The 93,570-nt window shown below is 45.6% G+C and carries 82 protein-coding genes and 1 tRNA gene; 23 read left to right on the plus strand and 60 right to left on the minus strand.

The window, feature by feature from the left end; all coding sequences use genetic code 11:
- The 3 genes from LQ247_RS20280 to LQ247_RS20290 all read right to left on the minus strand — a co-directional run.
- On the minus strand, positions 1-1,604 hold a 1,604-nt coding region (locus LQ247_RS20280; RefSeq protein ID WP_231006538.1), incomplete at its 3' end, for a condensation domain-containing protein.
- Between the two features lie 507 nt (positions 1,605-2,111).
- The gene (locus tag LQ247_RS20285) at positions 2,112-3,749 is read right to left on the minus strand and encodes an AMP-binding protein (protein WP_231006539.1); all 1,638 of its coding nucleotides are present in this window, start codon (positions 3,747-3,749) and stop codon (positions 2,112-2,114) included.
- Between the two features lie 31 nt (positions 3,750-3,780).
- A complete protein-coding gene (locus tag LQ247_RS20290; RefSeq protein ID WP_020451704.1) occupies positions 3,781-4,941 on the minus strand; it encodes an acyl-CoA dehydrogenase family protein in 1,161 nt (386 codons plus the stop codon).
- A 230-nt stretch (positions 4,942-5,171) separates the two neighbouring features.
- Here LQ247_RS20290 and LQ247_RS20295 point away from each other — a divergent pair, with 230 nt between their 5' ends.
- On the plus strand, positions 5,172-5,732 hold the full coding sequence (locus tag LQ247_RS20295) for an NAD(P)H-dependent oxidoreductase (protein WP_020451705.1): 561 nt from the start codon (positions 5,172-5,174) through the stop codon (positions 5,730-5,732).
- Positions 5,733-5,766: 34 nt separating this feature from the next.
- Here LQ247_RS20295 and LQ247_RS20300 read toward each other — a convergent pair whose 3' ends face one another.
- The 7 genes from LQ247_RS20300 to LQ247_RS20330 form a co-directional block, all read right to left on the minus strand.
- Positions 5,767-6,117 (minus strand): winged helix-turn-helix transcriptional regulator, encoded by a 351-nt coding sequence (locus tag LQ247_RS20300; RefSeq protein WP_105978812.1) that lies wholly within the window; start codon positions 6,115-6,117, stop codon positions 5,767-5,769.
- A 208-nt stretch (positions 6,118-6,325) separates the two neighbouring features.
- Entirely contained in the window at positions 6,326-7,597 is a 1,272-nt protein-coding gene (locus LQ247_RS20305) for a glutamate-5-semialdehyde dehydrogenase (RefSeq protein WP_231006540.1), read from the minus strand.
- A gap of 25 nt (positions 7,598-7,622) precedes the next feature.
- A complete protein-coding gene (gene proB / locus LQ247_RS20310; protein WP_101560953.1) occupies positions 7,623-8,744 on the minus strand; it encodes a glutamate 5-kinase in 1,122 nt (373 codons plus the stop codon).
- A gap of 38 nt (positions 8,745-8,782) precedes the next feature.
- Positions 8,783-9,634 carry a pyrroline-5-carboxylate reductase gene (gene proC / locus LQ247_RS20315; protein WP_080131416.1) on the minus strand — a complete coding sequence of 284 codons (852 nt, stop codon included), beginning with the start codon at positions 9,632-9,634 and terminating at the stop codon, positions 8,783-8,785.
- 351 nt (positions 9,635-9,985) lie between these two features.
- Entirely contained in the window at positions 9,986-10,663 is a 678-nt protein-coding gene (locus LQ247_RS20320; RefSeq protein WP_020451710.1) for a DUF421 domain-containing protein, read from the minus strand.
- Between the two features lie 301 nt (positions 10,664-10,964).
- On the minus strand, positions 10,965-12,104 hold the full coding sequence (locus tag LQ247_RS20325) for an inorganic phosphate transporter (protein WP_023855744.1): 1,140 nt from the start codon (positions 12,102-12,104) through the stop codon (positions 10,965-10,967).
- Between the two features lie 14 nt (positions 12,105-12,118).
- Positions 12,119-12,829, minus strand: coding sequence for a phosphoadenylyl-sulfate reductase (locus LQ247_RS20330; protein WP_020451712.1), 711 nt, complete (start codon positions 12,827-12,829; stop codon positions 12,119-12,121).
- 611 nt (positions 12,830-13,440) lie between these two features.
- Between LQ247_RS20330 and LQ247_RS20335 the strand changes: the two genes are divergently transcribed.
- Entirely contained in the window at positions 13,441-14,205 is a 765-nt protein-coding gene (locus tag LQ247_RS20335; RefSeq protein ID WP_020451713.1) for a phosphosulfolactate synthase, read from the plus strand.
- A gap of 18 nt (positions 14,206-14,223) precedes the next feature.
- Here LQ247_RS20335 and LQ247_RS20340 read toward each other — a convergent pair whose 3' ends face one another.
- The 8 genes from LQ247_RS20340 to gltB form a co-directional block, all read right to left on the minus strand.
- On the minus strand, positions 14,224-14,847 hold the full coding sequence (locus tag LQ247_RS20340) for a YitT family protein (RefSeq protein ID WP_026579600.1): 624 nt from the start codon (positions 14,845-14,847) through the stop codon (positions 14,224-14,226).
- Positions 14,848-14,937: 90 nt separating this feature from the next.
- A complete protein-coding gene (locus tag LQ247_RS20345; RefSeq protein ID WP_231006541.1) occupies positions 14,938-16,044 on the minus strand; it encodes a mandelate racemase/muconate lactonizing enzyme family protein in 1,107 nt (368 codons plus the stop codon).
- A 17-nt stretch (positions 16,045-16,061) separates the two neighbouring features.
- Positions 16,062-17,303, minus strand: coding sequence for an MFS transporter (locus LQ247_RS20350; RefSeq protein ID WP_020451716.1), 1,242 nt, complete (start codon positions 17,301-17,303; stop codon positions 16,062-16,064).
- 65 nt (positions 17,304-17,368) lie between these two features.
- Positions 17,369-18,376, minus strand: a complete 1,008-nt coding sequence (locus tag LQ247_RS20355) for a glycosyltransferase family 2 protein (protein ID WP_026579598.1) — start codon at positions 18,374-18,376, stop codon at positions 17,369-17,371.
- 22 nt (positions 18,377-18,398) lie between these two features.
- The gene (locus LQ247_RS20360) at positions 18,399-20,099 is read right to left on the minus strand and encodes a DUF6044 family protein (RefSeq protein WP_223254868.1); all 1,701 of its coding nucleotides are present in this window, start codon (positions 20,097-20,099) and stop codon (positions 18,399-18,401) included.
- Positions 20,100-20,238: 139 nt separating this feature from the next.
- Positions 20,239-20,439 (minus strand): hypothetical protein, encoded by a 201-nt coding sequence (locus LQ247_RS20365; protein ID WP_020451719.1) that lies wholly within the window; start codon positions 20,437-20,439, stop codon positions 20,239-20,241.
- A gap of 233 nt (positions 20,440-20,672) precedes the next feature.
- Complete coding sequence (gene gltD, locus LQ247_RS20370) at positions 20,673-22,154, minus strand: glutamate synthase small subunit (protein WP_020451720.1); 1,482 nt, start codon at positions 22,152-22,154, stop codon at positions 20,673-20,675.
- 16 nt (positions 22,155-22,170) lie between these two features.
- Positions 22,171-26,736, minus strand: coding sequence for a glutamate synthase large subunit (gene gltB, locus LQ247_RS20375; RefSeq protein WP_231006542.1), 4,566 nt, complete (start codon positions 26,734-26,736; stop codon positions 22,171-22,173).
- Positions 26,737-26,884: 148 nt separating this feature from the next.
- Here gltB and LQ247_RS20380 point away from each other — a divergent pair, with 148 nt between their 5' ends.
- On the plus strand, positions 26,885-27,787 hold the full coding sequence (locus LQ247_RS20380; protein ID WP_020451722.1) for a LysR family transcriptional regulator: 903 nt from the start codon (positions 26,885-26,887) through the stop codon (positions 27,785-27,787).
- A 356-nt stretch (positions 27,788-28,143) separates the two neighbouring features.
- Here LQ247_RS20380 and LQ247_RS20385 read toward each other — a convergent pair whose 3' ends face one another.
- The gene (locus LQ247_RS20385; protein ID WP_269146051.1) at positions 28,144-30,057 is read right to left on the minus strand and encodes a di-heme oxidoredictase family protein; all 1,914 of its coding nucleotides are present in this window, start codon (positions 30,055-30,057) and stop codon (positions 28,144-28,146) included.
- A gap of 133 nt (positions 30,058-30,190) precedes the next feature.
- On the opposite strand from LQ247_RS20385, the gene LQ247_RS20390 reads away from it, so the two are divergent.
- The 5 genes from LQ247_RS20390 (at position 30,191) to LQ247_RS20410 (ending at position 37,374) form a co-directional block, all read left to right on the plus strand.
- Positions 30,191-31,765: an alkaline phosphatase family protein gene (locus LQ247_RS20390; RefSeq protein WP_105978804.1), complete on the plus strand. Its 1,575-nt coding sequence runs from the start codon at positions 30,191-30,193 to the stop codon at positions 31,763-31,765.
- Positions 31,766-31,905: 140 nt separating this feature from the next.
- Positions 31,906-32,379, plus strand: coding sequence for a MarR family winged helix-turn-helix transcriptional regulator (locus LQ247_RS20395; protein ID WP_231006543.1), 474 nt, complete (start codon positions 31,906-31,908; stop codon positions 32,377-32,379).
- On the plus strand, positions 32,376-34,103 hold the full coding sequence (locus LQ247_RS20400; RefSeq protein ID WP_023855736.1) for an ABC transporter ATP-binding protein: 1,728 nt from the start codon (positions 32,376-32,378) through the stop codon (positions 34,101-34,103). Before LQ247_RS20395 ends, LQ247_RS20400 begins: the two co-directional genes overlap by 4 nt.
- Complete coding sequence (locus LQ247_RS20405) at positions 34,100-35,923, plus strand: ABC transporter ATP-binding protein (protein ID WP_231006544.1); 1,824 nt, start codon at positions 34,100-34,102, stop codon at positions 35,921-35,923. The genes LQ247_RS20400 and LQ247_RS20405 overlap by 4 nt, the downstream gene beginning before the upstream one ends.
- A gap of 236 nt (positions 35,924-36,159) precedes the next feature.
- Positions 36,160-37,374: a cytochrome P450 gene (locus LQ247_RS20410; RefSeq protein ID WP_106071095.1), complete on the plus strand. Its 1,215-nt coding sequence runs from the start codon at positions 36,160-36,162 to the stop codon at positions 37,372-37,374.
- Between the two features lie 46 nt (positions 37,375-37,420).
- Here LQ247_RS20410 and LQ247_RS20415 read toward each other — a convergent pair whose 3' ends face one another.
- Complete coding sequence (locus LQ247_RS20415) at positions 37,421-38,137, minus strand: 3-ketoacyl-ACP reductase (protein WP_020451729.1); 717 nt, start codon at positions 38,135-38,137, stop codon at positions 37,421-37,423.
- Between the two features lie 342 nt (positions 38,138-38,479).
- Here LQ247_RS20415 and ppsA point away from each other — a divergent pair, with 342 nt between their 5' ends.
- The 3 genes from ppsA (at position 38,480) to LQ247_RS20430 (ending at position 45,123) form a co-directional block, all read left to right on the plus strand.
- Positions 38,480-41,074, plus strand: a complete 2,595-nt coding sequence (gene ppsA / locus LQ247_RS20420; protein WP_231006545.1) for a phosphoenolpyruvate synthase — start codon at positions 38,480-38,482, stop codon at positions 41,072-41,074.
- Positions 41,075-41,512: 438 nt separating this feature from the next.
- Entirely contained in the window at positions 41,513-42,937 is a 1,425-nt protein-coding gene (locus LQ247_RS20425) for an MDR family MFS transporter (RefSeq protein ID WP_231006546.1), read from the plus strand.
- Between the two features lie 146 nt (positions 42,938-43,083).
- Positions 43,084-45,123 carry a molybdopterin-containing oxidoreductase family protein gene (locus tag LQ247_RS20430; protein WP_023855732.1) on the plus strand — a complete coding sequence of 680 codons (2,040 nt, stop codon included), beginning with the start codon at positions 43,084-43,086 and terminating at the stop codon, positions 45,121-45,123.
- A gap of 40 nt (positions 45,124-45,163) precedes the next feature.
- On the opposite strand, the gene LQ247_RS20435 is transcribed toward LQ247_RS20430, so the two are convergent.
- Positions 45,164-45,640 carry a MarR family winged helix-turn-helix transcriptional regulator gene (locus LQ247_RS20435; RefSeq protein ID WP_231006547.1) on the minus strand — a complete coding sequence of 159 codons (477 nt, stop codon included), beginning with the start codon at positions 45,638-45,640 and terminating at the stop codon, positions 45,164-45,166.
- A 201-nt stretch (positions 45,641-45,841) separates the two neighbouring features.
- Here LQ247_RS20435 and LQ247_RS20440 point away from each other — a divergent pair, with 201 nt between their 5' ends.
- Positions 45,842-47,299 carry an MDR family MFS transporter gene (locus LQ247_RS20440; RefSeq protein ID WP_231006565.1) on the plus strand — a complete coding sequence of 486 codons (1,458 nt, stop codon included), beginning with the start codon at positions 45,842-45,844 and terminating at the stop codon, positions 47,297-47,299.
- 4 nt (positions 47,300-47,303) lie between these two features.
- Here LQ247_RS20440 and LQ247_RS20445 read toward each other — a convergent pair whose 3' ends face one another.
- From LQ247_RS20445 to abc-f, 7 genes are all read right to left on the minus strand, one after another.
- Entirely contained in the window at positions 47,304-48,401 is a 1,098-nt protein-coding gene (locus LQ247_RS20445; protein ID WP_231006548.1) for a spore germination protein, read from the minus strand.
- 39 nt (positions 48,402-48,440) lie between these two features.
- Positions 48,441-49,637 carry a Ger(x)C family spore germination protein gene (locus LQ247_RS20450; RefSeq protein WP_101560966.1) on the minus strand — a complete coding sequence of 399 codons (1,197 nt, stop codon included), beginning with the start codon at positions 49,635-49,637 and terminating at the stop codon, positions 48,441-48,443.
- Complete coding sequence (locus LQ247_RS20455) at positions 49,624-50,724, minus strand: spore germination protein (protein ID WP_101560967.1); 1,101 nt, start codon at positions 50,722-50,724, stop codon at positions 49,624-49,626. The genes LQ247_RS20450 and LQ247_RS20455 overlap by 14 nt, the downstream gene beginning before the upstream one ends.
- Before the next feature lie 30 nt (positions 50,725-50,754).
- Entirely contained in the window at positions 50,755-51,861 is a 1,107-nt protein-coding gene (locus tag LQ247_RS20460; RefSeq protein ID WP_105978799.1) for a spore germination protein, read from the minus strand.
- 22 nt (positions 51,862-51,883) lie between these two features.
- Positions 51,884-53,452 carry a spore germination protein gene (locus LQ247_RS20465; RefSeq protein WP_026579586.1) on the minus strand — a complete coding sequence of 523 codons (1,569 nt, stop codon included), beginning with the start codon at positions 53,450-53,452 and terminating at the stop codon, positions 51,884-51,886.
- 1 nt (position 53,453) lies between these two features.
- A complete protein-coding gene (locus tag LQ247_RS22135; RefSeq protein WP_023855724.1) occupies positions 53,454-53,579 on the minus strand; it encodes a hypothetical protein in 126 nt (41 codons plus the stop codon).
- Between the two features lie 146 nt (positions 53,580-53,725).
- Entirely contained in the window at positions 53,726-55,453 is a 1,728-nt protein-coding gene (gene abc-f, locus LQ247_RS20470; RefSeq protein ID WP_144498615.1) for a ribosomal protection-like ABC-F family protein, read from the minus strand.
- 464 nt (positions 55,454-55,917) lie between these two features.
- On the opposite strand from abc-f, the gene tlpB reads away from it, so the two are divergent.
- Positions 55,918-57,903, plus strand: coding sequence for a methyl-accepting chemotaxis protein TlpB (tlpB, locus tag LQ247_RS20475; RefSeq protein ID WP_101560969.1), 1,986 nt, complete (start codon positions 55,918-55,920; stop codon positions 57,901-57,903).
- Positions 57,904-57,947: 44 nt separating this feature from the next.
- Here tlpB and csaA read toward each other — a convergent pair whose 3' ends face one another.
- Positions 57,948-58,280: a chaperone CsaA gene (gene csaA, locus LQ247_RS20480; protein WP_023855721.1), complete on the minus strand. Its 333-nt coding sequence runs from the start codon at positions 58,278-58,280 to the stop codon at positions 57,948-57,950.
- Between the two features lie 222 nt (positions 58,281-58,502).
- Between csaA and LQ247_RS20485 the strand changes: the two genes are divergently transcribed.
- Positions 58,503-59,831, plus strand: a complete 1,329-nt coding sequence (locus LQ247_RS20485) for a S8 family peptidase (protein ID WP_023855720.1) — start codon at positions 58,503-58,505, stop codon at positions 59,829-59,831.
- Between the two features lie 50 nt (positions 59,832-59,881).
- On the opposite strand, the gene LQ247_RS20490 is transcribed toward LQ247_RS20485, so the two are convergent.
- The 3 genes from LQ247_RS20490 to LQ247_RS20500 all read right to left on the minus strand — a co-directional run bounded on the left by LQ247_RS20490 (position 59,882) and on the right by LQ247_RS20500 (position 61,484).
- Positions 59,882-60,292: a DUF5367 family protein gene (locus tag LQ247_RS20490; RefSeq protein WP_020451744.1), complete on the minus strand. Its 411-nt coding sequence runs from the start codon at positions 60,290-60,292 to the stop codon at positions 59,882-59,884.
- A 6-nt stretch (positions 60,293-60,298) separates the two neighbouring features.
- Positions 60,299-60,898 carry a TetR/AcrR family transcriptional regulator gene (locus tag LQ247_RS20495; RefSeq protein WP_231006549.1) on the minus strand — a complete coding sequence of 200 codons (600 nt, stop codon included), beginning with the start codon at positions 60,896-60,898 and terminating at the stop codon, positions 60,299-60,301.
- 100 nt (positions 60,899-60,998) lie between these two features.
- A complete protein-coding gene (locus LQ247_RS20500) occupies positions 60,999-61,484 on the minus strand; it encodes a MarR family transcriptional regulator (protein WP_180806822.1) in 486 nt (161 codons plus the stop codon).
- Between the two features lie 149 nt (positions 61,485-61,633).
- Here LQ247_RS20500 and yqeK point away from each other — a divergent pair, with 149 nt between their 5' ends.
- Positions 61,634-62,248: a bis(5'-nucleosyl)-tetraphosphatase (symmetrical) YqeK gene (gene yqeK, locus LQ247_RS20505; protein WP_023855716.1), complete on the plus strand. Its 615-nt coding sequence runs from the start codon at positions 61,634-61,636 to the stop codon at positions 62,246-62,248.
- A 69-nt stretch (positions 62,249-62,317) separates the two neighbouring features.
- Here the strand turns inward: yqeK and LQ247_RS20510 are convergent, their stop codons facing one another.
- The 8 genes from LQ247_RS20510 to LQ247_RS20545 all read right to left on the minus strand — a co-directional run bounded on the left by LQ247_RS20510 (position 62,318) and on the right by LQ247_RS20545 (position 69,355).
- The gene (locus LQ247_RS20510; RefSeq protein ID WP_020451748.1) at positions 62,318-62,803 is read right to left on the minus strand and encodes a DinB family protein; all 486 of its coding nucleotides are present in this window, start codon (positions 62,801-62,803) and stop codon (positions 62,318-62,320) included.
- A 30-nt stretch (positions 62,804-62,833) separates the two neighbouring features.
- Positions 62,834-64,480 (minus strand): YndJ family protein, encoded by a 1,647-nt coding sequence (locus LQ247_RS20515; RefSeq protein WP_035338589.1) that lies wholly within the window; start codon positions 64,478-64,480, stop codon positions 62,834-62,836.
- A complete protein-coding gene (locus LQ247_RS20520; RefSeq protein ID WP_231006550.1) occupies positions 64,477-65,094 on the minus strand; it encodes a DUF4166 domain-containing protein in 618 nt (205 codons plus the stop codon). The genes LQ247_RS20515 and LQ247_RS20520 overlap by 4 nt, the downstream gene beginning before the upstream one ends.
- Position 65,095: 1 nt before the next feature.
- A complete protein-coding gene (locus LQ247_RS20525) occupies positions 65,096-65,995 on the minus strand; it encodes a DoxX-like family protein (protein ID WP_231006551.1) in 900 nt (299 codons plus the stop codon).
- A 243-nt stretch (positions 65,996-66,238) separates the two neighbouring features.
- Positions 66,239-66,811 (minus strand): TetR/AcrR family transcriptional regulator, encoded by a 573-nt coding sequence (locus tag LQ247_RS20530; RefSeq protein ID WP_101560975.1) that lies wholly within the window; start codon positions 66,809-66,811, stop codon positions 66,239-66,241.
- 7 nt (positions 66,812-66,818) lie between these two features.
- Positions 66,819-67,532 (minus strand): MBL fold metallo-hydrolase, encoded by a 714-nt coding sequence (locus tag LQ247_RS20535; RefSeq protein ID WP_231006552.1) that lies wholly within the window; start codon positions 67,530-67,532, stop codon positions 66,819-66,821.
- Positions 67,533-67,613: 81 nt separating this feature from the next.
- Entirely contained in the window at positions 67,614-68,366 is a 753-nt protein-coding gene (locus LQ247_RS20540; protein ID WP_231006554.1) for a zinc ribbon domain-containing protein, read from the minus strand.
- 53 nt (positions 68,367-68,419) lie between these two features.
- Entirely contained in the window at positions 68,420-69,355 is a 936-nt protein-coding gene (locus LQ247_RS20545) for a helix-turn-helix transcriptional regulator (protein WP_145654376.1), read from the minus strand.
- Positions 69,356-69,563: 208 nt separating this feature from the next.
- Between LQ247_RS20545 and LQ247_RS20550 the strand changes: the two genes are divergently transcribed.
- Positions 69,564-70,043, plus strand: coding sequence for a sporulation protein (locus LQ247_RS20550; RefSeq protein ID WP_229129024.1), 480 nt, complete (start codon positions 69,564-69,566; stop codon positions 70,041-70,043).
- 40 nt (positions 70,044-70,083) lie between these two features.
- Here LQ247_RS20550 and czrA read toward each other — a convergent pair whose 3' ends face one another.
- The 3 genes from czrA to LQ247_RS20565 form a co-directional block, all read right to left on the minus strand.
- Complete coding sequence (czrA, locus tag LQ247_RS20555) at positions 70,084-70,416, minus strand: Zn(II)-responsive metalloregulatory transcriptional repressor CzrA (RefSeq protein ID WP_003182557.1); 333 nt, start codon at positions 70,414-70,416, stop codon at positions 70,084-70,086.
- Positions 70,417-70,501: 85 nt separating this feature from the next.
- Positions 70,502-71,326, minus strand: coding sequence for a hypothetical protein (locus tag LQ247_RS20560; RefSeq protein ID WP_231006555.1), 825 nt, complete (start codon positions 71,324-71,326; stop codon positions 70,502-70,504).
- A gap of 139 nt (positions 71,327-71,465) precedes the next feature.
- Positions 71,466-71,717: a YnfE family protein gene (locus tag LQ247_RS20565; protein ID WP_231006556.1), complete on the minus strand. Its 252-nt coding sequence runs from the start codon at positions 71,715-71,717 to the stop codon at positions 71,466-71,468.
- A gap of 152 nt (positions 71,718-71,869) precedes the next feature.
- Here LQ247_RS20565 and LQ247_RS20570 point away from each other — a divergent pair, with 152 nt between their 5' ends.
- Both LQ247_RS20570 and LQ247_RS20575 read left to right on the plus strand, forming a co-directional pair.
- The gene (locus tag LQ247_RS20570) at positions 71,870-73,207 is read left to right on the plus strand and encodes an APC family permease (protein WP_023855703.1); all 1,338 of its coding nucleotides are present in this window, start codon (positions 71,870-71,872) and stop codon (positions 73,205-73,207) included.
- Positions 73,208-73,297: 90 nt separating this feature from the next.
- Complete coding sequence (locus LQ247_RS20575; protein WP_023855702.1) at positions 73,298-73,948, plus strand: lysozyme family protein; 651 nt, start codon at positions 73,298-73,300, stop codon at positions 73,946-73,948.
- Positions 73,949-74,081: 133 nt separating this feature from the next.
- Here the strand turns inward: LQ247_RS20575 and LQ247_RS20580 are convergent, their stop codons facing one another.
- The 6 genes from LQ247_RS20580 to LQ247_RS20605 all read right to left on the minus strand — a co-directional run bounded on the left by LQ247_RS20580 (position 74,082) and on the right by LQ247_RS20605 (position 79,558).
- Entirely contained in the window at positions 74,082-75,068 is a 987-nt protein-coding gene (locus LQ247_RS20580) for a polysaccharide biosynthesis protein (RefSeq protein ID WP_020451761.1), read from the minus strand.
- A gap of 38 nt (positions 75,069-75,106) precedes the next feature.
- A complete protein-coding gene (locus LQ247_RS20585) occupies positions 75,107-75,754 on the minus strand; it encodes a DUF1796 family putative cysteine peptidase (protein WP_101560980.1) in 648 nt (215 codons plus the stop codon).
- 192 nt (positions 75,755-75,946) lie between these two features.
- On the minus strand, positions 75,947-76,504 hold the full coding sequence (locus tag LQ247_RS20590) for a hypothetical protein (RefSeq protein ID WP_101560981.1): 558 nt from the start codon (positions 76,502-76,504) through the stop codon (positions 75,947-75,949).
- A gap of 13 nt (positions 76,505-76,517) precedes the next feature.
- Positions 76,518-77,723, minus strand: coding sequence for a glycosyltransferase family 4 protein (locus tag LQ247_RS20595; protein ID WP_101560982.1), 1,206 nt, complete (start codon positions 77,721-77,723; stop codon positions 76,518-76,520).
- A 168-nt stretch (positions 77,724-77,891) separates the two neighbouring features.
- Positions 77,892-78,425 carry a DUF420 domain-containing protein gene (locus tag LQ247_RS20600; RefSeq protein WP_020451765.1) on the minus strand — a complete coding sequence of 178 codons (534 nt, stop codon included), beginning with the start codon at positions 78,423-78,425 and terminating at the stop codon, positions 77,892-77,894.
- 152 nt (positions 78,426-78,577) lie between these two features.
- The gene (locus tag LQ247_RS20605) at positions 78,578-79,558 is read right to left on the minus strand and encodes a hypothetical protein (protein WP_020451766.1); all 981 of its coding nucleotides are present in this window, start codon (positions 79,556-79,558) and stop codon (positions 78,578-78,580) included.
- Between the two features lie 229 nt (positions 79,559-79,787).
- On the opposite strand from LQ247_RS20605, the gene LQ247_RS20610 reads away from it, so the two are divergent.
- Together LQ247_RS20610 and LQ247_RS20615 are read left to right on the plus strand one after the other, a co-directional pair.
- Entirely contained in the window at positions 79,788-80,297 is a 510-nt protein-coding gene (locus tag LQ247_RS20610; protein ID WP_144498579.1) for a GNAT family N-acetyltransferase, read from the plus strand.
- A 44-nt stretch (positions 80,298-80,341) separates the two neighbouring features.
- Positions 80,342-81,307 (plus strand): S66 family peptidase, encoded by a 966-nt coding sequence (locus tag LQ247_RS20615; RefSeq protein ID WP_231006557.1) that lies wholly within the window; start codon positions 80,342-80,344, stop codon positions 81,305-81,307.
- Between the two features lie 31 nt (positions 81,308-81,338).
- Here LQ247_RS20615 and LQ247_RS20620 read toward each other — a convergent pair whose 3' ends face one another.
- The 4 genes from LQ247_RS20620 to LQ247_RS20635 form a co-directional block, all read right to left on the minus strand.
- Complete coding sequence (locus tag LQ247_RS20620; RefSeq protein WP_231006558.1) at positions 81,339-82,928, minus strand: solute:sodium symporter family transporter; 1,590 nt, start codon at positions 82,926-82,928, stop codon at positions 81,339-81,341.
- A 160-nt stretch (positions 82,929-83,088) separates the two neighbouring features.
- Positions 83,089-83,898, minus strand: a complete 810-nt coding sequence (locus LQ247_RS20625; protein WP_023855696.1) for a 3D domain-containing protein — start codon at positions 83,896-83,898, stop codon at positions 83,089-83,091.
- Between the two features lie 236 nt (positions 83,899-84,134).
- The gene (recQ, locus tag LQ247_RS20630) at positions 84,135-85,916 is read right to left on the minus strand and encodes a DNA helicase RecQ (protein ID WP_231006559.1); all 1,782 of its coding nucleotides are present in this window, start codon (positions 85,914-85,916) and stop codon (positions 84,135-84,137) included.
- 184 nt (positions 85,917-86,100) lie between these two features.
- Positions 86,101-86,622 carry a hypothetical protein gene (locus LQ247_RS20635; RefSeq protein WP_231006560.1) on the minus strand — a complete coding sequence of 174 codons (522 nt, stop codon included), beginning with the start codon at positions 86,620-86,622 and terminating at the stop codon, positions 86,101-86,103.
- 99 nt (positions 86,623-86,721) lie between these two features.
- Here LQ247_RS20635 and LQ247_RS22140 point away from each other — a divergent pair, with 99 nt between their 5' ends.
- The 3 genes from LQ247_RS22140 (at position 86,722) to LQ247_RS20645 (ending at position 87,454) form a co-directional block, all read left to right on the plus strand.
- Positions 86,722-86,856: a hypothetical protein gene (locus LQ247_RS22140; protein ID WP_257878874.1), complete on the plus strand. Its 135-nt coding sequence runs from the start codon at positions 86,722-86,724 to the stop codon at positions 86,854-86,856.
- A gap of 223 nt (positions 86,857-87,079) precedes the next feature.
- On the plus strand, positions 87,080-87,256 hold the full coding sequence (locus tag LQ247_RS20640) for a YjfB family protein (protein ID WP_003182594.1): 177 nt from the start codon (positions 87,080-87,082) through the stop codon (positions 87,254-87,256).
- A 124-nt stretch (positions 87,257-87,380) separates the two neighbouring features.
- Positions 87,381-87,454 (plus strand) — tRNA-Arg (locus tag LQ247_RS20645).
- A gap of 245 nt (positions 87,455-87,699) precedes the next feature.
- On the opposite strand, the gene LQ247_RS20650 is transcribed toward LQ247_RS20645, so the two are convergent.
- From LQ247_RS20650 to LQ247_RS20680, 7 genes are all read right to left on the minus strand, one after another.
- Positions 87,700-88,056, minus strand: a complete 357-nt coding sequence (locus tag LQ247_RS20650) for an MmcQ/YjbR family DNA-binding protein (RefSeq protein WP_231006561.1) — start codon at positions 88,054-88,056, stop codon at positions 87,700-87,702.
- Entirely contained in the window at positions 88,050-88,319 is a 270-nt protein-coding gene (locus LQ247_RS20655; RefSeq protein WP_025811318.1) for a pre-toxin TG domain-containing protein, read from the minus strand. The genes LQ247_RS20650 and LQ247_RS20655 overlap by 7 nt, the downstream gene beginning before the upstream one ends.
- A 58-nt stretch (positions 88,320-88,377) precedes the next feature.
- Positions 88,378-88,938, minus strand: a complete 561-nt coding sequence (locus tag LQ247_RS20660; protein ID WP_023855691.1) for a DUF1641 domain-containing protein — start codon at positions 88,936-88,938, stop codon at positions 88,378-88,380.
- Entirely contained in the window at positions 88,931-91,888 is a 2,958-nt protein-coding gene (fdhF, locus tag LQ247_RS20665; RefSeq protein ID WP_231006562.1) for a formate dehydrogenase subunit alpha, read from the minus strand. Before fdhF ends, LQ247_RS20660 begins: the two co-directional genes overlap by 8 nt.
- 63 nt (positions 91,889-91,951) lie before the next feature.
- Positions 91,952-92,167 carry a hypothetical protein gene (locus tag LQ247_RS20670; protein ID WP_231006563.1) on the minus strand — a complete coding sequence of 72 codons (216 nt, stop codon included), beginning with the start codon at positions 92,165-92,167 and terminating at the stop codon, positions 91,952-91,954.
- A gap of 320 nt (positions 92,168-92,487) precedes the next feature.
- Complete coding sequence (locus tag LQ247_RS20675) at positions 92,488-92,952, minus strand: SMI1/KNR4 family protein (protein ID WP_065644536.1); 465 nt, start codon at positions 92,950-92,952, stop codon at positions 92,488-92,490.
- Positions 92,953-92,964: 12 nt separating this feature from the next.
- On the minus strand, positions 92,965-93,570 hold a 606-nt coding region (locus LQ247_RS20680; protein ID WP_216920815.1), incomplete at its 5' end, for an HNH/ENDO VII family nuclease.

Genomic DNA, 93,570 nt, shown 5'->3' on the forward strand with positions numbered 1-93,570 from the left:
ACGTAAGCGCCGCCGGCTTTCAAAACAGCCAGCACCGCGATCACCATCTCCGGTGAACGGTCGGCGAGCACGCCGACGACACTTTCTTTGGCGACGCCTTTTTTCTTCAACCGGACAGCAAGTTGATTGGTATACTGATCAAGCTCTCGGTACGTTAAGATACCGCCGGAAAAACGAACCGCCGGCAAGTTCGGCGACAGCGCCGCGCGGCGGGTGAAAAAACCATGCAGCGTCGGCGCCAAAGGTTTGACGGAATCTGTTTGGTTAAAAGCAGACAAAATCCGTTCCTTTTCGTTGGACTCTACCATATCGATGTTTTTAATCGGCTGGTCCGGCTTCTCAAGCGCCTTCTCCAAAACGGTTAAAAGATGGGATTGAATCCGTTTGATGTCATGTTCAGTAAACATAGCGGTTTGATAATCAAAATTTAACTGTATGATACCGGTATCAAGGCGCTCTTTAATTGAAACAGACAGCTGATTTGCAGTGCGCCCGCTGAAATACATGGCCGTTTCATATTCAAATCCATCCGCTTGTTGCCATTGAAGCGGCTGATACTGTATGGAAGTGACAATTAAATTTTGCAGATCACCATGCTGATGCCTTAATTCGTTCATCAGCAGATTGTAGGGATATTTTTGATGACGCATGACTGAAAGCTGTTCTTTCCCGATGCTTGTGACAAATGAAAGAACATCACAATCCGGATCAACTTCCATTCTGATTGGCAGTGTGCTCACAAACATACCGAGCATGTCTTTTTCCAGCCTGGAGGCGCGGTTTCCGTAATAGGTCCCAATCACAATATCCTTGCTGGATGTCATTCTGCTGATGCATATGTAAAACGAAGCCATAAACAGAGAAAGAATGCTAATTTGATGCTTTTCGCAAAAGTGTCGGATTGATTCTGCCAAGGGATGTGAAAGAGTCAGGGTTTCTCTTAAAGCGGCGGTGCTTTGTTGTTGAGGCAAGGCTTTTTCTGTTAGTGGGAAATGTTCTGGAATGGTGTGGTAGGTGTTTGTCCAAAATAAACGGTCTTTTTCAAACCGGGAAGATTGCAAGTATTGCTTCTCTTTTTCGATATAGGTGAGATAGGAAGGTTCATGATGTTGAGGTAAGGGTTCATTCCGAATCATTTTTTGATACATCTCAATCAGTTGATTGCCTAGCAGATTAAGAGAAATACCGTCCATTATGATATGGTGGAATTTTGCATAGAGCCAAACTTCTTCGCTCGAAATCGCCAGCAGGGTGAATTGATAAAGCGGTGAATGAAACAGCTTAAACGGAATCGAAGTCTGATCGTCAATCCACTTATTCCGTTCGGACTTGCCGGCCTTTGTCAAATCAATGGTCTCTATGGAAAGCGAGCGATGTTCAGCGAGATAAAGATCAGGCTCTTCCCCTTTCCCTTCTGTCAGCTGAAAATGAAGTGAATCATGCCGGGAAACTGAAAAGTCCAAAGCCCGCCGCAGCACATCAAGGTCAATAGCGCCCCTGAATTTGACACAGGCTGCAAGATTGCAGATACTTGTACCCGGATCGAGCAGCTCGGTAAACCATACTCTCCTTTGAGCATGGGTCAAAGTGTAGGTTGTATTCAATGGAACCCCTCCATTTCAAATATAAGAGAATAAAAAAGTAAAATAATTACAGGTTATATGACAATATATGGCTAAACCATACGTATGAGAATCATTGTAATACAAATTCGATAAAATACAACAATGTTTACAATAAATTCAATAATTTTTTAGAAAATGGTTATTTTATCTCATCTGCAAAATTCTTGTCTTTACTGCTCATAACATAAGAAAAGCTCTAAAGCAGAGAAAATATCACGATGTTTATACCATTTTATTCAAAAAACAGAGCTGGAATTCAACGCACTCTGAGCAGAAATGGAAATAAATTGTCATCATTTATTCGTAAAAAATATCATCTCACGTGTTTTTGAAAAACCTCATAAAAAAACTGTACCTTAACCAATTAAGATACAGTTTTGCTTCACTTTCAAAAGCTTTAGGCTACACGGTATCCGTTTACATGTGCGGATGATCCGTTAAACAAAAGAGTCCCTCATTTTAGTTCGTCGCACTTGCAAGAGAAAATTACAATTGAAAATGTTCAAGCGCTTGCTCCCTTAATTTAAATTTCTGCACTTTTCCTGATGCCGTCATCGGGAACTCTTCGACAAATGCGATATAGCGCGGAATCTTATAACGGGCGATTTTACCTTTGCAGTATTCTTTTAATTCGTCAGCTGTCATGGATGCTCCGCTTTTCAGTTTGATCCAGGCCGATATCTCTTCACCGAATGTTTCGTCAGGCACACCGACAATTTGGACGTCGAGAATGTTGGAATGCTTGTATAAAAACTCTTCTATTTCCCGCGGGTATATGTTTTCTCCGCCTCGGATGATCATGTCTTTTAATCTCCCGGTAATCCGGCAGTAGCCTTCTTCATCCATTACGGCTAAATCACCTGTATGCAAAAATCCGTCCTCATCAATCACCGCTGCCGTGTCCTCAGAATTTTTGTAATAGCCTTTCATGACATGGTAGCCGCGAGTGCACAGCTCGCCTTGAACGCCTCTTGCAACCTCCTGATTTGTGCCCGGTTCAGTTATTTTGACTTCAACATTCGGCAAGGCGCGCCCTACGGTTTCGACCCTTCTTTTGAGCGAATCGTTGACCCTCGTCTGGGTAATGACCGGTGATGCTTCTGTCTGTCCGTATGCAATCGTTATTTCAGACATCCCCATGTTATTGATCACTTTTTTCATAACTTCAATCGGACAGTTTGAACCGGCCATGATACCCGTTCTTAAAGAAGACAAGTCATATGATGCAAAATCTTGATCATTCAGTTCGGCAATGAACATGGTCGGTACACCGTGCAGCGCCGTGCATTTTTCCGTTTCGACAGCGGAAAGCACTTCTTTTGGATTGAATTCTTGCACCGGCACCATCGTCGCACCGGCGGTGACGCAAGCGAGAGTTCCCAGCACGCATCCAAAGCAGTGAAAAAAGGGTACGGGGATGCACATTCTGTCTTTTCTCGATAAATTCATGCATTCCGCAATATTTGCCGCGTTGTTTGCCAAATTGGAATGAGTGAGCATCACGCCTTTTGGAAAGCCTGTCGTACCTGATGTATATTGCATATTGATGACATCATGCTCTTTGAGTCGTTCCATCCTGTGATCAAGCGCTTTTACGCTTACCGACCCGGAGAGCTTTAATATGTCATCCCAAAGGTACATGCCGGGATGCCTTTTATCTCCCATCAAAATAATATTTTTTAAGAAAGGCAGTCTTTCAGATGCGAGCTTACCCGGTTCCGACTCCTTCAATTCAGGAATCAGTTTGTAAAGGATATCAATGTAAGAAGTGCCCCGGTATGATTCCATTAAAATGAGTGTTGTGGCATCTGACTGTTTCAGCACATATTCAAGCTCTGATAATTGATAGTTCGTGTTGACTGTGACAAGCACCGCGCCCGTTTTTGCCGAGGCAAACTGGGCGGTGAGCCATTCCGGAGTATTGGAAGCCCAAATTGCGACATGTTCACCTTTTTCAATACCGAGCGCCATCAGTCCTTTTGCGACTTTTCTGCACAACTGGTCAAATTGCCGGTACGTATAACGGAGACGGCGATCCGGATAGACGACAGCCTCGTGATCAGGTGCGTTTGCCGCGGTTTTCTCCAACAATTTTCCGATAGTCAAATGGAGCAGCTCTGCCAACGTTGTCCCTCCCCTCTCCCGGAAAGCGTTTTCATTTTGCCGCTTGTTTGCCTATGCCGAGCTGCCTTGCGATGACGAGCCGTTGAATTTCTGAAGTTCCTTCACCGATTTCCATTAATTTGGCATCCCGCAGCATCCGCTCGACTCCGTACTCTTTCATATACCCGTATCCTCCGTGTATTTGAATGGACTGATTACATGTCCTGAACGCCATCTCTGAGGCATAAAGCTTGGCGAAAGCCGCTTCCTTTGTAAACGGCCGGCCTTGATCTTTCAGCCATGCGGCCTTCAGCACCATATTGCGGGCAAGCTCAATTTCCATGGCCATGTCGGCAAGCTTGAACTGAATCGCCTGGAAATAGGAGATGGGCCGGCCGAATTGTTTTCGTTCGTGTGCGTATGCAAGCGCGGCCTCAAATGCGCCTTGAGCGATACCGACGGCCAGCGCGGCGATCGAAATTCTGCCCCCGTCAAGTGTATTGAGAAACTGTTTAAACCCTTTTTCCGGGCTTCCCAACAGATTTTGTTTTGGAACGCGGACATTGTCCAAGATGAGCTGCGATGTATTGGAGCCGCGGACACCCATTTTGTCATATTCGCTATTAATGGTGAAGCCTTCCGAATCTGTCGGAACGATGATGGCGGAGATGATGTTTTTTCCGTTGTCATCTTTTCCGGTGACGGCGGTGACGATGACGGTCCGGGCATATCCGGCATTGGTGATCCAGCATTTCTCCCCGCTGATCACATAGCTGTCCCCTTCCGAGCGGGCTTTTGTCCGGGTGCCGCCCGCATCTGATCCTGCATTCGGTTCGGTCAGCCCGAACGCTCCGAGCGCCCGGCCCGTCGCAAGCGGCACGAGATATTCTTGTTTTTGTTCTTCGGTGCCGAAATAATAAACCGGTGCAGCCCCGAGCGATACAGCCGCAGCATAGCTTAGACCGGTGCTCCCGCACGCTTTGCCGATTTCTTCGACGCTAAGCGCATAGGAAATCGTATCCCCGCCTGACCCGCCGTAGCATTCCGGAAACGGAATCCCCAAGAGGCCGAGCTCCCCCATTTTTTTAAATGTCTCAACCGGAAATTCTCCCGTCCTGTCAACATGTTCGGCATGCGGTGCAATTTCCTGTTTCGCAAAATCTCTGGCGAGTTCGCGAACCATTTGCTGTTCTCTTGTTAGTTCAAAATTCATAAAGTGACCCCCTTTTTGGATCGTCAAATTCCTTAGGCAGCAGAGCTTTGTAACATTATATTAAAAAAGTGCATTTTTCATGCCAGAGGATTTTGGACAGGCAAAATCGGACCGTTTGATGACAACTGATACTTACCTTTACGTAAGTACCTGAACCAAAAGTGCATACTTACAAATTCGCAGTGTGAACTTTATAATCAAGATGAAAACATGCCGAAGGAGGAAAATTTTTGAAAACACTGATTATCGTTGCACATCCAAGTTTAGAAACATCAGTTATCAATAAGCGCTGGGTAGAGGAGCTCAAAAAATATCCGGAAAAGTATACGGTTCACGAATTGTCCGACGTATATCCGGATGGAAACATTGACGCGGAAAAAGAACAAAAATTGGTGGAAGCGCACGGCAATCTTGTTTTTCAATTCCCTATCTATTGGTTTAACTGTCCGCCTCTTCTTAAAAAATGGCTTGATGATGTATTGGCTTACGGATGGGCTTATGGTTCAAATGGAGGTGATCGATTAAAAAATCGTAAAGTGGCATTAGGTGTATCCGCCGGAATTAAAGAAGAAGATTATGGTGAAAACGGAAGGTACCGCTATACGCTTGAACAAATATTAGTTCCATTTGAAACGACATTCCGATATTGTCATGCAGACTATCGTTCATTTTTTGCGTTTTACGGCAAGGAAAATGAGCCCGGCGGAAATGAGGAAGAAGCGACCGGGCCGGGAGCGGGAGAATTGGAGAAAAGCGCCCGGGATTATTTGCGTTTTATTGACAATCTTTAAGTTTTGCGGAAATCATTCCGGTTTAAACAGGCTGTCAGCCCAGCCTGTTTTTCTCTCCCCACTCACACATCATATTGAACAAAGGTAAGAGAGAACGTCCGCGTTCAGATAATGAATACTCCACCTTTGGGGGAATTTGGGGAAATTCCTTACGTATAATAAGGTCGTCTGCCTCCAGCTCTTTTAACATGATGCTCAGCGTTTTGAAGGAAATGGTGCCGATGCTTCGCTTCAGCTCATTATGCCGCATCACTTCGCGTTCAGACAGCCAATATAGAATGATTATTTTATATTTGCCGCTTATCAATGACAACGTATATCCAAAACCGGTGTTTTTAAGATCCACACCGGTCGGAACGCAGGTTTTTCCGGTTGGGGGTTGCATAACGTACACTCTCCTTTTGAATCCTATATCATAGATCATTATGTAATTTGATTGAAAGGATGTAAAGGAAGGATTTTAAAGGATGCTTAAAGAAAAACCACTACGCCGTATGTTTTCCGTGATACGGCGGATGCAGCCGTAAGAAAAAACTGCACCTCAAGATTGTCAGGTGACAATTGAGGTGCAGTTTCAATGCAGGCTTTTTTATTTATCTTCTGATATGGCCGTCGCCTCTCATGATATATTTGCATGCGGTCAATTCTTTCAGACCCATAGGTCCGCGGGCGTGAAGCTTCTGTGTAGAAATCCCGATTTCCGCGCCGAAGCCGAGTGCGCCGCCGTCGGTGAACCGGGTTGAGGCATTATGATACAGTGCTGCCGCATCAACGGTATTCAGAAAAGCCTTGGCTGTTTTCGGATTTTCGGTGATAATCGCTTCTGAATGCTTTGTTCCGTATGTTTCGATATGATCGCAGGCTTCTTCAAGACTTGCTGCGACTTTAACCGCGAGATCAAGGCTTAAATATTCGTTCTGCCAATCGGCTTCCCCCGCTGGTATCGCGCCTGGAATCCATTGAACCGCCTTTTCGTCCCCGTGAACTTGAATACCGTGTTCGTTTAAAGCATTGATAAGCGCTGCACTGTTTTCCTCAAGCCATTTTTCGTGAACGATCAGCGTTTCAAGCGCATTGCAGACGGCGGGGCGGTCTGTTTTCGCATTGATCATGACATTGATTGCTTTTTCAGGGTCTGCTTCCCGGTCGATATAGATGTGACAGTTGCCGACTCCCGTCTCAAGAACGGGAACGGTTGCGTTCTCAACGACTTCCTGAATGAGGGCACCGCCTCCCCGGGGGATGAGTACATCGATATGCTCTTTCATCTTGAAGAGCTGCTTCGTGGCGCTTCGGTCCGTGCTTTCGATAAATTGAACAGCATCGCGGGGAATGTCTGTCGTTTCCAGCGCTTGGTGCATGACCGATACGATCGCTGTATTCGAATGAATGGCGGAAGAGCCGCCTTTCAAAACGATCGCATTGCCCGATTTTAGAGCGAGCCCGGTCGCATCGACAGTCACATTCGGACGCGCTTCATAGATCATGCCGATGACGCCGAGAGGAACGCTGACTTTTTCCGCCTTTAGCCCGTTGTCGAGCGTCCAGCTTGATAGCGTTTCTCCGACCGGATCATCCAGTTCCGCGACTTCCAGCAGTCCATCGGCAAAATCCAGTACCCTGTCTTCATTGAGCGACAGGCGGTCGATGTAGGCTGCATCATAGCCTTTTTTTCGTCCCGCTTCAATATCTTTGGCATTTTCAGTGAGAATATAGCTCATGTTTTGTTTCAGGTGTTCGGCCAGTGTAGCAAGCGCCTCGTTCTTGTCTTTTTCAGTTGTCAGCCGCAAAGATTTTGCGGCTGTTTTTGCCTTTATCGCTTTTTCTTCGATTTGTGCCCTGATGTTCTCGCTTGTCGCCGTCATGTCAATTCCTCCTTTGATTTGTTTTTTAAAGCGGAACGGATAGCTCTAAATGACAGACAAACGCTTCTCTGTCAACGACAGCCTGTGAGGAAGCGGCTGTTTCCTGATTCGTATCCTTCTTCCATTTACGAAGCTGGGATGAGGAAAAGTTGACGACGCCGAGGCCGATTTCCTCTCCTTCCTGATCAAGGATTCGAACGACGGAACCGTTGCTGAAACGGCCGTTAATTTCGTAAATACTAGAAGGATACAGGCTTTTTTTACGGTCGATAATAAACTCTTTGCTTTCGTTGTGGACGATGATGTCTCCTTCAGGTCCAGAGTTAAATGCTATCCATTGCTTTTTATGGTTGAGCGTGTGTGAATCGTCATTCGGAATAAAATACGTTCCCCTCGCAGTCCCGCTGATTGCTTCTTGCAACAGACCGGAGGTGTCTGCACGCCCTAAAAATCCTTTGATGCCTGAAGCCATTGTAATTTTAAAAGCGTCCAGTTTCGACTTCATGCCGCCTGTTCCGACATCGCTTCCGGCATCCCCTGCTGAAGCTTCTATCTCCGGCGTGATTTCATTTACTTCCCGGACGAGTGCGGCGTCCGGCGTTTTTCGCGGATTCGCGTCATAAAGGCCGTCTATATCAGAGAGGATGGTCAGCAGGTTAGCGTCGATCAGACCCGCCACTTTAGCAGAAAGCGTATCATTGTCTCCGAATTTGAGCCGGTTGACGGTAACTGTGTCATTTTCGTTGATGATCGGAATAATGCCGCGTTTCAACAGAACATTCATCGTATTTCTCACATTGTTGTACCGTTTTTCATCTGAAAAATCGCTTTTTGTGATTAATATTTGTGAAGCGATATAGCCATGGGATAAAAAGAGCTTGGAATACGCTTCGATTAGTAAGCCCTGGCCGACAGATGCGGATGCTTGTTTTTCAGGCAATGTATCCGGCCTGTTGATGAAGCCAAGTTTCCGGTATCCGGCCGCCACAGCGCCAGATGAAACGAGGAGGACTTCGTGCCCTTCATCTTTGAGGCGGACGATCTGCTCAACGAGCTTTTCGAGCTTTTTGCTGCTGATTTCGCCGTGAAGACTTGTTAAAGAACTGCTTCCCACTTTGACAACTACCCTCTGTTGATTAGAGGTCATTTTATCACTCCTGTAGTATTTTTCTTCGTTACGGGTGCTTACTTTGCTGCGACTAATTGTTCAAGTTCGAGACTGATGGTTTTGGATCGTTTTGCGGCTTGTTTGACCGCCTGTTCGATCGCTTCGCCTCCGCCGCTTTCCGCCAAGGCCTTTAAACCGGCGGCAGTCGTACCGTTAGGGGAAGTGATGTTGTCTTTGAGAACAGCTGTATCTTCAGGGCTTTCCAACAGCATTTTGGCGGCGCCTAACAATGTCTGCGCGCCGATTTCCCTCGTTAGTTTTTGGCTTAATCCAGCCTCGGCTCCCGCTTTTTCGATGTGCTCCATTAAATAATAAAAGTAAGCAGGCCCGCTGCCGGCAATGCCGGTGAAAATGTCCATTTTGCTTTCTTCGATGGAATAGACTTCTCCCATGCATTGAAGCAGTTGTTTCGCGGTTTTTGACAGATCGGCTGTTACATGGCTGCCTTCGGCCATGGCGGTTGCAGATGCGCCGATTGCACTTGAGGTGTTAGGCATGATTCGGATGACAGGCTGCATGCCGTGCAGCTCGTTTTCAATAAATGAAATTGATATGCCAGCTAAAACTGACACGATAAGCTGATGGGGTTGAATATGCGGTTTCATGGAAATAAGAGCACTCTCTGCATCTTTCGGCTTCATCGCCAAGATGAAGCAATCGATGTTCTGATAGTCAAGTTCTTCTTTTCTGACGCCTCGTATTCCATATTTCTGCTGGAGTTCTTCTAAACGCCGGTGGTTCGTGTGGTTTGTAACATAGATTTGCGAAGCAGGCAGTTTTTTGGATTGAACGATGCCTGAGATCATTCCCTCTGCCATTGATCCTGCCCCTATAAAAGCTACGTTTTTTTGATTAAAGATCTTTAACATCTCCCTTTGTTCGCATTTCTGTTCGTATTTTTTCGAACACGGTTAGTATATTAACACTTTAGATATTTATGTCAAGTTTGCGTGTTTTGATTGGACGGCGCAGGTCATGTGAAAAATGGAGATTTTTGAAGAAAAAAGGAAAAGAAAAAGAGGCTGAAAGCAGATTTTTCAACTTCAATTGCACCTTTTGTCGTTTGTCTTTCCTCTATTTGAAGGCCGTTTGAATGATTTAACGGAATTTTTTAGAGATTGACAGCCTTTCGGACCGGTAAAAAAGTACGATCCTTTAGCCGTGTGAGCGCAAATAGAAAAGCGCGGGCTCGAAGCTTGTCGAACCCGCGCTTGCCAATATCAATAGGTTGTAACGTAAAGCTGCCCCTCATCGCCGCGCCATTCCGCATAAAGCACCTCTTGATACTGTGTAATACCTTGACTTGATAATTGATTTTGCAGCCAAAGCTCGTCAAAGCCGGCTTCATGCAGATTGTTCTTTTCGAGCTCGCCGTCGAGGATTAATGGCACCGGGAGCTGAACCGGTTTGTAAGGGATGTTTAAGTCTTCTTTTGTCGGCATCCCGTATTTGTGTTTTGGCAGGACGCTGAGCGAACCGTCTGTTTCAAGGATGGCATATTGGATCTCGTTTAAGGAAAAACAGCCTTTTTCACGTGCCAATGTCTGCAGCTGGTTCAGGTCCAATTTATTTTTTTTGAGGGCGTTATAATCGATTTTTCCTTTATTGATCACAATACTTGGCCTGCCCTCGAGAAAACCTCTGATGTTTTGCACTTTTTGTGATAAAACTTCTATTGAATAGATTAGAATGGCCCAAACGAGGATGGCGAAAAGGACTTTCCAGATGGTGACATCCTGATCGAAAATCGCGTTTCCAACCATTTCCCCCAATATTAAAGCGGAAATAAAATCAAACGGCGTAATTTGGGCAAATTGGGTTTTCCCCAGAATTTTCGTCATCAGAAATAAAGCTGCAAACCCTATCGTCAGTTCGACTACCAAGTGTACATATTCCATCAAGGTTCCCTCCCGAATCTCTCTCTTCATTGTTAACAATCGGGATGTAGTTTAAACCAGAGGAATACTTTTCCTGAGAAAAAGGGCCATCTGCTGCGCCGCGCCTTCTGCCAATCCATTGGTATTCTTCAAAAAATAGCGGCGTCGTGCCAACCTCTTCTTCGATCATACGGCTGAGAAGTGCCGTTCCGCTCATGACTTCTCACGATCAGGCAATGAAACAGATAAAGCTGCACGAGCGCTTTTTTAAATCCGGCTGATTCCGGGCCTTAGTCCCAATCATCCAAAACAGGCGGCCCGGTTAACTAAAGTCCCTCCATGCGGCAGGCTCTCTTTTACGCCCTCTTCCTCCAACGATCGACTTTACATGATCCCTGTTTCTTCGGACATCTGATTGTTTCTGCCTGGCATGTTTCATAAGGCTTACAGATCCAAGAGTGGCAAGAAAAACACATAAAACAACTGCAACTGAATATAAATCAAAATCGAGAAAGATTTTCACGAGACTATACGAAATGACAAGTGAAAAAACCGGTGAAACAACCCATACTTTCATTAACTTCAAAATAACGCTTTTACGAAAAATTGCCCTTCCCTTTTCAGAAAGGCCAATCCCAATGATGCTGCAAGTCGTAATCTGGGTTTGCGGCACGGGAATGCCAAATAGCGAAGCGCCGATGACTAGGGACGCACCGAGTCCGGAAACACATGACCCTTGCAAGAGCGAAAACTCGGTGATTTTTTTCCCATTCGTCTCAATGACTCTGCTTCCGAGGCAAATGGCTCCGATAGCCACGAACAGTCCCCCAAGAAACGTTCCGCTGCTGACTGACAAGAGGCCTGCTCCAACGAGAGGTCCGACGGAATTCGCGACATTGTTCATTCCCGCCGAAAAGGCTTCTAAAAACCCGGTTAAAATCACTAGTGCGGTGAGCAGCCGCGCCCATTTTTGCTGTTTAAGCCACCGCAGCCTCTTCTCGGCTTTTTTCAGCAATTGTCCAATGAAAAAAGCGAGAAAAAAAGCGGCAATCGGAATGATCAGCCAATACATGACGATCACCAACAGCTTATCGGTAAATACCGCTTGAAATGCGACGCCGACCCCGACAATCGAGCCGACCGTCACCTCGCTGGTTGAAAGGGGAATCCCCGCGATGTTTGCAATAAACAGCGAAATCGCAGATGCTCCGAGGATAATCACGACAATATGCACATTGAGAATAGACGTGGGGATAATGCCTGAACCGATTGTTTTCACAACCTCTCCTCCGCCTATCATGGCGCCCAAAAATACACCGATTCCGCTGATCCACAAGGCCGCCTGCCTTTTCCGGACGGCACCTGCGCCATACGCTATTCCCATTGAAGCTGCTGCTCCGCTCGCTCCTATGTTCATGGCAAAAAACAAAGCGATAATGAATGCCAAAATGGTAATCGTCATCTTTTACCCAGCTCCTACCGGAATTGATGCAGCCCGCATTCTGTTTTTTCCTGACGGGCCCACCTTCCCGCTCTTAAATTGCCGCCGTCTGCCACGGGAGACGTACACACCTCACAGCCGATGCTCGGATAATCTTGATCATGAAGCTTGTGATACGTCAGCTGATTCAGCTTAATGTAAGTCCAGACATCTTCCCATGTCCAGTGAATAAGGGGGCAGATTTTAATCAGTTTAAAATTGTCGTCCTTGTTGATATAACGGACATGTTTCCGTGTTTCCGACTGCTCCCGCCTCAGCCCGGTCATCCATGCCTCCATCCCTGACAGATGCTCTCTGAGCGGCTCGATCTTGCGAAGGCGGCAGCAATGGTCCGGATGGCGTTTCCAAAGTTCGCTGCCATAGCGTTTTTCCTGTTCTTCAAGCGAGAGGCCGGGTTTTAAAAAGCGAATCGACAGACCGGGATAGCGATCTTTCACTTCATTGATAAGTTCATATGTTTCCGGAAAATGCAGTCCTGTATCTAAAAACACGATGTCCGCTTCTTTCACAACTTTTGAAATCAAGTCGATCAAAACGATTCCTTCCGCGCCGAAACTGCAGGCATAAACAATTTTTTGATACGTGCTGTACGCCCATTTCAAAACGTCCATCTCGCCGCTGAAGGTATCCATCACCTCTTCAGAAGCTTTTTCATTCCATGTGTGATACGTTAAAACATCGTTCATCGATTTTCCCCCAATACGTCCTAAAGGTTAGTTTTCTTACCCCCTGATACGAAACATGAACTGAAAGAACATATAGGCAGATTATTCACTTTTTAAACTAAATGTGATCTGGAAATTGTTATGATTTCAGCAATTTTGTGAATATCTGAAAGACCCGGCGCGCCAAATTGAAATAAACCGATTCATATCAGTCAATCATTACATCTGTCTTGCGGCATTAAAATAAAAACTGGCGGTGAGAGATCCGGATTTGATATACTGATATATTTTCTAAGATTAAGTAAGGGCTTCGCGTATCTGTCGCGGGCCTTCTTTTTACGTCAGTTTTCATTGTGAAGAACTAGTGAGGAACCATATGAAAGGACGGCGAATATACTTACTTTGACTTCACAAAATGGATAGATACCTAGTTGAGAAGCAAGTCAGGAGATGAGAGGCTAACATGCTGCCTAATGGGAGGTGGACGAAGATCACTCCTTGCCGAACGGCAACACATGAATGGGAGAAACGAAAAACGGGAAAAGGTGAATTCTTATTGTGACAGCTGAATAATGGCCGACAGACATTTACCTAAAAGTATGAAAGATACAGCAGATTGTGAGGGGTAATCAATGATTTCATCTGAACTGATACTGCCCGACAGGCAGCTTAAACCAAGATTAAAAGGGATCACCATCCTGATTGATAACGGGGTTCCCTTGAACTTTTTTAAAGATACGATTCACGGAGCGGCAGATTATATAGATTTTGTGAAATTTGGATGGGGAACATCTTTAATTACGAAATATTTGGTTGAGAAAATCGATTGTCTGAAGCAAAATGACGTTCAATTCTTTTTTGGCGGAACGTTGTTTGAGAAGTTTTTAAGCCAGGATAAAATTGAAGATTACTATCGCTACTGCAAATTATATGGATGTCGTTATGTGGAAATATCAAACGGAACGGTCCGTCTCTCTAATAAAGATAAAGCAAGCTTTATTTCCGATTTTTCGAAAGAGTTTCACGTGTTCAGCGAAGTCGGCAGCAAAGACAGCGCCCTCAGCAGTGAGCTGGAGTCAGCCGAATGGATCGATTACATCCTCGAAGATCTTGAAGCCGGAGCCGAGAAAGTGATCACGGAAACGAGGGAAAGCGGCACGAGCGGGCTGTGCAAAAGCGATGGAGAAATGCGGTCCCAGCTTATTGAGGAGATCCTTCATTCCGGCATCGCTTCAAGGGATTTAATTTTTGAAGCGCCGACGAAACAGCTGCAGACGTGTTTCATTGAAAAAATCGGTCCTGACGCCAATTTGGCGAATATACCGTTTCAGGATGCCATTCCGCTTGAAACGCTGAGACTGGGACTTCGATCAGATACATTTTATTTATATGATTAGGGTCGTTTGAAAAGCGGCCTATTTTTTATTGCGGAAACTGGCGATAGGCATCAATAACGGACGGAAGCGAATCTGATAAATCGCATCGATGATCCTCGTAGAAATCCACTGGCAGATTAGTGCTTGGATAACGATTCCCCAGGCGATGACAGACGCCGTCAAAAGGAAGATGAATGCGTTCATCATAAACAGTGCAGTTCCCGGTTTTCCGCCGCGGTAAATCGATATCATTAAAGCCAGGGCGCCAAAACCGCCGTTAGAAATATTGTATTTATATAGCAATCCAACCCCCGTCCCCAAAAGGACGGATCCGTAAAATAAATCCAGCCAGATATTGTTCGTCGTCATGACGGGCATGCAGGATTCGAAGATCTGCACCGAAACGGACGTCATGGTAATCGCCCCCATCGTCCCGAAGACCGTTACGGGTTCAAGCCATTTAACGGCCGTTAAAAGCAGCGAAAAGTTGACAGCCCAGACGGTTAATCCGTGCGGAACCTGAAACCAAAAATTGAGCAAAACAGCGATGCCGGCTGCGCCCCCTGAAGGAATATGGTTTGGAAACAAAAACAGCGCCATGCCGAGACCCTGTAACACGCTGCCCAACACGATAGCATGTACGATTTTGAGCTTTCTTCCCATACGGATATAATCCCCTTTAAAGAAACTTGTCCTCTTCCTACTATATGTAAGGGGAAATGAAAAATATCACATTTTTTCGAGTTGGCGCTTTCACATGTAAGACGAGCCGTCCCATCCATACGCTTCTACGAGCTCTGTATCGATTTCGATTTTGTCCGGGACTTGAATGTATCCGTCTTTTATGCTGACGGGCACGAGTTTTGTGAACGGATTCTCCATCGCATCCCATTCGAGCGGTTCGATATCTTCTCCGTCCATTTTGCTCCAAGGCGGCAGACAGGCTTGTCCGAAAACAGCGTACATTCTTGAAAGTCCGCCGTCATAGCTGTGGGGAGAAACCCTTTTTCCGAAATGCCTGGCGAGCTTCAGAACGGTTTGAAAATCGTCTGTGCCGTCACAGTGCATAACATCGGGTTGAGCAATATCGACTGCGTTCTCCAGAAAAATCGGCAAAAACGGTTTTGCGCCTTTTACATTTTCTCCTCCGGCAACCGGAACAGAAAGCGCTGAACGCAGCATCCGGTATTCAGCGGGAACGTCAAACGGCATGGGCTCTTCAAACCAAAGCACGTTGCCCCAGGCGGAAAACCACGTTTCCCACTTCCGTGCGGCGGCCTGGTCATAACTCTGGTTGGCATCGAGTATCAGTCCGGTGTTTTGCCCTGTCATCTCCTGGAACGCCTGAATATGCGCCAAGTCTTCGGAAAACAACTTGCCTCCCGCTTTCAGCTTGACGGTTTTAAATCCGGACCGCACGGCCTTTTCGACGAGCCGGAGGGAATGGCGGCTCCAATCGGGCCTGTCTGAATATGATTGAAATGAGGCATAGACCGGGATCTGCTCCCTCAGTTTTCCTCCCCATAATTCACATACCGAAAGGCCTGCTTTTTTCGCCGTAATGTCCGTTAAAGCCATGCTAACGGCAGCTGCGGCCCGCTGATGCCACTTTTTGATGACGGTGACAAGCTCCGTGCGATTGCCCGCTTCTTTTCCAATTAAATAAGGAATGATCCGTTTTTTAAAGCCCGCATCCAAAGCAGGCAGCCAATCCGCGCATTCTCCCCATCCCGACAGGCCTGAAACTGTCGTGATCCGAATCAGGTAGCACGTTCTGTAGCTTTTCAATCCGTTCGCATCGCCGTAAGGGGAGGAAAGCCTGTGGAACAGCGGAAATGTGTCAACCTTTTCAATGCGCATATTTTTTCCCTTCCCTCCTATCTTGCGTCAGCAGGCTGCAGCCCCTTCTCCCCTTTTTTGGTGTCTTCCTTTTTGACATGAATCATCGTCAGCACCAACACACCGACGACTAATGTCAGGCCCGCAATCGACATAAACATGCCGAGTTTCGACCATTCCATCAGCCTCCCGAAAATCGGCGGACCGATCGCGACTCCTAAAAATCTGACCGATCCGTACAGCGATGTCACAAAACCGCGCCTCTCTTTTCCGACAGCCCCGGTTATGAAGCTGTTGACACACGGCAGAACAAAGCCTGTACCGATGCTGCTGATGACAAGGATCGAAATAAAAGGAATGAGCGCGGAGAAAAAAGACAGTGTGCCGTAGGAAACCGTAATCAGAGCGAGCCCGATAACCATCATTTTTTTCATCAGCTGCTGATTTTGTCCGATTTTGCTGCCCGTAATATATGATGTTGTACACATGACAAGCAGAGGGATCGCCAAGATCAGACCTTTCTTTACGCCGTCTGTATGAAATTCTTTTTCCAAAACATCAGATAAGTAAAAGAGGATGCCAAACAGAGTAAACAAACAGACGGCCCCTGCGAGATATGCGGTGAAAAGCCATCTGCCCTCATGTTTAAAAACGCTTGTCAGCCCTTTCACATATTTTCCGAGAGGCGGCGGATCTTTTTTCTTGTCTTTTTCTTTGATAAAAATCCAAGTCAAAATGATCGGTGCAATACAGAAAGCAGGAAATGCAAAAAACACCCAAAACCAAGCGATCAATGCTATCAATGATCCTAAAATCGGAGACAGCACTTTTCCGAAGCCGTTCGAGGCTTCAACGAGACCGAGCACCCGGCTTTCTTCAGATCCTTTAAAAAGGTCTCCTGTCAGCGCCATTGCGATCGGCGCTGTACCGGCTGCTCCAAGCCCCTGCAGTCCTCTCCCGAAAAGCACCCACGGGAAAGCGTTCGCAAAGGTCGTCGATGCAAATCCTGCAAGAATCCCGCCGGCCCCGTAAAGGAACAGGCACGGAATAATCACCACTTTCCTTGAGAAGCGGTCCGCCAAGTAACCCAGCAGCGGAATAAAGAGCGCTGCAGTAATCGAAAACACGGTAATGACAAGGCTGACTTGAAATTGCGATAAATTGAGTTCAGATTTCATCTTCGGCAAAATCGGAATCAGCATCGAATTTCCCAACGTCATAATCAATGGGATCGACCCGATCGCGACAACCGTCATGCCAGAGGTTTGTTTTTCTGTCATAAATTTGTACATCCTTCCTTATTCAAAATGAACTGTAAAAGTTAAGTAATCCGTTTGATCCGTCATCAACTGAACTTCGTTTCCGGCCGTTTTTCAGGTTCGCGCCGGCCGAGCCGTTCCGTATATAAATCGATATCCACCGCATACCTCGGCCTTCTTTTCACTTCGGTGAAAATCGTTCCGATATATTCGCCGATAATGCCGATCCCCATCAATTGCAAACCGCCCAAAAACCATATCGAAATGATCAACGAAGCCCAGCCAGCATTCGTGTAGCCGAGCAGCTTTTGAATCATTGCATATATACCTGCGATACAGCTTAGGAAAAATAAGAAGAAGCCAATCAGGGTAAAAAAACGGATCGGAGCGACACTGAATGACGTAATCCCGTGAAAAGCGAAAGACAGCATTTTTTTCAGCGGATATTTCGTTTCTCCAGCCAGCCGCTCTTTTCGGTCATAGAACACTTTGGCCGACCGGAGGCCGATCAGGGGCACCAGACCGCGCAGAAAAACATTTGCTTCTGCATAGCGGCTGAGCTCTTCAAGCGCCCGTTTATTCAAAAGCCGAAAATCGGCATGGTTATCGACCAGCTGGATGCCGAGCTTATTCATGATCCGGTAGAACCATGCGGCTGTTGTTCGTTTAAACCATGTATCCGTTTTCCGGCTGCGGCGTACGCCGTAGACGATTTCATAGCCTTCATGATATTTTTCGATAAACCGGCGAATTGCCGAAATGTCATCCTGAAGGTCGGCATCGATTGAAATAACGCAATCCGATTTTTGCTTCGCTTTATCTAGTCCGGCTAAGAGAGCTTTTTGATGTCCCGAATTACGGGCCAGCTTCAAGCCTGTCACATAGCGGTTTTTTGTGCTTTCCATAGCAATCAGCGGCCATGTGCGGTCCGTCGATCCGTCATCGACAAATAAAAGCTTGCTCTCTGCAGAGATCAGCTTGTCTGCTGTGAGATCATCCAATACCGCAGTCAGCTGTTTTGCGGTTTCGGCAAACACGTCCTCTTCGTTATAGCAGGGTATGACGATTGTCAGCAAAGGCTGTTGAAGATTCAATTTGCTTCCTCCTTATCGATGCTTATTTCGCTTCATATACATAGATGTTCCAAGCGGACTGCGGGTGGCTGAACCGCTTTAAAAACGCCAGCTTGTTTTGTTCTGCATTCATAATCGGAACCGAAGAAAAAATATATCGCCCCCCCATTTTTTTGAACGCTTCAGTGTTCAATTCGAGGTTCGTGATTTTTTTCTTCGTGCTCTTTTTGAACGCGTAATGTTTTCCGAGCTCGTCAACAAACAAGTAGCAGCGGCTCCCCCACTCATCGAAATAGCGTTTCAAGACCGGATTTTTATCAAGCTCTTTGGCGATGATTTTCCGGAATTGATACTTGTACTTCAGCGGATAAATATTGGCATACGTATCAAGTGTGTAAAAACCGTTATACTGCGCAATCGCGGGATGCAGGCCGATGCTCGCCACCCGGTAGGAATCGGGAGACCGGCCGATGAACCGTTTGATCTGTTTGAACTGATCTGAAGCATAAAATTCCCGAAAGGTCGGGGCATGGTGGTATGCGCCGTAAGTCAGCTCTTCATGAAACGGTATAAGCACGAGCAGCTGGGCGACCAGCGCGGCATGGACGAAGCGCCGCCATCTCTTCCCCATTTTCCACAATATGTAGCATGCAACTGCAAAGCTTGCGTATATCACAAGAGGGCGCAAAAAGTGAAAACGCGCGAAATTGAATGCCGAAAGCAGACTGATCTTTTCCTTGGGAAGCGCCCACAGCTTGTTGAACCAGAGGGCATACCATAAAGAAAGCGCATAATTTAAAATGAATAAAAAGATGAACAGCTTTTCTTCTCTTGGCCGCTTTTTTCGTTGTCTCGCAACGACGAGCCCAAAAGTGAGCACAATCAAAGGCAGGATCACCGCCGTATGGACGGTCATGACATGATTGTGGCCGAGCACGAAATTTTTAAATGACAGCCGAAACGAATGAAGGATGTCATGCCTGGATGAAATAAATTCAACCCGATGCATCGTTTCGCCTGAAGCGAAAACCGAATAAACAAGCCGGTATTCTATCGCCAGAAAAATGCCCGTCATGAGAGCGATGCTTCCGAGAAAGCGAAGGTTAAAGCTGCGCTTTGAAACCAAATCATAAAGCCAAATCAGTGAAACGGCTGCTAGGAAAAAGAAGAAACCGAGCACAAAGCTTGAGTAAAGCGGCAAAAGCGCAAGGGTCGCCCATTCTTTCCATGAGTCTCTTCCTGCCCTGATGTTTAAAAAAGCCCATAAAGCTAAAGGATGGCCAAGCGTGCTGAGCATTCCCGAAGGCCAAAAGGGTGTCAGGGCAAAAGCAAGCGATACCGCGATTCTGATGAAATACGCTTTTTCATCGCGAATCAAATGGCTTTTCAGCAGCAGGTACATCCCGACAAAGGCAAACACCCTCGTGATCGTTTGGCTTATAGCGTATGCGGTCATCGAGGGAAACAAGGCATGAAGCCAGACAATGCCGCTCCATTCCGTTCCGTAAGCATCCCGCGGCAGTCCGTTGATGATTTGCGGAATAACGGCTTTAACACCGCCGAGCAGTTGACCGCTTTCCGCCAGCACCTTATACCATGCAATGTTGGAATCCAGGTTGTCATGCACGCGGATATGAGCGTCTTCATTTAATATGTAAAGCGGAAGGACATAGAGAAGAATGACACTGAATGCGAAAATTAAATATCGCTTTTCCTTGCTGGTCTTTTTGACGAATAACGACACGAATACCACATCCAATTTTGTTCTCTTTTGGAAATATAGAGCTTTTATCATATCGCTGTTATTATTCGTGGAAGCGTTTTGAAAAATTCATCAAAATGAAAAAAGCTGTCTGTTTCACCAGACAGCTTCGCTTTACCCATTACCAAGGGTACGGGTAGTAAGGGTAGTATGGATAAAAAGGAAAGAACGGATAGAAGAATGGATACGGATAAAACGGCGGTCTCGGTCTAGGGCGCGGTCTTGGCCGCGGATAGGGGTAGCCGCCGTAGCCGCCATAAGTAAAAGGCTGCTGTCTATCCGCATCCGTCCAGTCATCTTGATATTGATAAGTTTCTTCCACTGTTATAGCCTCCTTTATTGCGTTGCATACTTTAGGTTATGTTATACACCATTAAATGGAGTACGTACACAATTTTTTTATCATTGCCTTTGTATAAATTCGAACAAATAACGATATGGCAAGTCGAATCAGCAGGTGAATATTGTGAAGCAAACAAAAAAACAGCCTGCCCTGTCAACCTAAAGAAGGTCGCAGGACAGGCTTTATTTATATGATGTGAAAACCCCTTTGTTTTATGGCAGTACAGAACTTCCCATTAAATATTTGTCAACCTCACGAGCGACTTCGCGTCCCTCGTGAATCGCCCAAACGATCAGGCTCTGTCCTCTTCTCGCATCCCCTGCTGCGAAGACTCCATCGACATTCGTTTTAAATTCCCCGTATGCTGCGTCAACTTTATTTCTCACCGTATTTACCCCGAATTGTTCAAGCAGCGGCTGTTCCGTTCCTTCAAAGCCGATAGCGATAAAGACATATTGAGCAGGCCATACTTTTTCCGTGCCCGGAATTTCGTGAAACTCAAATTTTCCTTGATCATTCTTTACTTTTTTCATTTGAATCGTATGCAGTTCTTTCAAATGGCCGTTTTTGTCTGCGACAAGCTTTTTCGTTTGGATCGAATATTGTCTCGGATCGCTGCCGAATGCTGCTTGCGCCTCTTCATAAGCATAGTCCAGTGAATGGACATGCGGCTGTTCAGGCCACATATTTTCGGCGGTTCTTGTATCGGGCAGCTTCGGATGTTTGCCGAACTGGACGACGCTTCGCGCTTTTTGGCGCAAGGCCGTTGCAACGCAGTCTGCTCCGGTATCTCCCCCGCCGATGACGATGACATCTTTATTTTTCGTATTGATAAACTGTTTATCTTTAAAATTCGAATCGAGCATGCTTTTTATAGTGCCTGTTAAATAGTCCATGGCAAAGTGGACACCTTTTGCTTCCCGGCCTTCAATCAAGAGATCGCGCTGTTTTTGGGCTCCTGTGCAAAGGATAACCGCATCGTACTGTTCTTTTAGCTCGTCGGCTGTAATATCTTTGCCGATTTCCGTGTTGGTGACAAAGTCGATGCCTTCCTGCGTCAATAGTTTGATGCGGCGTTCGACAACGCTTTTTTCAAGCTTCATGCTTGGAATGCCGTACATTAACAGGCCGCCCGGGCGGTCGCTGCGCTCGTAAACAGTGACCGAATGCCCCGCTTGATTCAATTGATCGGCGCTTGCCAGACCGGCAGGCCCTGAGCCCACGATCGCGATTTTTTTGCCGCTCCGTTTTTTCGGAATCCGCGGCTGAATCCATCCGTTTTCAAATCCTTTGTCAATAATCGTCCGTTCGATCCCTTTGATGGATACGGCCGGGTCGGAAATCGCCACCGTACAAGAGCCCTCGCAAGGCGCCGGACAGACCCGCCCCGTGAATTCAGGGAAGTTGTTTGTCTTCAGAAGGCGGTCAAGCGCTTCTTTCCACCTTCCCTTGTAAACGAGGTCATTCCATTCAGGGATTAAATTGTGTATCGGACATCCTGACGTATAACCGCCTATATCCATGCCGATTTGGCAAAAGGGGGTGCCGCAGTCCATGCAGCGCGCTCCCTGTCTTTTTGATGCTTCCTCAGAAAATGGAGACGAATATTCGTTCCAGTCATTTATCCGTGTGAGAGGATCGCGTTCAGCAGGCTTTTCCCGCTTGAATTCCATAAATCCTGTTGCTTTGCCCATTTTCCCCTCCCCTTTCTTACTGTGCCACCGCTTCTTTTGATGAAGCAGCCGCAGACGGTTCAATCTTTTGCTTCGTACCGGCTTCAAACGCGTACATCAGCGCTTCTTCATCAGACAAGCCGGCTTCTTTTTGCTCTTTAATCCGCTCTATCATTTGCTTGAAGTCTTTCGGAATCACTTTCACAAACCGGCCGACGGCCTCTTCCCAATGATCAAGTATCGAAGCTGCTTTTGAGCTTTCAGTATATCTGTAATGGTTTTCGATCATCGTTTTCAGTTCGGCGATTTCCTCAGGTGCTTCAAGTGTTTCAAATTCGATCATTTCAGGATTGCATTTCCGTTTAAAGGCTTTTTTGTCTTCGGCGTACACGTAGGCGATTCCGCCTGACATGCCCGCGGCAAAGTTTTTGCCGACGTCGCCGAGAATAGCGACGCGCCCGCCGGTCATGTATTCGCAGCCATGGTCGCCGATGCCTTCAACGACAACGCTGACTCCGCTGTTTCTGACGGCAAACCGTTCGCCGGCGAGTCCGTTAATATAAGCTTCTCCGCTTGTAGCACCGTAGAACGCAACATTTCCGACAATAACATTTTCACGGAATGCAGGGTTGAATTCGTCAGGCGCTTTGACGGCGATTTTTCCGCCTGAAAGACCTTTGCCGATATAATCATTGGCATCTCCTGTCAAATACATTGTCATTCCTTTTGGTACGAACGCGCCAAAGCTTTGCCCTGCTGAACCTGTGAATCTGAGCGTAATCGTATCTTCAGGGAGGCCTTCTTCGCCGTAGCGCTTAGAAATTTCACTTCCGGTTATGGCTCCTGTTACACGGTTGATGTTGCGGATTTCAAAGGATGCTTCCGCAGACGTGCCGTTTTCAACAGCTGACTGGACGGCGGGTAGAATTTGCGTAATATCAAGTGATTCATCGATTTTGTGGTTTTGCGGCGTACGGAATGTGCGTGCGCCTTCCGGCTGATATAGCAGGTTTGATAAATCGAGCTGACCCGCTTTCCAATGTGCTTTCGCCCGTTCGCTGACACGAAGGACATCCGTGCGGCCCACCATTTCATCAACTGTTCTGAAACCGAGCCGGGCCATCAATTCGCGAACTTCCTCTGCGACAAAGAGCATGTAATTCACGATGTGATCCGGATCGCCCATGAACTTTTTGCGCAGCTCAGGGTTTTGCGTCGCTACCCCGACAGGGCAAGTATCCAAATGACAGGCTCTCATCATAACGCAGCCGAGAACAACGAGCGGCGCTGTGGCAAAACCGAATTCTTCGGCTCCTAAAAGCGCAGCCATGACAACGTCTCTGCCGGTCATTAATTTGCCGTCTGTTTCCAATACGACGCGTTCGCGCAAACCGTTCATCATCAGTGTTTGATGAGCTTCTGCGAGTCCAAGCTCCCACGGAAGGCCGGTATGCTTAATGCTTGTTTTCGGTGAGGCTCCAGTGCCCCCGTCATAGCCGCTGATGACGATGACATCGGCAGTCGCTTTGGCGACTCCGGCTGCAATCGTGCCGACCCCGGCTTTAGCGACAAGCTTTACACTGATCCGTGCATCGCGGTTGGCGTTTTTCAAATCGTGGATCAACTGCGCCAAATCTTCAATCGAGTAGATGTCGTGGTGCGGCGGCGGTGAAATCAAGCCGACCCCAGGCGTAGATCCGCGTACATTGGCAACCCATGGATACACTTTGTTGCCAGGAAGCTGTCCGCCTTCTCCAGGTTTTGCACCCTGCGCCATCTTAATTTGCAGCTCATCGGCATTGACGAGATAATGGCTCTTCACACCGAAACGGCCTGAAGCGATTTGCTTGATCGCGCTGCGGCGGTTATCGCCATTTGCGTCAGGCGTAAAGCGCGCCGGATCTTCTCCGCCTTCCCCGCTGTTGCTTTTTCCGCCGAGACGGTTCATTGCAATCGCCAGCGCTTCATGGGCTTCCTTGCTTAAAGAGCCGAATGACATCGCCCCTGTTTTAAAGCGGCGCACAATCGATTCAGCGGATTCGACCTCTTCAAGCGGCAGCGGCTTCCGGTTTTCATCAAATGAGAAGAGATTGCGGAGAAAACCGATTCTTTCTTCATCAGCTGCTTTCGAATATTGTTTAAACAGGCTGTAATCACCTTTGCGGCATGCCCATTGCAGCGTGTGAATCGTTTTCGGGTTAAAAGCGTGGTGCTCCCCGCCTTTTCTCCATTGAAAATCGCTTCCCGAATCAAGCGTTTCGCTGAATGTATCTTCATACGCTTCCCTGTGGCGGCGCTTCGCTTCTTCGGCAATCGTATCCAGACCGATTCCGCCGAGCTGTGATGCCGTTCCTGTGAAATAGCTGTCTATGACGTCTTTGCTGATCCCAACCGCTTCAAAAATCTGTGCGCCCCTGTAGCTTTGAACAGTGGAAATACCCATTTTGGACATCACTTTTACGACGCCCTCTGTCACGCTTTTGCTGTATTTTGTAACGGCTTCTTCATAGCTGATGGAAAGTGCTCCGTCTTCAATCGCCTGCTTGTATGTCGCATACGTGAGGTACGGATGAATGGCATCCGCTCCGTAGCCGATCAAGGCGGCAAAATGGTGAACTTCGCGCGCTTCACCGGATTGGGCGATAATGCTGACTTTCGTACGTTTTCCCGCGCGGACTAAATACTGATGCAAGGCACTGACGGCTAGCAGCGCAGGAATCGGAGTCTTCTGACCGTCCATTTTGCGGTCGGATAAAATAAGGAGAGTCACGCCTTCGGCGATCGCTCTGTCCACTTCTTTAAACATATCTTCGAGGCCGCTCTTCAAGTCGTCTGTAAAGAGAGTATGAATCGTCTTGCTTTTGAAATCCTTATGCACAAGTCCTTTTAAAGAATTGAACTGTGCGTTTGTCAAGACCGGTGTATACAATTTAATCCGGCGGCAGCTGCTTTCATTCGGATGGAGAATATCGCCTTCCGCTCCGAGCCATGTCAATGTCGAAGTGACGATCTGCTCGCGGATTGCATCAATCGGCGGATTTGTAACTTGTGCAAACAGCTGTTTAAAATAGTTGAACAGCGATTGCGGACGGTCTGACAACACCGCCAGCGGGACATCGTGGCCCATTGAACCGAGCGGGTCTTTGCCTTCTGTAATGACAGGAATTAAATATTTGTGAATATCTTCGTACGTAAAACCGAATGCTTTTTGGCGGGTCAATAGGTCAGGCACAGATTTTTCTTCGGTTTCCTCAATATCGTTTGAGACATGAACCAGTTCTTTACTGAGCCATTCCTGGTACGGAAACTCCCCGGCGATTTCGGATTTGACTTCTTCATCGGAGATAATCCGCCCTTCTTCAAGATCAACAAGAAGCATTTTCCCGGGATCCAGCCGGTCTTTATATAAGATGTTTTCCTGTTCGACATCAATCACGCCGACTTCGGAGGAAAAAATAAGGTAGTCGTCTTTAGTGACATAATAGCGAGCGGGTCTGAGCCCGTTCCGGTCTAAAATGGCTCCGATCTGTTTTCCGTTTGTAAATGAAATCGCAGTCGGGCCGTCCCATGGCTCCATTAAAGAGCTGTGATATTCGTAAAATGCCTTCTTTTCTTTTGACATGTACGGGTTCTCGTTCCACGGCTCCGGAATCAGCATCATTGCAGCATGGGCCGGATTCCTTCCAGCCAGAACAAAGAATTCAAAAGCGTTATCCAGGATCGAGGAGTCGCTTCCGTTTTCATCGAGGATTGGCAAAACCTTTGGCAAGTCTTCGCCGAACGCTTCGGAAACAAACTGCTGCTCCCTCGCTTTCATCCAGTTCATATTGCCGCGCAGCGTATTGATTTCCCCGTTGTGGATCAGATAGCGGTTCGGATGTGCCCTTTCCCAGCTCGGAAACGTGTTTGTGCTGAAACGGGAGTGAACCAATGCAAAAGCTGAGACGAAGTCCTCGTCCTGTAAATCTTCATAGAAAGCATCAACCTGCTCGGGCGTTAAAAGTCCTTTATATACGATGGTATTGCTAGAGAGGCTGACAAAATAGAACGTTTTGTCGTGTTCTTTCGCCCAATTTTCGGCCTGTTTGCGAATGATGTACAACTTCCGTTCGAATGCCAGATTGTCTTTCAGCGCTTCATTTGCTCCGATGAATACCTGGCGGACGACTGGCGCGCTTTTCTGTGCGACTGTTCCGATTTTTCCGACATTTACAGGTACAGTTCGCCAGCCGAGCACCGTCTGTCCTTCCTGTTCGATCAGCTCGTTAATGAGCGCTTCGGTTTTTTCGCGCCCGCTGTCATCCTTAGAAAAGAAGATCATCCCGACGCCGTAGCGTCCTTTTTCAGGCAAGTTGAAACCGGCGCAGACTTTTTTGAAAAAAGCATCTGGAATCTGCATCATGATGCCTGCTCCGTCTCCGGTATGCGGGTCACTGCCCTGACCGCCCCGGTGGTCTAATTGGCAAAGCATTTGTAATCCTTTTTTGACAATATCATGAGTAGGAAGGCCCTTCAAATGAGCGTAAAGGCCGATTCCGCATGCATCATGTTCAAATTCAGGACGGTAGAGACCTTGTGCCTTTGGTAGTTGATTATAAGTCATTGTTCCTCTCCCCCGTTCATTTTTCCCGTTTGTCCCCGGTCATAAAATCTTACAAACTCTAATCCTATTGTAGGTTTTCAAATCTATACAAACAATATATAATTTAGATTAAAACTATCTCATTTTGAGATGAGCAGGTGAAACAACGATGGAATTACGCCAATTGCATTATTTTATGGAAGTTGCAGAAAGAGAGCACGTATCGGAAGCGGCCATGCACCTTCATGTCGCTCAGTCGGCGATCAGCAGGCAGATCGCCAATCTCGAAGAAGAGCTCGGTGTTGATTTGTTTGAGCGCGAAGGCCGCAATGTGAAGCTGACTCCGATCGGGAGACAGTTTTTAGACCATATTAAAACAGCGATGAAAGCGATCGATTTCGCGAAGGAACAAATCGATGAGTATTTGGACCCGAATCGCGGGACCGTTAAAATCGGTTTCCCGACAAGCCTTGCGGGCCAGTTCCTCCCGACGGTTATTTCCGCTTTTAAAGAGGAGCATCCTCATGTCGCTTTTCTTTTAAGGCAGGGATCTTATAAATTTTTAATCGAAGCGGTGAAAAACAGGGATATCGATTTGGCTTTTCTCGGTCCTGTTCCGTCAAATATCGCTGAGATTAAAGGGGACATTTTGTTTTCGGAAAGCCTTTTGGCACTCGTGCCGATCAATCATCCCCTATCAGGCCAGCAAAGCCTTCATCTCGGCGATCTCAGAAATGATCAGTATGTGCTGTTTCCAGACGGATACATCCTTCGAAAAATGGCTGTTGATGCATGCAAGCAAGTAGGATATACGCCTAAAATTTCCTCAGAGGGCGAAGATTTGGATGCGATCAAAGGGCTGGTTTCTGCTGATATGGGTGTGACGCTTTTGCCGGAAAGCGCCTTTAATGAAACGGCTCCCCGTTTTACAAAGAAGATCCCGATTGATTATCCTCAAGTAAAGCGCACAGTCGGAATCATCACCCCTAAAAACAGGGAGCTTTCCCCTTCTGCAAAAGTCTTTTATCAGTTCGTAAAGAAGTTTTTTTCTCGCCTTCAGCAATACCAATAGCCAGTATGACAACGAATTCAGCCGGGCGCAAAAGCTTGGCTGTTTTCATTTTATCATAAACAATGATTAATGTCTGAATTTTCTGTCCATTTATTCTCTGCGCATCTCTTCTATTGTAAAAAGCACATCTTATATATGTATGTTTATCCCCTTTTTTTATGCTGATTTTTCATACTGACGCCAGTTTTTTCTGTCTGGAAACGGACTCGCCTGCACTGGCTGCTGAAGTGAATGACATATTCCGTCAGCCGGATCGCGCCGTCACAAAGGACCGAAAAGGCGATCATATCGCCGCTCCCGTGATGAAGTTTTAAAAAAAGCCGCCATTCAGGCGGCTTATCGTTTCATTTTATTCCTTACTTTTTCGGCATATCGGCATGGATTAAATAATGAATCAACGCCTTTTGCTCTTGTTCGGAAAAGCCGCTTTTGGCGTCGATCCAGAATTCATGCCCTTTGCCGGTTACCCTTACCGCTTTTAAGTCGGGCGATTCCGAATTGCTTTTGACGACCTGCTGTCTTAAATCTCTGTCGATCATCGCCAGCAAACTGTTATAAGGATCCGCCTGCTTACCTTTTATGACCGTCTTTGGTAAGCCTGTCTCTTTTAATGAGCTTCCCACTGCAACCCCTCCGTCGTGCAAATAAGGAGCGCGCCAGTAAACGCCGATCAGACTCGGCACTTTGTACCCGCCTTTGGAATCTCCCTGCGCCCAGGAAAGCTTGATCTGTTCGGGGTCAAACCCGGCTGTCGGGACTTTCAGGATCTTCGGTTTGCGCGGCAGAGGCACCGGTGTGTCAGGCGAATGAATAAGGCTTTTCCCGAATATGTTTTCCGTTTTCTTAAAAGACCGGGCCCTTGTCGGCTCGGTTCCGATTTTTTCAACCGAGATGACCTTGTTGTTCGTCAAATACCGGCCGGCATGACAGGATATGCAGCCCGCTTGTTCAAAAACACGCCTGCCGCGCCTGACGGTTTGGCTGTCGGTTTTTTGCCGCGGATCAGGAGGTCTAAGTGTATTTTGCCAGGCGGATACAGCGTTGTTTTCTTCATTCACTTTTCGTCCGGGTGAGCTCACAAGTACGCCGTCGGGCGCCGCCAATGTGATGTTAGGATAGTTTGGCGGCTTGACCATTTGGTTGACGCCCGGTACTCCGGGAGTGGGATCAGCTTTTTTGAAAAACGCAGTCGGACTTTCCTTTTTTTTCGGCTGATACCTGTATGTTGAGACGGGAGCCCTTTGCAGGATCGTCCCGATATAAACATCTTCGCTCATGCCGAAAAGCGCCCGGCTTGCCGGGGCTTGCGAGAGGCTGTCCGAATTTTGCGCATGAACATTATTGCTGAACACAGTCAAGCCTTTAAAAGGACCGGCCATTGCCGAACCGCTCCAGCTGTACGGATGGTCGCCCAATGTATAGGCATCCGGAATCTGCGTGGGATTGCTTTTCATATCGATCGTCGAGTCGAAAAAACCTCTCGGCCACTTCAGGAAAATGCGATCGACCGCATCTTCGAGGCGGTCCGGATCGGGAAGGCGTTCTTTTTTGCCGTTTCTGGCAGTGATCACAGGGCTTTTATCATTCATAAATTGTTGAATATTATCAATTTCGGCATGTGTAAAATAAGCCGCTGAATTTGTCGCCAGCGCCAGCATCAGCCCTGTATTTAAATCAGAGTTTGTCACGCCTTCCATCACCTTCATCGTTTTCGGATCGACTGCGGCGTGGCAGGCCGCACAGCTGATGCCAGCTTTGATTTTTCCGTCAGCGTATTTGAAAGGCATGCCGAGCGGTGCGTATGCCCCTTTTGGAACATCAATGCCGGTGTCGATCTTCTCGCCTTTTTTAAAGATTTTCTCGCCGACCTTAACCGTTTCAGCTAATTCGATGCGCAAGTTCGTCGTCCCTTTCCCTTTCAATCCGGCAATGGCTTTCGTCATGTTGGCTGCTGTAATGGGACCGTCAAGGAGTCCGATGACATCTGTCAAAAACACTTCGTTGCCGAAAGTTTCCTTATAAAATGTCTCCCGTCCCAAGTCGAGAAGGCGGTCATCAACCTTTACAGCTCCCTCCTCTGCGGAGGCGGGCTTGTCCGGTGTAAATGCTCCCCATAGATCGTATCCGTGCACTCGTTTTTCTTTTGAGATGACTTTTTCTTTAGGAGGCATATATACATATTCCGGTTCAAGATGTCTGACCGTGATATAGCCAATTACGGCTAAAATCGCGATGATAGCAAATGCGGCTAACCATTTATGCTTTTTCATAATTGACCCACCTTTCTAATTGAATAGGATTCCCCAGAGCTGCCGTGAATCATTTAGAACGTATTACCAGCTATAACTTCCGGCGTCTCATGCCAGAATATGCATATGATGGGATTAAAGGAATGAGGCCATTTTGAAAAAGCTAAGCATTGTACTTGCCATTTTTATATGTGCGCTAATTTCATTTATTATATGGCTGAATGCCGGGAATGAAAAATTGGGACTCCCGGATGAAGAAGCAGAGGCCGTCAAATCCTCCAAAAAACCGGTCATTGTCCTGATCATCGACTCTTTGATGGATCAGCCTTTGAAAAAAGCGATTCAAGCAGGCCGCGCCCCGGCATTAAAATTCTTTCTTGAAAACGGTCATTATGAACCTGAAGTGGTAAACGCGTATCCGACCATGTCGGTCTCGATTGACAGCACCCTGCTCACCGGAACTTATCCGAATATCCACCGCGTTCCCGGGCTCGTCTGGTATAATCAGGATGAACAGAGAATCGTGAATTACGGGAGCGATAAAAAAGAAATCGCCACACTCGGCATCAAACAAACGATCGAAGACGGGATATTTTCTCTTAATCACCGCCATTTAAGCCGAAAGGTGACAACGGTCCATGATGATTTGCAAGTGCGAGGAAAACAGTCGGCATCCATCAACGGGCTCATATACAGAGGGCCTGACCGCCACGAATTAAATATCCCGCCCCCGCTCAAAAAGCTTAAATTGATGCCTGAACATATGACGGTAAACGGGCCGGCTCTTTTTTCGTTCGGCCGCTTTGCCCAGCTCGATCCCAATAACTCCTACCATCATATTTGGCAAGGTTATGGCGTTAACGACAAGTTCACAGCACAGGAAGTGGCCTATTTAATTAAAAAGAGGAAGCTTCCTGCGCTGACTGTCGCCTACTTGCCCGATTTTGACCATGATGCACACAAAAAAGGCCCGATGGACATGAAAGGCCTCGAAAAAATGGACCAGCAGCTGCAGCGTATATTGAATGCATATGATTCTTGGCGCGATGCGGCCGAAAAAGCGGTATGGGTCGTCATGGGTGATGGCGGGCAGACAGCGATCGGACGCGATAAAGACAAGGCCGCCATCCGGCTTCATTCGCTTTTTAAAGGATACCGGATCGCTAAAATAAACGAAGCCCCCGATCGAAACGCCCAGCTTCTTTTTGCAGTAAACGACAGAATGGCATACATTTATGTCACGGATCGAAACATGCCGCTGCAAGGTGCCGTCAATGAATTGAAAAAAGACGAACGAATCGCTTTCACAGCGTGGAAAAAAAGCGGCTGGATATATGTTGATTCGAAGCGTTCTTTAAAACCACTTCGGTTTCGTCCAAAAGGCGGCTATCAAGATCCTTACGGGCAGTCATGGACGATCAGCGGAGATTTTTCTTTATTGGACATTAAAGCAGACGGCGTCTCGATCCAATACGGCGATTACCCGGATGCTCTTGCCCGCCTGTACAGCGCCATGCATTCGCATCGCGGACAGTTTGTGATCGCCGACGCGAAACCCGGGTTCCAATTTGCCGGCGAAAAGTCTCCCCTCCATTTTGGCGGAGGCGGCCATGGCTCACTTTATAAAACGGATAGCTTGGCTCCGATGATCATCGTCGGTTCGGAAAAAGTTCCGGAACATCTTCGCCACCTTGAAATGAAAGATTTTTTTATGAAGCTCGTACAATGACCCGGTCATGTCATCAATGATCGGGTTTTTTTCTTTTTTATAAGTTTCTTCTTTGACAATCTTTTGTTGTTCTATGTATGATAATACCGTGTTTTAGTTTATTTACTTAATTAATTAAAATGGAGAAGCAGGTGCTTTTTATGAAACAAGATAAAGTCAGCAGCAAGACCGTTGTGCAGTTGATCGAAGCTTTCAACCGGCTGCGGTATGCGGAAATGAAGCAGTCTTTTCCTGCAGTTGAATGGAAAAAGACTGAGGCAAAAGCGCTGATGTTTTTAAATGAAGCAAGCGGTGAAGGCAAAATGGCATCCGAAATCAGCCGCGCTCTGCATGTCACCTCCCCTTTCGTCACGCAGATGTTGAACAGAATGGAAAAAAAAGGGCTCGTTTTTCGGCGCATGGATGAGGATGACAGGAGGATCGTCCGGATTTTTTTAACCGATGAAGGAAAAAAAGCGGCGGACGATGCGCTTAAAGGGCTGAACCGGTGGTTCCTGCAGCTCACTCGGTTTCTGGGCGAGGATGAAAGCAGGCAGTTCGCCGATTTGATTCATAAGTTATCCGAGTTTATCGAACACGGAGAAAAAACAAGTGAAAAGAAGGTTGAAAAATGATCTCACTCTTAAAATATTTAAAGCCTTATAAGCTGCAAGTGATTCTTGTCGCTGTTTTTACTTTGCTGAGCAGTGTGCTTGAGCTTTATTTGCCGACGTTAATGGCAGATGTCGTTGATGTCGGAATCGTGAACGGCGACATGCCATTCATATTGAGAACCGGCGGCTGGATGATCGCCTGCTCCCTTCTGGCCATCATCATGACTGTCGGAAAAGCGTTTTTCGCTTCGAAAACAGCCCTCGGCTTTGGAAGGGATATCAGGCGCAAGCTGTTTGTCAAAGTTGAACACTATTCAATGGATGAATTCGGAAAAATCGGTTCTGCTTCTCTCATTACCCGTACCACAAATGATGTCAAGCAAGTCCAGGATGTACTCAACATGATGCTTTCATTGATGACAAGAGCGCCGTTAATGCTGGTCGGCGGTATTGTGCTTGCCGTGTCCAGAGATGCCAAGCTGTCGATTATATTTCTGGCCGCTCTCCCGATCCTTGCGGGGCTGATTTTTCTCATTACAAGAAAAGCTGTTCCCTTATTCGGCGTTCTTCAAAAAAAGACGGATCGTCTCAACCTTGTTCTCAGGGAAGGTTTGACTGGGGTTCGCGTCGTTCGCGCCTTTAACCGAGTTGATCAAGAAAAAGCCCGTTTTCAAAAGGCAAACGAAGAGTTTCGCGATACAGGCATCGCCGTCAACAGAATTATGGCTTTTCTATTCCCTGTCATGATGATTATGATGAATTTCACGAACATCGCGATTATCTGGTTCGGAGGCATCCGCATCGATCAAGGCAGCATGCAGGTCGGGAACTTAATGGCTTTCCTTCAATATGCATCCATGATTCTAATCGCGCTGATCATGCTTGCGATGACATTCGTGATGATCCCAAGGGCTCAGGCATCTGCCGACCGCATTAACGAAGTGCTGTTAACAGTGCCTTCGATTACCGATCCGAAAGAGCCGCAGAAAGACAGCGGCTTGCGCGGTTATGTGGAATTTCAAGATGTGACTTTTCGTTATGCCGGAGCTGAAAAGCCCGTTCTCGAAAATATTACGTTCAAGGCAAAACCGGGTGAAACGACTGCGATCATCGGCAGCACAGGGGCCGGAAAAACGACGATTCTTCAATTGATCCCGAGATTTTTCGATATTGAAAAAGGGTCTGTGCTTGTCAACGGAACAGATGTCAGAAAGATGGCGCAAAAGGAGCTTCGCGCGAAAATCGGCTATGTCCCGCAAAAAGCTTCAATATTCAGCGGGACGATCAAGGACAATATCCGATTTGGCAAAGAAGATGCAACAGATGAAGAAATTTTGGAAGCACTTGAAACGGCACAGGCTGCCGAGTTTGTGGAAGGCAAGGAAAATGGAATTGAATCTGATATCGAGCAGGCCGGAGCCAACCTTTCAGGCGGCCAGAAACAGCGGCTTTCCATCGCCCGGGCATTGGTCAGAAAACCGGAAATTTATTTATTTGACGACAGCTTTTCGGCGCTTGATTACAAAACGGATCAAAAGCTGAGAAAAGCGCTTCAGAAAACCACCGCTGATGCCGCCGTCATTATTGTTGCCCAAAGGGTAAGCACGATTACAGATGCGGACCAAATCATCGTATTAAATGAAGGAAAAATAGCCGGTATCGGCACCCATCAACAATTGCTTGCTGAAAATGGAATTTACCAGGAAATTGTGGCATCACAGCAGGCCGAGGAGGAAAGCGCATGAGCCAACAACAAAAGCATCACGGCTCGATACCAAAAGGAATGCACGAGACAAAACCGAAAGAATTTAAAAAGACCCTCTTGAGATTGGCCCGCTATTTAAAACCGCGGACCTTCCAGCTGGTGCTCGTTGTCTGTGCTGCAATATTGGCGACGTTGTTTAATGTCATCAGTCCAAAACTTCTCGGAGATGCGACCTCTTCCCTTTTCGCAAGCTTTACAGAAGGCACCGGTGTTCAATTCGGCTTTCTCGGCCAGATCACGATGATCCTGGCAGGACTGTATCTGCTTTCTGCTTTCTTTACGTTCTTGCAGCAATACCTGATGGCCGGCGTAGCCCAGAAAACGATATACGAAATGCGCCAGGAAGTGAATGAAAAGCTGACGCGACTCCCTTTAAAGTACTATGACAAGCATTCGCATGGCGATACGCTCAGCCGCGCCGTCAATGATATTGACAATATTAATACGTCACTGCAGCAGGCGCTGACGCAAATGATTACGTCTGTCATTACCATAGTCGGAATCATCGTCATGATGCTCCTGATCAGCCCTGTGCTGACGCTCGTCGTCTTCATCACGGTTCCGCTCAGCATGCTCGCTGTCCGATTTATCGCCTCATTTTCGCAGAAACACTTCGGCACGCAGCAGAAAGAACTCGGCGACATCAACGGACACGTTGAAGAGATGTTTACAGGGCACCAGGAAGTAAAGGCATTCGGTCATGAAGAAAAAGCGATTCAGCAATTCGATGAAGTGAATGAGCGTCTTTACCAATCAGGCTGGAAAGCGCAGTTTATTTCAGGTCTGATGATGCCGATCATGACATTCATCGGCAACCTCGGCTATGTGTTTGTCAGCATAACCGGCGGTATTTTCGTTCTTAACGGCACCCTCTTAATCGGAGGCGTGCAGGCTTTTATCCAATACACGCAGCAATTTTCCCAGCCGCTCGTTCAAGCTGCCGGAATCGCGAATACAATCCAATCGGCAATCGCATCCGCCGAAAGGGTGTTCAGTCTTTTAGACGAAGACGAGGAAACCGAGGAGACGCCGGCTTCCATCGATACCGGCGCATTAAAAGGCGATGTATCGTTTGAACGTGTCGCCTTCGGCTATGATAAAAACGTTCCGGTCATCCGCGATTTAAGCCTCCATGCCAAAGAAGGCCAGACAATTGCGATCGTCGGACCGACTGGTGCAGGAAAAACGACGATCATCAATTTGCTGATGCGGTTTTATGAATTAAACAAAGGCAGCATCAAGGTCGGCGGCACTGACATCAGCGAACTGTCGCGCGAACAGGCCAGAAGCATGTTTGCGATGGTTTTGCAGGACACATGGCTGTTCAACGGCACCATCCGCGAAAACATCGCCTACGGACGTGATGGCGCAACAGATGAAGACATCATCAGGGCGGCAAAAGCCGCCTATGCCGACGATTTTATCCGTACCTTGCCGGACGGCTATGATACGGTACTGGGCGAAGATGCCCAAAACATCTCGCAAGGGCAGCGGCAGCTCCTCACGATCGCGAGAGCCATTTTAGCCGATCCGAAGATTTTAATATTGGATGAAGCGACTAGCAGTGTCGACACCCGGACGGAAATGAATATTCAAAAAGCGATGAACAAACTGATGGCTAACCGCACGAGTTTTGTCATCGCCCACCGTCTTTCTACCATTAAAGATGCCGACCTGATTCTTGTGATGAAAAACGGAGATATTATTGAAAAAGGCAGCCATGAAGAGCTTCTCCGCGAGAACGGTTTTTACGCCGATTTGTATAACAGCCAGTTCTCCCGGGAAGAAGCCGTAAGCTGAAAGATCGAGGCCGTACCTGATCAGGTGCGGCCTCGTTTTTTTCATCCATCTCTGAGCTGATGTTCCCGGTGTTGTGAGCATACCTCGCCTTTTTTCCTTTTTTAGATCCGATACTTTCGGCCAATTGACAATTTTTTCATGATATGTCCGTTGAAACCGTTGTAAAAATAGTGATAACGTAAAGATTGAACCGGTTCATCATGTATAAACGATTCATGTTAAAGGAGAGAGTTGACGTGGCAAATTCAAATTCACTTCAATCAAGCAAGCACTATGCCAATTGGATTCCGATGAAAGAAATCAGCTCCAGTAATGACCGGCTGTTTCCGTTCCCGATTTATAACCGGATCAGAAAGACGTCTCCTGTGCGTTACGATGATGAGCGAAAATGCTGGGATATCTTTTCGTATGAAGACGTTCAATTCGTGTTAAAAAACCCGAAGCTTTTCTCTTCAAAACGCGGCGGTAATATGGAAGGAAAAAGCATATTAACAATGGACCCGCCGAAACACACAAAAATGAGGGCCATCGTTAATAAAGCTTTTACGCCGAAAGCGGTGAAAGAGCTTGAGCCGCATATCGAAGAAGTGACGGCTTTTTTATTTAACGAAGCGAAACAGAAGGATTTGTTTGATGTGGTGGATGACTTGGCTGCTCCCCTTCCCGTCATTATCATTGCTGAACTTTTGGGCGTTCCGGCTGAAGACCGCCTCATGTTTAAACATTATTCAGACATCCTTGTCGCAGGTGCGGAAGACCGCTCGGCTGAAGCCGCTGAACAGATGTACAAACGCCGTGAAGAAGGCAATCGGTCTTTGGCGGATTATTTTAAAAACATTATCAAGCAGCGCAAAAAAGAGCCAAAAGACGACCTGATTTCGCTTTTGCTACGGGCAGAAGTTGACGGCAAGTCGCTGACAGAAGAAGAACTGCTGAATTTTTGCATCATTCTTTTGGTCGCAGGCAACGAAACGACAACTAACCTGATCGCAAACAGCGTCCGCTATCTCACCGAAGACAAAGCCACACAGGAAGCCGTAAGGCAAGATTTGTCCCTCGTTCCTGTTTTTGTTGAAGAAACACTGCGGTATTATCCGCCCGTGCAAGCAATCGGCCGCACGGCGGCTGAAGACCTTGACATCAAAGGCGTGCGGATTGCAAAAGGTTCCACGGTGATCAACTGGGTCGCTTCAGCGAACCGTGACGAACTGAAATTTGACGACCCTGACAGCTTTAAGCTTGATCGTAAATCAAACCCTCATATGAGCTTCGGCTTCGGCATCCACTTTTGTCTCGGTGCTCCCCTTGCCCGGCTTGAAGCGAAAGTCGCACTCGATTACTTGCTGCGGCATGCATCCGTGGAAAAGGACAGCTCAGAGGAGCTTGAAGCGATTCAAAGTCCGTTTGTCTTCGGCGTCCGTCATCTCCCCGTACGCCTTTCGCAAAAATAGCACGAAAAAAGGACAGGCTGTTTCAAGCCTGTCCTTTCCTGATTGTTTAAGGGTTTGTAGACCACATGCCCGCTGATTTAATAAAAATGCGCGGATGCAGTTTAAGTTGGGCAACCATGTATTCCGCCAGATCTTCAGGCTGCATGACGCGTTCCGGATTGCCGTCTGTTAATTTGGAGTCGATTGCCAAGTCCGTCGCAACCGTGCTCGGTGTAAGAGCACTCACGCGGATATTGTGCTTTCTGACTTCCTGCATCAGCGATTCGGTCAGTCCGAGTACCGCGAACTTAGACGCGCTGTAGGCGCTTGTCCCGGCTGCTCCTCTTTGGCCTGCTGTAGAAGAAATATTAATAATATCGCCGGCTTTTCTTTCGATCATTTCAGGCAGAACGGCGCGTGTTACATTATAAACTCCCATCAGATTCACCTGGACAATATTTTCCCACTCCTCGGGGGATTGCTCAAGAAATCCTGCAAACCCGCCGATCCCGGCATTGTTAATGAGAATGTCGATTTGTCCAAGCTCTCCTTTTACGGATTGGACTGCACGTTCTACAGCTGTTAAATCCTTTACGTCAGCTGCGGCTACAGATACTTTTACGCCGAACGCCTTTAATTCCTCTGCTGCTTTTTCAAGATTCGCAGCTGTACGGCCGATAAGGCCGATATGTACGCCTTCTTTTGCAAGGGCAATCGCTGTTGCGCGGCCGATCCCTCTTCCCCCTCCTGTAATCAGAGCGGTTTTGTTTTGTAAAGATTGCATATGAAAAACTTCCTTTCTATATGTATCACACGTTTAAATTATAGGAAAATAAACTACGTTTTTGCAAATATGACGACTTGCGAAGAATAAACCGCCTGCGCAGCTGGCATCTTCCGCGAACCGACCGGATTAAATCGGCCATCGTTATATTCGATTGCATGAAGAAACAAAAAAAGAACCATGGTTTTACCAGGTTCTTTTAATATTGCATAAAAACAGACGCGATGATATAATCAGATCACGCACGTTTAAAATTAAATGTTATAGATATCCCATCTTACATTTTAAGTCTACCATATCAGAAAGCTCTTGTCAAATTTTTTTTCGAAGGAGAGATGCAGAATGAGTCATTTCGTTCTCGGTTTTCATGAAATGGAAAAAACACAGCTTTTGCTTGTCGGGGGAAAAGGGTTAAATTTAGGGGAATTATCAAAAATTCAAGGAATACAAGTGCCAGAAGGCTTTTGCGTCACGACAGCAGGATTTCAAAAAGCCGTCAAGGGAAACGAAACGTTCCAAGCGTTGCTGGCTCAACTGGCCATGCTAAAAGTTGAGGATCGGGATCAAATTAGTGACATCAGCAGGAAGATTCGGCAAATCATTATGGAAGCAGAAATTCCTGCTGATGTTGTGAAAGCAGTTGCTCACTATCTCTCTCAATTTGGCGAGAAACATGCTTATGCAGTGCGTTCTAGCGCGACTGCCGAGGATTTGCCGCATGCTTCTTTTGCGGGTCAACAAGATACCTATTTAAATGTTATCGGCAAGGATGCGATCTTGCAGCATATCAGCAAATGCTGGGCTTCCCTGTTCACGGAGCGCGCGGTCATCTACCGTATGCAGAATGGATTCGATCACAGGCAAGTTTATTTATCCGTTATCATTCAAAAGATGGTTTTCCCGCATGCTTCAGGGATTTTATTTACCGCTGATCCGATGACTTCCAACCGGAAACTGCTTTCAATCGATGCCGGTTTTGGACTTGGAGAAGCTCTGGTCTCCGGCTTGGTCTCTGCCGATTGTTATAAAGTGCAAAACGGACAAATCGCCGATAAGAGAATAGCGGCCAAGAAATTGGCGATTTATGGACGAGCACAAGGCGGAACAGAGACAAAGCAGATCGATCCTGATCAGCAGATGTCTCAAGCACTCACTGATGGGCAAATTTTACAGCTGGCACGTATCGGAAGACAGATCGAAGCTCATTTCGGCCAGCCGCAAGATATCGAATGGTGTTTGGCTGATGATACATTTTATATTGTTCAGAGCCGGCCGATCACGACTTTATTCCCGATCCCTGAAGCGAATGATCAAGAAAATCACGTCTATCTATCTGTTGGTCATCAGCAAATGATGACTGATCCCATTAAACCGTTGGGATTGTCTTTTTATCTGTTAATTACTCCTGCACCTATGCGTAAAGCCGGCGGGAGATTGTTTGTTGATGTTGCGCCTAGGCTGACGACACGTGCCGGCCGGGAAGCTTTATTAAACACCGTGGGAGCAGATCCGCTTACAAAAGACGCAATCATGACCGTAATCGAGCGAGATTTTATAAAATTGATGCCAAATGATCAAACAGCACCGATTCCGGGCAACGGTCAAACAGATATGCCGGTGCAATTCGAGAACGATCCGACAATCGTTTCTGATTTGATGAAGCGCAATCAAACATCGATCGAAGAGTTAAAGCAAAACATCCAAGCGAAATCGGGATCGGATTTGTTTGATTTTATACTGGAAGATATCCAGCAATTAAAGAAGATCGTATTTGACCCGCAAAGTACGGCTGTGTTTATGGCTGCTATAAATGCGACAACATGGATCAATGAAAACATGAACAAGTGGCTAGGCGAAAAAAACGCCGCTGATAACCTTTCTCAATCTGTACCGGGCAATATTACTTCGGAAATGGGTCTGGAGCTGATGGATGTCGCGGATGTGATTCGCCCTTATCCAGAAGTGATTGATTATTTGCAGCATGCAAAAGAAGATAACTTTCTCGATGAACTGGTTAAGTTTGATGGTGGAAAGGAAATTCAAGACGCTATTTATGATTATCTCAGCAAATACGGAATGCGGTGTCCCGGAGAAATTGATATTACAAGACCTCGCTGGAGTGAAAAACCAATTACACTTGTCCCCATGATTCTTAGTCATATCAAAAACTTCGAGCCTAACGCCGGCAATCGAAAGTTTGAGCAAGGGCGGCGGGCTGCTTTGGAAAAAGAACAAGAGTTAATTGATCGATTGAAGCAATTGCCGGATGGTGAACAAAAAGCTAAAGAAACAAAACGAATGATCGATCTCATCCGGAATTTCATCGGCTACCGGGAATATCCAAAATACGGCATAGTCAGTCGCTACTTCGTATATAAGCAGGCATTGCTGAAAGAAGCCGAACAACTCGTACAAGCGGGCGTTATTCATGAAAAAGAAGATATATACTACCTCACTTTTGAAGAGCTTCACGAAGTCGCACGCACAAAAAAAATAGATAACCAGATCATCAGCAAACGGAAAGACGAGTACAAATTATATGAAAAACTAACTCCACCGCGTGTGATCACGTCTGATGGCGAAATCATTACAAGTGCGTACAAACGAGAAAATTTGCCGCCTAATGCGATTGCAGGCCTGCCTGTTTCTTCCGGAGTGATAGAAGGAAGAGCACGTGTCATTTTAAACATGGAAAATGCCGATCTGGAAGATGGAGATATATTAGTCACCTCCTTTACCGACCCAGGCTGGACACCATTATTTGTATCCATAAAAGGCCTGGTCACCGAAGTCGGCGGATTGATGACCCACGGAGCAGTGATCGCACGCGAATATGGCCTGCCGGCAGTCGTCGGAGTGGAGAATGCGACTGGGCTGATAAAAGATGGGCAACAAATTCGCGTGCATGGCACAGAGGGATATATCGAAATATTGTAATGGTGTCTGTTGCCCAAATAAATACGGGAGTCGACAGTGCATTTAAAAGAACTCTTCAGATTTAGTATCTATCAGGGAAAGGATCCGGAGATAAATTTCTTCAGTCAGAACAGCTGCCAGCAATACAGGTAAATTATACCTGTAATAATCGGCTGATTTGACTGAAAAGATGATCTATGTCCTTCCCTCCCTGTCTTTTCATAATCATCCATACGTTAACTTCAAAAGATGAACCTGACAATTTTATTGTAAATATGGGTGAAACCGAGTATACTCATATAGTTGCCAATCATGAAGAAAAACAATGAACGGCGGTGGAGACACGTTATTATATAAGATGAAAAACGAAAGAAACAAATTGGGACTCCGGATATCTGGGAATCCTACATATCATTTGTCGTCATGTTTTTGGGTAAATTGTATTACAGGAGGTTTGATATGGAGAAAAAGTTTAATTCCAAAGCAATATTAGTCACCTTCATGATTGGTGCATTTTTTGCAATATTAAATGAAACGCTGTTGAACATCGCATTAACAGAGCTGATGGAAGTCTTTCACGTTGATGCCCCGACTGTTCAATGGCTGGCAACCGGATTTATGCTTGTCATGGGTGTTTTAATGCCTATTTCCGCTTTACTGATTCAATGGTTCACGACAAGACAGATGTTTATCGGCGTCATGTCGATTTTTTTAGTCGGAACCATCATCGCCGCTTGTGCAGTGAATTTTCCGATGCTCTTGACGGGGCGCATGATTCAGGCGGTCGGTACAGGTCTCTTGATCCCTATTATTATGAACGCGCTCTTGCTCATTTATCGGCCTGAAGTCCGCGGGAAAATCATGGGGACGTTCGGTTTAGTCATCATGTTTGCTCCGGCGATCGGCCCCACTCTTTCGGGCGTCATTGTTGACATCCTCGGCTGGCGCTGGCTGTTTATTATCGTCATCCCTTTTGCAGTATTTTCAATCTTGTTTGCGGTGAAGTATTTGCAAAATGTCGGAGAAGCGACGCGCCCGCGGGCTGATTTTTTATCGATCGTTCTCTCAACCATCGGGATCGGCGGAATCGTATACGGATTCAGCAGTGCCGGAGAGGCTCCAGAAGGGTTTCAGTCCCCTCTGATCATCGGTGTAATCATCGTCAGCCTGATCAGTATCGTGTTGTTCGTGCTTCGTCAGCTGAAGCTTGAACAACCGTTGCTCGATGTGCGTGTGTTCGCCTATAAAAATTACACGCGCGGGGTCTGCCTATTTGTGATTGTCATTATGGCGATGTTCGCTTCCGAAATCGTGATGCCGATGTATTTGCAAGGACCGCTTGGTTTTACAGCCAAAGCAGCAGGGCTTTTACTTTTGCCCGGGGCCTTGCTAAACGGTCTCATGTCACCGGCCATGGGCGCTTTATTCGATAAGTTCGGGCCGAGAAAACTCATCATTCCGGGTACGATCGTTCTCGTCGTCGTGATGTTTTTCTTCAGTAGGATCAATCCTTCGGTGCCGGTCTGGGCGTTTATTATTGTGTACATCATCTTGATGCTGTCGATCTCAGCCATCATGATGCCTGCGCAGACGAATGCATTAAACGAATTGCCGAAACATTTATATCCTCATGGAACGGCAATCGCCAACACGCTTCAGCCTGTTGCAGGCGCACTCGGTGTTTCGGTGTTCGTCAGCATCATGAGCCAAGGCCAGAAAAGCTATCTTGCCGGACAAGAAGCCGCAAGCCCACAAATCGTGCATGAAGCGATGACTCACGGTGTTCACCATGCCTACTGGTTTGCGCTTGCTTTATGCTGTATCGCTTTCTTTACCGCTTTATTTATTAAAAAAGCGGTCGCGCCTGATTTTGATAAAGAATAAACAAAAACTTAAAGGATGTCCTTCCAGGGGCATCCTTTTTTATCGTTGTTCTGCCGCGATTCTTTCGGCTCTTATTTTCAGAATTGACGAGATTTTGTGATATAATGCTAGAATCATATTCATTTTATCGGAAAGGAACGGATTCCATGGAGTCATTTGTTGATCAAAAAGACGGGATTTTCAAATCCGTATGTTCGCTCGACTGCCCGGATCAATGCGGGCTGCTCGTTCATAAAAAAGACGGAAAAATCGTTAAAATACAAGGCGACCCGGATCATCCGGTCACACAGGGCAATATTTGCAATAAAGTCCGCAATATGACGGAGCGTATTTATGATCCCAAACGGCTGAAAACTCCGCTGAAACGGACGGGTCCAAAAGGTGACGGGATTTTTGAACCGATCAGCTGGGATGAAGCAATTGAAACGATTCGCTCCCGCTGGCAGTCGCTCATTGAACAGGAAGGCCCCGAAAGCATTCTGCCCTACAGCTTTTACGGCAATATGGGGAATTTGACGGCTGAAGGAATGGACAGGCGCTTTTTTCACCGCCTCGGGTCGAGCCAGCTTGACCGGGCGATTTGCACTCCTGCCGGTTCTGTCGGCTATAAATACACGATGGGCGGAAGCATCGGCACAGACCCTGAAGATACAACGGAAACAAAACTGTTTATCTTTTGGGGAATCAATGCAGTCTCAACCAACATGCATCAAATCACTATTGCTCAAAAAGCCCGGAAAAACGGTGCAAAAATCGTTGTGATCGACGTTCATAAAAATCAGACAGGGCGGATGGCGGATTGGTTTATTCCGATTCGTCCCGGCACGGACAGCGCGCTTGCGCTTGGCATTATGCATGTCTTATTCGAGGAAAATTTGGCTGATGAACCATTTCTGAAAGAATTTACAGTCGGCCATGAAGAGCTCCGTCGCCATGTACTGCAATACGATCCCGCCACTGTAGAGGCAATCACCGGCGTATCCCGGAATGATATTATCGAGCTCGCCCGCTTGTACGGCCGCACCTCCCCTTCCCTGATCCGGATCGGCAACGGTCTTCAGCATCATGACAATGGAGGAATGATTGTTCGCACCATCGCGTGCCTGCCCGCGATCACGGGCCAATGGACGAAAAAAGGAGGCGGAGCGATCAAAGGCAACACGGCATTTTTGGCCTATAATACAAAAGCTTTGCAGCGTCCCGATTTACTAAAAGGCAGAACGCCGAGAGTCATCAACATGAATCAGCTCGGCAAAGCTCTCCTAGAAACCGAGCCTCCGATCCGTTCGCTGTTTGTGTACAGCAGCAATCCGGCCGTCGTCGCGCCGGAGGCGAACAAAGTCAGGAAAGGGCTTGAGCGCGAAGATTTATTCACGGTTGTTCACGATTTATTCCTGACGGAAACGGCACGGTATGCCGATATCGTCCTGCCGGCTTCTTCCGCTTTCGAAAATACGGATTTCTATACATCATATTGGCACCATTATGCGCAAATTCAGCAGCCTGTTATTGAAAAATACGGTGAGAGCAAGTCAAATACAGAAGTATTCAGACTTTTGGCTGAGGCGCTGGGCTTTGATGATGAACCGCTGAAAGATTCCGACGAAGAGATGATCAGACAGGCGCTTGACTACCCTGATAATCCGTGGCTCGACGGCATTGACTACGACAGCCTGACTGAAAAGCATTTTGTCAAAGCCAATCGGAAAACGATTTTTCCTGATAAACTGCCAACGCCCAGCGGAAAAATTGAATTGTACTCAAAACTGATGGAACAGCACGGCTATCCGGGCCTGCCGACTCATACCCCGCTTGTTGAAACTGACAAGTATCCGTTTTTATTTGTACCCGGACCGAATCATAATTTTTTAAATTCGACCTTTTCAAACAATGAAAAGCATATCAAACTAGAAAAGGAGCCGAAACTTCACTTAAATAGAAAGGATGCCGAAGAAAAAGGCATCGAAAACGGAGATTTGGTGAAGGTTTGGAATGACCGCGGATCATGTATCCTGCCCGCTGCGGTCGGAGAACACGTCCTTCCGGGTGTGGCCGTCAGCCAAGGATTATGGGCGGATGCAGATGGGAAGCATTATCTCGTCAATGCGCTGACGCCTGATCGATTAGCTGATATGGGCGGTGGAGCAACTTTCTTTTCCGGAAGAGTTCAAATTGAAAAAATATGAACGTGTACAAAAGACCGGTTGAAACAAAACCGGTCTTTTGTCACTTTGTCTTCTTTAAAGTTTTGGCATAATCGGCGGCGAACGCCGTGCTGTTTTTCAAAAATTTGATAATGGTTTGCAGTTCCCCCTCTGAATATCGGCTTAAAAATCCGGCAGATTCTTGCGCCAAGTCTTGAAAGATATGAGAGATCTTCTCCGTGTTTTCCGGGATCAGCTCGACTAAAAGACGCCTTCTGTCGGACGAATCCCTGATGCGTCTGACATAGCCCGTTTTCTCAAGGCGGTCGATCACGCCTGTGATCGCTCCCGTTGTCAGCCCGCTTTTTGCGGCAAGCTCCCCCGCTGTTACTTTCCCTTCCCGCGTGATAATCTCAAGGCATTTATGATCCGTAGCGTTCAGTCCGATTTTCTCGCCGATCGCCTCGTGCAGAAAAATGGTTGCGGTGCTGTGAAATCTCAACTGCTGTATCAGCTCGTTGAGCAGCCCTTCTCCTTCAATATGATTTGTTCTTGACATCGGTAACACCCTTCTATAAAATCATTATGTCTTAGCAGCTAAGATATTTATTTCCTGATATAAATGATCATAACAGGATGAAGCGTCCATGCCAAACGCTGCTTTAGAACGAATTTATTTAAAGGAGAATAGATTGATTTGTCACAAACTCAAAATCAAAAATTAGGATTTGTTGTAACAGGGCTTTTGCTTGCTATTTTGATGGCTTCGATGGACAATACCATCGTTGTCACGGCAATGGGAACAATTGTCGGCGATCTTGGCGGACTCGACAGCTTTGTCTGGGTTGTATCTGCCTTTATGGTCGCTGAAATGGCCGGCATGCCGATATTCGGCAAGCTGTCGGATATGTATGGAAGAAAACGTTTTTTTCTTTTTGGCAGCATCGTGTTCATGGCGGGATCAGCATTGTGCGGAACGGCTACAACCATTGAGCAGCTCAGCATTTACCGCGCGATCCAAGGAATTGGCGGAGGCGCGCTCATTCCGATTGCTTTTACCATCATTTTTGATATTTTCCCGCTGGAAAAACGCGGTAAGATCACTGGACTTTTCGGCGCTGTTTTTGGCCTTTCGAGCATTTTCGGACCGCTCATCGGCGCCTATGTCACTGACTACATCAGCTGGCACTGGATTTTTTATATGAATCTGCCGCTCGGTATGGTTTCTTTTGTTTTCATTCTTCTATTTTACAAAGAAACGAAACAGCATGAAAAGCATCGCATTGATTGGCTAGGGGCGATCACGCTCGTAGGAGCGGTCGTCTGCCTCATGTTTGCGTTGGAGCTCGGCGGCGAGAAATACGCCTGGGATTCGAATGTCATCCTTACTCTTTTCGGAAGTGCAGCCGCCTTATTGGTTTGCTTCCTCATGATCGAACGTAAGGCCAGTGAACCGATCATTTCGTTTCATATGTTTAAAAACCGGCTGTTTGCCGGCAGCACGCTTGTCGCTTTATTTTACGGCGGGACATTTATTTCAGCTACCATCCAGATTCCGATCTTTGTTCAGGGTGTTTACGGAGATTCTGCGACAAACTCCGGGCTTGTTCTTTTGCCGATGATGCTCGGCTCTGTCGTATCAGCCCAGCTTGGCGGATTCTTAACGACAAAAATGAGCTACCGGAACATTATGCTCATCTCCGGACTGGTTCTCGTCAGCGGGTTTTCTTTATTAAGCACGCTTAACATTGACACTCCGCGTTTATTATTAACCATTTATATGATTGTTGTCGGCTTGGGAGTCGGTTTTTCTTTCTCTGTATTAAGCATGGCGGCTATCCATCATTTCGGCCCGGAACAGCGCGGCTCAGCGACTTCTACGAGCAACTTTATGCGCTCTCTCGGCATGACGATCGGCGCCAGTATGTTCGGCATGATTCAAAAAAACCAATTTTCAGAACAGATGGAAGATATGTTTAAAAGCACAGGCGCTTCAAATCTCGCCTCACCGAATGATGCCAACCAGATTTTGTCTAGTGCCCGGGCATCAATGCCACCGGATATTTTAAATCACATCACCGAGGCGCTGTCACATTCGATTGTTCATACGTTTACTTGGGCAATTTTCCCCGCAGCGGCCGCCTTTTTGCTCGTGTTTTTCATGCCGAATGACAGGGTGAAACCGAGAGCTAAGAAGCAAGTGAACAAAGCGGGCTGAACATCTAGCTTTGCAAAGGTTTCTTTTTCCTCATTTTCGACATCAATAAAAGCGGAACCGGCACAATGCCGAATAAAACCACCGCAATGTAGCTGATCATGTTGCCGAGAGAAAAAACGCCATCGAGGTTTTTGGGCGTCATCGCGATAAAATACATCACCGGAAGCAGACCGAACATAATCGGTCTGCTCTTTTTTTTGAAAATTTGCGACAGCCCCAGCGATGCGGCGTAAAATGAGACGGAAAAAGTCGCAAACAACTGCATAATCCAGATGACAAGGAGCAGCGATTCAAAACGTTCAAATATTAAGCCGGGCATTTCAAAACTGCGGATGAGATCAAGCGTCGGCCATGTCAACGCGGTTACCCCGTCGACTGACAGCCCTCCGATCACGAATACGACCGTCGTTAAGTAAAAGAGTATCGCAATGCCGATTCCCATGACAACGACTTTGACACCATCTTTCGGCTTTTTCATATACGCCAAAAGAAACATCATCACTTCTGCGCTGATAAATGAAAGCATTGTCGCTTTTGTCCCCTTTAATGCCGGCATGATGCCTTCCCCGAGGACTGGCCGCAGGTTATCCAGTTCGAATATGCCAAAACTCATAAATACGACGGTTAAAAAGAAAAGGATTGTAATCGGAAAAATGATTTCAAATAAACGGGCAAGCGACCCCATACCGTCTTTTATTGAATAAAATCCGACCCACATCATCGACATGACGATCGCCCAAATCGGTGTTTGCTGCAGCAAAAAAAAGGTGATGACTTCTGCCATAATTCTTGCTTCAAAAGCCGCAATCATCACAAAATGCTCAATAAACAGCAGGCTGATCACAATACTGAGCCACTTTCCGACAATGTTTCCCCCATATTGAAAAAATGTTTGCCCGGGATAATCCTGGCTTAATTTTGTCATCACCACTCCGGCTGCCATTGTGATAATTCCGCCTAATAGGACGGAAATCCATACATCCGGCGTACCGGCTTCTTCTGCAGCGGTTCTTGGCAAGGTGAGAATCCCGGCAGCCATAATATAACTGACTAAGACAACAATGGCTTGAGAAGTCGTGATTTTATCTTCGGAACGGATCATTGCGTATTTCTCCGCCTTTCGTGATATTAAGTGCTTCTGTTACTGATCCCCAACGGTTCCGTAATCTTTAATCGCGATTTGCACATGAAATGTAATCGGTATATCGGTAAAGGTCTCATCCCAATTTTTCTTTAGTTTTTCCCAAAGCCTCGGATGCTTGATCCTCAGCTCGTTCCCGAATCCGGCAAGATCTGCTTTGTATTCGGTTTTCATTTTTTTTGTAATGTCCTCCATCGTTTTTTTTACGGTTTTCGCGGTTGTTTTTTCGACTTTTTCTAAAAATTTGTTATCAAAAGCTTTTTCATTCGTGCTCCAGTTTTCCGCAAGATACCCATCTGACTTTACGTTCACTTCAAAAGAAAGACGGTTTCCTTTGACAATGGGCTTGATGTCGCTTTTAATCGTTTCGACACCAAATGCGGTCACTTTTTTTTCTTCCGGATCATAACTTTTAACCGTGCCTCCAATTCCCATTCCGGTGATCCACATTACCCCTTCTAAGTCATGTTCATCCAAATAACCGATCAGCTTATTGGTTTTTCCGTTGATCGCGGCTGCTCCTGCATATTTGACTTCCCCATCGGTACCAATAACATTTTGAAGCAGATAGCTCGTTCCTGACCTCATTTTGCCTGTCAGTTTGGCAAGTGTCACAGGAGGAAGAATTTTTTTCGCTTTATATTCATTTTCGACGATTTTGCGCAGTCGAAACGCCGGCATTTCACCGGTTTCCTTCAGCTCAAGCGTGTCTCTCGCCCGCCCTCTTGTGACGATCACCATACTGCTCGGCCTGATTTCATTATCGCGGAGAGGCTGATCAAGCAGTTCTGCCAGCGAATAGGTGCGGAGAAGCTCAGCGGCGATGACAATCACCTTTAAATGAGGACTGAATACAGGCCTGTCCTGTCTCAATGCTACTTCAGAGTTAATTTGCTGAAGCGAGTCTCCCGTTTCATAAACGTTAATATACGATTTTTGATCAGTGCTTCCTCCAGTCGATTTTGAACCGGCCGCCTGTTCGTTCACGTATTGATAGATCATCGTGATCCGATCTTTTTTCGGGTAATCACCTCCCATTTCGTCAAATTTTTTTTCAAGTTCGGTTTCTTTGCCTTTATCAATCCCCATCGCAAATGTGAGACCCAGCTCTTCAATTTCGTGGCTGCTCCAGCATCCGGTTAATAAAAACAAAAGTAAAGCAATCGTTAAGTAGCGAATGGTGTTAATTTTTTTCAAACTTTCTCCTCCTTACTTTCGATATCACCAAAAGCATGAGCGGAATCAGCCCGACTAAAAAGATGGCGCTGTTGCCGATCAGATCTCCCATTTGAAAGAGCTGGTTGATATTTTTAGGCGTCATCGCAATGAGATAAATAACCGGAAGCAAGCCGAATAATATCGGTTCCATTCTTCTCTTCAAGAGTTGTGACAGACCTATAGCAGCAGCAAAATAGCTGATCGTAAAATTGGAGAATATTTGCATGATCCAGATGACCAGCAGCAAGGACTCAAATCGTTCAAAAATCAGCCCTCGTATTTCAAAGCTTCTCATTAAATCAATCGTCGGCCAGGTCCGTGATGTCACTCCATCGATCGACAGTGCACCGATGACCATAATAACGGTGATCACATAAAAGACAATCGGGAAAGAAATACCTATTAAAGTAGCTTTTAACGCTTGCTCAGGCTTTCTCATAAAAGGAACGATGATCAGCAGAACTTCTATGCCTGTATAAGCAAAAGACGATGTCTTGACTCCTTGCATCACCGGCACGATCCCTTTCCCGAGAACCGGACGCAAATTGTCGGTATCGAATATGCTGGCGCTCATAAATATGACGACAAGAAAAATGAGAACTGTAATCGGAAAAATGATTTCATAAAGTCGGGCAATCGGATTGATACCGCCGATTATTAAATAGATCCCGCTCCATAAAAAAACCATCGCCATCGCCCAAAGCGGCGTTTCTTCCAGTAAGTAAAATCCCATAACCTCTGTAACAGAACGGACTTGGAAACTTGACGTTGCGAGAAAATAGCAAATCAAAAGCAGGCTGAAAAGCCCTCCCGGCCACTTGCCAATAATATCGCGGCTGTATTGATATAACGTTTTTTCGGGGTACTCCATGCTTAATTTCACCATGATGAAACCTGCCAATAGAGCAATCAATCCTCCAAATGCAACAGACAGCCAGACATCCGGCGTCTTAACCGCTTCCACAGATGTCCGCGGCAGTGTCAAGATGCCAGTTCCTAGCAGAAAATTCGTGATGACGATGACGGTTTGCGAAACGGTAATTTTGTCTTGCTGACTCACCATCATGGAGAAATCCCCCCTTTCCTTTTTCATTCATCAGCCTCTGTCAGTTCCTTGTTTCCTCCTTTTTATTTTTGAAATCACCAGCAGGACGAGCGGTGTCATGCCGCCTAAATAAACGCCGCTGTTTCCAATAAAGTCTCCGAATGCAAACACGTTGTTGATATTTTTCGGGATCATGGCCATGAGATAAATCACCGGAAGTAAAGCAAACAGCATCGGCCGAATATTTGTTTTAAAGAGCTGGGCCAGGCCTAATGCCGCACCATAAAAAGAAATGACAAAGGTGCAGAACAGCTGCATGATCCAGATGACCAGCAGCAAAGACTCAAACCGTTCAAATATCAGACCGGGTATTTCAAAGCTTCTCATCAAATCAATCGTCGGCCAGGTTCGTGATACCACCCCGTCTATAGACAGGGCGCCGATTACCATAACGACGGTGATCATATAGAAAAGCAAAGGGATGGCGATCCCGATCACAACCGTATGAATGGCCTTGCGAGGCTGATACATGAAGGGCATCAGGATCAAAATGATTTCAATACCTGAAAAAGACAATGCGGTCACCTTTATTCCTTTTAAGACAGGCCCTACTCCCTTGCCAAGTACAGGACGCAAGTTGTCCACATCAAAAATTCCGATACCCATAAACACGACCAGCAGAAAAAGAATAAATGTAATGGGGAGCACGATTTGGAACAATCGGGCGATCGAACTTAAACCGCCAACGATCAAGTATAATCCCACCCATAAAAAAATCATGACAATGGCCCAGCGGGGGGTTCCTTCCAGTAAAAAAAAGCGGATGATTTCAAGCATCGAGCGGACCTGAAAACCGGAATGGGCCAATAGATAAGATACGAAAAACAAGCTGATCAGGCTGCCGATCCATTTGCCGATGATGTCCTGACTGTATTCATAAAAGGTTTTATCAGGATATTGATGGTTGAGCTTTACCATGATGACCGCGGCCAAGAGAGCGACTAAGCCGCCTAATATAAGCGTGATCCAAACATCAGGGGTTCCGACCTCGTCAACAGACGTTCGCGGGAGCGTCAGGATCCCTGTCCCAAGCAGGAAATTGGTGATGATAACAGCTGTTTGCGAAGTGGTAATGCGCTCTTCGTGCCTGACCATCATAAGTGTCACCCTCCTTTCTCTGCTACTGACGTGTCGAATCGTCTGTTTTTAGCAACTTCGGCCGCTTTTTCATCAACTGTATCGGCATGCGAACGATGAAATCTTTCCAATCTTGCAAACGATAAGGGACAGCCGGGCTTGCGTATGGAACACCAAAGCTTTTCAGCTTCACCGCGTGGCTGGCAAGCATGAGGAAAAACATAATCACCCCGTACAAACCGAACGTGGCTGCACAAAACATCGCCACAAATCTCAACATGCGCAGCGAAATACCGGCGCTGTATTGCGGAATGGCGAATGAAGAAATCGCGGTAACGGCGACAACGATGACCATAATCGGGCTGACAATGCCTGCCTGCACGGCAGCCTCCCCGATGATGATACCGCCGACGATTCCCATCGCCGGACCGATTGGTTTTGGCAGCCGGAGGCCGGCTTCGCGCAAAATTTCGATCGCCACTTCCATAATGAGCGCTTCGATCAGCGATGGAAAAGGTACACCCACCCTCGTTCCGGTAATGGAAATCGCAAGTTCACTCGGAATCAGCCCAGGATGAAACGAAATAAAGGAAATATATAAAGCGGGTCCAAGAAGCGAGATCATCGCTGCGCCAATTCGCATGATGCGGATCAGTGAACTCGGGAGCCAGCGTTCATAATAATCCTCGGGCGATTGCAGGAGCATACTGAATGTAACCGGAACGATTAAAACAAAAGGCGTCCCGTCCAATAAGATGGCCACTCTGCCCTCCATTAACGCACTCATCACCCTGTCAAGACGTTCAGTGCTTTGCACCTGCGGAAATGGACTGAGATAATTGTCTTCGATCAGCTGCTCGACAAAACCTGATTCGAGCACATCATCGATATCAATCTTTTCGATTCTTTTTTTGACTTCTTCCACCAGTCCTGGTTCAGCCACGTCTTTAATATAGGCGACGACAAGATTTTTGACAGCTCGCTTCCCAACTTGAAATTGAACCATAGACAAATTTTGATTTTTGCCGTGCTGCCTCAAAAGGGCTGTATTTGTGCCAATCGTTTCCGTAAAGCCGATGCGCGCCCCTCTGACCAAGGATTCAGATACGGGCTCTTCAATGTTCCTTGTATTTTTTTTAACGGTTCCCAGCAATAAAACTTCCGCTGAACCGTCGATCAGCAGTATTGCCGTACCCATCAACACTTCCGGCACCACTTCGCTGACATGCTTTGCCACTGATACTCCGCTGATTGATAAAATCTGCTTTTGGATTAAGTCCGGTATATTGCTGCTTAATGAAGAAAGCTCAATGTTATATTCTTTGGAGAAATCATCCATAAGGGATTTCATAATATGTTTGTCAATCAGGTCTTGATCTGCAAGCATTTCAACAAAAACAATCGCCGCCCGGATGCCGGTGCGCCCTAAGTTGAATTCTCGGAAATGAACGTCTGAGTTATTCTCCAAGGCTGTTTTGACCGCTTGCAGGTCGTGATCAAAATCGCCGGTCAAATACCCCGTTGATTCCAAAGCCGGCACTTCATTTTTAGGTTTTTCCGGCTTGTTGGACGATTGTATCAATCTGCGCGTTTTTGCTTTCCACCATCTCATATCAATCATCCCCTGCCGTACGAAGCCACAGAAATACTTTTGATATGGCAAACGGGACGAAAAAAACAAAAAAAGCCTGCATCAGGACCATCCAGTCCGGAAAATAGGAAACAATCGTTTTCCACATGTTGATCACCCTTTTTTATTGCTGTAGTAAGTCCATCATTTTTATCCTATTATTACCTTGGGTGCCATCTCTAATGGGTGGTAATTTAAACCACGTCAAACAAAAAAGAACCATCTGTGTTAAAAAACACAAATGGTTCTTTCCATTTATTCTTTTTCTAAAAACGCCCGTTTGCGTTTGGCCAGCTCTGAAAATTCCTGATCCAATTCATGATATCTCGGGTCTTGGGGTGTGAGTCCGGCTAATTCTCCGAGAACGGCGGTCATCCGATTTTCGATGCGAAGCCGTTCCTCTTCATCGCGTTTTGCATGTCGCTGTTTCTTTCTGCTCCGATAATCTTTCAATCCGGTTTCGACGCGAGTGATGCGCCCATTTTCAAATACGAGAAGTTTGTTACACAATTGATCTGTAAAATACAGGTCATGCGACACAATGATGATCGTGCCTTGAAACTCAAGCAATGTCTGTTCAAGCTGCTCTCTGCTTGGCAAATCAAGGTGGTTGGTCGGTTCATCCAGAATCAGCAGATCATAATCCTTTAAAATCATACCTGCCAGTTTAATCCGGGTCCGCTCCCCGAGGCTGAATGTCCCGATTTCATTATGAAAGCGGTTTTCTTTGATTCCCATATTGGCCAAAATGGTCCGCGCATTTGCGATTTCGGCTCTGTCAGACAAATTCAGTACTTCAGCCACTGTTTGATCAACGCTTAAATCACTGACATCCTGGCTTAAATATGCGGCCTTTACAGATCGGCTCTTCCATAGCGTTCCGGCTGTTGCAGGTTCAGCATCCAACATCATCTTCACAAGGGTCGTTTTGCCGCAGCCATTGTCTCCGATAAGCCCTATTCTCTCGCCATGTTTGACATAAAAATGGCTGTCTTTGAATAAGGTGCGTCCGTCAAACGCTTTTGTCAGGCCTTTCGCTTCGATAATCCGCTTGCCCCTTTTTTCTCCCGATGAAAATTGAAAATTGACAGATTCTGCCTCTTGCGGCTTTTCCGCTTTGTTTTTTTCAAGTTCCTGTTCAAGGCGTCTAAGCTTTGATTTGACTTGGTTATCGAGCTTTTTGGCTTTTACCCGGTGGTATTCTTTAAAGCCCAGCTGCCTTCGTTCTGACCGTGATCCCTGTTTTGTTGAGTCACGGTGGGCTTTCTGGGACCAATTTTGGAGCGTTGCAATCTGTGACTCGATTCTTTCTTTTTGCTTTTGCTGGACTTCATATTGGTGCAGACGTTCTTCATATAACCGTTTTTTCTCCTGCCGGTATGCACTATAGTTTCCTTGATAAGTGTGCAACTTCCCATCTTCCAGCTCAAGTATTTTGGAAACGGATTGATCCAAGAAATAACGGTCATGAGAAATAATCAATACAGCCCCTCGATATTGTTGCAGTTCTTCAAGGAGCCAGCTGATTCCTTTTAAATCCAAGTGATTGGTGGGCTCATCTAAGATGAGGAGGTCAGGCATCGTTTTCCAGACGTGCGCCAGCGCAAGCTTTAGTTTTTCTCCCCCGCTCAAATGACTGAGCCGCTCGGAATTCCAGCTTTGGACCTTTGATAAGCCAAGACGGCTGGTCAACTGATATAATTTCCCGCCCTCATCGTCTGTTAATATGCTGTTGAAGTCATGAACGGAGTACTCAATCGACTGGAGCAGATAGCCGATTTTAAGCCTCCGGTCTGTTTGAACAGTGCCTTTGTCAGCTTTTATATGACCGCTCAATATATTTGCGAGCGTTGTTTTCCCCGCTCCATTGTATCCGACCAACCCAATCCGCTCTTGATTGGAAATGTCAAAATCGATGTTTTTTAAAATCGTTTGCTCTCCAAAGCTTTTTTGCAAACCTCTTATTTTCATTAAGATCGTCATACCGTTCACCTCTGTTTTTATTTTGGCTGACAACAAAAAACCTCTCGCGGAAACCCGGAGAGGATATCATGCCAAAATATGCACCGTGAAAGCGGTATGAACCGATCCCATTTCTTTGCACGACAAAAAACATGCAGATTTCAGAAATTGATGCAAGGTATAAAAGGGCATACTGATCCTATTCTCCAAGTTTCCGTTTTTTCATATTAAAAAAAACGATGGAAAATAAGATTACTGCTTCATGTCCCCTATACCTATTCCTTTCACTGTATTTACCGATTAGTATATAAATGAAGGTAAACTTTGTCAACAGTTATGCAGCCCTTTTTTCAGCCAATCCCGAAAACTGTTGCCTTCGCCTTAGTTGAGCATTTTATTTTGAAGTCTAAATTTTAAAATTTGATGCAAAAGTGTGAAAATTGTCCGATATTAATCTCGTAACCTATAAAAAGGAGTTTTGGCGAATGAAAAAAATAGTAAATTGGATCAAGCATCCATCTCTTTCCAAAAGATTAGCGGTCTCATTTTTATTGATTTTAACACTCCCTGTTTTAATCCTTTCAGGTGTTTCCTATTATACGGCGGGAAGTTCGATTGAAGATGAAATCATGAGAAGCGCAAGAAACAGCGTGGATCAATTAAACGAAACGATCGATCAAAATATCGAAAAAAAAGCGGATGCTATTACATATTTCAGTGAAGTAATCAAAGAAAAAACATACAAGGATAAAGGCCAGACTTCGTTAAGACAACAGTTTGAACAATACGCCAGACAAAATAAAGATGTAGAAGCCGTGTTCACAGGCTCTGCAGACGGTGTCTACGTGCAGCATCCTTATACGAAAATGCCTGACGGCTATAATCCCGCGGAAAGGCCATGGTTCCAAGAAGCGGTTGAGAAAAAAGGCGAAATCATCGTCACTGATCCATACACCTCTGCCGCTACCGGCAACACGGTCATTACCATCGCCAAGCAGAATGAAGACGGGTCAGGCGTCGCGGCGCTCAGCTTGAATATCGATGAGCTGATTAAAGCGACAAATGATGTCAAAGTCGGAAAAGACGGCTTTGCTTTTATCTCTAGTGCATCTAAAAAATATATCGCCCATCCGAAGATTAAAGCCGGAACTGAAGGTGAAGGCGGTTGGGTTGACCAAGTTTACGGCAAAGAAAAAGGTGAATTCAAATATACTTTTGAAGGAAAAGAAAAGCAAATGGCGTTTGCAACAAACAAACTGACAGGCTGGAAAATTGCCGGGACAATGTTTTCCGATGAGATAACAAACGCCACAAAGCCCGTCTTTTATATGGCTCTGATCGTCTTTTCAGGGGCTTTGGTGCTAGGCGGAATTCTCATTTTCTTTATCGTCCGCGCGATCAGCAAACCATTGAATCAGCTCGTTCAATCTGCAAAAAACATCAGCAGCGGCGACTTGACACAGCAAATTAAAGTCCGTTCAAATGACGAATTCGGGCAGCTCGGCACAAGTTTCAATGATATGGCGGAATCGCTCCGCACACTGATCGGCACCATTCAGGAATCGGTTGAGAATGTCGCCTCATCATCAGAGCAGCTGACAGCAAGCGCGGAACAGACGAGCCAAGCGACAGAACATATTACTTCCGCGATCGAACAGTTCTCGAACGGGGCCGAAAGCCAGAATGAAAAAGTCGAAACCAGCTCGCAGCAGCTCAGCCAAATGAATGATCATCTGAGCGAAATGACCGAAGTGTCGGAATCGATTACTGAATCATCGATCAAATCGACAGAAATCGCCGAAACCGGCGGAGAACTCGTTCAGAAAACGGTCGGCCAGATGAACTCCATCGATCGATCTGTCAAACAAGCTGAGAGCGTCGTCAAAGGTCTCGAAGGCAAATCGAAAGATATCACATCAATTCTCAGGGTCATTAACGGAATTGCCGATCAAACGAATCTATTGGCATTGAACGCCGCGATTGAAGCGGCCCGCGCCGGCGAGTCAGGCAGAGGCTTTTCCGTCGTCGCCGAAGAAGTTCGAAAGCTTGCTGCCCAATCAGCGGAATCGGCAAAAGAAATCGAAGCGCTGATTCAGGAAATCGTCAAAGAAATCGAACATTCTCTCAAGATGTTTCAATCGGTCAACCATGAAGTCCAATCCGGACTCAAAATTACCGAGAAAACAGAAACGAGCTTTCACGAAATCAGCGGCATGACGAATGAGATCGCCGGCAAGCTGCAAACGCTCAATGCAGCGGTCGAACAATTGTCGAAAGGCTCAGAGGAAGTCTCCGGTGCCGTTCAGGAAATCGCCGATGTTTCAAGGGAAAACACAGCTGGAATACAAGATATTGCAGCATCAGCGGAAGAACAGCTGGCTTCAATGGAAGAAATCAGTACGTCTTCTGCCACACTTGAACAAATGGCGGAAGATCTGCGAGATTTAACGAAAAAATTCAAGGTGAAATAAAAAAAGAGGCTTCCTTCTGGTAGAGGGAGCCTCTCTTTTATGTATCAGCTGATCTTCGTTCCATTGGGCGCTTCTTGATCAGGCGCCAGCAAAATAACGTCGCCTTTTTCCGGCACGCCGCCAAGAACGAGAACTTCCGATTTAAACCCGGCAATCCGCCGCGGCGGAAAATTGACGACTGCCGTCACCTGCCGGCCTATAAGCTTTTCAGGTGTATAACGCTTTGTGATTTGAGCGCTCGAACGTTTGACGCCAATCTCTTCTCCGAAATCGATCTCAAGCTTAATAGCCGGCACTTTCGCTTCAGGAAACTCTTCCGCTTTTAAAATTGTCCCAATCCGAATATCCAGCTTTAAAAAATCTTCGATTGTTGCCATGAATTCAGCTCCTTTGGCCGCTTTCTAGAGGGTGATATTGACATGACTAGAATATCATGTATTTTGGGTCGTTTAAACCCTGGACTTCTGTTGCCACTTTCAGAAGCAAATGGGAAACAGGCCTCTTTTGCCGCCGTTTTAGGACAGCCAACTTTACGGGACCCCCCTTTCATTCATAGATTAAGAGGAAGAATAAACTATAAGAGATGAGGTGGAACTAGGATGTTCGGTTCCTATATGGTTCAAATGGTAAGGTCCAACGCCCATAAACTGGACCGGCCGCTGAGAGAAAGCGTGCTGAAACTCTATAAACCTTTTAAATGGACACCTTGCTTTTTACACGGATTTTTCGAAAAAATATTAATGAAGAACAAAAAAATACCGGTCATTATTGAATTTGAAAAAGACAGCCACCATAAAGGCTATCAATTAGTCAATGAAATGATCGGCAGCAAGAGAAGAAACAAAATCAAGCATCGCTTTTCCAACATTAGCTGCTGCAGCGCGGAAGTCACCCCTTCTTCTTTGCAATCGCTTCTATCTCAATGCGGTGACATTCGCAAAATTTATTTAAATCGCAAAGTGAAAGCGCTCCTCGACGTAGCGGTTGAATCAAGCCGTGCCAAAGAGGTGATCAGAAACAACCAGACGCTGACAGGCAAAGGTGTCACAATCGCTGTCATTGATACGGGCATATACCCTCACAAAGATCTTGAAGGCAGGATCAGGGCTTTTCAAGACTTTGTCAACCAAAGGACAGAACCGTATGATGACAATGGCCATGGCACACACTGCGCCGGCGATGCTTGCGGAAACGGAGCTGCCTCATCGGGTCAGTACCGGGGGCCTGCTCCTGAAGCGGAACTTGTCGGTGTAAAAGTATTGGACAAAATGGGATCCGGCACGCTGGAAACTGTCATTCAAGGGATCGATTGGTGCATTCAATTCAATGAGGAAAACCCTGATGATCCGATCGACATTCTTTCAATGTCATTGGGGGCAGATGCGTTACGCTACGAGAATGAGGAAGAAGATCCGGTCGTTAAAGCTGTTCATGCAGCATGGGACGCAGGCATTGTTGTATGTGCGGCAGCCGGAAATTCCGGTCCTGATGCGCAAACGATCGCCAGCCCGGGCGTCAGCAGCAAGATTATTACAGTCGGAGCATTGGATGACCGGGATACAGTCAGCCGGGAGGATGATGATGTTGCCTCTTATTCAAGCAGAGGGCCGACGATCTACGGTCAAGTTAAACCGGACTTGCTGGGACCGGGTACAAATATTACATCGCTTCGTTCACCTGGATCTTTCCTCGATAAGATGCAAAAAGCAAACAGAGTCGGCACAGATTATATGATATTATCCGGAACCTCGATGGCCACGCCGATCTGCGCAGGCATTGCAGCCCTTATTCTTCAGCAAGCCCCAGGGACAGGACCTGATGAAATCAAACAACTGTTAATAGACGGAACCGATTTATGGAAAGATCGCGATCCAAATGTTTACGGTGCGGGATACATTAATGCAGAACAATCGGTTCCGCAAGATTAAAGACCGTTCGCCCGTTTTAGCATAAAGCGGGCGAATCTTACATAAAAGATTTAAACCGCAGACCTTCTTTTTTCAAGTATGAGCGGTATCGTCAAATACATGGCATACGCGAAGACCATCCAAACCGCAAATCCAATCACCTGGCCCTGTGAAAGCGCCGGGAAGATCAATGAATGATGCCATAAAGAAAATGTGTCGAGAAACAAACCGACTGCCGACCCTACAATGCCAAACTTAACCGCAGCAAACCTCGATTTGTCAACTCGCCGGTAAGCGAGGATCACGGCATATAGTAGGGCAAAAGTTCCGGCTTCAAGAAGCAAAAAGCGGAGCATAAAAGAATCTTGGCCGGGTTCGGCAAGAACCGCACTGCCGAACAGCATAAAAAACACGGTGGCGCCAAGCCAGACAACGAACGAAAAAACAAGAGCCAAACCGAGTTTTTCAGTTAACATCTCCATCTCCCTTTACTCCCCTCCATGCTGTTTTACGGCGGTTTCCGTCAGCATCTGCAGCACCGCCTCTAATTCCCCGTAGACTTTTTCAGAGGAAAATCCCGAAGACATCAGCGACTGAAGAGCAAGACCGTCGATTAGTGCGTTTAAAAGAATGCCCCACGTGCTGAAAGAAACCCCGTCAACAGGAGAACGCTTCCACACTTCGGAAAGCTGTTCTGCCAACACCGCATTTTCCTCTTCGAGAAGTTCTCCAAGCTGCTCGTTTATCTTTTCATTTCGAAAACCTAAAACGGCTAATTCTAAAAAAAGCTGATGGTAATACGCATCTTTCCGTGTTCTTGATTTCGCCGATGACAATCCGTCTTTTATCCTTTCGGCAGCGGGTCTATCATTTGCTTTCAACCGTTCCCACGACGCGTGGCAAAGGTCGCGGACCACTTCAAACACAAGCTGCTCTTTTGTCCGGAAATGATAGTAAACCGTTCCCTGTGTCACCTTTGCTTCTTCAGCAACCGCCTTTAACGTCAGTTTGTCCAGACCCTGTCCGGCAATGCGGCGCTTAGCTGCCTCAATCAACGTTTCTTTTGAAGTCACATTCGGCCTCGCCATTCACTTCACCTCTTAGTTATCTGAATAACTAACTCATTAATTCAACTATAATCTGGAAGGGGTTTCTTGTCAATCGCTCATTCAAGTTAACATAATATTATTATTGTTTCCTATCCGTTTCTGTCATAAGTGTCAGACCTTGAAGAAATTTCAAAATAGCTCCCTGTTCTGCTGTTGAAAACGAATCGAGAAACCTCTGAAACTGTTCCGCTTTTTGCTGATGGAGCTTTTCATGAAGTTCATACACTTGTTTTCCGCTGGGCGTCAGCCTGAAGTAGATCTCTTTTTTATTGTCCGTCAATTGAAACCGTTTAATGAGGCCTTCTTGCAGCAGCTTTGAACTGATTTTTGTAATATTTGCTTTTGACAAATTCATTTTTTTGGCGATGCCTGTATTATTAATCGGTTCATCATGACCGATACAGCTGATGACATGGATGGTCGTCATATTCCCCGGGAGCCGTTTAACATCAGATTCTGCCGCCTGCTTTAAAAATGCCTTGAGATCAGTATCCGCTTTTTGTTCGTTCAGGTGCAGGAGTTTAACATACATATCATAGATCAGCTGTTTTGTCAGTTCAGACATAGTCAATGGACAGTCCCTTCTTTTTATTTTCCGGTTAACAAAATATTTTAATGGTATGTTTTAGGATTTGTCAATGTTATGATAAGGTAAAATCAGATAACAAATGTGTTTTGTTTATCATGAAACAACCTCAAAAAGGAGAATCTCTGATGAATATTGAAGGAATAGAGATGGAAGTTCGTTGCACAGGTGATGTATGTTCAGATGCCCTTGAATTTTTGAGACGCCATAACCACGAAAAAACAGCCGAACATTCGATAAGAGTGAAAAAAGCGGCGGAAGAATTGGCAAAGCGTTTTCATGTTCCTGCACAAAAAGCGGGAATAGCCGGTATTATGCATGACATCAGCGGTGTCATCCCTAATGAAAAAAGAATTGCGGCTGCTGAGGCGCTCGGTATTGATATTCTGCCCGAAGAACGGATATTTCCGATGATTATCCATCAAAAACTGTCGAAAGTGATGGCGCGGGACCTGTTTCAGGTGGCGGATCAAGATATTTTAGATGCAATAGAATGCCATACAACGCTTAAAAAAAATCCCTCCCAGCTCGACCTTGTCCTGTTTTCAGCGGACAAAATAGAATGGGATCAGACAGGGACTCCGCCTTATATCAAGGAGCTTTGTGAAGCGCTTGAAATTTCTCTGGAGCACGGGGCGTTTGTTTATATTCAGTATTTGTGGAAACAAAAAGATAAACTGAAAGTTGTCCATCCCTGGCTAAAAGACGCCTATTATCACCTGAAAGCAATAATCGAAGCTTGACCCAGGCAAAATGAACTGCGGCTTAGGGTGGGTGACCGCCTTAAGCCGCCATCTTGCCTGACAACACCGTTAGTTGACGCCTTTTGAAGGGTCCCACGATTTCTGCTGTTTTCGGATCGTGACGATTTGTCCCAGATGGTAAGCGTTATGAAGAATGAGAAGGGACAAAATCTCCGCCCAGGTGGAATGCGGATCATGCTGGGCCGGCTCCTTCAGCATCTTCTCTTCGCATGCCGAAAGCGCATCGATCCATTCGTTATAGATCGTATTCAGTTCCTGCCGGCTTTCTTCCCAGCCCAGTCCGCTTTTGTTTACAAACGTATCATCGATCGTATAATCAAAAGCCGGAACGGGAATTCCTTTAAACCACTTTAAATAGCGCTCGTTGTAAAAAATCAAATGGTTGGCAATTTCTAAAATCGAATTTTCCGAACCTTCCCCTTTTTGCCTTGCCTGGCTTTCCGTAAGATCAGCGGAAGCCGTTTGAAAACAAACAAACCAAGTCGTTTCGTTAAAGCATGCTTTAAACTGTTCAAGCAAAATGTTTTTTAGCATAAATACCCTCCAGTTCGATTCGATTTTTGCCTAGCTTTCTTTTGCTATTTTCGCCCTATTGACGGCAGAATCCTTTTTTTCAATATGATATTGAATGTCGAGAAACCGTATGCCGAACAGCCACATGCAGTGATGAGCGCAGAGCCTCTTTCGTCCCTGCTCTTTGATGATAAAGCGTTCGGCAAGCGGCAGTTTAAACGTACCTGTTCCGGTCGAAAGGAAAATGCCTTCATCACCCCGGTCAGATCGTTTGTCACTGCTCGTCAAAATCAGGCAGCCGTCCTCTGCTTTCGGCTTTAAAATGCCTGTCATATTGGAAAACGGCAATGGCAGTGCAATATTCATATATGTGATGTCATCATGGGTATGAGCAGAATAAAGCGCCACGAACACAGTCTCGCCTTCCTCGTTCGTTCTGACCCAGGCGCGCACATTCTTCCTGCCGTCTTTGGCTGAATCAACACCGATAATCTCGCCCTCCATCGTTTGCCGCCCGGTCTTTGTCCCCAAATGAATTTGCCCTGTCATTTTTGAAATCAGCTGATACATGTGCGCAAGCGGCTTAAACCATGGACGCCAGGCGATCTCCGCTGTTAACGAATAATCGGCAGTATGCTCATAGAAATCGAGAATGAGAGGAGAAACCGTCTCAAGCTGAAATCCGTTTCTCTGAAATGCGCTCATATCATCGGCAAGACCTTGGTAAGACGAATCGCTTTGTAATCGGTGCCGTTGTAAAAAATCGGCTCCGATTCTCCATGACCCGTAAATGTTGCTCATCATTTCGCCTTGCCTCCTTTCACAGTCCGGCTCAGGAGATTCAAGACGCCAGCCGGTCAGCGCTGGAATAATGACGCCAAAAGCGTTGACAAGCCCGTGAATCCAAATCATTTCCTGAATTGTAAAAGTCGGCCGGCCGCGATAAACACCGTAAGAGTAAATAAGTGAAAAAGCAATGGTAATCATCAATGTAAAAGACGAAAAGATCACAAAGCGGCGAGCCGCGCTGTTTTTGAAGGCCGCGATTGAGACGAGAAAGCCGCTGCCGTATATGGCCGCCAAATACAGCGCAACGGCGAAGACATCAATGGTTTTCGAAAACGATATGCCGACCGCAATGAAAAGCGGAGACAGCATGATGAGCCATGTCACCGCTGTATAAAAAAGGCCTTTCTTTTTCAGCTTCCTTCCGAGCATTCCATTAAAAATCGGAATGAGAAATGCAGAATAATGAAAATGCACCGCTGTCAGCAGCACGATCAGCGGGCTGAAATCCATGACCTGGAGATTCAGCGTATAAGCAAAAAGCCAACCCCCTCCGAAAGGAAGGTAAAGCAGACCGCTGTCAATCGATGCCTCTTCAAGGCCCTTTCCTCCTCTTTCCCAGAGACGAAGGACGCCGTATAAGGCGATCATCCCCGTATAGCATAGCCAAATCGCTGAAAAAAGCGGGGAATGGAACAACAGGGATAACGAAGCCGCACAAGCCGCATAAGGAAAGCACGCGCTGATCAGCCGAAACATTCCGTTTTCATGCTGAGTAAGATCGAGTGCGGCCGGAACAAAAAATAGCATCGCTAATAAAAGCAGCGCCTCTGCTGGCGGGATGTCCGGCGCTTTGCCGGCGAAAAAAACCGCATAGCAAAGAACGCTTACAAAAAAGCGGCGGAATTTCATGCCATCTCCTCCTCCCTGTTAAACGTTCCTCTGTAGGCAAACAGCGTTCCGAACAGCGGATTTTTCACATGAACATCAATCGTAAAACAGCCTTCTTCTTCGTCATACGATTCATTCACCCTGGAAATACCGTATAAACACTTTGTAAGGGGCAGCTTTTTACTGAATAAAGGCAGCCATTGTCTGACAGAAGTAATCGACAGTGATCCGTCAGCTTCCGCCTTAAACCGCAGGCTTGAAATTAAGATTGGCGGATGTCCGAAATAGTCGATGATTTCTCCCCGGCTTTCATCATAGATCATGACAGCATCAAAATACCTTTGTTTATCACGAAAAAAGAAAGTCCTGTTCCAAACGGCTGCCGGTGTATCATTTTTCGTCAGCCGAATGTGATTTTCAATCGTGAACGGAATGTTCCTCCCTCTTTCGGGAAAAAAACAGCGGAAGACCGTTCCCGCTTTAAACAACAGCCTGATCCAGTACGAACCGCCGGATATTTCCGTCATCACTCCTTTTCCTCTGAACGCGCTTTCTTGGGTGAGGTGATACCGTTCCTTGAGTTTTGGGTGAAGAAGATGAAAATCCTCGATCACCCGTTCATACATCGAAACCAAATCAACGCCTCTTTCTGATCGTATTACCCGCGTTTGGAATGCCGCAAGCGCTCACATAGCCGACAACGGACAAGATGATAAGCGCGGCATTAAGCACGACCGGGTTAAAAGGTTGGGCAAAAGATGCGAGATCAGCCATTCCTGCAGATACCGAAAGCAGCACAAGCAGGGCGATATGCAAAAGAAACCACTTCCTTTTCCGACCTGGATAAAGCCATAACACGCCGACCATCACCTCGGCCATGCCGATCAGTTTCAGGAGCATTTCGGGATGAAAACGGCCGCCCGTGAAAGTCGAAAGCATGCTGATTTCCTCAGGATGAACCATCATGAGCTTTGGCACAAGCCCCTGGTAAATCCAGACGAAAGAAAACAGCAGACAAACGAGCCAATAGATCAATGTTTTTTGAAAAAGCAGCCTTGGATGGTGTCCTTTTTCAAGCCAGATCTTCAGCGCAGCAAAGCTCCAGGCCGTCGCCCAGCCGAAGAGCGGCCTGAATGCCTTATCTGCAAGCCGGCCCAGCCTCCCGTAACGGGTGTCATAATCGTATTGTGTCATAAACGTGATCCCGGTTTCGCTTTCGCTGTATTTCCAATATCCTCGACCTTCGCGAATGACAGAAAGCGGGTGGTTTGTAGCGAACTTGAGTGACGAGACTCTGTCTCCCGTGTCTTGATATACGTTTCCGACAGACACTCCTGTACCGGAAATTTTTAAACCGAAGCCGATTCTCGTTTCGTATAAAAACCTTTGCGGTTCACCCGGTCTGCGCTTTAAATAGGTAATGTCCGTAAATCGCAAGTCCCATTGCCGATGGAGGGCAGGATCTTGAGTAGAGCGCCATAGCCGCTCCATATCTGTCTGGATAGATATTTCTACGTAAATCGGAGTTTTTTTCATTGCGCACGCCCTTTTGTGAATATATTCACAATAACAGCATAACATGGAACACATCATGTGTGAACCAATTTTTGCATATCCAGTCTCTCTTTGCCGACATAAAAAAATCCTCGGCTGTTAGGCCAAGGCAATTAATGGCTGGTTAAGCCTTCTCATACCTATGACTCAAAAAATGGAAGAGCCATACGACAATCATACTAAATTTTCGAAAAAATGTAAATAATTAAGGAAAAATTCCCTTGTTTATTCGGTCTGATAGATAGCGATGCCTTTTAGGAAGGCACGGATTGTCAGATCAAAACTTTCTTCCACATCATAAGGAAGACCGAACGCATCTTGTTGCCTGAGTGTTGCAAATCCATGCATGATGCTTCTCAAGCCTCTGACCGCATGGATCGCGGAGTCATTGTCTAAATGATAGTCTCTCAGAACGGAAAGCACCAAGGCGAGGATTCTGTCTCCTGCTTCGTCAAGCCGTTCATCTTCATCAGGCATTGCAATAAAAGTTGCTTCATAAAGCCCCGGCCTGTTTTTGGCAAAAGTGACATAGGCGTGAGCCATTCTGCTGACAGCCTGATCCTCTTCGGCTCCCTGGACAGCAGAAGCCATGTTTTCATAAAGTATCGTCAAGCCGTAAAGTGCGAGTTCTTTCCGTAAGTCGTTCAATCCTTTTATATGATTGTACAGAGACGGAGATTTGACATTCAGCCTTTTGGAAAGAGAAGCAAGCGTCACTTCATGAATGCCTTCCTCATCAGCCAGAAATGCCGCAGCTTCCAATACTGCTTCTTTATTCAAACCGATTCGTGGAGACACGATTTCTTCATCCTTTCCTGTTCAATTTGATATGTGCTTCGTTCACCGCTTTTGTCATCGCTTGAACCGGATCATGGACAAGATTGCCGTGGCCGGCGGCAAGCGCCTTCGGTTTTAAATCTAACAGCTTTTGCGCGCTTTCTAAAGCGATTTCTTTGTCCCACGTGGCCAAAGCCGGAAAAGGAAATGAAAGCTTTAAATGTCCTGATACCGTCATGCCGCTTCGCGTATGGTACGCGTCACCGACTATGAGAAGTCCGCTTCTTTCATCCAAAAACGAAATGCTGCCAGGCGTATGCCCGGGTGATGAAACAGTCAGCAATGAACCGATCCTGTCTCCTTCCTTTAAAAGGATATCAGGATTTGTCTTGATGTTTTTCGGAACGCCTCCTTTGATTGTTCCGCGCTCCCCTTCCAGCATCTTTGTATCACCTTTTAACAGACGCGCATCCCGTTCAGATATGGACACTTTCACACCGGGAAGGCTGTAGTACAGTGCGTCAAGCGAACCGACATGGTCGCTGTGGGCATGGGTCAGCAAAATCCGTTTAATCGGCTTACGGAGATGATCCGCAGCCTTTAAAACCCCTGTTTTGCTGATCGGAATCCCTGTATCAATTAATGTAAGGCCGTCTTCTTCATCTGCTAAATAACAGTTGACAGGAAATAGGCGCGGAAAAAAAGTCAGCTGGTAGACCGATTCAAATCGGGTAATCCTCATCGCTTTCACCTCTTCGATCAAAATAAAAAACTAATACCGTTAGTTTTCATTTTAAAACTAATGGCATTAGTTTTGCAAGCATTATTTTTTTCGATCGACAGCAACATAGATGACAACTTGGGCATTTTCGGGATTTTCTGCTTGTTCATCATAAACTTCAAAATCTCCGGTATAAGTACGAAGATTTTTTTCATCCCATGTCCAAATCTCTTGCCAAGTTTCAAACACGACCTCCGCGATCCTCCCCCGCTTTGAAACAAAAACGGCATATTCGGATGCAGGGAGCGAAATGAGATTGGCCGTTTTTTCTTGCTGATCAACGAACGTTCCGATTGAAAATGTATATGTCCCGTGTTCGTCCGTCTCATAATCTGAATAAAGTGCGATCGTGTCTCTCCTAATGTCCTGGCGTTCAGTATGCGGAAATTTTTCGCGATATAAACTCCACATGGAAGGAATTTTACCTTTTTCGGATACTTCATCACGGTTGCTTGTCACGGTCGATATCCCGCTGAATAACTTTGCCTTCTGTTTTTCGAAATGAGAAAAGCTCATCTTCTCTGCCCGCCTCGTTTGCGTATCCGACGCCCACCGTTTTAAATGAGGGAGCGTCCGCTCCAAGAGCGATCTCGCTTCGGCCTCGGTTTTTCCCTCTTCTTTTATATAAGGAACACAGATGTCAATCATCTCTTTCAATGTCGCATCCGGATGTGTATATGCTCCGTTTTCATAGCAGTACATACAGTAGTCGCGATTCTTCCCCCCGTCTTTTTCTGTGCCGAAAAGTTCGCTTGTCATCGGCATGCCGCAGCTTTGGCAAACATGATGTTCCATGTTTCATTCCTCCTTTTTCTTCATCATACAAAAAGAAACCTGACAGCATCGTGTCAGGTTTCGTATAAATGTACAATTTGATTAGCCAAGTTTTTTATTTTTTGACGGATGCGGGGAGGTGTGAGAACTTCAATATGTGTTCCAAATTGGAGGAGAAATCCGTACAGCCATTGATCTTCCGGATAAGAAACGGTTGCCACGCATTGTCCGTTTTCATAAGTGAGAGCTTCTGAGCCAAACCATTCTCTCGCCAAAGGCTCTCCCGACGGTTTAATGAGAAGGGTCAACTCGGTCATATTGTCCGGTTTGTACCATGATGTTTCCCAAGGAAGTGAAGACAGATCAACTTCCTTTCTTTCAAACTTTTCTTCAAGCATCTGCACGTCTTTCATACGCAACAGTTTAAAGAAGCGAAACGCCTGTCTCTTCAGGCAAAACGCATATAAATACCAGTGCCTTCCCTTTAGGACGAGGGTATGCGGCTCAGCTTTCCTTGTTCCGGTTTGCCCCTCTCTGTTCACGTATGTAAAGGAGACCGCCCGCGTGCTGTCTGCCGCTTCATCCAACAAACGGATCTTTTCTTTGATGACAGGACTTTCTCCCCAGGAAGAGATGTCAACAAACCATTTTTCCGTTTTCTTGCGGAATTCCGGCATTTCTTCTTCGGAAACGAGAAACCGGATTTTTTCAAGGGCAGAACCGTGATGAAGGACTTCATACGTCGAAGAAACGCTTTCCAAAGCCGTAGTAATGGCAGCCAGTTCGTCTGCAGAAAGCAGTTTATTTTCGAGCCGAAACCGCTCCATGATGCTGATCCCGCCTCCCGCTCCCTGTAAGGTAACAATCGGAATGCCCGCCTGGTTGATCGCCTCGATATCCCGGTAAATCGTTCTGACAGAGACTTCGAACATGCCGGCAAGCTCCTTTGCCTGCACTTGGCGTTTATTAATCAATAAAATCACGATGGCCAATAGCCGGTCAATTTTCACCGCAGATCCCTCACATTCATCTTACGCTGTCAATTTTCATTCTAAAGCACACACCATTTTGGAATATCATGACAAAAAAGGGGATCTCATCACCCAATTATTTAGAAAATCACTTTTCCTGTTACGATTTATACAGTTTGGACATATACTCCTTAAAAAAGGAGGTTTTAAAAACATCATATATTATTTTTTACAGTTTTTCGCCATTGTGTCCTTCGTCTATATCAAGTTCAAACGCTCAGTCGGCTATCAGCCTCTAAAGCCGGCACGCATGCTGTTCCGGATCATCCTCTTTTCGGGAATTTTCGTTTTTCTGCTGACGATGAGCGCACTTCACCCTTTATCATACTTCTATGATCTGATTGGGATCGCGCTCGGACTCATCTTGACCGCCTATGCGCTGAAGCATGTGTCAATCGAAAATCGGGACGGCATCCTTTATTTCAGAACGCATTTATGGATTGAATTGATCGTACTTTTGTTATTTTTATACCGGTTTCTTTACCGGATCGCCGAGATCGGCCAGCTCCATACTGCGGTTTCAAACGGGGGTTCAGCAGCGTACGGCGCCCTTTTTGCGCAGGACCCGGCCACGATGATCGGTTTTTTTGTACTGGCCGTTTATTATGTCGGTTTCTCTTTTTTTGTTTTAAAAAAAGGAAGAAACGAAGAAAAACGCTCAGCGTAAAAGGCAAACTCGGGATGTGGAGTTTGCCTTTTCATAAGCTTTAGTCATGCTGTGTATGATCGATCATCTGCTGAAGTACATCGAGGACATGCTGGTCTTCCGGAGAATAAAAAATGGAAGTCCCTGCCCTTCTTGATTTAACGAGACGAAGATTTTTTAAAAACCTGAGCTGGTGCGAAACGGTTGACTGCAGCAGACTCAGCTTCTCTGCTATTTCATTGACCGAATGTTCGCCTTGTGAGAGCAGGTGAAGAATTTTGATTCTCGTAGGGTCTGAGAGCGCTTTAAACGTCTGTGAAACGAGAAATAAAGTTTCTTCATCTAACTCGGCCCGCACCTGTTTTTCTGTTGTTTCCTGATTGTGCTCACTCATGCTTTTCACCTTTTCCGCGCAACTTTTACCTTCATATCATATACCAAAACATACCGGTTGAAAAGTTTTATAGCCAGGGAACAGATCAAGTCGAAAACAGCGTTCCCAGAAGCGCTTCTGCATACCTTGCGGCTGACAGCTGTACACGTTCTCCGGCATGGTTTTCCACAGAGCGGCGAAAAGCGCCGTACAGCCGGTTGAATGGAACATTTTTTAATTGATCAGCTATTTGCTCCACTTTGCCGGCAGGAAGAGGAATCAAATTTGGATAGCTGTACATAAAACTCACCCATCTGCGATCTTGAACGACTTGGATAATGTCTCCTGAAAGGAGGATTCCCTTGCCTCCGTTTCCGTTTGCCCAATGGCAGACCGCTCCCCCTTTAAAATGGCCGCCAAGCCTGTGCAAGGTCAACCCGCTTGACAGCTTGAGGGAATCGCCGGACCAAAACACAATCCGGCTGCTCGGCCGCTGCACCCATTGTTTGTCATCTTCATGAATGTAGATCGAAGCATCAAACATTTCAGCCCATTCCGTTTGTGCAGCATAATAATGCGGATGTGATAAAGCGATCGCCTGGACTCCGCCCATCCGCTCGATATTCTCAATCGTCCGCTGATCCAGGTATGTGATACAATCCCACAGTAAGTTAAAACCGGGCTCCTGTATCAGGTATGCCGATTGACCGATGCCGAATTCGGGGGTTGTCGTCAAACTGTATAATCGCTCTTCTTCCAATGCGATTTCGTTTTGAAACCTTCCGCTTTGCTTCATTTCTTCCAGCGTTGTCCAAGCTTGCCCTGAATGATTGACATACTGTCTTTCTTCATTGCAAATAATGCATTCCGCCGGCTCTTTCGGAGCAGCGTCATATTGAACACCGCACGTCGTGCAAATATAGTTAGTCAAAATTGCTCCTCCCCTTTCAAACTATATTTTACCATCTCCTTCACATGTACATGATTTTTTCGCTTCTATATATTGCGCTATCCAGGTGATCTGTCCGCATCATCCTGAATCGCGAAAAAAGCGTCCGCTGATCCGGACGCTAGCTGCCTTCTTGCTGATACATATGTTCAAGCTGTGAAAATGAAATATCGCCGGCCGCACAATCTACAGCGGCATCGACTACCTGATCAAAGCGATCGGCCGAAGCGCTTTTCTCTTTTAACCGTTGTTCATAGCGTTCGAGCTCTTCCTGCTGTTTTCTTAGATCCTCTTCTTTTCCATCATAATCAGATGCATTCATCGTCTCCATATTTCTTTTGACGGCTTCAACATAGCCTCTCAATATATCCATACCTTCATACTCCTTGCCTTTTTTCAAAGGGTTTGCAACATTTGCTATTTTTATACGAAAAAAAGAGGTTTTATACAGTTGCTCAAGCGCAAAAAAACAGATAAAATATGTCTTAATTTCTGTATTTTTTACATAAGGGGATTTAGAAGTCATTGAAAAACGAAACTGCGCTTAAACGAAGCCTTACACTCGGCCCGCTTGTTGTGATCGGCCTTGCTTATATGGACCCGCTCGTCGTATTTGATTCATACGGAGTGGTCGCACAACTGACAAAGGGGCACGTTCCGGCGGCATACATATTCACTGTTGCCGCACTCCTTTTGACCGCTTTGAGCTACGGCAGCATGGTCAAAGCCTATCCAAAAGCGGGATCGGTTTATACATATGCATATGAAAGCATTCATCCGCACGCAGGATTTTTAGCCGGCTGGACGATCATGCTAGACTATTTATTTTTGCCGATGGTCAATTTTGCGATCGGCAGCGCTTATTTGACGGCGGCTTTTCCTGAAGTGCCGCATGGCTTTTGGGTCGTTCTGCTCGCTTTATCGATTACCGTTGTCAATATTTTAGGCATCAGACTAACCGCAAATATTACAGGGCTGTTCGTCGCTTTTCAAGTGATCGTCGCCCTGACTTTTGCCGGATTTATGATCGCCGGGCTCGCAGACGGCCTCGGGACGGGCGAGCTGGTTTCAGCCGATCCGTTTTTCCGTTCTGATATCGAGCCTTCCCTGATTGTATCAGGAGCGACGATTTTGTGTTTTTCGTTTCTTGGCTTTGATGCGATTTCCACCATGTCTGAAGAAACGGTCAACCCGAAGAAGAACATTCCGTTAGCCATCTTTTTAACAGTAGCGATCGGCGGAACGCTGTTTACGGCGATTTCTTACTTGATGCAGCAAATCTATCCGTCCTATGATAGCTTCCAGCATGCCGATTCGGCATCGCTGGAAATAGCCCTATATACAGGAGGCGCTTTTTTAAAGTCCTTCTTTTTGGCGGGCACGATGGTCGCTGTCGTTTCATCCTCGCTTTCTTCGCATGCGAGCGCTTCGAGGCTTTTGTATGCGATGGGGCGGGACAGCTCTCTTCCGAAACGCTTTTTCGGCTATGTGCATCCGACTTTAAAGACGCCGGTGTTTAACATTATGTTCATCGGGCTGATTTCATTGACGGCCATGATCGGGGAACTCGAGGTCATCTATTCATTCATCAGTTTCGGCGCGCTGATCGGATTCATTTTTGTCCACCTGTCTGTCATCGGCCATTACTACATTCGAAAACAGGAAAGAGGCTTTTTAAAAACGCTTCGCTATTTGGTTCTGCCCTTTTTGGGAGCCTCTTTCTGCGGCTGGCTGCTGCTTAGCATCAGCAAAAATGCGCTCATGATTGGAGCCGGCTGGCTGATTGCCGGTTTTATATACTTTTTGTTCAGAATCCGTACTCTTCCGAACGTCACATTCGGCTTTGACCGCGATCCAAGATAGAAGGATATCGCTTGGTCTTCTTGAAGATATATGTCATAATAAATGAGGCTGTATACTGTTTTGCATCAGGGCGCTACAGAGGTGAAACCATTGAAGAAAAAGAAATCGGGATGTTTAGCCGGAGCTGGCTGTTTGTCTTTTTTTGTGTTTGTTCCCTTGATCATTTTCTTTGCCATCTCCGGTCTGGAACAATTAAAATGGCTTCCTCTTGACACTGAATCTAACATTCTTGAGAGATTAAAAGATTACAAACCTCTTGTTGAAGAAGAACTCGATGAACAGGATCTTTCACAATACACCGCTCTTTTATTGGGCATGATGTATCAGGAGTCGAAAGGCAGAGGCGGTGATCCGATGCAGTCGTCGGAATCTCTCGGTATGAAGCGAAATGAGATTGACGATCCAAAAGCAAGCATTAAGCAGGGTGTGCGCCACTTTACAGCAATGTATAAAAAGGGACAGAAAAAAGGCGTCGATATTGAAACGATTATCCAAAGCTATAATATGGGATCGGGTTATATCGATTACGTCTCAAAACACGGCGGAAAGCACTCAGAGAAGCTGGCAAAGGCATTTTCCGAGGAACAAGTCAAAAAGAACCCCGATCTGTATAATTGCGGCGGAGATACAAACAATTTCCGCTACCCTTATTGCTACGGGGATTATTCTTACACGGAAAAAGTAATGGAACGCACAAAAAAAGTCGAAGAACATATCGAAGGGTTAACACTTGAACATTGACAAAACGGCAAGCCGGGTGAATTTTCGTCCGGCTTGTCTTGTTTTCGAGGAGCGAACAGAAGCATCGCCTGCAGCCGCATGCCATGCCTGTCATCAGTTCGCGTATTCTCCGTGAACGCTTCGGTCCATCCTTCTACTCCAAAAAACCGCCTTCTTTCAGCATTTCTTTTACTTCCTTTTTTGAGATTAAAAAGTCTTTTGAGCTCAAATGATCAGTTTCTAAAGGCTGACAATCCGCATACTTTTTATGAAGTTCAGGCATTTTGATTGCAGGAAGCACCACCGCGAGGTCATTTGTAAATGAAACAGCATGCTGCCGTTCATGAGGTGAAATCAGCAGTTCATGAAGCTTCTCCCCCGGCCTTGCCCCCGTTTCTGCAATGGACGTTTTTTCGTTTCCGTAAGCTTCGATCAGCACTTCAGCCATGTCTAAAATTCTGCAGGCCGGCGAATTCATAATGAAAATTTCCCCGCCTTGACCGCTTTCAGCCGCTTTTAATAAAAGCCGGATCGTTTTTTCCTTCGTGAGGAAGAAACGGGTCATTCTTTTGTCTGTGATGGAGACCTGGTTCTTTTTCCTGATCTGGTCTTTAAAAAGCTGAAGAACACTTCCGCTGCTTCCGAGCACATTTCCTCCCCTTACACAAATAAAATCCGTGTCTGAATAGAGATGGTTCGCATATACGATCAACTTCTCGCCGATCGCTTTCGTCATTCCGTAAAAGTTGGCAGGGTCAGCCGCTTTGTCAGTCGAGACGTTGATGACTTTTTTAACCCCGTTTTCGATCGCTGCTTCAATAACGTTTTCCGTCCCTGTGACATTCGTTTTTAATGCTTCAAGCGGCTGTTCTTCACAAACCGGCACATGCTTCAGCGCAGCTAAATGAAAGACATAGTCGACACCTTTTAATCCTGTATTCAGCGCTTTCCGATCTCTGATATCCCCGATGAAAAACGTCAGCCTCGGATCTTCAATCTGCCTTCTCATTTGAACTTGTCTTTCTTCATTTCTGGAAAATACAATGAGCTTTTTAGGATTTAAGGATAGCAGCTGAAGAATGAGTTCCTGGCCCCATGAGCCTGTTCCTCCAGTAATGAATATCGTTTTATTTTCAAACATTTCTTTTCCTCCTCTGGTAAACTCCAAAAAAATCCGGTTTAAACGAGAGTGATTCCTTTAAACAACGATGCCCATAGATCATTGTTTGACTCCCATATCTCTTTGTCCGGCAGTTCAACAGTGCAAGTCTTTTCTAATGGCCAATTTTTCTCTACAATCCCATTCACCTTCGAGTGCTTCACCAGAAGAACGCTAAAGTCGTGCTGAACCAAATCTGATAATACAAGTTCAAGTTCCTGTGCTTCTTTAAAGCTGCCTTCTCCTTCTGTCCTGACAAATAGGATGCGATTGCCTGTTGAAACTTTCTCCAAAAAGCGGTTAATCCTTCTGTTGTACTTCTCCATCACTTCAGAATAAGTGATCAATTGATCAAGCGTATTTTGATCCGCGTCAAAGTCGTGAACAGAGCCAATGTTATAAAAGTCATCTAAAACATAGATTGTAGATCCCTCTTCTTTTTTTTCACCTGTATTATAGCCAATGACTCTGATATTTTTAGAATTCATAAAGCCGGTGAAGCGATTTCTAAGAAGCCGATTGAGATCTGAGAGAGAATTCGTGGTAACCCAGTCCAGAGGTCCTGCAAAAGGCCTTAAATCATTGTTTCTCAGCTGAATAGCCGCTAAACAAAGATGTCCCAGACTAAAAACGGCATCATATTGACCTTTAATGTCTTTTAAATTCATCTATCAATCACCTCATCGTTCCCCTCCTATTTTATGTTCTTCTTTAATAGGAAAAAGATATACTGCTGATAGTATTGTATGCCTCGTAACGGAAAAAGGTAAAAGACAGCTACCTACTGCATTTAATTTCAATTTGAAATAATAAGAATACAAAAAAATAAAAAGCCTTCGGATTGCGAAGGCTTTTTATTTTTAATTATTTTCACTTTCATTACGATTTTCTTGAACTGCTTTAAGCACCTTTACAGTTTCGGGGCTTGGGATTGTGTGGTCTTCGGGCAGTGATTCTGTAAGTGTTTCTACAACTGACCGTTCCAAACTTTCAGTAGAGCTGGTAACCGTATTATTGTCAGTCGATTCTTTAAACGTTTCTAAAGACTCTGCCGTTTCGGGATCAGACACTCTGACTTCTTTACGCACTGACTCGATGATTTCCTCTAAAACATTGCGATCAATTCCTTGAGCTGCAGCCCCTAGAATATCTTTTAAAACTTTATTATTATTCTCCAAAATGCTGCTATTCATATCTTCAAAAATATCTTTTAGCTCTGCTATTAAAGGTTTAAGGCTCTCATCGACAGATTCACTCACATCTGTATCTGATTCTGCGGATGCCGTTGAGCTATCTTGCTTCTGGCTATTCCGCTCTTCGGTGAATTCGACCAGCAGATCCACATATTTTGCCCACCATTCAGCATCTATTTCTTTGTTTAAACCTTCAAACAAGTGATTAATAATTAAAGATTTCATTCAATTTCACTCCTTATTTCTCATTTTGATAAATATCAAGGACCCTGGTGACGGCTTCATCCATATCCCAATGCTTCCTAGCAAACTCCCTGGCGTTATTCCCCAATTGATTTCTAAAATCATCGTCTTCCAGCAATCGTTCTAAACTATTTGCCAGTGCATTCACATCTCCCTTTGATACGATAAGGCCAGTCACTTCATGCTCTACCATTTCCGGCAAACCTCCAGCATCACTGACAATTGCAGGAACCCCGGCAATTTGAGCTTCAATTAAAGATAAAGGCTGGTTATCCAAAAGACTTGGAAGAACATATATATCAGCGAGGGATAACAAGTAAGGCACATCTTTCCGATTTCTCAGAAATTCGACGTTATCATCAATCCCCTGCTGCTCGCTTTGAATTCTGAGTCCGGCGAGCTTTTCCCCTTCTCCTGCCAGCCAGCATACCCAATCGTCTCGACGGTTTTTTAATAGAGCTAGTGATTCAATTAAGTGATGTATACCTTTATTTTCAATCATTCTTCCGGTAAAAAGGATCACTTTCTTATCCGTTAAAGGCATATCAGCTGCCTTTGTGTCCATCCGTCCCAGAAATCCGTCAATATCATAGCCGTACTGAGAAACAAGGATTTTTTCTTCCGGCACTTCAAATTCTTCCGTCAAAATATCTTTAAGCCAGTTGTTTGCAACAATCGCCGTATCGCCAGACATCGCACCTATTGTTTCTAGGTGGTCAAAATATGCCTTTGCAACATGGGAAGTCGACGATCTGTGGATGGTGTTGAGCTGATCTCTGATTTCATATGCGACACTGCCGTGAAGCGACGTGACAAGCAATTGATCTTTAGGCATAACACGCTTAATACATGTACTTGAAATGATATCCTGCGCATGAATTAGATCATATTTGTCAAGTCCCAAATAGGCAGCGCCCAGCTCATAGACATAGCGCTGAAGCTCAGTATAGCTGACCAATTGATTTGCGTATATTTCCGGATACTTCTCTTCGCTCATCATTGCTTTAACTAATGGAAGCAGCTCATCTTTTTTGACGCTGCGGTTTTCATCTACGATATGAACGATACTGCTCTCTTCTCCATATCCGAGCAAATCCACTTCATGTCCTAAGGACTCCAGCTTTTCTTTTAATTGCTCCATATATGTCCATACACCACCTACATGGGGTATATTCCAATAAGTGGCAAGCAAAATTTTCATATCCATCTCCCTTTTTCATTTCTATAAAAAGCTCTAATTATTTATATTCCTATTTCCATATCTTGTGTAGACGATCATCTATTTCAGCATATATTTTTGTACCAGAGGAAAATCGCTTTTAAAAGAGAAGAAGTTGCGGGAACAAAAAAAAGCCGGATTCTCCGGCTTTTAATAGTATGGGGAAATCATCATATAGACGAGAACACCTGTCAGGCTGACATACAGCCAAAGCGGCATCGTCCAGCGGGCGATTTTGCGGTGGCGTTCCACCTGCATGCTCAGGCCTCTGAACAACGTAAACAAGGCCAAGGGAACGATTAAAGCGGACAAGACAATGTGTGTGATCAAAATAAAATAGTAGATCGGTCTTATAATCCCTTCCCCGCCAAAATGAGTGTCAGGCATTAATGAATGGTAAGTTAAGTATGAAACAAGAAAGATGAACGTTGTCGTAAAAGCGGCAAAAATAAACCGCTTGTGCGCCTTAATGTTTTTCTGTTTAATCATGATCAGTGCAGCCACTAAGAAAATGAATGTGAAGCTGTTGCAGACTGCGTTCAAAAGCGGCAGAAAAGTCAAATCCAAATGAGCGAATTTGTCGCTTTTCGGCATGAAAAACAAGAGGGCAATGACACCGTTTATGATAATCGTCAGAGCAACAACAATGCCTGTATAGTTTTTATTTTTTTGTGTATGTGTCATATCGGGCAATCTCTCCTATTTGTGCAAGCTATCAAAATCGTATTCAAATTCAGGAGGAATGTCAACGTTTTCGGCTTTTCGTCAGAATTTAGTCACAGAATATACAAAAATTCCCCTCCTCTAGAACGAGGAAGGGAACCAAGGCGGATGCCTTAGAAATTCATAGCATCTTTAGCCATTAATTTTTCGAATTCTTCTTCAGTTACGATATCTTCTTTATTCGGTTTATGCTCAAACTTTACGTCACCATCGATATTTTTGTAAGTTGTAGATGCCGTGATGCCTAAAGATTGAGGTGCTTTTTTGCTGTCAACAGACAAAGAGATATCCGCATTTTCAGTCAGAAGATTTTCTTTGTCATCGATTGTTGATGTCACATCGAACTTTTTGAATGTGACGTCTTTCAGTCCGTCTTTAATCTTGTTCAGCTCGCTCTTCGGAACAGCTTCTCCGCTCGCTTTTCCGGCGATTTCGATGAACTTGACGACCGCAGCTTTAATTTCTTTGTCACTAAAGCTGAAAGCGACTTTTTGAGCAGCACCCTGCTCTTTTTCTTTATCTGTCAGATCCGCTTTTTCAAACTTATCTGCAGGCAGATTGTCTGCAGCTTCTTTGATGGATTCCATCAATTGTTTTTGAAGTTCATCCGTGTCTTGAGATGAAGTTTTGTCATCTTCAAGCGGGAATTCAAGGTACTTGCCTTTGACGCTGTCAAAATTCATGCCGGCTGTTCCAAGGAAGAAGCCGAAGCTGTCAAGAACGCTGTCAATTTTGATGTAGCCGACTTGTTTCTTTTCGTCCATATAAACCGGAATATCGAAATCAAGCGACATGTTTTGGACTTTCAGCTTCGCTTTAATCACAGCCTCAGACTGTTTCGTTTCAGCATTCGTTTTTCCGCTGATCGTTAATGTTGCATCGTTCAGCATATCAGCAACTTGCTTATCTTCCGCTCCAAGGTTGGATGCGTCAACTTTCAAGCCGATATCACTTGAAAACTCGTATGATTTCGCAGAAATCAGCTTTTTATAAGCCGTTGCGTAAGATCCTTTTGGATCAGCCTGCTGACATGCAGCTAATACAAGAACAAAAGCTGACATCAGCATCAATAGAGAAAAAATTCTTTTCTTCAAAATCGTACGCTCCTTTTGTCATGGTTTTTCTGGGATTAGGAGGATCCATTGTCTCGTATCCTAGGTAAATATACCAGAAGTCATATGAATTCTATCACAAAAAAATCGTAGAATGTGAAATTTTTGTTTAAAATTACATTAAAATTTAATTCTAGCAACCCATTTGCAAATTGCCGTTCTTTTTACTATAATCGAAAACTGTATGTTTTAATGGAAAGGAGCAAGTTTTATGATAACGGATGAAGAAATGCAAAAAGACAGCTCCGGCTTGCAGAAGGAATTGAACGAATTGCAATTTCAACTGTTTCGGATGCGTGAAAATATGAAGGATATCTCCAAAGATTCGCGAGTGCTCGGTATTGATCAATCGAAAGACGATGAATGGATGATTGTCCATTCGATTGATGATGGCCGGACATGCAAGATCATGTTAAGCGATTGCCAGTCGCCGTACCGCGGAAGATGTGATTTTTCTCTTGTCGCTTCCTACAAAGAAGAAAAACGCGCGATCCATATCGGGGATATTAAAGGGCCGGCAAGCTACGGTTATGGTTCCATCTGCATGAAGTATTTAAAAGAAAAAGCCCGCGAGCACAACATACCGGTCATCACGGGGGACATTGCTGAAAGGGATTGGGACCATGTGGACCGGCTGATCCATTTTTATGAAAAGCATCATTTTGAAGTAACGATCGACCCCGGTTCAAAATCCGGTGAAATTCAGTGGCAGGATCTTTAAAAGTATGGTGAAATAGATAGAAACAATGAAAGGTGTGCCCGTTCATGTTTCCAGAAAAACTACAGCCCGGTGACGAAATCAGGGTGATTGCCCCATCGAGAAGCCTGTCACTTCTCAACACCGATAAGATCGAAAAGGCGAGAACGGTTTTAAACAATCTCGGATTTCGAATCTCTTTTTCCGCACATGCTAATGAAATTGATGAATGTTCTTCCTCCAGCATTCAATCGAGAGTAAGCGATCTCCATGATGCCTTTTCCGATCAACGCGTCAAAGGAATACTCACTGTGCTCGGCGGGTATAACAGCAATCAGCTGTTATCACATTTGAATTATGAACTCATAAAAGCCAACCCAAAAGTGTTCTGCGGCTTTTCAGATATTACCGCTCTTTCAGCGGCGATCTATGCAAAAACCGGGCTTGTCACCTATTCGGGACCTCATTTTTCAAGCTTTTCAATGGGGTATGGACTAAACTATATGACAGATTACTTTTTGAAGTGCTGTTGCGCAAGCGGTGTCTACGATGTTGAACCATCATCGATGTGGTGTGAAGAAATCGAAACTGAAGAATGTCCCAAACAAAACAGCGGCCCTGTTGTGATCAACGAAGGCTCAGCAGACGGAAAGATCATAGGAGGGAATTTGTGCACATTGAACCTATTGCAAGGTACGGAATATTTCCCTGACATCAAGAACGCCGTATTGTTTCTTGAGGATGATTGGGAATCGCCGGCAGCGTTTTTTGACCGCGATCTGCAGTCCTTGCTTCATCTGCCCGATTTTTCCGGTGTCAAAGCCGTTCTCATTGGCCGTTTTCAGACAGCATCAGCCGTAACGCTTGAGCTCCTTAAACAAATTGTGCAAACAAAAAAAGAGCTTTCTCAAATACCCGTTATCGCAAATATAGATTTCGGCCATACAACCCCTTTCTTTACATTTCCGATTGGCGGACGGTGCCGGATCGACGCACAGAAAGAACATGTATCACTTTGTATCACAAAACATTAAGGCAGAGGATGAACACATCCTCTGCCTTTTTTTATTTGGCAAGACCCCAAGGCGAAAATAACAGATAAATGCAGGCCATCAGACAAATCACAAGAATAGAAGCAAGTTTGGCATGCTTCCATGGCCGCAAGTCAACCTTAGCATTTTTCTCAAGCTTGAATTCTGACGGCCTTGGCTTCAATTTTCCGATGAAAAGCATCAAGAGAACGGAAAACGGAAACAAAACGGCCAATATATAGAGAAAATGAATTTGGCCAAAATAGATTTTTGAGATGGTATACAAAACAATGTGTGCGAATATCGCCCATTTCACAGCAAGCGCCGGCACTTTTTTCGTAAAGAATCCAACGACGACGGCAGCCAATACAGGGACATTGAAAAATCCGAACATTTCCTGCAAATAATTGTAAAGTCCGGACGGCGCAAACAGAATAAAAGGCGCGATGATAATCGACACCGCGGCAAGGATCACCACAAAGATCCTTCCCGTTTTCACAAGCTCTTCTTCTTTTGCCTCAGGCTTGAAGATCGGTTTGTACAAATCCAATGTAAACAACGTGATCGTGCTGTTCAGCGAACCGTTAAACGAGCTGAGAATCGCTCCGAATAAAATCGCGGCAAAGACACCGATAAGTGCAGTCGGCAGCAAATCAACGATCAGCTTAGGGTAAACGGTGTCAGCATTTTCAATATGACCTCCGTAAAGATGGTAAGCAATAACCCCGGGAAGAACGAGATAAAACACACCGATCGTCTTAAATACACCGGCCAGCAATGCGCCTTTCTGCCCTTCAGCCAAGTTTTTCGCCCCAAGCGCCCGCTGAACGATCGACTGATTAACAGCCCAATAAAATAAGTTGTTCACAAGCAGTCCCGTAAAAATCGTCGGCCACGGGACTTCTGCAGCGTTGTCGGCTGTAATGGCATTCAGCTTTTCCTTATGTACACTCGTCAGCTCAGTATAGCCGTTTAAGAGACTGCCGTCGCCGATTGCCATGATTCCAAGCACAAAAATAAACAGACCGCCAAGAATTAAACCGGCGCCATAAATGGCATCAGCCGATGCCGCAGCTTTTAGTCCCCCAAAAAATATGTAGCAGCAGCTTGCGGCCCCGATCACAAGCGAGATGAAAAAAACAGTCGCAAACGTACTGATTCCAAGCGCAGAGGAAATATTAAACACTTGATCGAGAACGAGCGCCCCGGAGTACAATACGGTTGGCAGAAACGAGGTCGCATATCCCAGAAGCAGGAGAATCGAGACGATTTGCCGCGTTCTTTGATCATAGCGTTTTTCAAGAAAGTCAGGTATCGTCGTAACCCCAGAACTGAGATACCTCGGTAAAAAAACGAATGCCAGCATAATGAGCGCAAGCGGTGCTGTAACCTCCCAAGCCATCGCACTCATCGTTCCCGAATAGCTTTGACCGTTTAACCCTACCATTTGTTCTGTTGACAAATTGGTTAAAAGCAGCGAACTTCCAATATAGAGAGCAGTGAGACTGCGCCCGCCGAGAAAATAACCGTCTGACGTCTTCAAATTAATATCTTTTGTCCTCAGATAAGAAAAAATAAAAATCCCTGCATTAATCAATAAAAATGTCATGATAATCCACAGCAATACTCCTACATCTCCTTTTCTAAATCAGCTGATATGTACATATCTATTGAACTACCCATTTGCCAATCTAAAAAAACATCTAAATCGAAAAAAAGATGCAGAAAACAGAAAAAAGACACTGATCATCTCCATGGTCAGTGTCCATCAATGGTAAAACTTCTTATTTTAAAACTTTTACTTTAACCGTTTTAACGCCCCAGTTTTTTGCCGCGGATTTGCTTGGAACAAATACGTCGATTTTGTTCCCTTTGATCGCACCGCCGGTGTCGGCAGCAGTCGCTTCTCCGTAGCCTTCAACATACACCTTGGATCCAAGCGGGATCACGTTTGGATCCACCGCAATAATCTTGGCGTTTTTATTGGCGTTCAGATCAAAACCCGTAGCTGTCACGCCTGTCATTCCGCCGTCATTGGCAGTGTATGCCGTTGCGGTAACCGTCAGTTCTTTTGCAGCGCTTTGAGAGCTTTGAGATTCGTTTGAACGGGAAGCCGTTTCTTTTTCCTGCTTAGGTGCAGGCGCAGCTTTCTCAACTTTCGCTTCTTTTTGTACGGCAGGCTTTGTTTCCGCAGGCTGCGCCGCAGCAGCTTGAACCGTCGCCTGTCCGTCAACAGTTATGGATGTATTCGGGTAAATGATATCTGATTTTATGTTGTTCCAATTTTTAAGGTCGTTCACGGAAACGCCGAATTGTTGAGCGATTTTCCAGAGAGTGTCTCCCTTTTTAATGGTATATTGTTTCTTTTCTTCTGTCTGTTTTTCAGAAACGTTCAGCTTTTGTCCTGGAATAATCAGGTCTGAGGAAAGCTGATTCCATTCTTTTAAGTCCTGCAGATTTACCCCTTGTTTTTGCGAGATTCCCCAAAGGGTGTCACCTTTTTGGACTGTTACTTCTTTTGCAGAGGCACTCGCTCCGAATGCAGTTGAAGATAGTGCTGCAACTGCAACAAAGGACATAAACGTCTTCTTCATAAGTAAATCCTCCCTTGTTAGCTTTTTATTGTCCGGCTAACAGGAGCAATCGTAACATATGAAAATGTCAAATCAATAACAAAACAATTTGTTTTTGATTACAGTTATTTTACGAGGAGGATTTTCAGCCGTCCAAAAATCGGCATAAATTCAGGTGGATCAAGGGTTCCAATCTTTTTTTATCTGCAATAGGAGATTTACTAAAAAAACTTTTTACATATGATGTTTTTGGGTTTTTATGCTTCTTTCTCAGTTTTATAGGCTTGAAGCTCCTGTAGAAATACAGCGCCGTATTTTACTCTTTTTTGTTCTCCCACTCCTTTGACTGACAAAAGTTCTTCGTCTGTCAGGGGAACTTTCCCGCTCATTTCCCGCAGCGTTTCGTCAGAGAATATGACAAAAGGAGGCACGCCTTGTTCCTGGGCAAGCTTTCTGCGCAGCGCTCTTAACCGTTCAAACAATTCGTCATCTTTAACAATTTGACTTGTCTGCATTTTTTCTTTGCGCATCACCGCTTCCCGGCCGAGCAAAACGTTTCGCCCCTTGTTGGCGACAAAGAGAACGGGATATGTTCCGTCGGACATCTGGATGTACTCATCTGCGATTAAAAACTCTATAAAATCGCTGATGTCGGCAATAGACCGGTTCTTTAAAATTCCGTAAGTCGATAATTGCTGGAAGCCGTTTTCGGTCACTTTCTTATTTTTCGAACCTGCCAGAACTTGCGCCACCATGGTTTTTCCGAACCTTTCTCCCATGCGGATGATGCAGGACAGTACCATCTGTGCTTCCTTCGTCACATCGGTGATGCTTCGGGTGTCGAGACAGCTGCTGCACCTGCCGCAGTCTTCAGTCGAAACTTCGCCAAAATAAGAAAGAATAAACCGCTCAAGACAGCCTTCAGTATGGCAAAAATCAACCATTTGCCTCAGCTTTTTCACGTCTTGCGCCCGAATGTCTTCATCTTCTGTCGACTGTTCGATTAAAAACCGCTGAAGCCGGATGTCCTGAGGAGAAAATAGCAGGATACACTCGCTGTCAAGACCGTCGCGTCCGGCTCGTCCTGCTTCTTGATAATAGCTCTCCATGTTCTTTGGAATTTGAGCATGAATCACATAGCGGATATTGGATTTATCGATGCCCATTCCGAATGCTGAGGTCGCTGTCATCACACTGATCTCGTCATTTAAAAAGAGATCCTGCTGCCGGTCCCTTTCTTCATCATTCATCCCGCCGTGATAGCACCCGGCCGCAATTCCTTTTTGAGACAGGCGGCTTGATATTCTTTCGGCTTCCTTTCTTGTCGCTGTATAAATAATTCCCGCCTCTGAGCGGTTTTTCTCCACATATGATTCGATAAAACGATCCTTGTTTTCGCCTTTTAAAATTTTAAACGTCAAATTATCCCGTGAAAAACCGGTGAAAACCGTGCTCTCTTTTTCGATCCCGAGCTGTGTGCAAATATCCTCATGAACCTCGGGCGTTGCGGTAGCCGTCAATGCCAATACGACCGGACGGGTGCCGAGGCTATTTAAAAAGCTTTCAATATGTCTGTAGCTCGGCCTGAAATCGTGGCCCCACTGTGAAATGCAGTGAGCTTCATCAATCGCTGTCAGCGGGATATGAATGCGGGAAAGCACGCGAATAAAATCGGGAGACGTCAGCCGCTCAGGTGTGACATAAAACAGCTTGTAGCCGCCTTCCTTTAAAACGGAAAGCCGCTCAGCGATTTCGCCATGGCCTAAAGAACTGTTCACGTACGCAGCTTGAATTCCAAGCTGATTTAACGCATCCACCTGGTCCTTCATCAAGGAAATTAAAGGAGAGATCACAATGGTTGTCCCCTCCATAAGGAGCGCGGGAATTTGGTAGCAGATTGATTTCCCTCCGCCCGTAGGCATAATGCATACTGTATCCCGTTTTTCAGAAACGACCGATTGAATGGCTTTCTTCTGACCCGGACGCAGTGAAGGATAGCCATAATAGTGCTGCAATAAAGCTTCAGCTTTCTCTAGCATATAAATGAAACCCTCTCTTATCATAAACTTCTTCCTGTCCACCATGATATCATATTTAAACCGGCAATCAGCCTCTCTCCGTAAAATCGTCTATTCGATAAAGAAAATTCATTTTTAGCTCAAATACAAAAAAACTCCGGCGCTGATGTAAAGCGTCAGAGTATCAAATGAATCGTTTCGCCTTTTATTTAATCGCAGTTTGTTGTTCAGCTAATAATTGCAAACGCTTCGCTTCCTCCAAGCAAAGTGTTTTGTATGCCAGGGCTCCGGTAATGCTCACTCTGTCCGATGCATCCCGACGCAGAGCGGAAAGATCTGAAAGCACAGATGCCGCGTCGTCTTGTATCATTCCGCGGTCATGCAGCATTTGAATCAATTCATCGCCTTCAAGGCGGATCGCATTTTGATCAAATGTCGAGGCTGTTTCCCGCAGAACATTGTGAACATCAGACCAAGCGCTTTCGATCATGTTCTCCCCTGCCGGCGCTGACCGTACAGATGTCAGTCCCGATAACCTTTTTTCCCGTACGGAGACGAGCTTCTGAAGCCTTTTGTCAAACTCCAATTCAAAGTCCTTGTATTTCAGTTTGATCAATTCCTTCATCCGTTCAGACAAAGGTTCCTTTAACAGCAAAACGCACATCATCAAAGTAGCTGGCCATGCCAATGATTGAACCGTCGCAGAAACAAATTCAAGCCAATCCATAAAATCAGCCTCCGTTTCAAAAGGAAAGTTGTTTTGTGAAAGACCAGGTGGTAATGTTGAATCGAAAGGAAAATTTTGTGCAAAAGGGTGTGGTTTACCATGTGGATCATCATCATATTAATGATCATATTGATCGGATTTGCAGGAAACATTGTTGCCATGTTGCGAACGATTGTCAAGCAGAATGATAGAATCATCAGCCTCTTCGAGAATGAAATCAACAAAGGACATTAGACAAATGCTCAGGAAGTGAAGAATCGCGGAAGATACAAAACAGCTCTTCTTATTCGAAGACAAACAAGGAACCGGTCAGTGGCGGTGAGAGACGGCTTCTTTTTCATGGTGTTTAAGATGCCGCTGGGATCGGTTTACCACTATATTAAATTGAATATTCAGATTAGTAAATATGAGTAAAGTCCTCACCTCTCTAACCGATACACATGTTAAGGAGGTGGTTATGTTGGATATTGCTGTTTTATCAATGGCCATGAGTCAGGCCGCTCTTTATCAAAACGTGCAAATGTCGCTGACAAAGACGGCTTTGGACACCGCCGAACAAAGCGCACAGCAGCTCGTTGACATGGTTCAGGCGCCACATCCCGTTTCAGGACATCATATTGACCTGAAAGGTTAAGGCCAAAACATATATTCAGCAGGCTGCAAAGTCTGCCGGATGTATGTTTTCCCGAAGAAATTTTTAAAAAAACCGCTGCAACCTCTTTATTTTTTCTGATTTTTGCACTATAATATTGTTCTGTGTCCCAGTAGCTCAGGTGGATAGAGCAACAGCCTCCTAAGCTGTGTGTCGGGAGTTCGAATCTCTCCTGGGACGTTTTAAATGAGAAGAGGCAAACCCTTGGTACGTAAGGGTTTGCCTCTTTTGTTAATGGCCGTGTTGTTGTTGCTTTAAAATAAAGTTGATTAAAATCATCATGAGAACCCACATATTATAGAAAGAACCCGTTTTGAAAAAAAAGATTGATCAAAACGGATTCTTATCCAACGAATTTAAGTTTCGGTTTTATAATAAAGTTTGAACATTTTCTGGTTCCTTTTGCGAAACGATCATTTCATGATTTACTTGGTTAAATTAAAGCTTTGCTCAATTAAGTTATAAACTTCTTCTTCTGAATCTATACGTTCTAAAACAAGTGATATCCAATTTTCCTTATCCATATGATATCCAGGTAAAATACTCTTTCCATTTCTTAAACTGCCGCTTATTTCGGGAGGGCATTTTAAATTCAGAATATCTATTTCGTCATTTCCATCTAAGCCTAACTTTTCTGGAAGAACATTCATTACAAGACCATACCATTTTTCGTTAGATTCATGTCTTAAAGCGGCATAGTATGGAAATTTTTGAAATGGGTAATCTGGCGATGTACCGAATTTTTCTTTGACATACTTAAAGATATCTTCTCTTGTTAACATACTGAATCATTCCTCCAACAACTTAAATAGATTTTCGGCATTTGCCGATCCAGATGGAACAATGGTGAATTTTTTGAAGTCATGATGTGAAGGAGACATGTTTCTCCTGTAACGGGATTAACACCCTCAGTGGCTTTCTTGTAATCATAATATCCGGTGATGTTTCCTGCAAATGTGCTGCCTGCATCCAACACTTTTTCATACCACTCCCGCTCGCAAGATCTTCCTGTTTTTTGAGTGAGCTCTTTTTGCTTCGATTTCATATTGATTAGCCGGCTGCCTGCAAAAAACCCGAGCTGGCAACAGCCGGCTCGGGCGGGGTCAATCCCTCTTATTCATTCCTCTTTTCTCTCGGGGTTCCTGATGATGTTTTTGGTGCTCCGGAGGCTGAGTCGTGCGTTCCAGCTCCTCTGTATCTTGTCCCATTCCTTTTAAAAAGGAGAATAGCAGTGTAACTGCTTTGTTGATTTCCGGGTCTTTGAGTGAGCGGATGACATCAAAATAACCTGTTTTCTCTTCGCTGTCCTTTTGTTCCACCGCGTTTGCAACTCCCGCATTCACTTTCAAAATGAGAGGTTCCAGCTGTTTCACGTCTAACATGCCGAGCGTCCCAAACAGAAGAAGCAGATTTTTAAGCGTGTTGGCCGTTTCCTCTGTATCTGCCTTTTTCACTAAGATGTCCAGAACTTTATCTCCTTGGCCAAAAAGGCCGCGGAGCATTGGCAAAACACCGCGCTCGTTCATGTGCCCAATCATATGCAGCGTTTCAAGAATGGCTTCCTTATTTTCGACTAATGCATCTTCTATTTCTTTCATATCACGCTTTCTCTGATCCTCTTCGGTTATCTCGATTTTCTGAATTCGTTTAATCGCTTTAGCCATTATGCCCAATCCCCCTTTTCACAGCGTCGCCAGGGAAAATATAATCGTTCCGCGCCCATTTCTTTTGTACCTGCACACCGATTTGCGGCTGCGGATTGCCGTTGCGGTGATTGATCTTAGGCAGCGGATTGGTTCCATCGCGCTTCAAAATTTCCAATTTGGCCGATGTTTCTTTGTATGCAGGCGTATCGGTATCCTTATCAGCATGGCTGCCTGTCAACAGGTTGATCGCTGCTTCCCCTGAATCGTTCATTGGCAGATACACTTCCTTCCCTTTGACACGATCAGTGATCAAGCACTTCACTTTGACATTTCCGAAAGGCGATGTGAGTCTGACAAGGGTTCCGTCCTGAATTCCCCGCTCTGACGCCAGTTCAGGAGAAATTTCTAAGAACACTTCCGGCGTTTTTTTCGAAATCCCTTTTGATTTGTAGGTCAGGTTCCCTTCGTGGAAATGCTCTAAGAGCCGCCCATTGTTGACGTGGATGTCATATTCCTCACCGAACTCTTCAGGCTCTGTCCACTGAACAGGGTAGAGTTTGGCCTTGCCGTCCGGGAAAGGGAAGCGCTCTGTAAAGAGTAAAGGCGAATCCTTTCCATCAGCGCTTACAGGCCATTGCAGGGAATTGTAGCCTTCAAGGCGTTCATAGGTGACGCCGGCATAAATCGGCGACAGCATGGCTGCTTCCTCCATAATCTCTCCAGGGTGCTCATAGTGCCAGCCGGCGCCAAGCTTATTGGCTACCTCCATAATAATCTGCCAATCAGGCTTTGATTCGCCCAGCGGTTCAAACACCTGATACAGCCGCTGAATACGGCGTTCTGTGTTTGTAAAGGTTCCTTCTTTTTCAAGGCTCGGGCTCGCAGGAAGAACAACATCAGCAAACTCGGCTGTTCGTGAAAAGAAAATGTCCTGCACCACAAAGAAATCAAGCTTTTCATATGCGGCGTGTACATGATTGATATTGGAATCGACCAGACCCATTTCTTCACCTTTTACATACATCGCTTTCAGCTGGCCGGAATGGATTTTTTCGATCATTTCGTGGTTGGTCATGCCCGGATCCTTCGGCAGCGGCACACCCCACGCCCGCTCGTATTTTTGGCGGACTTGTTCGTCCGTCACTTTTTCATACCCCGGCATTCTGTCAGGCATGCTTCCGAAATCACTTGCCCCCTGCACGTTGTTATGGCCGCGCAATGGGTAAGAGCCTGCTCCCGGTTTACCGTAGTTTCCTGTCACAAGCAGCAGATTAGAAATTGCCGTGCTCGTGTCGCTTCCGCCAATATGCTGTGTCACGCCCATTGCCCACAATGCGCACACACTGTCAGCCTGACCAATCATCTCCGCCATTTGGATGAGGGTTTCTTGATCAATTCCGGTTTTCTCCTCGGCATATTCAAGGGTATACGGCGTTAGGCTTTTCACATATTCGTCCCGTCCGTTCACTCTTTCCTGCAAAAAGCGTTCATCTGCCTTGCCGTTTTCAATTAAATATTTGGCGATGGCATTCAGCCAGACGATATCTGATCCGGCACGCGGCTGGACAAATAAATCAGAGCGCTCTGCCATTTCGTGTTTTCTGATATCCGCTACGATCACTTTCTGTCCCCTCAGCTTATGAGCCCGTTTAATGCGAGTGGACAAGACCGGATGCGATTCAGACGTGTTCGAACCGATAATCAACACAAGTTCCGCTTCCGCGATATCTGTAATCGACCCTGAGTCACCGCCATAGCCGACTGTCCGGAACAGGCCGGCAGTCGCAGGAGATTGGCAATAGCGCGAACAGTTGTCGACATTATTTGTGCCGATGATCCCTCTGGCCAGCTTTTGCATGAGGTAGGATTCTTCGTTTGTACATTTAGAAGATGTAATAAAGGCAAGCGAATCCGGGCCAAACTCCTCTTTTAAATCCGTGAACTTGCTGGCGATCAGCGATAACGCCTCTTCCCATTCAGCTTCGCGGAAATGGTCGCCTTCTCGGATCAGCGGCTTTGTCAGGCGTTCCTCGCTGTTGACGAAATCCCAGCCGAACTTTCCTTTTACACAAGTAGAAATGCCGTTGGCCGGCGCTTCCTCCTGCGGCTCGACTTTCAGAATGTCTCTGCCCTTTGTCCAGACATCAAAGCTGCAGCCGACGCCGCAGTATGTGCAGACGGTTTTCGTTTTTTTGATTCGTTCATCACGCATGGCAGATTCCATATCGGAAATGGCGAGAATCGAGCCGTACCCTGTTTCTACGCCTTTTGTGATCTCGATCATCGGACGCAGCGTTTCGTCATCGATTCCTGTTAAATATCCGGCTTCCCCCTCCATTCCTTTTTCCATCATCGCATTACATGGACAGACGGTAGAACAGTGTCCGCATGATACACAAGATGACTCATTGATCGGCACATCATTATCCCAAATGACGCGCGGGCGTTTCCGCTCCCAGTCTATGGTCAGTGTTTCAGTTACCTGAACATCCTGACACGCTTCGACACAGCGTCCGCACAAAATACATTGATCCGGATCGTACCGGTAAAACGGATTTGATTCATCCTTATGGTAAGGCTTCTGATCAAACGGGATGCTTTGGTGATTGACTTTCATTTCTTTCACCGTATTATGTATTTCACATCCCCCATTGTTGTAATCGCAAACTGTACAATAAAGCTCATGATTATATAAAATCTTGTCCATCCCGATAACCTGCGCTTTTTTCACATCAGACGAAAGCGTATCAATGACGTCGCCATCCTTTAATTCAGCGGAGCACGACCTCTTCAGCTCGCCATTGATGCTGACGATGCACGTATCGCATGTTTCAATCGGCCCTAAGCTAGGATGATAGCAAACTTGCGGCACTTCAATCGAGCTGTTATTCAAAAGCTGCAGCACCGTCTGTTCCTCGGACGCTTCCATTTCAACGCCGTTTATTGTGATTTTTTTCTTGTCAGCCATCTCCATTCCCCTTTCTTGCTTGTGTATATACCGAATTACCCACTTCTCTTCCCTTGCAAGGGATCAATAAAACATACAAAGCGCACTCACATGTTTTATTGCATCCTCACCGGGAAACGAGAGGGTAGATGAAAAAGAGGGATCAGCATGAAAAAAAACAATGTCTGTTCTAACCGTGGCAGCAGCACTGACAGGCTCTCTTTCCGGCTTTGGGGCGGCGTCCTTTTCAACACCGACAAACACCGTAACTGAAGGCGCGCAATCCTGCATAGACTCCATCCGCTCCTCCTGTGAAGCTGACGACCTTCATCATCATTCGATACATCCGAGTACACACTTGATAAGGGAAAGGTGCGTCTCCCATTCTGGCCAATAAAAAAGCGGCCACCAATCAGCTGCACAACATCCGTGTGCAAAAGATCAGTGTCCGCAGGCTCTCCTTCTTGGACTCAGGTATACGTTCGTTTTTCTTGTCTCTATCGTATGACAAAGTGGAATAGAAAAAGTCCCCCATTTTATCCCCCTTTTTGTCGGATTTTTATCGGATTGGAACATAAAAAAAGCACTCAATCAGAGATTAAGTGCTTGAATATATTAAATTATTCTTCATCGTCCCACTCTTCGTCTTCTTCCCAGTTTTCTTTAGACTCCTTAAGGTCTTCCATGAAAAACTCTAGAAAATTAGTAGCTACTGTTCGACCATAACCCTCTTGATTATCCCAAAGTATAACTGGGCATTCACCATCTACCATCCTGTTTGTATCAAGACAATAAGAGAATTCATCTACATATTCAATGACTACGATACCATCAATTAAACCATAGTGATTTCTGTAATCTTCAGTAACTGTTACTACTCTTGGTGAAACTTTTCCATGACCTAAAATATCTACACCGTAAATTCCACCGGACCCATAGTTTTTTAAAAACCATTTATAACTTTCGGGTAGTTTTACGTTTAGGTTTTCTTGAATTTCATTAATTTTTTCGATGCTAATGCCACCTGTAAAATCATCATCTTCAGCATTTTCTTTTATGAATTGTTCAACTTGCGAATAGTTCACTAAAACCACCTCTTAATCTTGATTCTCAAATTGTTTAGCTCTCCATTTCCAATATCTTTTCCTGAAAAGATTATACTGTTTTTCAAGTATAGGATCGTTTCTGAAACTTTCTCCCTTTCCTTTTAGTCCATGAAGAACTTTGGAGTATTTTGTATGCCAACTATCAGGTATTTCTGCCATTGGTCCAGGCTCTTCTTGAATTAGATGATGGAGGTTAATTTGAGTACCATCGTTCGCATACGGAGTTCTTCCTTTTTGCATCAGTTGTAAATTTGTCATTCCAGTTTCAGGGTCAATTCTATTTATATCAAGATCCTTAAACGTATAAACTCTTCTACTTACATTTTTAATCTTTCCTTTAGTCTTTACATGCCCTTCAATTTCTTTCGCTTCAAATCGTTCCTTATTTAACCAAGGTACATTTATATTTTTTCCTGTAAACGGTTTTCTGCTTATATCAGAAACTTTCTTCGCAAACTGAATAAGACTGTCTTTTATATGCTCCCCATTAAGTGCATGATAAGGGACTTTACCCCCACCTGCAAACTGAACTTGCGGCGCAAAAGGGTTGTGTATTTGAATTCCTTTTATGTTTGAAGCGACCCTTTGCATCGATTT

Origin of the sequence: Bacillus sp. BS3(2021) (assembly GCF_021043345.1) — a bacterium.
Lineage (GTDB): Bacteria > Bacillota > Bacilli > Bacillales > Bacillaceae > Bacillus > Bacillus paralicheniformis.

What these genes read in the sequence shown, in the direction of transcription:
- LQ247_RS20290 (WP_020451704.1), bottom strand. Translation starts at nt 4,941, where the DNA reads ATGAATTTTGAACTAACAAGAGAACAGCAAATGGTTCGCGAACTCGCC.
- LQ247_RS20300 (WP_105978812.1), bottom strand. Translation starts at nt 6,117, where the DNA reads ATGCAACCCCCAACCGGAAAAACCTGCGTTCCGACCGGTGTGGATCTT.
- LQ247_RS20305 (WP_231006540.1), bottom strand. Translation starts at nt 7,597, where the DNA reads ATGACGGCGACAAGCGAGAACATCAGGGCACAAATCGAAGAAAAAGCG.
- proB (WP_101560953.1), bottom strand. Translation starts at nt 8,744, where the DNA reads ATGACCTCTAATCAACAGAGGGTAGTTGTCAAAGTGGGAAGCAGTTCT.
- proC (WP_080131416.1), bottom strand. Translation starts at nt 9,634, where the DNA reads ATGTTAAAGATCTTTAATCAAAAAAACGTAGCTTTTATAGGGGCAGGA.
- LQ247_RS20320 (WP_020451710.1), bottom strand. Translation starts at nt 10,663, where the DNA reads ATGGAATATGTACACTTGGTAGTCGAACTGACGATAGGGTTTGCAGCT.
- LQ247_RS20325 (WP_023855744.1), bottom strand. Translation starts at nt 12,104, where the DNA reads ATGACGATTACCATTTTGGCATTCATTATCGCTTTGTTTTTTGCCATG.
- LQ247_RS20330 (WP_020451712.1), bottom strand. Translation starts at nt 12,829, where the DNA reads ATGAACGATGTTTTAACGTATCACACATGGAATGAAAAAGCTTCTGAA.
- LQ247_RS20335 (WP_020451713.1), top strand. Translation starts at nt 13,441, where the DNA reads ATGATTTCATCTGAACTGATACTGCCCGACAGGCAGCTTAAACCAAGA.
- LQ247_RS20340 (WP_026579600.1), bottom strand. Translation starts at nt 14,847, where the DNA reads ATGGGAAGAAAGCTCAAAATCGTACATGCTATCGTGTTGGGCAGCGTG.
- LQ247_RS20345 (WP_231006541.1), bottom strand. Translation starts at nt 16,044, where the DNA reads ATGCGCATTGAAAAGGTTGACACATTTCCGCTGTTCCACAGGCTTTCC.
- LQ247_RS20350 (WP_020451716.1), bottom strand. Translation starts at nt 17,303, where the DNA reads ATGACAGAAAAACAAACCTCTGGCATGACGGTTGTCGCGATCGGGTCG.
- gltD (WP_020451720.1), bottom strand. Translation starts at nt 22,154, where the DNA reads ATGGGCAAAGCAACAGGATTTATGGAATTCAAGCGGGAAAAGCCTGCT.
- gltB (WP_231006542.1), bottom strand. Translation starts at nt 26,736, where the DNA reads ATGACTTATAATCAACTACCAAAGGCACAAGGTCTCTACCGTCCTGAA.
- LQ247_RS20380 (WP_020451722.1), top strand. Translation starts at nt 26,885, where the DNA reads ATGGAATTACGCCAATTGCATTATTTTATGGAAGTTGCAGAAAGAGAG.
- LQ247_RS20385 (WP_269146051.1), bottom strand. Translation starts at nt 30,057, where the DNA reads ATGAAAAAGCATAAATGGTTAGCCGCATTTGCTATCATCGCGATTTTA.
- LQ247_RS20395 (WP_231006543.1), top strand. Translation starts at nt 31,906, where the DNA reads ATGAAACAAGATAAAGTCAGCAGCAAGACCGTTGTGCAGTTGATCGAA.
- LQ247_RS20400 (WP_023855736.1), top strand. Translation starts at nt 32,376, where the DNA reads ATGATCTCACTCTTAAAATATTTAAAGCCTTATAAGCTGCAAGTGATT.
- LQ247_RS20405 (WP_231006544.1), top strand. Translation starts at nt 34,100, where the DNA reads ATGAGCCAACAACAAAAGCATCACGGCTCGATACCAAAAGGAATGCAC.
- LQ247_RS20415 (WP_020451729.1), bottom strand. Translation starts at nt 38,137, where the DNA reads ATGCAATCTTTACAAAACAAAACCGCTCTGATTACAGGAGGGGGAAGA.
- ppsA (WP_231006545.1), top strand. Translation starts at nt 38,480, where the DNA reads ATGAGTCATTTCGTTCTCGGTTTTCATGAAATGGAAAAAACACAGCTT.
- LQ247_RS20425 (WP_231006546.1), top strand. Translation starts at nt 41,513, where the DNA reads ATGGAGAAAAAGTTTAATTCCAAAGCAATATTAGTCACCTTCATGATT.
- LQ247_RS20430 (WP_023855732.1), top strand. Translation starts at nt 43,084, where the DNA reads ATGGAGTCATTTGTTGATCAAAAAGACGGGATTTTCAAATCCGTATGT.
- LQ247_RS20435 (WP_231006547.1), bottom strand. Translation starts at nt 45,640, where the DNA reads ATGTCAAGAACAAATCATATTGAAGGAGAAGGGCTGCTCAACGAGCTG.
- LQ247_RS20440 (WP_231006565.1), top strand. Translation starts at nt 45,842, where the DNA reads ATGGCTTCGATGGACAATACCATCGTTGTCACGGCAATGGGAACAATT.
- LQ247_RS20445 (WP_231006548.1), bottom strand. Translation starts at nt 48,401, where the DNA reads ATGATCCGTTCCGAAGATAAAATCACGACTTCTCAAGCCATTGTTGTC.
- LQ247_RS20455 (WP_101560967.1), bottom strand. Translation starts at nt 50,724, where the DNA reads ATGATGGTGAGTCAGCAAGACAAAATTACCGTTTCGCAAACCGTCATC.
- LQ247_RS20460 (WP_105978799.1), bottom strand. Translation starts at nt 51,861, where the DNA reads ATGATGGTCAGGCACGAAGAGCGCATTACCACTTCGCAAACAGCTGTT.
- LQ247_RS20465 (WP_026579586.1), bottom strand. Translation starts at nt 53,452, where the DNA reads ATGAGATGGTGGAAAGCAAAAACGCGCAGATTGATACAATCGTCCAAC.
- LQ247_RS22135 (WP_023855724.1), bottom strand. Translation starts at nt 53,579, where the DNA reads ATGTGGAAAACGATTGTTTCCTATTTTCCGGACTGGATGGTCCTGATG.
- abc-f (WP_144498615.1), bottom strand. Translation starts at nt 55,453, where the DNA reads ATGACGATCTTAATGAAAATAAGAGGTTTGCAAAAAAGCTTTGGAGAG.
- tlpB (WP_101560969.1), top strand. Translation starts at nt 55,918, where the DNA reads ATGAAAAAAATAGTAAATTGGATCAAGCATCCATCTCTTTCCAAAAGA.
- csaA (WP_023855721.1), bottom strand. Translation starts at nt 58,280, where the DNA reads ATGGCAACAATCGAAGATTTTTTAAAGCTGGATATTCGGATTGGGACA.
- LQ247_RS20485 (WP_023855720.1), top strand. Translation starts at nt 58,503, where the DNA reads ATGTTCGGTTCCTATATGGTTCAAATGGTAAGGTCCAACGCCCATAAA.
- LQ247_RS20490 (WP_020451744.1), bottom strand. Translation starts at nt 60,292, where the DNA reads ATGGAGATGTTAACTGAAAAACTCGGTTTGGCTCTTGTTTTTTCGTTC.
- LQ247_RS20495 (WP_231006549.1), bottom strand. Translation starts at nt 60,898, where the DNA reads ATGGCGAGGCCGAATGTGACTTCAAAAGAAACGTTGATTGAGGCAGCT.
- LQ247_RS20500 (WP_180806822.1), bottom strand. Translation starts at nt 61,484, where the DNA reads ATGTCTGAACTGACAAAACAGCTGATCTATGATATGTATGTTAAACTC.
- yqeK (WP_023855716.1), top strand. Translation starts at nt 61,634, where the DNA reads ATGAATATTGAAGGAATAGAGATGGAAGTTCGTTGCACAGGTGATGTA.
- LQ247_RS20510 (WP_020451748.1), bottom strand. Translation starts at nt 62,803, where the DNA reads ATGCTAAAAAACATTTTGCTTGAACAGTTTAAAGCATGCTTTAACGAA.
- LQ247_RS20515 (WP_035338589.1), bottom strand. Translation starts at nt 64,480, where the DNA reads ATGAAATTCCGCCGCTTTTTTGTAAGCGTTCTTTGCTATGCGGTTTTT.
- LQ247_RS20525 (WP_231006551.1), bottom strand. Translation starts at nt 65,995, where the DNA reads ATGAAAAAAACTCCGATTTACGTAGAAATATCTATCCAGACAGATATG.
- LQ247_RS20535 (WP_231006552.1), bottom strand. Translation starts at nt 67,532, where the DNA reads ATGAGGATTACCCGATTTGAATCGGTCTACCAGCTGACTTTTTTTCCG.
- LQ247_RS20540 (WP_231006554.1), bottom strand. Translation starts at nt 68,366, where the DNA reads ATGGAACATCATGTTTGCCAAAGCTGCGGCATGCCGATGACAAGCGAA.
- czrA (WP_003182557.1), bottom strand. Translation starts at nt 70,416, where the DNA reads ATGAGTGAGCACAATCAGGAAACAACAGAAAAACAGGTGCGGGCCGAG.
- LQ247_RS20565 (WP_231006556.1), bottom strand. Translation starts at nt 71,717, where the DNA reads ATGGATATATTGAGAGGCTATGTTGAAGCCGTCAAAAGAAATATGGAG.
- LQ247_RS20580 (WP_020451761.1), bottom strand. Translation starts at nt 75,068, where the DNA reads ATGTTTGAAAATAAAACGATATTCATTACTGGAGGAACAGGCTCATGG.
- LQ247_RS20585 (WP_101560980.1), bottom strand. Translation starts at nt 75,754, where the DNA reads ATGAATTTAAAAGACATTAAAGGTCAATATGATGCCGTTTTTAGTCTG.
- LQ247_RS20590 (WP_101560981.1), bottom strand. Translation starts at nt 76,504, where the DNA reads ATGAAATCTTTAATTATTAATCACTTGTTTGAAGGTTTAAACAAAGAA.
- LQ247_RS20595 (WP_101560982.1), bottom strand. Translation starts at nt 77,723, where the DNA reads ATGAAAATTTTGCTTGCCACTTATTGGAATATACCCCATGTAGGTGGT.
- LQ247_RS20600 (WP_020451765.1), bottom strand. Translation starts at nt 78,425, where the DNA reads ATGACACATACACAAAAAAATAAAAACTATACAGGCATTGTTGTTGCT.
- LQ247_RS20610 (WP_144498579.1), top strand. Translation starts at nt 79,788, where the DNA reads ATGATAACGGATGAAGAAATGCAAAAAGACAGCTCCGGCTTGCAGAAG.
- LQ247_RS20615 (WP_231006557.1), top strand. Translation starts at nt 80,342, where the DNA reads ATGTTTCCAGAAAAACTACAGCCCGGTGACGAAATCAGGGTGATTGCC.
- LQ247_RS20625 (WP_023855696.1), bottom strand. Translation starts at nt 83,898, where the DNA reads ATGAAGAAGACGTTTATGTCCTTTGTTGCAGTTGCAGCACTATCTTCA.
- recQ (WP_231006559.1), bottom strand. Translation starts at nt 85,916, where the DNA reads ATGCTAGAGAAAGCTGAAGCTTTATTGCAGCACTATTATGGCTATCCT.
- LQ247_RS20635 (WP_231006560.1), bottom strand. Translation starts at nt 86,622, where the DNA reads ATGGATTGGCTTGAATTTGTTTCTGCGACGGTTCAATCATTGGCATGG.
- LQ247_RS22140 (WP_257878874.1), top strand. Translation starts at nt 86,722, where the DNA reads ATGTGGATCATCATCATATTAATGATCATATTGATCGGATTTGCAGGA.
- LQ247_RS20640 (WP_003182594.1), top strand. Translation starts at nt 87,080, where the DNA reads ATGTTGGATATTGCTGTTTTATCAATGGCCATGAGTCAGGCCGCTCTT.
- LQ247_RS20650 (WP_231006561.1), bottom strand. Translation starts at nt 88,056, where the DNA reads ATGTTAACAAGAGAAGATATCTTTAAGTATGTCAAAGAAAAATTCGGT.
- LQ247_RS20655 (WP_025811318.1), bottom strand. Translation starts at nt 88,319, where the DNA reads ATGAAATCGAAGCAAAAAGAGCTCACTCAAAAAACAGGAAGATCTTGC.
- LQ247_RS20660 (WP_023855691.1), bottom strand. Translation starts at nt 88,938, where the DNA reads ATGGCTAAAGCGATTAAACGAATTCAGAAAATCGAGATAACCGAAGAG.
- fdhF (WP_231006562.1), bottom strand. Translation starts at nt 91,888, where the DNA reads ATGGCTGACAAGAAAAAAATCACAATAAACGGCGTTGAAATGGAAGCG.
- LQ247_RS20670 (WP_231006563.1), bottom strand. Translation starts at nt 92,167, where the DNA reads ATGGAGTCTATGCAGGATTGCGCGCCTTCAGTTACGGTGTTTGTCGGT.